The organism is Bacillus sp. CCB-MMP212 (assembly GCF_022748145.1).
In the GTDB taxonomy this organism is placed as follows: domain Bacteria; phylum Bacillota; class Bacilli; order Bacillales; family Bacillaceae_G; genus Bacillus_A; species Bacillus_A cereus.
The window spans coordinates 749,487-864,829 of the sequence record NZ_JALDQE010000001.1 but is presented as its reverse complement, the minus strand read 5'-3'; the positions used below and the strand labels follow the sequence as shown (position 1 = coordinate 864,829).

Below are 115,343 nucleotides of genomic sequence, written 5' to 3'. Positions count from 1 at the left end.
GTGCAAATGTAGACGGTATTCACATTCATAGTGTACGTTTGCCAGGGCTTATTGCACACCAAGAAGTAATGTTTGGTGGAGATGGACAAATGTTAACAGTTCGTCATGATTCATTCAATCGTGCATCATTTATGTCAGGTGTAAAACTATCAATTGAGACAGTAATGAACCTTGATCATCTTGTGTACGGTTTAGAAAATATTATCGACTAAAGGGGAGACAACGGATGAAAATTGCCTTAATCGCACATGACAAAAAGAAAAATGATATGGTTTCGTTTGCATACGCATATAAACCAATTTTTGAGCAACATGAATTATTTGCAACAGGAACGACAGGGCTTCGTATTATGGAAGCGACTGGATTAGTTGTAACAAGATATCAATCTGGCCCTCTTGGTGGAGATCAAGAAATTGGTGCAATGATTGCAAAAAACGATTTAGATATGGTGATTTTCTTCCGCGATCCATTAACAGCACAGCCGCATGAACCGGATGTGAATGCATTGCTTCGTTTATGTGATGTATATGCGATTCCACTTGCAACGAATATGGCAAGTGCTGAAATGTTGATGCACGCATTAGAGCGAGGAGATTTAGATTATCGTAAGTTAAGAAAATGAGGGGAACAATTATGAGTGGATTACATATATTAGCGTTTGGTGCTCATGCCGATGATGTTGAAATCGGCATGGCTGGTACCATCGCTAAATATACAAAGCAAGGGTATGAAGTAGGTATTTGTGATTTAACAGAAGCTGATCTTTCTTCCAATGGAACGATAGAGTTGAGAAAAGAAGAAGCAGAGGTCGCAGCTCGTATAATGGGAGTAAAAACGAGGCTGAATTTAGCGATGCCAGACCGTGGTTTGTATATGAAAGAAGAGTATATACGTGAAATTGTCAAGGTGATCCGTACATATAAACCAAAACTAGTTTTTGCGCCATACTATGAAGATCGTCATCCAGATCATGCAAATTGTGCAAAGCTTGTGGAAGAGGCTATTTTTTCAGCAGGAATCCGTAAATATATGCCGGAACTTTCACCACATCGTGTGGAGTCTTTTTATAATTATATGATTAATGGTTTTCATAAACCGAATTTTTGTATAGATATAAGTGAGTACCTCTCTATAAAGGTGGAAGCATTAGAAGCATATGAAAGTCAATTTTCAACAGGAAGTGATGGTGTTAAGACACCGTTAACAGAAGGATACGTTGAAACTGTGATTGCTCGTGAGAAGATGTTTGGAAAAGAAGTTGGAGTCTTGTATGCCGAGGGATTTATGAGTAAGAAACCGGTTTTATTACATGCTGATTTATTAGGGGGATGTAAATGAAATTAAAAATAGGTATTACATGTTATCCTTCTGTAGGTGGTTCTGGAGTTGTTGGAACAGAATTAGGAAAGCAATTGGCGGAACGCGGGCATGAAATTCACTTTATTACATCGGGTTTACCATTCCGGTTAAATAAAGTATATCCAAACATATATTTTCATGAAGTGACGGTAAGCCAGTACTCTGTATTTCAATATCCACCATACGATTTAGCGTTAGCAAGTAAAATGGCAGAGGTTGCACAAAGAGAAAACTTAGACATTTTACATGTGCATTACGCAATACCACATGCAATTTGTGCATATTTAGCAAAACAAATGATCGGAGAGCGTATTAAAATTGTTACAACCTTGCATGGAACAGATATTACTGTGTTAGGTTCCGACCCTTCGTTAAATAATTTAATTCGTTTTGGTATTGAGCAATCGGATGTTGTTACTGCTGTCTCGCATTCATTAATTAACGAAACGCATGAGCTTGTAAAACCAAGTAAAGAAATTCAAACGGTATATAACTTTATAGACGAACGTGTATATTTCAAACGTAATATGTCTCAATTAAAGAAAGAATACGGTATAAGTGAGAGTGAAAAAGTACTTATTCATATTTCGAATTTCCGTAAAGTGAAACGTGTGCAGGATGTTGTTGAGGCATTTGCTAAAATTGTTAAAGAAGTAGATGCGAAGTTGCTTCTTGTTGGAGACGGACCAGAATTCTGTACGATTTTACAGATAGTGAAGAATTTACATATTGAAGATCGTGTTTTATTCCTAGGGAAGCAAGATAATGTTGCAGAACTACTTGCGATGAGTGATTTAATGTTGCTTCTATCAGAGAAGGAAAGTTTTGGTCTTGTTTTATTAGAAGCAATGGCGTGTGGTGTACCTTGTATCGGAACACGGGTTGGAGGTATTCCAGAGGTTATTCAACACGGGGAAACAGGATATTTATGTGAAGTTGGCGATACAACAGGAGTGGCAAATCAAGCTACTCAGCTATTAAAGGACGAGGAACTTCACCGTAATATGGCAGAACGAGCAAGAGAAAGTGTTTATGAGCAATTTCGCTCAGAAAAAATTGTTTCACAATATGAAACGATTTACTATGACGTACTAAGGGATGACAAAAATGGAAAGATTTAAAAAAGCTAGTTCTATTATTGAGACATTAAAACAACAAGGACATGAGGCTTACTTTGTTGGTGGGAGCGTGCGAGATCTTATTATCGATAGGCCGATTGGAGATATTGATATTGCGACATCTGCTTTACCAGAAGAAGTGATGGCTATATTCCCAAGAAATGTTCCTGTTGGTCTTGAGCATGGAACTGTAATTGTTTTAGAAAATGGTGAGCCTTATGAGGTAACTACTTTTCGAACAGAAAGCGAATATGAAGATTTTCGAAGACCTAGTAGTGTTCAATTTGTTCGTTCATTAGAAGAGGATTTAAAACGTCGTGATTTCACGATGAATGCAATTGCTATGTCAGAAGAAGGCGAAATGGTTGATTTATTTGCTGGACAGGAAGCCATTCAACAGAGAGAAATTGTGACAGTTGGAAATGCTGCGGATCGTTTTCAAGAAGATGCCCTGCGAATGATGCGTGGTATTCGGTTTGTAAGCGCGTTAGGTTTTTCATTAGAAACGAAAACGAAGCAAGCGATTGAAACGTATGGACATTTGCTAGAACATATAGCAATTGAGCGCATTACAGTAGAGTTTGAGAAATTGTTAACTGGTACATATTGTGTGAAAGGTCTCAAAGAATTAGTAGAGACGAAGCTATTTTCTCATTTGCCATATTTACAAATGTCAGAAGAGAGACTGTTAAAAGCTACGCAGTATAAATGGGATTCTTTCGAAACGGATATTGAGGCGTGGGCATTTTTCTTATATTGTATCGGAGAAGAACATCCATCTGTCTTTCTACGTCAATGGAAGTTTTCGAATAAAAAAATAAAAGATATTGTTGCAGTTTTATTGGCAATCCGTACTAGAAAGGAGAAGGATTGGGATACAGTCCTTCTTTATAAAACGGGAATTTATATCGCTGAAATGGCAGAGAGAGTATATGAAGCGATGATTGAAAGCTATGATCCCACATCTGTTAAACGAGTACAATCAATGTTTCATGCATTGCCAATCCAGGGTCGTCAAGAAATGAATGTGACTGGTAATGATTTATTAAACTGGGCAAACAAAAAGCCTGGTCCGTGGGTTGCTGACATGCTTCAGAAAATCGAGGAAGCAATTGTAAAAGGAAACGTAGTTAATGAGAAAGAGCGTATAAGGGAGTGGCTGCAAGGATGCAATCTACTATAAGAAAGCAGTTATTACAAGTTTTTTCTGAAGCGGATGGCGAGTTTGTATCCGGCCAAACGATTAGTGATAAACTTGGTTGTTCAAGAACTGCTGTGTGGAAACATATGGAAGATCTCCGGAGTGAGGGATATGAACTTGAAGCTGTGCGCCGATTAGGTTACCGAATTGCAAGTAAGCCAGACAAAGTGACTGCTAATGAAATTCAGTTAGGGCTACAAACGAAGCGAATTGGTAGAACAGTGTATTTTGAAGAAACTGTTGAATCAACGCAGCACATTGCAGCAAAACTTGCTTATGAAGGTGCAGAAGAAGGAACTATCGTTGTAGCAGAAGAACAAACAGCGGGAAGAGGTCGTTTAAGCAGAAAATGGCATTCACCAAAAGGAACAGGAATTTGGATGAGTATTATTTTACGCCCATCGATTCCAGTTCATCATGCACCGCAACTTACTTTGTTAGCGGCTGTTAGTGTTGCACAGGCAATTGAAAAATGTACAGGTGTAGACGTGGGAATAAAATGGCCAAATGACATTTTAATTCAAGGTAAAAAGGCTGTAGGTATATTAACAGAAATGCAAGCGGATCCTGATAAAATTAATGCTGTCATTATGGGCATCGGTATTAATGCGAATCAAAAGCAAGAACATTTTGATGAAGAAATTCAGCACATTGCTACTTCATTAGCGATTGAATCAGGTAAGCCGATTGTTCGTGCAGAACTTATGCAACAAATCTATTTACAACTAGAAAAATTATATGAAGAGTATTTACAAAATGGTTTCTCTGTCATTAAAATTCTTTGGGAAAGTTACGCTGTGAGCATCGGGAAAGAAATTACCGCTCGAACGATGAGAGAGACGATTACGGGGTTAGCAAAAGGAATCACAGAGGATGGTGTATTACTTCTGGAGGATCATGAGGGGAAAGTACATCATATTCATTCTGCAGATATCGAAATTAAGTAAAAGAAGTTCCTCTTTTGGAACTTCTTTTTATTTCAATATTTTTGAGTTAAATTTGTAACATGATAATAAATCCTTTTCATATTTAAAGTTCATTTCAAGATATCTTCCGTCTAGTTGGCCTGGCATGTTATTTGACGATTACTTTGCCTTCCATTCCTTTAAGGAGATGGTATCGACATATTAATTCATATGTACCAGTATTTTTAGGTTTCACGGTAATATTCTTTTCTTTTCCTGACTCAACTACGACGTCAATGCCGAGTTTTTTCACTGTAAAGGTGTGCTCGTTTTTACCTTTATTTTTCAATAGTAATGTTGTTGATCCTTCAAGCGGAATCGTGATGACATTTGGATTAAAGTAATCATCATTTAGTTCAACCTCAATCACGTTCGTTACATCGGTGGGTTGTGTTACGACATTAACTGAGGCAAATACATGAAAGGATCCTAAAGACATCCACCATACAATCATTACAAGCAAACTGCTGAATCGAAATAACCACCTGTTCATAGACATCTGCAATTCTCCTTTGTTAAGTACTTTTCCTCAATTAACCTGCATCATTAGTTTAAGAGTTATACTATACAGTTAAATTGATTACAGAAGAAATTAACTTGGACTTTTTTAACATGCGCTGAAAAAACATGTATCTTTTCAGGATTGAATTATCTATAAAAACTTTATCCCGCTATTTACTGGGCAATAAGACCTCCACCTCAAAATTCAGCGGAAGCAAAGAAGTTAGGTGGGAATCGGGCTGATTAAAGTTTCACTTTCTAGCATATATACTCTCTTATTAAATTTCATATACCGTAATCAGAATAAAAAATTATTTTTTCGAAAAAATGTAGTAATTCCCTTTTGTAGTTTGCTATAATTAGTTCGAATGTGGGCAGTATCAGAGCGAACTGCACCATGATTCGAAGTAATACGAAAAATAATAACTTGGATTCTGCCTTGATCCAATAACGGACTGGGACAGAGGGATGAATAATGCCGACTAACACACAACCCTTCTGCCCTTTTATGGCCAGAGGGGTTTTTTATATGATTGCGGCCATCTCCTCTCTCCTGCATAAAGGAGGAGTAGTTTTTGAAAACAAAAACAGATTTTTTGAAGATGAAAGAGCAAGGTGAGCCGATTACAATGCTAACGGCGTATGATTATCCATCTGCTAAATTAGCAGAAGAAGCTGAAGTTGATATGATTTTAGTTGGAGATTCTCTTGGAATGGTTGTACTCGGATACGATTCAACAGTACCTGTAACAGTAGAGGATATGATTCATCATACGAAAGCTGTACGCCGCGGAGCGAAAGAGACGTTTATTGTAACTGATATGCCATTTATGTCGTATCACGTATCATTACAAGAAACGATGGTGAATGCACGTCGCATCGTTCAAGAGAGCGGGGCGCATGCACTGAAGGTAGAAGGTGCTGGAGAAGTTATATCAACGATTCAATATTTGACGAACGCAGGAATTCCTGTTGTAGCGCATTTAGGTTTAACCCCTCAATCTGTAGGAGTATTGGGTGGATATAAAGTGCAAGGAAAAGATGCGGAGAGTGCAAAGAAATTAATAGAAGATGCAAAGAAATGTGAAGAAGCTGGTGCAATAGCGCTTGTGTTAGAATGTGTACCAATGCAGTTAGCAGAACTTATTTCAGAGCAACTAACAATACCGACAATTGGGATTGGTGCAGGACAAAAAGTAGATGGGCAAGTGCTTGTTTATCATGATCTTATCTCATACGGCGTGAATCGTGTGCCGAAATTTGTGAAGCAATATACATCTGTTCAAGAGGAGATTGTGCGTGGGATTTCACAATATGTTACTGAAGTAAAGACAAGGCAATTTCCTGAAGAAAAACATTCGTTCACAATGAAAGAGGAAGAATGCTTAGCGTTATACGGAGGAAAACAATAATGAAAATCGTAACTACAGTGCAAGAGATGCAGCAAATTACAAACGAACTTCGTGCAAGTGGAAAGAGTATTGGTTTTGTTCCAACGATGGGTTATTTACATGAAGGGCATGCTACCTTATTACGTAAGGCAAGAGAAGAAAATGAAATTGTAGTTTTAAGTGTATTTGTAAACCCGCTGCAATTTGGCCCAAATGAAGATTTAGATCGATATCCTCGTGATATTAATAGAGATGAAAATGTAGCAAAAGAAAACGGTGTAGATTATTTATTTTATCCGAGTGTAGAAGAAATGTATCCAGCAGAACAAACAACAACAGTAGAGGTTGTGAAGCGCACGGACGTATTATGCGGTCAACAAAGACCTGGTCATTTTGCTGGTGTTGCAACTGTACTAATGAAACTATTTAATATTACGCTGCCAACGCGTGCTTATTTCGGTATGAAAGATGCTCAACAAGTTGCAGTAATTGAAGGATTTGTAACTGATTTCAATATTCCGGTTACAATCGTACCAGTTGATATTGTAAGGGAAGAAGATGGATTAGCGAAAAGTTCTCGTAACGTGTACCTATCACAAGATGAACGTGAAGAGGCTCTTCATTTATACCGCAGCCTATGTATAGCGAAAGAAAGAATTGAGGTAAGTGAACGTAATCCGGAAATCATTACAAATCTTGTGAAAGAGTATATTGAGACGCATACGAAAGGTACTGTAGATTATGCGGATTTATATGCATATCCGTCATTAACAATGGTAGAGAAAGTCGAAGGACGAATCATTTTAGCTATTGCAGTTAAGTTTGAAAATGTAAGATTAATTGACAATATAACATTAACGGTTAAATAAGGGGGAGCACCTATGTTTCGCACAATGATGAGAGCAAAGTTACATCGTGCAACTGTAACGGAGGCAAATTTAAATTATGTAGGTAGTATTACAATTGATGAAGATTTAATGGATGCAGTAAATATTGTAGAAAACGAAAAAGTCCAAATTGTAAATAATAATAATGGTGCTCGTTTAGAGACATACGTTATTAAAGGGGAACGCGGTAGTGGTGTTGTTTGTTTAAACGGTGCTGCGGCAAGGCTTGTACAACCAGGGGACAAAGTAATTATTATTTGTTATGGGCTAGTTACGGAAGAAGAGGTTCATAAACAAGAACCCAAAATTGCAGTACTAGACGATAATAATCAAATTATTGAAATGTTAGGTGCTGAAAAAGCGGGTACGATATTATAAGTAGAAAGGCTATCTCCATTGCGGAGATAGCTTTTTTGTGCATCTTTTCATTAAGATGAGATAAAACGTGGTATAGTAACATTATATAAATTATTGTTGTTTGAAAGGTAAGAAATTGAGGTGTTACATATATGAGTAAGCGTTATGTCGTTGTTGATTTAGAGACGACAGGGAACTCCTGGAAAGATGGGAAGGATAAAATTACCCAAATTGCAGCTGTTGTAGTAGAAGATGGAGAGATATTGGAGATTTTTTCGTCTTTTGTTAACCCAAAGAGAGAGATCCCACCATTTATTACAGAATTAACAGGGATTGATGAAAGTCTTGTAAAGCAAGCCCCGTTATTTCAAGATGTAGCCCCGATGATTGTTGAGCTATTACAAGGTGCGGCTTTCGTTGCGCATAATGTTCACTTTGATTGGAATTTTTTAAATGAAGAATTAAGACAGGCTGGATATACAGAAATACATTGTCCTAAAATCGACACGGTTGAATTGGCTCAAATTCTTTTGCCGACAGCTGATAGTTATAAATTACGTGATTTAGCTAAGAAGCATGAACTAGAACATGATCAACCACATCGTGCGGATAGTGATGCTCTTGCAACAGCGGAATTATTTTTACAATTTTTAAATGAAATTGAAAAGTTACCACTTGTCACGTTGCAATCGCTTTATGAATTAAGCGATGTGTTCCAAAGTGATATAGCTGATGTGCTTTCTGAAAATATTTTAAAGAAAGTAATGAATGGTAAAGAAGATATAGCGGAGTATGAAATACATCGAAATATTGCGCTGAAAAAGCGGAACTATTCCTTAAACCTTGGAGAAACGTGTTCATCAAAGTTTGATGCTTTCTTGAATAAAACGATGGATAAATTGGAATCACATATGCCAAAGTTTGAAAGAAGCGAAAGTCAACAACTGATGATGAAAGAGATATATACGGCGTTAAGAGATTCTCGTTTTTCACTAATTGAAGCCGGTACAGGAACAGGAAAGACTCTTGCATATTTGCTTCCTAGTCTTTATTTTGCAAAGAGAAAAGAAGAACCTGTCATTATAAGTACACAAACGGTACAACTCCAACAACAAATATTAGAAAAAGAAATACCGTTATTACAAAAAATAATGCCATTTTCATTTGAGGTAGCTCTTCTTAAAGGAAGAAAGCATTATCTTTGCTTACACAAATTTGAGTATGCTTTACAAGAGGAAGAAAAAAATTATGATATGGCACTTACGAAGGCGAAGATATTAGTTTGGCTATTGCAAACTGAAACGGGTGATCAAGACGAATTAAATATTCCTGAGGGCGGAAAGTTACTTTGGAATCGTATTTGTAGTGATGCGTATAGTCCAGGCGGTATGCAAAGTAATTGGTTTAGTCGTTGTTTTTACCAGCGAGCGAAGAATAAAGCTTTATTTGCAGATATCGTTATCACAAATCATGCGTTATTATTTCAAGATTTTTCAAGTGAAGAACCGCTGTTTGCTTCATGCGAACATATTATTTTTGATGAAGCTCACCATATTGAAGAAGCTGCGAGTAGAACATTGGGTGAACAGTTCTCTTGTATGTATTTTCAATTGGTTATATCTCGTCTTGGGACGCTAGAAACAGAAGATGTACTCTCCAAAGTATATAAAATGATGAAAAAATCAGAGCAAGCATCTCGTTCAACTTTCCGTATGATAAGTTATAGTTTGAAGGAACTTAAGTTTGATGCGGATGAACTCTTCCAAATGTTACGTACTTTTATATTTAAACAAACAAAGCAAGAACAAGGAACGAATAATATGCCGCTCATCTATAGGTATAACGCAGAACTAGAAAAAGGTAAGTTGTGGGATAGTATCGTTGAATTAACAAATCGTTTTATATATGAATTAAGAAGGGTAGTAACTGCTCTTGAGAAGCAAGTGGATATATTGCAAAGTAAGTTAGAATGGGAGATGCATGTTGTAACAGGTGAATTTATGCATTTAATTGAGTTGCTGAGAAAGATGGCAGAATCATTACAGTTACTCGTATTAGAAAAGAATTCGTATGTAACTTGGATGGAGACTGAAACGAAAGGGACGATTCATTCAACAGTTCTATATGCACAGCCTGTTCATATTGGTGAAAGATTTGCTGATGAATTCTTAACAGAAAAAAAGAGTGTTATTTTTACATCCGCAACACTAACAGTTAACGATACGTTTGATTATATAAAAGAGGAACTTGGTTTACATGATTTCGCTCCAAATACTTTAAAGGTTCCATCGCCATTTCGTTATGATGAACAAATGAAATTAATGGTTTCAACGGATGTACCTTTTATTAAGCAAGTAAGTAATGAGCGATATATTGAATCTGTATCGGAACATATTGCAAAGATAGCGAAAGCCACAAAGGGCAGAATGCTTGTTTTATTCACTTCGTATGAAATGTTAAAAGAAGCGTATGCGAATTTAAAAAATAATGATGAATTAGAGGGTTATTTATTACTCACACAAAGTGTGAATAATAAAAGTCGAAGCCGTTTAATTCGAAAGTTTCAAGAGTTCGACAAATCAATTTTATTAGGGACGAGCAGTTTCTGGGAAGGGATAGATATTCCAGGAGATGCCTTAAGTTGTCTTGTTATTGTCCGTCTACCATTTACGCCGCCTCATCAGCCGATGATGGAAGCGAAAGGTGAGTGGCTAAAAAATCAAGGTGAGGATGTATTCGCTAAATTAGCGCTGCCACAAGCAATATTACGTTTCAAACAAGGATTCGGCCGCTTAATTCGAACGAATACAGATACAGGAACGGTAGTAGTGTTAGATCGTCGTTTGACGAGTTCTTCCTATGGAAAACGATTTCTACAATCGATCCCTAACGTACCTCTTTATGAAGGACCATTAGAAGAATTATTAGTACAATTAGAAGAACCATCAAATGAATAAAAATGGAAGAAAAATACGCCTGAAGTATTTATAAACTTCAGGCGTAAAAAATGTGGGTAGGAGGAATTTTATTTTTCTTACTTCTTGTATACAAAATGTGTTGGTTTTCGACTTGAAACCTTTTTTTGCTGTACATGTCCTGCTATAATAGATGGGTGATGAAGCAGGGGTTGTAAAGAATGTACTCTTATTGTAACCGCATTGCGTTCTTCTATAATTAGAAATTTTTGTGTAACGGAGGAGTTTTTTCATGGAGAAGAAAATCGAAGTACTATCAACGACGCGTATTAAATATTCGTCTGATTTGTATAAAATTGTTGATAGTTTGAATCGTACGTTAAAAGAGCAGGACCTCATGTTCGGACTAGCATTAGACGAAAAAGATAAAGAAACAGCTGTATTTACGATTTACAGAACGTAGTGATACAATGAAAAAGTGGATCTTTGCAATCATTATTGTTATCGTTGCTAGCGGAATATATGGGGCGTATGTTTATAATAAAGCAATGGGGAAGAAAATTCCAAAAGAGTCGAAATTTGTAGAAATTGCTAAAGAAAAAGCAAAGCTTACAAAGGTGAAATCTGTTGATTATTACAACGGAAAATCTGCATATATAGTCGTGCAAGGTACAGATGAAAAGGGAGAACAACTTATCGTTTGGGTGCCGGAGAAAAAAGGGGATACTGTAGTAAGGAAAAAGAGCGAAGGTATTTCTGAAAAAGAGGCTATACAAAGAACATTAGAACAAGTCGGCAATGAAAGTAAGGAATCAAAAAGTAAGCCGAAAGAGATTATGAAAGTGAAATTAGGCTTTGAAAATGATGTACCACTATGGGAAGTTACATATATTGATGATGACAATCGTTATAGTTATTACTATCTTGAATTTAAAGATGGAAAATTTTTAAGACGATATAGCATTGAAAAATAGATGTAGGGGGAACTACAAATGAAATTAGCAAAGCGAGTAGCTGCTTTAACACCGTCTTCAACTTTAGAAATTACAGCAAAGGCACAAGCATTAAAAGCAGAGGGTCATGATGTAATTGGATTAGGGGCAGGGGAACCTGACTTTAATACACCAGAGCATATTATGGATGCTGCACATAAAGCGATGTTAGAAGGGCATACGAAGTATACACCAACAGGTGGACTACAATCGTTAAAACAAGAAATTGTGAAGAAATTTACTCGCGATCAAGGTATTGCGTATGATCCATCTGAAATTATTGTATGTAATGGCGCAAAGCATGCATTATATACATTATTCCAAGTATTACTTGATGAGGGAGATGAAGTTATCATTCCAACTCCTTACTGGGTAAGCTATCCAGAGCAAGTAAAGCTTGCTGGCGGTAAGCCGGTTTATATAGAAGGTTTAGAAGACAATGAGTACAAAATTACAGCAAAGCAGCTGCGTGAGGCAATTACAGAGAAAACGAAAGCAGTTATTATTAATTCACCGAGCAATCCAACAGGAATGATTTATAGCAAAGAAGAATTACAACAGCTTGGAGAAGTATGTTTAGAACATGATATTTTAATCGTTTCTGATGAAATTTATGAAAAATTAATTTATGGTGGCGTAGAATATACTTCAATTGCCCAGCTTTCTAATGCATTAAAAGAACAAACACTTATTATTAATGGTGTATCTAAATCTCATTCTATGACAGGATGGCGTATTGGATATGCAGCAGGAAATAAGCAGCTTATTAAAGCGATGACGAACTTAGCGAGTCATAGTACGTCAAACCCTACTTCAATCGCTCAATACGGCGCAATTGCGGCATATGCAGGCTCACAAGAACCTGTGGAAACAATGCGTCAAGCCTTTGAAGAGAGATTAAACATCATTTATGATAAATTAATTCAAATCCCTGGCTTTACTTGTATTAAACCGCAAGGTGCATTTTACTTATTCCCTAACGTAAAAGAAGCTGTAGCTTTATCAGGATATGCAACGGTTGATGATTGGGCAAAGGCTCTATTAGAAGAGGAAAAAGTGGCTCTTGTACCAGGTACAGGATTTGGTGCTCCAAATAATGTTCGTTTATCATATGCGACATCTCTTGAACAAGTAGAGAAAGCATTAGAACGTATCCATACATTTATGAAAAGTAAAGTGCAAGCTTAATTTTATATTTCATTCATGTAATATAAAAAACCTCCCTATTGATGGGGAGGTTTTTTTGACGAATTGTGGCAAAAAGAAATAGCTAAAGGTGTGTTATACTAGAGAGCGAGGTGTTTGGTGATGAAAAAGAAAATGATGCTACAGTGGTTTGAGCAGGGAAGCATTGCAATTCCAAAATTGCTTATGATGCATTATAAAAAATTAGGTTTAAATGAGACGGAATTTATGGTTGTACTTCATGTACACACATTTTTAGAATCAGGTAATTCGTTTCCGACTCCTTCAGAGATTTCTGAACGGATGACGATAACGGAAATGAAATGTATGGAAGTAATTCAAGCGTTGATTCAAAAAGGTTTTTTATCACTAGAAGGTGGACAAAGATCAGAAGCGATGATGTGCGAAAGTTATTCTTTACAACCGTTATGGGAAAAAATATTACATTTCTTAATGGATGAATCAATAGAGGAAGAGCAAAAAGAAAAAAAACAGCTGCAAGTAAATTTATATACAGTATTTGAAAAAGAATTTGGAAGACCACTTTCGCCGTTCGAATGTGAAACGTTAGGAATGTGGGAGGACCAAGATCAACATCATCCAAATTTAATTCAAGCGGCTCTTAGAGAAGCTGTAATGAGTGGGAAACTAAATTTCCGATATATTGATCGTATTTTATTTGAGTGGAAAAAGAATGGAATTAAAACGGTAGATCAGGCTCAAAATCAAGGTCAAAAATTTAGAGCGAATCAACAAAGAGCACAACAAATGACAAAACAAGAGACGAAATTTACTGGAAAAGTGCCTTTTTATAATTGGTTGGAGCAGTAATATAGGAGGAGAAATATGCTTAACAAAACGCAAATCCGTTATTGTTTAGACACAATGGCGGATATGTATCCAGAAGCGCATTGTGAATTGGTTCATGATAATCCATTTGAACTTGTAATCGCGGTGGCGTTATCTGCACAATGTACAGATGTACTTGTAAATAAAGTGACAAGAAATTTATTTCAAAAATATAAAACACCAGAAGATTATTTAAGTGTTTCTCTAGAAGAATTACAACAAGATATACGCTCTATCGGATTGTATAGAAATAAAGCAAAAAACATTCAAAAATTATGCCGAATGTTATTAGATGACTATAATGGGGAGGTACCGAGCGATCGAGATGAACTTACGAAATTACCCGGTGTAGGAAGGAAAACAGCGAATGTTGTAGTTTCCGTAGCGTTTGGGATTCCTGCAATTGCTGTTGATACACATGTGGAGCGAGTGAGTAAACGATTAGCGATTTGTAGATGGAAAGATTCTGTGTTAGAAGTAGAAAAAACGTTAATGAAGAAAGTACCGATGGATGAGTGGGGGGTTACGCATCATCGTATGATTTTCTTTGGACGTTATCATTGTAAAGCACAACGACCGCAATGTGAGGAGTGCAGACTGTTAGAAGTATGTCGTGAAGGAAAGAAGCGAATGAAGGTGAAATAAGGGATGGAGCGAGTTATAGAAATACCGAAAGAATTTCACTGCTTACCATTTTTTAAAGAAAGCGTAAATTCAATTGAGTATCATACAGACGAGTCTTTTGAAGAAATAATACAAAATACTTACTTTATATTTGATATTGAAAGACAGTATGAGCCATGGAAGGAAATTGAAAACAGTATTCCAGCGATGTTGAATGTATGGAAAAATAAGCATGAAGACATTGCTATACTGTTTCGAAATAGAAATAAGCAAGAGGCTGAGGGGCCAATGATTCTTTTTGCAGCTCACTTGTTATCGGTTGTCTATTGGCTAAATGAGCAACCTGTTCATAGTTTGAATGAAATGCAAATAAATACGAATAAATTAAAAGTGCAACCTGTTAATTTTATGGAAAGATATTCATTCATAATAAAGAAACCGAGTAATTATCATTCTTATATTCAATTAGCGCAGTTGTATATCGAAATAGAAAAGCTATATGTAAAGAAAATGATAACAAAAAAGAAGTCCGCTTCTCGTTAAGAGAAACGGACTTCTTTTTTGTTTATTAGGACTCTGTTGTAATAACAGTACCGTCTGCGTGAGGTGTATCTCCTCCGGTATTTTGATGTTGCTGTTCTTGTTGTTTCTTAGCTTCTTCTTCAGCTTTTTTCTTGGCCTCTTCTTCAGCTTTCTTCTTGGCTTCTTCTTCAGCTTTTTTCTTAGCTTCTTCTTCAGCTTTTCTTCTAGCTTCCTCATCAGCTTTCTTTTGAGCCTCTTCTTGCTGTTTACGTTGTTGTTCTTGTTGCTGTTCTTGTTGTTTCTTAGCCTCTTCTTCAGCTTTTTTCTTAGCTTCGTCTTGTTTTACTTTATCTTCATTAGCCTTTTTCTGGGCTTCCTCATCAGCTTTTTTCTTAGCTTCTTCATCGGCTTTTTTCTTAGCCTCTTCTTCAGCTTTTTTCGCATCTGGAGTTCCGCCAGGCGCAGTGAAGGATGCACCAACTGCTGGGCTTGTGCCAGTGCCTTTTTTCGCTACTACAGAGAAGCTGTAAGTAACACCTGGTTTAATACCACCAAGAGTAGCTGTCGTACCACTTATTGATAGGCTACCACTTGAACCGTCAGTTGCTTTATAGCTGGCTGCATATGCATCAACTTCTGCTGGTCCAGACCAGTTTAGTGTAACTGTGCTAGCGCCATCGAAAGTGACATTCAGACCACTAGGGGCATCTACTTTAATTTCTTTAATTGCATCTTTTTTCGCACCTTTTACGTATAGTTCTCCGTTTATTTCTTGAACAGAAGAAGGACGTTCAAAGCGTGATTTATCTGTAGCGAATTTGCTCATCATTACTTGGAACATTTGCTGTGCAATTTTAGTATAACGATCACTAATGTAGTTTTCTGGACCGTTCTTTACGTAACCCGTCCATACAGCCATCGTATATTGTGGTGTATATCCAGCGAACCAGCTATCCCTGTTTGCATCAGCTGGAATGCCGTATTTCTTTAAATCTTTTGCATCAAAGTTTTGCGTTCCAGTTTTACCTGCTACGTCAACACCTGAAACATATGCTGTTGGTCCTGTACCACCAGAACCAGGTTTTACTACGTCACGAAGAACGTCAGTTACCATGTAAGCTGTGTAGTCTTGCATAGCACGTTGTTCCTTCGGTTTAAAGCTTTTCTTTTTCCCGTCCGGGAAGATTACTTCTTTTACGAAATGAGGTTTATTATACACGCCGTTATTACCAAACGTTGCATATGCACCTGCTACTGCTAATGGAGAACTATCGTTACTACCAATTGCAGTAGATTCATGTACTCCATCTTCAAATGTCATGCCTAAACCTTCAGCAAACTCTTTTGATTTATTAAGCCCAACTGTTTGAGCTGTTTTTAAAGCCGGAATGTTTAATGACTTCTTCAATGCTTCACGAAGTGAAACGTCACCTTTAAAACTTCCTGTAGCATTTTTAATCTTTGTGCCATCAGAATAAGTATATTCAGAGTCATTTAATTGATGATAAGTAGACCACTGAAGATTCTCAATCGCTGGACCGTAGTCGAAAATAGGTTTCATTGTTGAACCAACTTGGCGTTTTAAATTAGTTGCCATATTATGACCTTTGAAAGTGGACTTATTTTCTTTACGTCCAGCACCAATTGCTCGAACTTCTCCAGATTGTGTATCCATAAATACGAATGACCCTTGGAATTGATCGTTTGGATACTTAATAAGATTTCCATCCATAATTTTTTCAGCGTAATCTTGAGCATCTTGATCAAGTGTTGTATGAATCGTTAAACCATCTGAACCGATATTTACATCAGGATATTCTTTTTCAACTTCTGTTACAACCGCATCTAAAAATGCTTGATACTTCATCTCAGTTACTTCTGAAGACGGTTGAAGGCCTTCTGTTACTGGGATCTTAACGGCGTTATTCATTTCTTCTTTTGTTATATAACCATGTCGATTCATTAATGACAATACGACATTACGACGATTTGTTGCTCGTTCAACATTTTCCTTTTTTGTTGGATCATAAATGTTTGGACCTTGGGGTAAACCAGCGAGCATAGCAGCTTCATGTAATTGCAAGTCTTTTAAATCTTTACCATAATATTTTTGCGCTGCTGTCGCAATACCATATGAACGGTTACCTAAATTAATCTTATTTAAGTACATTTCTAAAATCTCATGTTTAGAGTATTGTTGCTCTAATTTATAAGATAAGTACCATTCTTGTACTTTTCTCTTAGCGGTTTTATCCATCGTTAGAAAATAGTTCTTAACGACTTGCTGTGTAATCGTACTACCACCTTGGGAACCGAAACCACCAGTGACATTTTCCATAACTGCTTTTGTAGTTCGTTTAAAGTCAATTCCATTATGATCATAGAAACGCGAATCCTCAGTTGCAAGGAATGCATTTTCAACTACTTTTGGAATTTGATCATAAGTAACATGCGTTCGTTTTTCAGCACCGTATTCATAGAAGAAATTTCCGTTTTTATCAAGAAACTTTGTTGATAAAGGATTAACAAGTTTGGATTTATCTAATTTTGGAGCGTCCTTTACCATAACAAAGAAAGCGGAAACGCCGGCTACAAGACCAACGATACCAAGAAGTAGACAACCTATAAGGAATTTCTTGAAAAAGGAGCCTTTTTTCTTTGGTTTTTCTTCTTTATTTGTTTTTTTCTCTTGATTTTTTACATGATTTCGTTCTGTACGAGAACGATAATTATCTGACATTATACTTTCTCCTACCTTTCATTCTCTCCCCCAAAAGTCGAAAAAAGAGCCTTAGTGATGACTCTATCACGAAAAATAAACCGTGTCTAGTACACGGATATAGTCAATCCGAGGGTGATAACCGCATGATAATAAGGATCCATGCTCTTCTATTTCTTCTTTCGTAATCGACTTGCGTCCACCTGTATTTTGACGATTCCAAAATGCAATAATATGTTTTGCATCTAATAAATAAAATTCATCAAAAAGTGTAAATTTAATAATGACAAATGCAATTCCATTATGAGCAACCACTTGCTTCATATGTTCTATTTGATGAAGGTGGAAGTTTTGAAGTGGGAAACTAGTTTTATTTTTTGTTTCCTTTGCTTCAAAATCGATGTATTTCCCTTTGTATACACCGTTGTAATCTGTCGTAGAAGGTTGTTTAAAATACGCTTCTTTTACCACTGCAGCACTTCGAGCGGGGTAATCTACTTTTACAATTTGAAGAGGTGTAGGCTTTTTATGTACACATGCAATATTATGGGTTAAGTAATATTGATTTGTTTCATTCAATTCCTCTTCAAGGGACATACCTCTATTACTATAAGTATGTGTTTTTATAGGTGTTTTTTGAGGTTGTGAAGCTTGATTATACCTTTTTCCATTTGGGTAACGAATGGTCATAGTGTGTCCACTCCCAACTTGCTAAGAATTACTTACAAAGGTGATTATATCAAAAAATGAAAAAAGATGTGACCTTTTTGATGAAAGGTATGATGACTTATTTATGTTTACATGGAATGATTATATGAAAATTAAACAAAATCGAGAAAAAAATTTTTGTACAGAGAAAGAAAAAGCGATCATTCGCAATATTAAAAAGAAAACAGAAATAGCTAATGTGGACAATATTTCTCGGACACAATCTTATCAAGAATATTATTTAAGAAATAGTGAAATCAGGTGGGCCTTTTTAGCGAGTATGGTTTCGAGAAATGCGGGATGGAATATGACTGATTTAGAAGGGAGATATTATGCCACTGTATTACCTGAAACGGTAAAAAAACATTTATTTCTTCTGTACGAACAAGCTAATTGGATTATTTTCTTAGATGCATTTCCTCAGCTATTATTGTATGAGGAAAGTAAGAAGAGACGGGCACCTCTCTTTCATTTGTTGCAATATTTCAGCGTATCAATTTTTATGGAAAAAGAATGGTTACTTTTCTGGGAAAGAAGAGATATGAATAGGCTTATGACGGCGCTTATTATAAATGAACAAAATAAAATTCAAAAACCAGTCATTGAGAACACATATTTTAAAAAACATGTATTCCATACTGCACTTTTTAAAGTACAAGAAAGATTTCATATTAGTGCAGTTATCTTCCCAACAATTGAAGGGAGGATGTATGGATTTTCGGTTTATCAATTTGAAACGTTACAACAGCGTATAGAACTAGGAAAAAGATTAGCATGGTTATTGTTTCATCCAATTTATAATGGTTCGTTTTATAAGTTTGCATTGCAAACTACACATACTGGGTCTAGAGAAGATTATGAAGTTTACGCACAGGAAACTCGAAAGTCTTATACGCCAACACTTAGAGATATTTATCCTGTTATTTTACATGAAGAAATAAAAATGAGAGATTGGTTTTGTGCAAATATGAAAATGAATGTGCTATTTGTACTTGAAGAACCTAAAGAGGAAGTTAATATAACAGAATGGTATAGAAGAAAGAGAGAACAAATCTATAGGCTATCTATCGTAAATCGTTTTGCTAAAAGGATGGATGAGTTCATGATATAATAAAAAAGAAGTCCCGTCTTCCATTTTGAAGACGGGACTTCTTAATTTGAAACAATCCTGCTATGCGTGCTGCAACTTTAATTTCAAAACGTAATGCTAGTAGGAGATTAAGGATGATTTGAAATCTACCTGTTCGTAATAAAGTCTCGCTTTATGTAGCAGGGAAGTTTGGACCATCTAGCTTTGGATTGCCAGTCTCAGGTTTATTTTGTTGTTTGTTTTGGTTTTTCTTTTTTTCATTTTTGTTCTTTGCCATTGTAATACACCTCCTTTTTGTATTGTTACCATTTCTATAAATGACATACGAAATGATTTCTTTGACGAATAACAACTAGTTTTGTCATGTGGGCAGGAGTGGTGAATCATTCGGCGAAATTACATGACAAAGGAAAAGCAAAGAAGGAGGCGTTTTGTATATGGCGATGGTTCAGAAGGAAGATGTAATGAAAAAAATGGATCAAATGTTAAGTTCTCTCGATTTGCTGGAAATGAATATAGGGATTAGAATGAATCATGCATTAAAGGATGCGAGTGAAAAAATATGCAATAAGATAGAAATAACAGAAATGCATATTGAACATATGGAAAATAAATTAGTGCATCACGAAGAAAAAGGGAATTGGGTAAAGACATTTCAAAACGTCGTAGTGAGTGCATAATAAGGTGGGAAAGAAATGAAGAATGAAGCATTAATACAGTCTTCAGAAAAACTCATGCAGTATAATAATGAAGCGAATGTAAAAAAAAGAGAACTGATTGAATACGATTTTTATAAGGATATGAAACCGTTTGTAGATATGGTAGATGAGGAATTAGAGAAGTGGAAAGAATTAGCTTATACGTGGATTAAAGAAGAAAAGCCAAAGTATATACATGTACAGCAAATTGATCAAGTATACGATAATTTACAAACGAATGTGTTACAATGCTTTGTAAATAAAGGTAAAGGTAAACGATTCTTTGAAACACACCAAGCCGTTTCGTATACTTTGCAAAATATAGTTGAGCAATGTAAATAACAAGAGGGAGAACCCTCTTGTTATTTTTATGCTTCTGTCATTGTTGTAGGTTTTGTTGCGCCGTTTATTTCTAATTCTTTTATTAATGTTCGATAATCTGATATGCATATTTTTCCTTCGAGATACCAATGTCTCGCAAAGTCTAATAATTCATTTGCATTCTCTGTGCAATACCCCTTTTTTTGAGAAAACGCTTGTTTTAAATCCCCTAATACCATGTTGATTCCTCCCCCATGAGAATCTTCTTCTTAATTATCATAGCATGGAAGGGTTTTCTTTTTTAATTTTTTAAAAATTTAAACTTCCGACAAAAATAGACAGATACTCCATCACACATATTATTTTATAGGTACATATTATATATGTAGAAACTTATGTAAAGGAGGAGAGAATGCATGTTTCAACAATCTAACGTATATCAGCAAACGTATCCATATGCACAGCAAAATATGTACCAATATAATACGGATACATATTTACGGTATAATATGTATCCTTTCGAGCCTTATTATGGAAATCAAAATTATTATCAACCGTTTGAAGTGTCATTTATGAATCAAGCTCAACAACAGCAGCAACCTTATGTAAATCAGGCCCAACAACCACAACAGCAGCAACCTTATGTGAATCAAGCTCAACAATCACAAGCTCAGCAACCATACATGAATCAACAACAGCAGCAGCCTTATATGAATTCACAATATTATATGCCACCACAAGCGCCCTATGCTAATCAACAAGGGATGTTTTATCCACCAAAACAACCGTATCCGACGCAGAGTAAACAAAAGCAACAACAGCCAAGTCAGTTTTCTAGTTTTGTTTCTCAATTTAAAACATCAGATGGTAACTATGATGTAAATAAAATGATGAACACAGCTGGCCAGATGATGAATGCGATGAATCAGGTGACAGGTATTGTAAAGCAAGTTGGAGGCTTCTTTGGTAAGTAATGTTGAAGGGTTGTCTATGAAAGTATTGTATATGAAATAAAGGACTAGACAAATTTCCTTGTAATAAATGGGTATATATAACAAACGGCTTTCTCTCTTTTCTCATACTGTAAAGTGTAATCAGATTTTTTTAACGAGAGAGGAGAGAAAAAAACTATGCATCATTGTCATCCTTGTTTTGGAGGGCATAAGCCTGTAGGACCTATTTGTACAACTGCTCCTGTCGTTCATCCGACGAAACAATGCGTAACACACTCTTTTTCAACAACGGTGGTGCCACACATTTTCCCAACACATACAACACATGTACATCATCAACAAATTAAAAACCAAAACTTCTTCCCACAAACAAATTCAAATGTAAATGTTGTGGACCCAATCGACCCAGGATTCGGCGGTGGATGTGGACCGTGTGGCCATGGTCATCATCACCACGGTCATCAAATATCTCCATTTGGGCCAGGACCGAATGTATCACCGTTTGGACCAGGACCAAATGTATCACCGTTTTTACCAAACAATGTATCACCAGTAGGTCCAAATATCGGACCAAACGTTGGTGGAATATTTAAAAAGTAAATGATATGTTAGAACTAGCGAAATGCTAGTTCTTTTTTTGTAATTGGAGTGTTGATATGAAAGTTATTGCAGTAACAGGATATAAGCCATTTGAACTTGGAATATTTAAAAATGATCATCCAGGGGTGGAGTGTATAAAAAAGGCATTACACCGCAAATTAACCACTTTTGTAGAAGATGGTTTAGAGTGGGTTATAATAAGCGGCCAGTTAGGTGTAGAATTATGGGCTGCTGAAGTTGTTTTTGAAATTCAAGTAGAATATCCAGACTTAAAATTAGCGGTATTTACTCCGTTTTTAGAACAAGAAGAAAATTGGAAAGAAGATAATCGTGAATATTACGAATTTATTCTTTCTCAAGCAGACCATGTTGATAGTATCACGAAACGGAAGTATGAAAGCCCAGAACAATTTAAATTAAAAAATCAATTTTTTATTGAAAAAAGTGATGCGCTTTTAGCGGTATATGATGAAGAAAAACCAGGAAGTCCCAAATATATTGTAGAAGCAGCAAAGAAAAAAGGGGAAATAGAAAATTATCACAGTTATTTCATTCTTTTTTCTGATTTACAAGATATAATAGAAGAGGAACAGTGGAATAATGCAGAGTAATATGTAATATAGTACTCGTATATATGATTGACAAAAAGCATTGTTTCTGAAAAAATTTAGTTAATGAAAGTTTTGGTAAAAATTTGAGGTGAAGAAAATGATTTCGGATAAAATTAAATTAACAGCGAAAGATATTTTAGAAAAAGAATTTAAAACAGGTATGAGAGGTTATCAGCAAGAAGAAGTAGACAAGTTTCTTGATATGATCATTAAAGACTATGAAGCTTTCCACAAAGAGTTTGAGCAATTAAAGCAACAAAATGCTCGTTTAAAGCGTGAATTAGAGGAACAAAAACTAGCAGTAACGCAAGTTCCACAACAACCTGTACAAACACCAGTTGCACAACCGGTTTATAACAACACGAATACGGATATTTTAAAACGCTTATCTAACTTAGAAAAAGCTGTATTTGGAAGTAAGTTATACGAATGATGTAAGGTGGGAAAAGGTTTAAGCGTTTTACATAGAAAAAAACGTTGCAAAATCTTTTTGTTTCCACTATACTAATGGATGTCATAACGTTTGGGTAATCGCTGCAACGCCAACGTTGTAGAGGAAAGTCCATGCTCGCACGGCCTGAGATGGCTGTAGTGTTCGTGCCTAGCCAATTCATAAGCTAGGGTATTCTGGCTGTAAGGCTGGTTTAACGGCAGGGAAAAAACCTAAGTCCTTTCGGATATGGTTTGACTACCTTTAAAGTGCCACAGTGACGAAGTCCTTGAAGAAATGATAGGAGTGGAACGAGGTAAACCCCACGAGCGAGAAACCCAAATAATGGTAGGGGAATCTTTTCCAAGGAAATGAACGACGGGAAAGGACAGGTTTTATAACCTGTAGATAGATGATTGCCACCGGAGTACGAGGCGTGGGCCGTTTGTAGTACAAAGGAACAGAACATGGCTTACAGAACGTTATGAACCAACTATGAAATAACTCAGCTCTCCTTTGTTAGAGGAGGGCTTTTTATTTGTATGAAGTTATAAAGTATGAGTTAAAATGGTTAATGAGAAAATTTTTCGTAAAATGTAATGATTAATAGGACCAATTGCTATTAATTATTGTTTGAATATACATAAGAGGTGAATGCAAATGGGAAAAGTTACTTTAATTGCAACAGCGGCAATGGGTATTGAAGCGTTAGTTGCCCGAGAAGTTCGCGATCTTGGTTATGAATGTCAAGTAGAAAACAGCAAAGTAACATTTGAAGCAGATGAAAAGGCGATTTGTCGCACGAATTTATGGTTACGCACTGCGGACCGTGTAAAAATTAAAGTTGGCGAATTTAAAGCAACAACATTTGATGAGCTATTTGAAAAAACGAAAGCATTAAACTGGGGAGATTATATTCCAGAGAATGGCGAGTTCCCTGTTATCGGTAAATCTTTAAAATCTGAATTATTCAGTGTTTCGGATTGCCAACGTATCGTTAAAAAAGCTGTCGTTGAAAAATTAAAAACAACATATAAACGTACAACTTGGTTTGAAGAAGATGGTCCGTTATTCCGTATCGAGATTGCAATGCTCAAGGATATTGCAACATTAACAATTGATGCGAGTGGTGTTGGACTTCATAAACGTGGATACCGTATGGATCAAGGGGAAGCTCCGTTAAAAGAAACATTAGCTGCGTCTTTAATTAAATTAACAAACTGGAAGCCAGATCGTCCATTTGTTGATCCGTTCTGTGGATCAGGTACAATTCCAATTGAAGCAGCATTAATTGGACAAAACATTGCACCAGGATTTAACCGTGGTTTCGCATCTGACGAGTGGGGCTGGGTAGGTAAACAAAACTGGCGTGAAGCTCGTCAAGAAGCTGAAGATTTAGCGAACTATGATCAACGATTACAAATCATTGGATCAGATATTGATCATCGTATGATTCGAGTTGCTCAAGATAACGCAGAAGAAGTGGGCTTAGGCGATTTAATTACATTTAAACAAATGCAAGTAAAAGATTTCACAACAAAAGAGGATTATGGCTACGTTGTAACGAATCCTCCATACGGAGAACGTTTAAGTGAAAAAGCACTCGTTGAACAACTGTATAAAGAAATGGGACAAGTATTCCGCCCGTTAGATACATGGTCAGCGTATGTATTAACAAGCTACGAAGCATTTGAGAAGTGTTACGGAAAAGATGCGTCGAAGAAGCGTAAACTGTTTAACGGATTTATCCGTACAGATTACTACCAATACTTCGGAAAACGTCCACCGCGTAATTCATAGTATAAAACTCCTCCAGCGCGCATATACTGGCTATTATGTAATGCGTAAAGGAGGAAGTGATATGGATAATTTCCAATTATCAATGATTCAAAAAGCTATTCACCGTACGTATGATGAGCTCGGAAAAGAAGTGGATAGTCAAGGTGCGATTGTAGATGAAATACAAAAAGCACAAGAAGAATATTTGTCAGCTCTTTCACATGAAACAGCGATTGATAAACGGTATTTAAAGTCATTAATATAGAAGAAAATTTTCCTTTTTCGAAAGGAAAATTTTTTTTCGTGAATTTCTATGTATTGTAACAGGGGAAAGCAAATGCATACATATGCGTAGCAGTTGCTATTATCTTTTTATAGAAAAACTTTTTGGTTGGAGGCTAAGGATGTTTACTGAGAAGAGATTACCATTTGAAGTAGGAAAACAAGATAATTTTTATGATAAGTTGAATGAGTGGATTGGAGATGTGTTTTACGACATCCTTCCGGAAAAAGGCTTTGAAGAGCGTGATGAACAAATTTTTATGGCGTTTCAGTTAGAACGCGCTTTCCAAGAAAAGAAAGTTATGTTCGCAGAAGCTGGTGTAGGAACAGGGAAAACAATTGTATATCTTCTATATGCAATTTGTTACGCGCGTTATACTGGGAAACCAGCTATTATTGCTTGTGCAGATGAAACGTTAATTGAGCAGCTTGTGAAAGAAGAAGGGGACATCGCTAAGTTATCTGAAGCATTAGGGCTATCTGTTGATGTAAGGCTTGCAAAATCAATGGATAATTATTTATGCTTACGTAAACTTGAAGATGTTATGAGTGGACGAGCTCCAGAAGTAATTGAAGACGTATATTATGAGTTACCACAGTTTGTATTCGATCATGGTACGATGCAAAACTTTACTCACTATGGTGACAGAAAAGAATTTCCACTTTTAAATGACGAAGAATGGTCAAAAGTAAATTGGGATTACTTCCAAGATTGCTTTACTTGTGATTCTCGTCATCGTTGTGGACAAACTCTTTCTCGTGAACATTATCGTAAAGCAGCAGATTTAATTATTTGTTCTCAAGATTTCTATATGGATCATATTTGGACGTACGATGCTCGTAAGCGTGAAGGACAAATTCCGTTATTACCAGAAAGTAGCTGCGTTGTATTCGATGAAGGACATCTTGTAGAATATGCAGCTCAAAAAGCTTTAACATACCGTTTAAAGCAAACGATGATGGAGCAACTTTTAACGAGATTGCTACAAAACGATATTCGTGAGGAGTTTGCACATTTAGTAGAAGAAACAATTTGGCAAACAGAGCGATTCTTTGATGTGTTACAAGAAAACAAAAAAGAAATTGCCGGTTCTGATCGTTTAGAAATTACTGTGACAGAAAAAGTAACAGCTGAAGCGAAACGACTTTATGCAAAAATCGGTGAAGTTGGAGATGCATTAGTATTCGAAAGTGAAATGCATACAGTAAACACGTATGATTTAAATATTGTTGATGAGCATTTAGATGTATTAGAACATTCACTTCGTCTGTTCATGCACGAGAAAAATGTAATTACTTGGGGTGAAGAAGGTGATGGTGCCTTCACGTTAGTGATTATGCCGCGTGCAGTTGAAGAAGTATTACAAGAGAAAGTGTTCTCGAAGAAAATACCGTATATTTTCTCTTCTGCGACATTATCGAACAATGATTCATTCGCGTTTACAGCTAATAGCCTAGGGATAAAAGATTACTTATCATTCTCAGTTGCTTCACCGTTTGATTACGAAGAGCAAATGGCAGTAAACTTACTATCGCATACGAAAGAAAATGAATGGGAAAGAAAGTGTCAATATACACTTGAAAATATACAAAAAACAAATGGACGTACGCTTGTATTATTCCGTACAACGCAAGAGCTTGCAGCGTTCAAAGAGTATGTAAGTAAGGAGCAAATGTCGGTTCCGTTCTTATATGAGGGAGATCAGGAAATTAGCCAGCTCGTTTCTCGTTTCCAAAATGAAGAAGAGACTGTACTTTGTGCGGTTCATTTATGGGAAGGTTTAGATATTCCTGGTTCATCATTATCACACGTTATTATTTGGTCATTACCATTCCCTCCAAACGATCCTGTGTTTGAAGCGAAACGTAAGCACGTAAATGATCCATTCTGGGATGTAGATGTACCATATATGATTTTACGACTTCGTCAAGGAATTGGGCGTTTAATTCGTACAAGTGAAGATAAAGGTGCTATATCAATCTTCTTATCTGATTCAGAAGATGAGAAAGTAGTTGCAGCTGTGAAAAATGTACTGCCAGTAGAAGGTAAAGAATTATAAGGAGAAGGCTTGGCGCTTGCCAAGCTTTTTTTCTATTATAAAAGGAATTTATGTTTCCGTGTCGAATTAAGTTTGAGGTAGAAAAAGGAGGCTTTTATACGATGACAGTTGCTACATATGAGGTAGAAAAACAATTTTTAACATACGTGAAGAAGATACAGAATTACGGAGAAGCATTAAGTTTAATGTTTTGGGATTTAAGAACAGGTGCACCAAAAAAAGGTGTAGATCAGCGTTCAGAAGTAATTGGTATGCTTTCGTCAGAAGTGTTTGCTATGTCGACTTCAGATGAGATGGGAAACTATTTAACAGAACTTGAAGCTTTAATACGTGAAGATAAACTTTCTGAAACGACAAAGAAAATGGTTGAAGAGTGTCGGAAAGAATATGATAGAAATAAAAAAATTCCACAAGCTGAATATGAGGCTTATGTGAAATTAGAAGCGAAAGCAGAGAGTGTGTGGGAAGAAGCTCGCGAAAAATCTGATTTCGAAATGTTCCGCCCGTACTTAGAAAAAATTGTTGAATTTAAAAAGAAATTTATTACATATTGGGGTTATGAAACATATAAATACAATACATTATTAGACATGTATGAGCCAGGTATTACAGTAGAAGTTTTAGATCACGTATTTGGTCAACTTCGTGAGCGTATCGTGCCGCTTGTAAAAGAAATCTCTGAGTCTAAAAAAAGATTAAAAACAAGTGCTTTATCGGAACAGTTTTCAAAAGAAAAACAAAAGAACTTTACATTAGAACTATTAAAGCAATTGAATTATGACTTTGAAGCAGGTCGTCTTGATGAAACAGTACATCCTTTCGAAATTACATTAAATAGAGGGGATGTTCGTATTACGACACGCTATGATGAAAAAGATTTCCGTATGGCTGTATTTGGAACAATTCATGAATGTGGTCATGCAGTATATGAACAAAACATTGCAGAACAATTTGAAGGTACACCACTTTGCAGTGGTACATCTATGGGTATTCACGAATCACAATCATTATTCTTTGAGAACTTTATCGGCCGTAATAAATCATTCTGGAAGAAAAATTATGATTTATTAAAAGAGTATAGCGATGGTCAATTTGATGATATGTCAGTCGATGAGTTTTATGATGCAATTAACGAATCGAAGCCGTCATTCATTCGTATAGAAGCAGATGAGCTTACATACCCGCTTCATGTTATGGTGCGTTATGAATTAGAGAAAGAATTATTTGATGGTACATTACAAGTGAAGGACTTACCAGCAGCTTGGAATGATAAGATGGAAGCATATTTAGGAATTCGTCCGGAAAATGATGCGCAAGGTGTATTGCAAGATGTTCACTGGGCTGGTGGCTCATTTGGATACTTCCCATCTTATGCGCTTGGTTACATGTATGCAGCGCAATTTAAGCAAAGAATGTTAAAAGACATTCCGAACTTTGATGCATTATTAGAAGAAGGAAACGTAACACCGATTCGTGAATGGTTAACAGAACATATTCACCAATATGGTAAAACGAAAAAGCCGCTTGAAATTTTAGAAGATGTAACAGGTGAAGGCTTAAATGCAAACTACTTAGCCGATTATTTAGAAGCGAAATATAGAGCGATTTATGAGTTGTAAAAAAAGAGCTGCTTAATTGCAGCTCTTTTTATTAAAGGGGATGATAGAATGGGTTATACATATACAGTAATGAAGCAAGAAGAAGCGGAGGAAATTGCGTATAACTGGCATTATGAAGGGAAATATTCTTTTTATGATATAGAGGCAGATGAAGAAGATTTAGCTGGATTTTTACATGGTGAGAGTAGAGGAAATCATACATTTTCTGTGAAGCAAAATGGCATTCTCATTGGTTTTTTTACTGTTTGTAAAATGAATGATGGAACGGTTGATATAGGACTTGGAATGAGACCTGATATAACTGGCAATGGATTTGGTTTACAGTTCGTGAATGCTGGACTAGCTTTTAGCAAAGAAAAATACGGATGCAAATATATAACACTATCAGTAGCGACATTTAATGAGAGAGCGATAAAAGTGTATAAAAGGGCGGGATTTGAAGTGGTTGGAACGTTTATACAGAAAACAAATGGTAGTTGTTTTGAGTTTTTGAAAATGAACTACATATGTAAACGTGATTAAAAAACAGAGGGATCTTCTGTTTTTTTATTTTGATTTAGAAATATATGATACATATTTTTTTACTTGTTGTAATTGAGGGTTTTGAAATTTTGGTAAAGGATGTGTATGATAGAAGTTTAGTAGCGAATAGTAGGTTTAGCAAGGAAAGGTAGAGGTAGTATGATTACAATTAAAACGAAAAATGAAATAGATTTGATGCATGAATCTGGAAAATTACTTGCTTCATGTCATAAAGAAATTGCGAAAATGATAAAGCCAGGTATAACGACGCAAGAGATTAATACGTTTGTTGAAATGTATTTAAAAAAGCATGGTGCCACATCTGAACAGAAAGATTACAATGGTTATCCATATGCGATATGTGCATCTGTAAACGATGAAATGTGTCATGCGTTTCCGGCCGATGTTCCTTTAACTGAGGGTGATATTGTAACAATTGACATGGTAGTAAACTTAAATGGGGGTCTTTCAGATTCTGCTTGGACGTATAGAGTTGGAAAAGTTTCTGATGAAGCAGAAAAGTTGTTGCTAGTAGCTGAGAATGCTTTATATAAAGGGGTTGATCAGGCGGTAATCGGTAATCATGTAGGAGACATTGGCTATGCAATTGAAAGTTATGTAACAAATGAAGGTTTTTCTGTCGCAAGAGACTTTACGGGACATGGAATCGGTAAAGAGATTCATGAAGAACCAGCAATTTTTCATTTTGGGAAACAAGGACAAGGGCCTCAGTTACAAGAAGGGATGGTGATTACGATTGAGCCGATTGTCAATGTAGGTATGCGATATTCGAAAGTAGATTTAAATGGGTGGACTGCACGAACGATGGATGGGAAATTATCAGCTCAATATGAGCATACACTTGCGATTACAAAAGATGGGCCAATCATTTTAACGAAGTTGTAATTGGAAATGAAAGAGTTTACAAAACTCGAACGAAAATAGTAGTTTTTAAAAATTCGTACGTGTTTTTTCGATAAATGCTTTTCAAAGTATAAAAAGTGCGTTATAATCCTTCTATAAAATAAATAGTTAGCTACACTCATATAATCGCGGGGATATGGCCTGCAAGTTTCTACCGAAGTACCGTAAATACTTTGACTATGAGTGAGGACGAATATAATTGCTTGTTTGGCATTCTTTTTTGCGAAACTCCAAAAGCGCGTCTCTCACTTGTAACGAGTGGTGGCGGCTTTTGGAGTTTTTTTATTGCATAAGAGGGGGAACAAACATGAAAGTATTACAAGAAAAGATTTTGAATGAAGGAAAGGTTTTATCTGGTGACGTATTAAAGGTGGATGCATTTTTAAATCACCAAATTGATCCAGTACTTATGCAAGAAATCGGAAAAGAATTTGCTAAACGTTTTAAAGAAGAGAACATTACAAAAATCGTGACGATTGAATCTTCAGGCATTGCACCATCTGTTATGGCTGCATTAGAGCTTGGTGTAAAAGTAATCTTTGCAAGAAAACGTAAATCGTTAACGTTACAAGATAATATGTACGTTGCAAACGTATATTCATTTACAAAACAAGAAACAAATGAAATTTCATTATCTCGAAATCATATTGATGAAAATGATCGCGTGCTAATCATCGATGACTTTTTAGCAAACGGTCAGGCTGCTTTAGGTTTAATGAGTTTGGTAGAGCAAGCAGGAGCAAGTATTGCAGGAATTGGAATTGTTATTGAAAAAGCATTTCAAGATGGAGGAAAGAAGCTTCGTGAACAAGGCGTTCGTGTTGAATCACTAGCAGAAATTGCATCACTTGATAACGGCACAGTTACATTTGTACAGCAAGAAACTGCGGAGGTGAAATAAACGATGAAGCAGCATCCATTTAAAATTGCATCGCTTGGTATGCAACATATGCTTGCAATGTATGCTGGAGCAATTATCGTTCCGCTTATTGTGGGCGGTGGACTTGGTTTAAATCAAAAAGAATTAACATATTTAGTCTCAATTGATTTATTAATGTGCGGCGTTGCAACAATTTTACAAGCATTATCAAATCGCTTTTTCGGTATTGGACTTCCCGTTGTACTCGGTTGTACATTTACAGCCGTTGGACCGATGATTGCGATTGGAAAACAATACGGTGTGTCTTCTATTTATGGAGCAATTATTGCTGCTGGGTTATTCGTTGTTATTTTTGCGAAATTATTTGGAAAGCTTGTAAAACTATTTCCACCTGTTGTAACAGGATCTGTTGTTACTGTAATTGGAGTTACACTTGTTCCAGCAGCAATTAATGATATGGCTGGCGGAGTAGGAAGTAAGGATTTCGGTAGTCTTGAAAATTTAGCATTAGCATTTGGTGTGTTACTATTTATCATCATTATGTATCGTTTCTTTGATGGATTTATTCGTTCAATCTCTATTTTACTAGGTCTATTGTTCGGTACAATCGTTGCAGCGTTTATGGGGAAAGTAAGCTTGCAAGCGGTTGGAGAGGCTGATTGGTTCCATGGTATTCAACCATTTTACTTTGGTACACCAACATTTGAATTAACACCAGTTATTACGATGATTCTCGTTGCTTGTGTAGGGATTGTGGAAGCAACGGGTGTATACTTTGCATTATCTGATATTTGCAATAAAAAAATCGGTGAAAAAGAATTAACAAAGGGCTATCGAGCAGAAGGATTAGCGATGGTGTTAGGTGGCATTTTCAACGCGTTCCCATATACAACTTACTCTCAAAACGTAGGACTTGTTCAATTAACTGGAGTAAGAAATCGCGTTATTATTTATACTTGCGGTGGTATGTTAATCGTTCTTGGATTCATTCCTAAAATCGCAGCTATTACAACAGTCATTCCGAAATCAGTACTTGGCGGTGCTATGCTCGCAATGTTCGGTATGGTAATGGCATATGGTATTAAAATGTTAAGTAGCGTTGATTTTGGCAAACAAGAAAACTTATTAATTGTTGCATGTTCTGTCGGAATTGGGCTTGGGGTTACAGTTGTTCCTACATTATTCTCACAACTTCCTGAAAACATTCGTATTTTAACAGATAACGGAATTGTACTTGGAAGTGCGTCAGCAGTACTTTTAAATATCGTATTTAATATGGTGCCGCAGCGTAAAGTGAAAGTAAAAGAAGAGCCGGTGTCTATGCAAAGTGCAGTAAGAGAAGCGTAAAAAAGCAAGGTCTCGTTATGAGACCTTGCTTTTCTTTTTAAGTGGCATCATTTTCCCGTAAGTACCAAGACGCCAAATGTACTCAAGTGGTCCGTATTGGTAATGTGAAAGCCACCAGCGGCTAATAAAGATTTGTAACGTGTAGAAACTAATGCAGAATAGTGGTCCAACCCATAGTGGAGCCAGATAATCATTTTTAAACAATAGCCCGAATACAAGTAATGTAACAATTGTATGCGAGATGTAATTTGTTAATGCCATTCGTCCAACGTATTGGAATGGACGTAATAACGTTTGCCATTTTTCTTTTTGTAATAAACGCATTAACGTGACAATGTAGAAGATGAACAATGTCTTTCCGCTTATCATCGTAATGCCCATAAGTGAAAATGGTGTGTATGGTTGATTGTTCATAAAGAAGTAAACCATAATAAACCACATCGGTAATGTTAAAATGAACATAATGATTTGCCATTTTTTAAGTTTTGGATCTAATTCCTTAGCACGGCGGAAAATGTCTTTTTTACCGGCATATAATCCGAGTAAAAACAATCCTAGTGTTTCAGGAAGCATAATAAGACTGTTACTTATTGCTTCAGAATAGAATGAATAGAATCTGTCTGTAATTTGTAAGCCCCAGTTTTCTAACGGCATAATGGCTATGGAAAGGCCTAGTTCATCTACCGGCACTAATAACATGACAAGAGAACCTAATAATGTGAACAATTGCATGAAACTTAATAGTACAATTGACCATATTAAAATAGTACGTGTCTTTCTTTTGTAAAATAAAAATAAGAAAAACCCGGTAATTGCATAAGTATGTAAAATGTCACCGTCCCATAAAAGAACGTAATGTAAGAACCCGAATAATAATAAGATAAGTAAGCGGCGAACAAACAAAGTTTTTGGACGATCGGTCTTCGCCTCAGCACGATTCATAAAAATATAAAAACCTAATCCGAATAAAAACGAAAAAATTGTATAAAATTTCGTTTGAATAAACATATCGTAAAATAGGCGAATATAGCTGTCTATCCCTTCGTAAATTCCTGTAATATCACGTGAGTCAACCCCGGCAATAATTGGTCAGTTAACAAGAAAAATACCTAATACAGCTATTCCTCTAATAATATCAATGGAGTGTATCCTCTCGCCTTGTGTGAGATTTTGTGTCATTTTTTTCCTCCTTGTTAAGTAATTCCCTTTTAGTATACAAAATGTAAGATGGAGGGGATAGGGGATATTTCCATTTTTTTAAACTGTTAAGTTATGTAGGATGAGATATAATAAGAGTGCACAACAAGTTTTAACCTTTTTCAAAACAGGCAGTAAAGCTCCTTCTTATAAGGAGCTTTCTTTATGAAAAGTGTTGATAATGATTCTCTTTAATGATAAAATGTATTCAAAAGTGATAATCATTATCAAAAAAGGTTGGTGCATGAGTATGGTATATGCATTAGTAGCAGGTACAGTTGCTGTATATGCAGTTATTGCAAAGTATGTTTTAAATGGAGTAGGAACAGCAAAATGAGTGATATGACATAAAATCCCTTTCATTTGTAAAAAGAATGAAAGGGATTTTTTATTTTTAATGAGAATATGCTGAAAATTTAGTATGATAGTAAAGTGAAACTGTAATCAATGGGTAGGTGTAACTCTCACTGGTTATGAGCTCGCAATTAGCGGGGAAAAGTATATACATCTTGGATAAAGGGGAACAAGGGGATGACAAACATAGTACAGACAAACGGTATGAAAAAACTTGTTTGTTTTTATGAAGAGTGGCAAAAACACGGCGATGCAGAGAATAGCTTAAAGTTGTTTGAAGTAATTCAAAAATATAAACGAGAGCAGCTTATGATAGCGTTCTGCGGTCACTTCTCAGCAGGGAAATCAACGATGATGAATCATCTATATAAAGCGCAGTTGTTACCAACAAGTCCAATTCCGACAAGCGCTAACGTCGTTAAAATTGAAAAGGGATTTGATCGTGTTGTTGTAACGATTAAATCTGGAGAACAGTACGAATATGACGGTGCATATTCAGCAGAAGAATTAAAGCAAATTTGTAAAGATGGCGATGAGGTAATTGGTGTTCATATTTATCGGAATGATGCACCAATTCCTGAGGGTGTTATGTTAGTTGATACACCAGGGATTGACTCAACAGATGATGCCCATCAACTAGCGACAGAATCAACGCTACATCTAGCAGACGTAATTTTTTATATGATGGATTATAATCACGTCCAATCGGAAGTGAATTTGCAATTTGTTAAAGAATTGAAACAACGTAATAAAACGGTTTATCTCGTTGTAAATCAAATAGATAAACATAAAGAAAATGAATTATCATTTGAGGATTATAAAGATAGTGTGAAACAATCGTTCTCTAACTGGGATATTGAAGTAGATGGAGTTTATTATACGTCATTACGAATGATGAACCATCCACATAATGAAATTGGAAGCTTAGAAACATTAATTACTTCTATTATGAAAGAAAAAGAGCAGTATGTAAGAGAGGGAATGGAGCGAGAAACAGAACATTTAATGGGAGAACATTTCTCGTTTATTGTTTCTGAAAATGAAAAAGCTCTTTTGACATATGAGGAAGAGTTAGCATCACCGCTTTTGATTTCAGAAATAGTTGAAAAGAAAGAAGAGCTAACGGAAACTAAACATCGCGAAGCTAGTAAAGAATCTCATGTGAGAAACGAATTTATAAAAGGTTTACAAGCTATATTAGATAACGCGTATTTAATGCCATTTGAAATGAGAGAATTGGCAAATGCATATTTAGAAACGAAATTAACAAAGTTTAAAGTTGGTTTGCTATTTGCGAAAGGAAAGACGGAGCAAGAAAAACAAAGACGTGTAGAGGCGTTTTATTCTGCCCTTCAAAAGACTGTTGAAACGCAACTTGATTTTCATGTGAAAGAATTTATTGTAGCCTTCTTAAAAGAAGAAGGATTGTTCACGGAGGAAATTGGGAAAGACATATATGCTTTAGAAATCGCTTTTGGACCAGAAATGTTAGCTGAAGTCATTAAACAAGGTGCAGGTTTCACAGGTGATTACTTACTTCTTTATACAGCGGATGTAGCGAATGAACTGAAGAAACGTTATTTTACAAAAGCACAGCAAATTTTTGATAAAAGTGCAGTTGTTTTAAAGCAAAAAGTGAAGGAAGCAGTTGCTCGTATGGAAGAAGAGATTGAAAAATATACGATGTTGCAAACGGCAAAAGAGACGGAATTACAATACAGTAACAATTTAGAGACATATGAAAGTTATTTACAAAATGTTTGGCACGAGCGTGTTGCTACACCAGAAGGATTGCAAATAGAGGAGATATTGCAACGTGAAAAACAAATTGTTAGTGAGAAATTCACACTACAAGAACAGGAAATGGTAAATGATAACGTAGCGGCTCATGAAGAAGAGATAAAAGGAACGGCAGCTTTAAATATTCAGCGTATATTAGAGAAAGTGAAGAAAGCTGAAATGATATTAGAGCCATTGCCAGCGCTGAAACATGTACAGCAAGAGGTGATAGAAAAAAGGCGTCGTGTGGAAACGAAACAATTTACAGTAGCGTTATTCGGAGCTTTTAGTGCTGGGAAATCATCATTTGCCAATGCCTTACTTGGTGAGAAGGTACTTCCTGTATCACCAAATCCGACGACGGCAACGATTAATCAAATTTTGCCGGTTACAGAGGAAAAACCACACGGAACAGTAATGGTTCAATTCAAATCAAAGCAAGCTCTATTAGAAGATATGAAAGCTGTTTATAAGCTGTTTCATTATGAGATTACTACGTTAGATGAGGCGTTAGCACAAATTGATAAAGTTATGAAATATCCTTCACCGACTGGGAAGCAAAAAACAACATTTAGCTTTTTACGAGCGGTACAAAAAGGGTATGATGCAGTTTCTACTTATTTAGGAGAACAAGTACAAGTCACATTAGAAGAGTTCTCTGATTATGTAGCGAATGAAGAAAAATCATGCTTCGTTGAGTATATGGAGCTTTATTATGATTGTGCTTTAACAAGGCAGGGAGTAGCGCTTGTAGACACACCTGGAGCGGATTCTATTAATGCTCGCCATACGGATGTTGCATTCCAGTATATTAAAAATGCAGATGCTATTTTATTTGTAACATATTATAACCATGTATTCTCTCGTGCTGATCGTGAATTTTTAATTCAGCTTGGGCGTGTAAAGGATACTTTTGCCCTTGATAAAATGTTCTTCTTAATTAATGCGGCGGATTTAGCAGAGTCTGAAGAAGAACTTGAAATGGTAAAAGGTTATATCGCAGATCAGCTACTGCAATACGGTATTAGAAATCCGCGTTTATTTGCAATTTCAAGTTTATGTGCGCTTGAAGAGAAACAAGGAAAGAATGTTGAAAAAGAGAAGTATGGTATTTTACAAAACTCTGGAATTACTAAGTTTGAGGAATCATTTACGTCCTTTATGATGAGAGATTTAATGCTTGTTTCTGTGCATGCTCTATATGGTGCGTTGCAAGGGGCAAATCAGCTTTTAGTAAACATGATAAATGGTGCAAAGCAGGGGAATGAAGAGAAAGAGAAGCAAATGAAAAAATATGAAGCAGAGCGTGATCAACTACTTCATATTATTTCATCATATAGTGTACTTGCTGAAGAACAGGCGATGCAAAATGAAGTGAAAGAGTTGCTTTATTACGTGCAACAGCGTCTATTCCTACGTTATAACGATGTGTTTACTGAATTTATTAATCCGGCGTCACTTCGAACCGATGGAAATGTGAAAACACAATTGCAACAGTGTGTTATGGAATTAGTAGCATTTATTCAGCATGATTTATTACAAGAAATGCGTGCGACATCATTACGTCTTGAAAAATGGATAGACGAAGCGATGAAGCGTGCAAAGGACGAAATTGTAGTGAACTGTAAAGTAGAAAATCAATCAATTTCTATGAATGGAACAGTTGAGTATGAATATAAAGATATTACACATAAAGAACCGTTCCCTTCAGTTGAAATAAAAGATTTCAAAAAAGCACTGGCACATTTTAAAAATGAGAAAAGCTTTTTTGAAAAGAATGACAAAGCTTTTATGCAAGAAGACGCTAAATCTGTATTAGAACCGCTTGTATCAAACTATGTAGCCGATGAAAAAGATTTATTTGTCCATCATTATAAGCAAGAATGGGATATGAAGTGGAACTTATTCCAAAAAGTGATGCAACAAGATGTAATGAACTATTATGAAAGTATATTGTTTGCATTGGCTGAAACGATCGATGTATCTCTATATGAACAAAGTAAAGAACAATTGCACAATCAGTTAGTAGAGATTGAAAAAGAAATTTATGTTATATAGTCGTTATGAGAAAAAGATTCGTTCAATTTTCTTTTGCAGTACAGTATCTAAAGATTTGACAAATCCAGCAAATTCATCGGTAGAAATCATATGAGTAAGAACGAGTCGTCTGCCATCTGGTGTTTCACCGCATAAGACGAATGAAGAAAATTCGTATGTTTTATTTTCAACTACTAATTTTGGATAGGAATACGTGTCGCTTTTCTTCTTCTTTCCATCAATAGAGATGACGTTGCATTTTTTCTCATTGTTGTCCATGGTGAATCCCTCCTTTCTATTATTTATGGTAGACAAGGAGGGTTTAGAACAATAGAGATGGGGGGATTTTTTATGTCTTTTGTAATAGAACGTATTTTAAAAGAGGCTATACCGAAGTCTTTATTGCTACTTGCTGATCCAAGTGAACGGCAAATAGCTATATATGTACAAAGAGGGTTAACATACGTAGCAAAGCAAGGGGGCAGCATCATCGGTGTGTATGTTCTTTTAGAAACAAGGCCGAAGACGATGGAAATCATGAATATTGCGGTTGCAGAGCATTTGCAAGGAAAAGGGATTGGGAAGAAGCTATTAAGGCATGCCGTAGAAATTGCTAAAGGATATGGTATGTCAAAACTTGAAATTGGTACAGGCAATTCTAGTGTTTCACAACTTGCTTTATATCAAAAATGTGGATTTCGTATTTTTTCTATTGATTTTGATTACTTTTCGAAGCATTATGAAGAAGAGATTATTGAAAATGGCATTGTATGCCGTGATATGATTCGGCTTGCAATGGAATTGAATTAGAACGTATAACTTATTTAGGGGGAAGAGAAGATGGAAGTACATAAAGCAATTACAGCACATTCTCGTAAACAAAATGAAAGTGTAAAAGCATGTTTACAATTAGATGCGCAGCGTGAAGCAGCCATTGAAGCAGCCGTATCTCTTGCGTCAAATGGGAAAGAATTTTCGGTTGATGTCATTAATGTTGTAACAAAGCAAATTAATGATCTTGCAAAAAATGGTGTTACCTTGCAGCGTAAATATGTTACAGAAGAAATGGTTATGGAGTATGTAAGTCGTTTACAAGAGAAAGAAGGTCGTTAAAGATGATAGTTACAGTCGAATGGTTACGTGAGCATATAGAAGATGAGAACGTCCGTGTAATCGATTGTCGTTTTGATTTAGCGAATCCTAATTGGGGTAGAGAAAAGTATGAAGAAGAACATATTCCTCATGCGTTATATTTTGATTTGAATTTAGATTTATCAAGTCCTATAGCAGAACATGGTGGCCGCCATCCGTTGCCAAGCATTGAAGAGTTTGCGGACAAGCTTTCGGAGGTTGGTATTGATGAACATACGACAGTAATTGCGTATGACAGTCAAGCTGGTGCAAATGCTGCTCGTTTATGGTGGTTATGTAACTATGTAGGACATGAGAAAGTATATATATTAGATGGTGGTTTCCCGGTTTGGAAAGAGAATGGACTACCGACAACAACGGAAATTCCTGTTGTTATACGAAAAACATTTAAAACAAACATACAAGATCATATGCTTGTATCGATGGAAACAGTAAGAGAGAATATCCAGGCAGGTGCAGATGTTACGTTAATTGATTCAAGAGAGCCAAAACGTTATGCTGGTGTAGAGGAACTTGTCGATCATAAAGCAGGACATATTCCGACAGCAACAAACTATTTTTGGAAGGATGGAATGTTGCAATCAGGACAATTTAAGAATGAAGCTGAGCAACAAGAACGATTCCAAAATCTGTCGAAAGATAAGGAAACCATTGTATATTGTGGTTCTGGTGTTACGGCATGTCCAAATATCATTGCGTTAAAATTGGCTGGATTCCAAAATGTTAAATTGTATGCAGGTAGCTGGAGTGATTGGATTTCTTATCCAGAAAATCAAATTGCAAAAGAAGAAGATTAATCACTTGCATGCAAAAATAATTTGTATTAAAATAAGGTCACAAGCAAGAGATTGCTCGAAAAACTTTGTATTTTACACATTGGAAACAATGTGATAATATAACGACAAGTAAATAATACATCCTGCGGTGTACGTAACTTATTTATGTCTAAAACCGATGTTAGTTATACGGAAGCTCAATATTTAGCGACCATCATCAAGCCTTCCTTGTGGAGGAAGATGTACGGTAACTGTGAGGGCATCCACCTGCGAGTAGCGGGTTTTTGGACATTTACGAGGAGCGGCACGTGCGGGGGTCTTATTTCAACTAACCTTATATAAAATTCCTACGGTGTACGTAGCTTATGCATGTCTTAAACCAATAAGTTTAATATGGAAGTTCAATATTTAAATGTAGCTAACATGCCATCTTTTTAAGAAGGAAGTTACAAACATTTGTGAGAGCATCCACCTGTGAGAGCAGGTTTATGGACATCTAGAGAGAACGGCATATGTGGGGCTATATAAAAACCTTACGTTTTATACGTAAGGTTTTTTTGTTGCATAGATATATCAATATTATCTTGATTCACCTGTGAAGTTTCCGTAATAAATGTAGCACTTTCTGTCTTCATCAATCTCTCTTGAATCCAAGGAGAATTCCATAGACATGCCGTCTCGCTGAATATATATAATATCTGAATGAAGAGATGGTAAAATTTCTTCGTAGTTCCATACATCTTGACTATCTACTAAGCTTGAACTCGTTTCACTTAGTTCTCTAATTTCAAAACCGATGTGGGAGTATGTAGGGTCTGAAGGGTCATTGACGAAAACTTCTTTTTGAATATAAATAACCGCTGTTCCGTCTGGATCAACCGAAGTTGCAGTAACAACATAAGTATTTTTCTCTTTAATAAAATATTCACAAGTCATGCGTGCGATAATTTCAGAATTAGAAATATTGGCGTAGTTCCATAAAGCAGGATACCCTTTCGTTTCATCATTAAGTCGATATTCTAAGCGCATTTAATCCCTCTTCTTCCTTTTTCTTCTACTTTATCATGCCATCCTATATAATAGGAATAGAATTTAAAAAGGGGAGTGCGAAGGTGACAAAAACGAAATGGCTAGTAGGTGGTGTCGTAACGTCTTTAATGACTGGCACTTTATTTGGCTGCGCACAAGATCTTCCCCCAAAACCGAATGATAATAGTTGTTCTGATTGGGATTGGGATGATGAACTTGGGGTATGGCAGTGTGATGATAGTAGTTCAGGTTATCGTGGGCATTATTTCTATGGTGGGCGATACTATCAAAATAAATCCACTTTTAAAAATTCATCGGCGTTTAAATCGTATCAATCGTCTGCTGAATTTAAAGGTGGAATTGGAAGTGGTTCAAAGGGAGGATTTGGGGGCTAAAATATGTCGCAATACATAAGGGATCGAAAAGAATTTTATTTAAAATATCCGAATTTTTGGTCGGATTTATATGAATGTGAGTATAGTTTGTTTCATGTTTTTTCTATAACAAATCAGACTTTGGACCAATTACACTTAGCGACTGAACGAATGGGGAAAATATTTTTTAAGACTGCTAGACTGCTGCGTAATTTAAGTGACGAACAGCTTCTAGATCTTGGCTTTCCATCCGCGAGTTTATCATTCATTAGAATGAAAGGGCTTTATCCTGAATCTGTAATTTCGCGATTTGATTTTGCTGTAACAGAGGATAATAAAATCAAAATGCTTGAGTTTAATAGTGATACACCAACTTTTATTGTAGAATGTTTTCGAATGAATGGGAAAGTATGTGAAAATCTAGGCTATGATAATCCAAACTCGGATCAAGAACGATTGCTATCTTCTGGTGTAATGAAAGCAGTAATGGAAGCGACAAAGGGATTAGATAATCCAAATGTTGTTTTTACAGCACATCATGAACATATCGAGGATTGGAATACCACCATGTATTTAAGTCAGCTATGCCATGTTGAAAATAAAGTAGTGCCAATGTCAGAACTTAGAATTACAAAGGATGCTCTAGTCGATAAAGATGGGGCGAAGATTGATGTTTTATATCGCCAAACATATCCGATAGAAGATTTAATTGAGGATCAAGATCCTGAAACAGGAGATTTGGTAGGTGTGGAACTGTTACAACTTGTAAAAGCCGGAAAGCTTTTTATAATAAATCCTTTGTCAGCATTTTTACTTCAGCCAAAATCAATTCAGTGTCTTATTTGGGGGTTAGCAGAAGAAGAGGTCTTTTATACAAATGAGGAACAACAGTGGATTAAAGAATATATGTTACCTACATATTTAGAACCAGATTTATTTTTAGGAAAAGGTTCTTTCGTTCAAAAACCTTCATTTGGGAGAGAAGGAGATACAATTACGATTCGCGATAAAGATGAAAATATTATGCTTCAAAATGCACACGAAACGTATAAAGCGTCACTGCCGATATTTCAAAAGTATACCGAACTGCCAGTCGTATCCTTGGAAACAGAAAAAGGGATCGAGAAACTGTCATATGTGTTTGGTTCGTTTTTAATTGCTGGAAAAGCGAGTAGTATCGGTATTCGTGCGGGAGAAAAGATTACAGGAAATGAATCGTACTATTTACCGGTAGGTATAAAAAGGAGGGGGAAAAATGATTAATTTTTTATTATATTTAGCAGTAACACTCGGCCTTTTATGTATAGGTCTGTTCTTGATGGAAGTGACAACGAAAGTAAAGGAATTTAAGTTAATGGCTCAAGGAAATAAGGCGGTAAGCTATGTGCTTGGAGGACGATTACTTGGGTTAGCTGTTGTTTTATATTCGACAGCAGCTAATTCAATTTCACTTCTTGATATGATTTCGTGGGGAGCAGTTGGGATTTTGGCTCAAATTATCGTCTTTTATTTAGCTGAGTGGCTTACACCACGCTTTAATATAAACAAAAGTCTCGAAGAAGATAATCAAGCAGTCGGTCTTTTTCTTATGTTTTTATCGCTTTCGATTGGGATTGTAATCGCTGGTTGTATAACTTATTAAAAACTTTACGTTTAAACGTAAAGTTTTTAATTTTATCCCGCTATTTGCCGGGCAGCCCGATTGGTGAGGGCTAATAATCAGTGGGGGATGAACAAAACCCCCACTGATTAAAGTTTCACTTTATATACGTTAGTTTGCCATACCTTTTGAAAAAATTGTAGGCTACGGTTGACATCTATTTTAAATAAGAGTAACATTTTCAATGTAATGAAAATAAGTCTCTGTTAGGTGAGGCTCCTGTATAGAGAAATGCTACTGCCCAAAAATGTCGAGAGACGCCAATGGGTCAACAGGAATGATCGAATTAAGGTTTTTCTTAACGTAGCTGGTAATGTACCTATGCTATACAGTGCTAAAACTCGGCGAGGGAGAGGTCCGTAGATTTCTAATTATATTAGAAATCGTTTATTTGTGTATGTAATGGCCACTACTCTCTTAAGGGTAGGGGTCTTTTTTTGTTACCAAGCTATGAGTAATTTCATAGTATAAACTATAAAATTAAACGAGGAGGTGAGGAGCATGTCAAATTCTGACTCGGTTCCGTTACCCATATACTTCAAATCAAAAATATATGATGTAGGCAGGAAACGATTTGTTCCTCCCTCTATATTTATCACAATGTAGCGTTTATAAAGCGCTAGACACTTTCACAGTAAAGTGGATAAATTGAGAAACAAAGCGTTTCTTCCTATGTTGTAAAGGAGGAGACGATAATATGTTATATGCAAACAAAACTGTGGGTAACACGTCATATAAACTAAATAAAAAATCAATAAAAGAACAAACAATGCTCCAAAAAAATAAAGATTTATTAATTGAAATTGCAACAAGAGATGTAAAATCTGTATTTGCATATTTTAAAACAACAAGAGACGGACTATCAATGAAAGAGGCGCAAAAACGTATTCAAGTATATGGCCGAAATGAACTAACTTCAAAAAGAGCAATTCTTGCAGAAGTAATGATGAAGCTTGGTGGCATGATTCCAGGTTTTTCAAAACAACGTGTGTGTGATGAATTACAACGTGAAACGATTACTGTATCTAGAGTAGAATGTTCTAGTAGTACAGGGCTAAATAGTGAACTGAAAATGATGGAGATACCAGTGCAAGAACTTGTACCTGGAGATATGATTTTTCTTTCGGCTGGAGATGCTGTGCCAGCTGATGTACGTATTATTTATGCAGATGATTTATTAGTGAATGAGTCTGTGTTAACGGGAAACGAAGCGAGTATAGAGAAGTTTGAAAGCTGCTATCACCTTGAACGTAAACGATTTATTCCATTAAAACGGATGAAAGATTATAATCCACTTGAGCTTGAAAATGTATGTTTTAAAGGTTCACGTATCGTTAGTGGAAGTGCAAAGGCTGTCGTTGTTTCTACTGGAAAAAATACGTATTCAGGCATATTGCATACTTGTTGTAGTAGAACGTCTTAATGTGTTAATGGTGCTAAATATACAAAAACAATGTATAATAGACAAAGTTGAGCAAAAACGTAGAATGGTAATCTATTTATATAACCTTACGTGATAACGTGAGGTTATTATTTTTTTAATAGGAGAGGAATTATGAAAAAAGTATTATTAGTTGATGGTATGGCACTATTATTTCGTGCTTTTTACGCAACAAGTGTCTACGGACAATTTATGAAACGACAAGATGGAACCCCTACGAATGGGATTCATGGTTATATGAAACACTTGTTAACAGCTACGCAAGCGATTGAACCAACACATATCGTTACATGCTGGGATATGGGAAGTACGACATTTAGAACAGAATCGTTCTCGAATTATAAAGCAAATCGTGCAGCGCCACCAGAAGAATTAATTCCTCAATTTGATTTAGTGCAAGAAATGACTGCGAAATTATCCATTCCAGTTATCGGTATGAAAGGCTACGAAGCGGACGATTGTATCGGTACGCTTGCAAAACAATACTGCAATGAAGCTGAAGTTTATATTTTAACTGGTGATACAGATTTACTTCAACTTGTTGATAAGAACGTTACAGTTATGCTTCTGCGTAAAGGAATTGGAAATTACGAATATTACACACCGGAGAAAATCATGGAAGAAAAAGGTGTAGAGCCGTGGCAAATCGTCCATGCAAAAGCTTTCATGGGAGATACAAGTGATAATTATCCAGGTGTAAAAGGTATCGGTGAAAAAACAGCGTATAAGCTTATTCAAGAGCACGGAACAGTATCCGCTGTACTAGAAAATGTAGAATCATTAACAAAAGCGCAGCGTACGAAGATTGAAAGTGATTTAGAGAACTTAAATATTTCGTTGCAATTAGCACAAATTCACTGTGAAGTTCCAATTTCATGTTTACTAGAAGAGGGATTACACACAATGGATGAAGAAAAACTTAGATTTGTTTGTGAAGAAATGAATTGGGGAAGACCTGAAATATTAATAAATATGCTATAAATAGTTTGGAAAGAGGGATGTTGCATAAGTCGAAATTTGACTTGGTGACACCTTCTTTTTGTTTTTGTAAACAGTATTATAGTAAATAAAATTATGTCGAACTCAATTTTAAATATATAAATGTTTCGACAAGATATAATGATAAAAGTTGATGGGAATAGTAATTTTTATAATGAAGTGAATTAATTTCAACATAGTTTTAGAGAGTCTTTTTTTCGTGTTCACAAAGTTGTCAGAAAATAAATGGAATTTTCATATGAAGTTCAAATAGAATTCACAACAATCAATTATTATAAGGACACACAGATAATTCTTTATCTTTTATATAAACCATCCCCCAAGGAGGACAATGAAAATGAGAAAAAAAGTGAGAAAATCTTTTAAACAATTATTAATTGAAAATAAACAATCACTATTAAATAATAAAGAAAATATGAAAGAAATTGAAGAGAGAATTGAGAAACGACATGTAGCATATAGTGGTGCTAGTAATTAAATAAAATAAAAAAGATAGCCTATGTAGGCTATCTTTTTTATTTTATATTGAAAAAACGCTATTCATCTCTTTAATTTTGTAAATATGCAAGAAATTTTTATAGTGTTTTTCTATCAATATTACTCATTTTTCGAGGTTGAAATTGGTATATACCAATTTTTGAGATTCTCTATTCATAATATTACAAAAAATGTTACAATACACTCAAATTTATACTATAAAATCATTTTAATATGAAAAATTGGAATGAAAAGAAAGGAGAGGAATATGAATAAAGATGTCGCTTTGAAATGATTATTATCATTTCATTAGGAGTTGATGTAAAAAGATGAAGAGATACGAGGAATTGGATTCTATAAGAGGGATTTCTTCATTAATAGTAATGATCGGTCATCATTTAATGATTTTTTCAGCATTTCAAAATTACAGCTATGAAGATAATAAACCATTTGTTGTGTATCTATTAAAAGAAACGCCTGCTCGTCTTATTTTTAGTAGTGGTAACGAATCTGTTATTATCTTTTTTGTTTTGAGCGGATTTGTTTTGTATGAATCTATTCAAAAAACCTATAGTAGCTATGGGTCATACCTTTTAAAACGTATATGCAGAATATATATTCCTTATATTGTGGCAATAATTATAGCTATTATATGCCAGGCTACAATTAGTGAATATGGTATTTCTTATTTAAGTGAATGGTTTAATCGCTCATGGACGATTGAAAGTTCTCCAAGCTTAATAGCGCAACATATTTTATTGGTTGGGAAATATAATACAGATGCATATAACGGTGTGATTTGGTCACTTGTCCATGAAATGCGAATATCAATAATTTTTCCGTTAATTTTGATGATTTGTTTACGAAAAACGTTAAGGTGTTCATTACTATTATTGTTTAGTTTTAGTATATGTTCTGTCGTAATATTATTTTTGTTTCGCTCGGGCTTAACATTAACAAGCTATGCATTAACGTTGCATTATACGGTGCTGTTTTTATTGGGGGCACTAGTTGCGAAGTATAAAAATAATTTAATAGTTTTTTATAGTAATTGTACTAAAAACACGAAAATTGCATGGTTTTTATTTGCGATTTTACTTTTTATGTATGAAGGACTTATTGGAGAAATTAAAGTACTCAATAATTTTATATTTCGAGACTACGTAGTGGCGATAAGTGCAAGTCTATTTGTCATATTAAGTTTGTCAATATCAACTTTGTCATCCTTGCTACGCAATAAATACTTGTTATATTTGGGGAAGATTTCTTACAGTCTTTATTTATACCATATTATATCGTTGTTTTCCCTTATATACATGTTCCATGAAATATTACCGTTGCCTATTATTTTAATTTTTTCACTTATATTTTCGTTTATACTTGCAATACTTTCGTATATATATGTAGAAAAATTTGCATTCAGAGTCGGAAAGTATGTAACAAAACAAGTAGATAGAAAGAAGAGAGGGGTATCTGTAAAGAGTGACTTGCAGGATGTTATTCAGAAAAGGGCGGTGAAATAATTGAAGCAAGAAATGAGTATAAAAGATTTTCAACAATTATTGAAAAGAAGATTCGTAACGATTATTTTAACGATGTGTTGTTTAACCGCTTCTTTAGTTCTTATCTCTATGTATGTTTTAAAGCCGTCATATCAATATTCAACGCAAATTCTTGTTGGGAATTTAGATGAGTTTAATAAGGAAAATTCAACAAATAAAACACAAGAAAATAAGCAACTAGTAACATCGTATGTCGATATTTTAAAAAGCCCATTAATTATTTCAACAGTCAAAAAAACTTTGAAATTAGAGCAATCAAGTTATGAATTAGCACAAAAAATCTCGGTAGTGAATACGGACAATTCACAAATTGTAACTGTTACAGTAAAAGATTCCAATCCGAAAGTCGTGAAAGACATTGTAAAGACATTGGCAGAGCAATCACAACAAAGTTTTCAACAGTACACAAATGTACAAGGTGTGAAAGTGTTGACGGATCCTGAGTTACAGGAACAGGCTGAAAAATTGTTTCCGAAATTTCAACTGATCATTCCTATTTCTTTAATTGTTAGTTTTTTTGTTGGGATAGGTTTAGCTGTATTTCGAGATTATTTTGATGAACGTATATACACGGAACAAGATTTAGAGAAAATAACAACAGTCTCTGTTATTGGTCACATAAATGTGAAACCGAATAGAAAACAGAAATCTACAGAGATTGATAAACAATCCTCTATATATCGAGGTGAACATGTCGATGTTTAGGACAAAGAAACAGCTGCCATTCGATTTGCATGATGATCTGATGAAAGAGCAGTTTTATACGGTGTATCACGAGCTGAGAAAATCTGGAAAACAACTATTCACGGTTAGTTCAACGAAGGACAGAGGGGTTGTTGCCTCACTTATAGTAAATATGGGTCTAGTGTTTGCAGAAATGAAGAAAAAGGTGTTACTTATTGATGTGAATTTTTCTGACCCTAAATTACATGTATTATTACAAAGTGATCACATGATAACCGTAAACGATATAATAAGCTCTTTCCCCTGCAATTATGAATCTTTTTCTAGTAATTTGTCTAAATACTTATATTGTATTCCTGCAAAAAAAACAGTACACACAGGGACGCCCTTAGTTGCTATGGATGAATTTGATAATGCGATTGCTAAGTGGAAAGAAGATTTTGATTACATTTTCTTTTATTCTTCTGAAGTATTTGATCTTCCTGCTACGCACATTATTGCAGAGAAATGCGATGGAATGGTCTTAGCAGTTAAAAAGCGAAAAGATTCACTACGTACAGTGCAAAAAGTAATAGCGGATATAAATAGGAAAGAATGTGAATTAATAGGTATAATTTTATATTCTTGAATGTGGGGGTAACGATCCATGATTCGTGAAACAAATCAAGCCAAGTTGTATACGATTCCGGCTCAAGAAAAGCCTAGCATATTGAATCGAAGTGTAAAACGCTTGTTTGATATTATATTTTCAATCATATTGTTACTATTAACGATACCAATTATGTTGTTCTTTTGTATTATGATTACTTTAGAAACATCAGGGGCTCCAATTTACTTTCAAGAACGTTTAGGTATAAACGGGAAGAAGTTTAATGTATTTAAATTAAGATCAATGGTAAAGGATGCTGAAATAAATGGCCCACAATGGGCAAAAGAACATGATTCAAGAATTACAAAAGTTGGATTGTTTATAAGAAAAACGAGAATTGATGAATTACCACAACTTTTAAATATTTTAAGAGGAGATATGTCTTTTGTAGGCCCTAGACCAGAGAGAGAGTTTTTTTATAATGAGTTTGATACGTTTATTCCAGAATTTAAGGATCGTTTAATGGTAAAACCAGGATTAACAGGATGGGCACAAATAAATGGAGGATATAATCTTGATCCAAAGGAAAAGTTGAGGCTGGACATGGAGTATATTGAAATGAAAACATTTCGGCTGGACATCCGTATTTTATGTAAAACCGTTTTAATTGTATTGAACGGTAATGGTGCAAGATAAATATATATGTAAACAAACAACATATGTAAGTAGGTTACTTGCAAAGGAGAACTTGTATGGGTAGATCTATTCTAAACAATATTATCCATCTATTTTATAGTACGATTTTAGCTAACCTTCTTCAGGCCGTCAGTTTAATTGTTTTAGCAAACTTTTTTAACGCACAACATTATGGGATGTTTAGTGTTGCCATAGCAGTGACGTTTGTTATGTTATTTTTTACAGACTTAGGACTTAGTAATACGTTTCTTCGAGAAGGGGCAAAGGATGGAGCAGATTTAGAGAAGATTTTATCATCGTATATAAAAATAAGGATGATTCTACTTATTCTTATTTCTATAATCGGTTATATTGTTATTCATTATATGTATGCGGATAAAAATTTAATTTATATGATGATAAACGTAATGTTTTTCATGTTAATAGGATTAACTTGGCAAAACATAGGAATTGCCTATTTTCAACTGACGGAACGTATGAAGTATATAGCGCTCATAAAAGTTGTATCAGCATCAGTTGTCATTATAATTACATGTTTTTGTATTTTCGGAGAGTTACCGGTGTATGTAACGGCTCGCTTATATGCTTTTGGGTATATGATTGGTGGTTTATTCAGTATATATACCATGAGAAGAAAGACGAAAATGAATATGAAAGTCGTAATTCATAAAGCATTATTTTGGCAAGTAACTCCCTTTATTATTAGCGGTTTTTTAATAATGAGTACGCCACAATTAGCGCCTATCTTGCTTAACTATACATTACCATTAAGTATGGTAGGTGTTTTTGCAGTGGCGTACCGGATGCCGGCAGCTTTATATCAAGTACCAGGGGTAATTGCAGGTGCATTTTTTCCAGTGCTCTTTAAGCATTATAACCAGAATAATATAGAAGAGCATACGAAATTAAATTTACTTCAAATTAAATCAATGGCGATTGTAGGAATATGTATGACGATCGGTTTATATCATTTAGCACCATACTTTATTTCTATATTTTTTCATGAAGAATGGAGCAATGCAGTAGAACCACTCCAAATATTATCATTTCTTATTGTGCTACAAAGTTTAAATATTGCCATTGCTGACGGTTTAACGACGAGTGGATGTCAAAATAAGAGGACTGTTGTGCAGTGTGTAGCATTGGTGATAGGTGGGGTTATGCTTTATAGCTTTAGTAGTATTGGTGGAGTGATAGGAGCGGCATATGCTATGGTTTTATTTGAAATCGTCGCTTTAGTGGGATACATAGCGGTAAGTGTAGTGAAGAAAAAAATTGTATTCCAAATTGTAATACCGTATACAATTTATTTTGGTGTAACCTTTATTGGAGTGCAATATATATTGCATACATATCATTTAATTGCGCTTGTTCTTAATATACTAATCGTAGTAGCTGCCATATTCCTATATGATTATGAGCTGAAAAAACTTCTTCTTTCTTTTATAAGAAAAATACGCAAAAAGGATTATATTACGAAACAGGGGATATAGCCTATGGAAAATAATATGAAAGTATCGATGGGATGGATTATTCTTCTAATATTATTTGTTATGTTAAGTAAATACAATTTATATATTGGATTTTCATTGAAGATATATATGATTTTTTTAGTCATATATTTTTGTTTAACAATTAAAAACTTTCATATTCAAAAGTTATATTTTCATGAAGTTGTATTTTTACTGTTTTATTTCATTTATTGTTTAAGTGGAATTCTTTCTATGTATTTAAATGCTAGTATTCGTATGATTTTTGGCGTGCTACTCGTTTTAGGATGCTATTTTATAATGAGGAATTTATTGGGGAATACTGAAATAGTGGTACTTGAATCATCTATTGCTTATGTAGGAGTAGTATTTAATGTTGTAAGTCTAATACTCTATATAATCGGTTTACAATATTTTAGTTTATACGGTGGAGAAGAGAGAGAAATTTTTGCTGGGTTATTAGTGGATAGAGGATATCCACGGTTAATTGGATTGCTAGATGATCCTAACATTTTTATTTTCTATAATACAATATTTTTTATGTACTATATGACGAATTTACAAAATATCACTAACATCCTAGGGTTAATTTTATGTGTTACGACGAGTCTATTAACCTTTTCAAGGGGTGGTATATTAGCGCTTGTGCTTGTCGTTTTTGTATATATATGTATGTCTAGTTTCGCCAAAAAAATAAAAATAATTATGAGTTTAGTATTGTTTAGTGTAGTTATTTTTAGTTTATCGAACAGTGTAATGGGGGGCCAATTAGATGACATATTAAATAAACGAATTTCTGATTTTTCCCATGATAATGGAAGTGGTAGATTTACATTATGGGAAGCTGCTTTTAAATATTATTTATCTAATCCATATATTGGAATTGGTGCTTTTAACTTTTCGAATTATTATGAGTATCAATTTAATGAAAAATTATATGTACACAATACATTTTTAGAAATTTTGTCTGAATCGGGTACAATTGGTTTTCTTCTATATAGCGCGTTTTTATTCATATTAATGTTCAAGTTAGCGCAGCATACTTTGTTTCGTGAAAAACCATATCTTCTATTGACTATGATTGCATTTTTATTTCAGATGATGTCATTGTCACTCATTATTAACGAAGCGTTCTTTTTATTTTTAGCAGTTGTTGTGAAGTATATTTCAATATATGAAGGAAGGGGAAAGATAGATGGTAAAATGTCTATCAGTACATAACGAGCCGCCTTATGTTTCTGTAATAACACCTTCTTATAATAGTATACGATTTATAGGTGAGACAATTTCATCTGTACAGAATCAATCGTATGAAAACTGGGAAATGATTATCGTTGATGACTGTTCAACCGACCAATCTGCCGCAAAAATTAAAGAGATAATAGAAGGAGACTCACGAATTAGGTTATTATCATTAAAAGAAAATGTCGGTGCTGCTAAAGCTCGGAATTTAGCGATCAAAGAGGCAAGAGGAAGGTACATTGCCTTTTTAGATAGTGATGATATATGGTTGCCACATAAATTGAAGACACAATTGTTATTTATGGAAGAAATGAATATTGCTTTTTCATATGCGTCGTATAGTTTAATTGATGAAAATGGTAATGAATTAAATCGCGAAGTGAGTGTACCAAAATCTGTTGACTATCATTATTTAGTAGGAAATACAATTATCGGGTGTTTAACAGTGATGATAGATCGTGAAAAAATTCCGTATGTCGAAATGCCTAGTATACAGCCGGAAGATACAGCGTTATGGTTGAACTTATTACATGAAGGGTATGAAGCAAAAGGGATACAGCAAGTGTTAGCAAAATATAGAATTGTTACAAATTCTGTTTCTAGAAATAAAATTAGAGCAGCTTTCCGGTATTGGAAATTGTTAAGGGAACAAGAACGATTGAATTCGGTGCAAATTTTTTACTATTTTAGTAAGTATGCTTATCATGCTTATAAAAAAAATAAAATTAATGTAGTTGGGAAGACGCAATTATGAATATACTGTTGATGACAGATAAATTGATAACTGGCGGAGCCGAGAGCTATTTCTGTAAATTGGAAAGTAATTTGCATTATGATGATTTTAAGATTTATACAGCTGCAGGTGATGGAGAACTATATGAATCTCTTACTAGAAAAGAAAATTTTATATTAATTAGTCGATGGAATCATTTGAGAAATATTTATTATTTACGAAACGAAATTTGTAAACGAAAGATAGAACTTATTCATGCAAATAGTTTGCGAATGGTATTATATGCTTTTCTACTTCAAAAGTTTATTAAAAAAAAGATAAAGATTGTTTATACGAAACATAATGTAACGATATTAGAAAAGAAAATGCCAACTCTTTTTCGTTATTTCATGAATAAATATGTGAACAATATTATTACAGTAAGTGAGTTTGAAAAGAATAATTTAATTTCAATTCATGTAGCAGAAGAAAAAATAAATACAATTTATAATGGTGTCGATATCGAAAAGTTTTTATTCCAGCAGAAAAAGAAAGAATCTACATATAAAATAGGGATATTAGCTAGATTATCCAAAGAGAAAAACCATCAACTATTTGTCAAAATTGCAAATGTGTTGAAAAAGAGAAATGATTTTATGTTTTATATTGCTGGTGATGGACCAGAGAAAGAATCGATTATGAAAGAAATAGAAAAATATGGATTACAACAGAGTGTAAAGATGTTAGGAAATATTTCAGAACCACATGAGTTTATAGGGAATATGGATGCCTTGCTTTTATTATCTTTTCGTGAAGTGTTTCCAATGGTAGTAATTGAAGCGATGGCTACAGGGACACCAATTGTTTCAATAGATGTTGGTGGAATACATGAAGCAGTAATAGATGGAGAATCAGGTGTTTTGATATCTGAATATTGCGAATCGGAATTTGCAAATGCACTTGAAGAACTACAAGGGAATGAAGAAAAGGTAAATGATATTAGATTGAAAGCACGAGAGAAAGCAGTGAGGTATTTCTCGTTAACTAAAATGATAGAAGAAACGAAAAATATATATGAATTAAACAAATGACCGGGTAGGTCGTTTGTTTTTTTTATTATAGAAACTTTTAAGAGAGAACTCACATATTATATGAAAAAGGTAATATGAGGAGTGAATTTATTTTGTCAGAATATATTTCTTCCCAAGAAGATTGTGCACCAAAAGGTAGCGTTCACATTGATTGTTTTGGCGCAGTTCCAAACTCGGGAAATGATAGCTCATTAGCAATTCAGCAAGCTATTGATTATTGTGTAGCGAATCGAATTTCGACGGTTAGAATTACAGGGGTAAATACGTACAAAATTGTAAAGCCGATTGTTATTAAATCAAACGTAAGATTAGAGTTAGATCCTACCGTAACGCTGCAAATTGATGGGGATTTTAATGCATTTGAGCTACAAAGTAACGCTTCGATAGTTGGTGGTACTATTCAAGTTATAAATTCATTGTTTCAATCTGCTGTTATTTATGTTTCTGGTTCACAACAAATCGAAGTACCTAATCAATCTGTTATATCAAATATAAATATAATAAATACAACTCCATCGTATAAAGGAAAAGCTATACATTTTTATTGTCAAAAGGCATGGGATTATATTAGTTTCTTTCAAGTTAAATTTATTCAAATTAAAAACTTTCAAACTGCAATATATTTGAAAACAGAGTATATAGATGATATCAATACACCTTGCTGGATTAACGCCAATGTATTTCAATCAATATTTATTGATGGATGTGTGTATGGGATTGAAGTAGATGGAAATAGTGATTTGCCAAATGAAAGTTCAGGAAATACGTTTCATAATATTCAAGTGCAATGTAGACAACAAACGAAAAAAGCAATTCGTTGCTCAGGTGCGTATAATACATTTGATTGTATGATTTGGGATACGTACCGGATGAGTAGTGAACAAATTGTCATTGAATTTTCTTCTAATTCGCATCGTAACTACCTTTTTTCAAATTTACTTTCTACAACTATTGTAGATAAAGGACAATACAATGTTTGTAAGTCTACCTATGAAGAATCTCTTCGAATTCAGTTACCGATTACGTTAAATAAACCACATTTAATAGGGAATCAAGATGATATTTTAGTAAATGCTCAGCAGAAGTATACGATTAAGCAAGTAAGTGGGAAAGTGCCTTACGGGGGGAATCTCGCAAATTGCTTTAATTTAATAGATGAACAAAGTGTAAACTATATTGACGTTCCAGATAGTAATCCAGTTGTAATTGAACTGGATTTTACGAAAAAACCAATACAAATGTTAAATTGTTTTGGAATGTATTTTGGGTGGGGAGAGAGCCCAAAGAAAATTAAAATTGAATATGCATTAAGCGCAACTGGAAGTTGGGTTATCGCGTTGGATGTTCCATTAAATGTTGGCGATACAATTATATCGAATATGAAGGCGAGTCAGTTATATAAAGTTAGAATTACATTAAGTGGGTATTCTCAAGATCATAAGCGTTTTCGAATTAATCGTATTTTTGCAAGGTCTTCTATGGAAAATGGGAACGCTTGGTTAGCGACAACGGGTGGAAGAATGTTTGGAGATATTGAAATAGAGGCAAGTAAAGGTATAATCATGAAGACTGCTAGTGGAGTGAAATGGAAAGTTACTATTAATGAAACTGGCCAACTTATTACGACTAAGATAACTTGAGATGTTGTTTAATTGTATATCCTTGGACGAGTTACAACGTAGTGGGATATAGGTAATGAAAAAGAGATTGTAATTTGGTTTCAACCAAACTACAATCTCTTTTTTGTTTCAATTACTTCCACCAAATCCAAGTCCAAAGGTAATTTCGTACATTTCGAGGAGTAATGCGAATGAAGCGTTCACCGTCAAAGAAGCAATTTAAATTTGGAAGTGTTTCATCTGGATTTTCTGGAACAAAGGTGACGATGTTTTCGTTACTTGTAACGGTTACTGTAATTGGTGGATCGGTAGGCGAGACTTGAAGTTGAAACGAAATATTGGCCGTATTTTTAAATTGATTATTAACAGGTGGACTTATTACTTGTACTGTGAATAACACGATAATTGTTTCGTTTGGCTCTAAATTAGTGGCAACTAGGAAACCGATATTCGGATTCGCTAGTGGAGAGCGTTCACCGTTAATAAAGACAGTGCCGTTTATAAATTGTAAACCTGCTGGAATGGTATCTTGTAAAGAAATATTTGAGAGTGAAATTTCGGAAGTATTTGTAATACGCACCGTGTAATCAAAATATTGATTTAAATAAGCTGAGCTGACGGAAGCATTTTTCGTGACTGTTGTAGTTATAAATTGAACTGGTATACGAACGATATTTGAATTAACAATGAAAGTAATAATTGGATCCTGTGGTGTCAATTGAAAGGCAGCGGTAACTGTTGCAGAATTTATAATTGTACTATTTGAAGGAATAGAAGTTACGAGAACTTGGAATGTTATAGTTGCTACTGAATCTGCAGGTAAAGAGCCGATATTAATACCAGTGTCTGGACGAACATTTGGAACGGGAGTACCGTTAATTGTTACGCTGTTTTCTATAAATGTTGTACCAACTGGAATTGTGTCTATAACAGAAGTACTGATTGTCGGAATTGGGGAGTGATTAAATACCGCTAATGTGAATGTAATGATATCTCCTATAACGACAATAGATTTGTCAGTTGTTTTTTCAATACGAACCATCGGATCAATGACTGTCGTTGTAACGGTATTTGTTTGCTTTGTAATTTTAATAGGTGGTTTTGTTGGATCAATGATAACGGTATAGGAAACAGAAGCATCGTTATTAATTGTAGGTTGAAGAGTAGAAGAAGATATTGTCACTTGGAACGTAATAATAACAGAGTCATTAGGAGCAAGATTTCCTAACGTAATACCATTTTCAGGATTCTCATTAGGCTGATTGATTCCGTTAATCGTAACACTACCAGCAACAAAAGTCGTATCTATTGGTACGGTGTCTATAGCAAGAAGGTCTTCAATCGTTACATTACCGCTATTCATAATCGTAATTGTATACGTTAAAGTTTGAGCAGGTAAGGCATTCGTTACATCAACAGATTTTATGGCAATGACATTATCATTTTGGACAGTAGTTGTGACGGTATTTGTTGTAGTCGTATTTGTAACGGGTACGTTATTTGGGTTGACTATATAGTTAAAAGTAGTAATTGCGTTGTTGTTTAGTTCATTTGGTGTTGGAATAGAAGTCACAGTTACTTGGAATGAAACGATAGCATCTCCACCAATAGTTATAGTACCAATTGGTATGCCGCTTACTGGATTCGCTCCTGGAAGAGTTTCTCCGTTTACAATGACGCTATTTTCTATAAACGTAGTACCTTGAGGAATAATATCTTGAATGATTACATCATTTACTGCAACATTACCGGTTTGATTTAGTGTAATCGTATACGTTAACGTATCACCAACCGTTGCAAATGCAAGATCAACAGCTTTATTACTATTCAAATTCGCGTGATTAATTTCTGTTAAAGCAGCTGATGAAATAATAGTTTCGGTAATAGGTGGTCGATCTGGTACCGTGTATTGGTATTCAACTGTACTCGTGTTAGAGATTGGATTTGTTTGTGGAATCGAAGTAACCCGTACTTGGAATAGAATAGTTGCTGTCGTATTAGGCGGAATGTTATCAATTTGTATACCGTTAAGAGGGTTGTCATTTGGCCGAGCATTGCCGTTCACGATAACACTATTCTCTATAAAGCTCGTATTTGCTGGGATGATATCTGTAACAATAATGTTTTCGACTTGTATATTTCCGTTATTTATGATGGAAATTGTATAAGGGATGATAGTTTGTAAGTCAGCATATTGGATAGGCGTTGTTTTTGTCGCAATTACATTAGCAGAAATAACTTCAGTGGAGGTAATATTGCTAGTCGATATTTGTTCTTCCACGTTTATTGTATAACGAGAAGTTGATTGATTTTGAATATGACCGCTAGTTGGGAGAGCTACGACGGTAACAGAAAATGTGACTGGGATAGAAATATTAGGAGCAATCGTTCCTACAAGTATACCTGCACCTGGATTGGCGTTAAGCTGAGGAATGTTATTTACTAAAACGCTACCGTCAATAAAAGTTGTTCCATCAGGTATATTGTCTGTAAATACAACAGCAGTGGCATCCGTATTCCCTGTATTCGTTAAAGTTGTTGTATAAGTTAAAATGTCACCAATTGTTACAGAGGTCAAATCAACAGTTTTAAGTGAAACGATATCAGCATCATTAATTTGAACGAAAGTAGTATTGGAAGTAGTAGATTTTTGAATTGGTGCAAAGTCAGGATTGAAAATAAAGTCGTAGACGATGTTTGCAGTATTAGGTACTGGATTTACAACAGGTAAATTCGTAACGGAAACTTGGAATATTATTGTAGCTATTTGACCTGCTGCGACATTAGGAATGGAAAAGCCGATATTCGGATCTGCTGCAGGAAGTACAGTATTGTTAACTATTACACTTCCTGGAATAAATACTGTTCCATCCGCTATAGTATCTGTAAAAAATATGGAGTTAGTTGTAGTCGATCCATTATTTTGAATGAATACTGTATATTCAATGGTTTCATCAATGTTAGCTAATACAGTATTGGCGGATTTTGTAGCAATAAGAATAGCATCAATAAATTGTATATTTGTAGCATTGGAAGAGGTCGTTTCTGAAATTGGTGGTGTGCTTGGGTCTGGTCGATACTCATAGTGAATGACAGCGATATTATTAATGTTATTTTGTGGCGGTATAGAGACTACGCTTACTTGGAACGTAACGATAATCGTATTATTTGGAAGAACTATATCAAGATTGATACCGGTAATTGGATTTTCGTTAGGTCTTGGTACGCCATCTACAAGAATGCTATTTGGAACGAATGTGGTGCCAGCAGCAATTGCGTCAAGTAGTAGAGTATTTGTAATAGGTATTGTACCGGCGTTTGTAACTGCGACTGTATATGTGATGATTTGACCGATACGTGTAATGGATCTGTTAGCGGATTTAATTGCACTAACATTTGCCGTTCGCACTTCAGTATTTACTGCATTTGATAACGATCTACGCTGAATAATTGGAGAACTAGGGTCAATTTGGTATTCGTACGAAGTGTCTGAAATATTAATGACTGTATTGCCCTCTGGTATATTTGTAAGTTGTACTTGGAATGAAATAGTGACTGTTTCATTTGGTTGTATCGTGCCGAGAGTTACTCCGTTTTCAGGATTCACGCCAGGCTGAATTACATTATTTATTGCTAAGCTATCTTCAATGAATATAGTACCTTCTGGAATGTTATCAATGAACACGATATTGTTAGCCGGAACGGTTCCTATATTTTGAAGTGTATTTGTGTAGGTAATCATTTGCCCGATTGATACGAAATTTACATCCGCACTTTTAACAGAAATAATATTTGCATTTTGAAGTGATGTTGTAACAATGTTAGAATTTGCAGAGCGATTTACTGGTGGGGCTGTAGGAATACTTACATATTGGTAAGTTGCTGAAGATTGATTTACAATTTCAGTTTCATTCGGTGGATTATTTGTTTGCACTTGAAATAGTATCGTTTTGGAACTGTTTGCTGGAATTGTTCCAATTGGTATTCCGTTTTCAGGATTTACACCTGGCTGAAGGACACCGTTAATTGTGACACTATCGGGAACGAATGTAGTCCCAGTTGGAATAGAATCTGTGAAATTAATATTTATTGCGTCAACATTACCGATATTTTTCACTTCAGAAATATAAAGTATAGTTCCACCGATATCTACAGTTGTTGGATTGGATGTTTTTGTAATTGTCAATTGTGCTTGCACGAAATTTGTAATGACGATATTACTAGTAGATGTTTCACTAATAGGCGGTTTCCCTGGGTCTGGTTGGATTGTATATGTTGTATTGGATTGATTTGTAATCGATTCTTGCGAGAATGAATCGTTAATAAGAATTTGGAACGAAATAAGATGAGTAGCGTTTGCTACTAGGGTAGGCAAAGTAACACCTACATTTGGATTGGCACCAAGTATAGTTGTTCCGTTAAGTGTAAAACTATTTTCTACGAATGTAGTATTTTGGGGAATAGTATCTGAAAATATGAGATTAGTAGCTGGAATATTTCCGGTATTTTCTAGTGTTATCGTATAAGTCAAAATATCACCTGTTGTTGCTTGTTGTGCATTGACTCCTTTTAAAGAAAGGATAGTCGCATCTGAAATTTGTGTGAAAGCGGGATTAGACGTAATTGTTCGAGAGATGATAGGAGCAGTTGGATCGGCGATAAAAGTGTAGTCAATACGGGCTGTATTAGAAATTGGGTTCACGCTTGGAATAGATTGAACGATAACCTGGAATGTTACAGTGACGATTTCTGACGGTGTGATGGAGTTTAATGGTATTCCTACGTTAGGATCAGCATCTGGAACGGAAACGCTATTAATAGTTACACTATTCGGAATAAAGGTAGTTCCTTCGGGGACCAAATCTGTTAAAGTAACTGTGTTTGCAGTAGTATTTCCGTTATTTTGAACGACTACTGTGTAAGTGATTGTACCGTCAGTAGATTGTACGAGAGAATCTGTACTTTTAATTACGGATAACGATGCATCAACAACAGCTGTATTAACCGTATTAGACGAGGATGTTGCTGTAACAGGAGGTTGACTTGGATTGACAATATACGTGTAACTTGTAAGTGCTTGATTTATAATCGCTCCTTGCGGTGGAATAGAACTTGCAAGAAATTGGAACGTAATAGTAGCGGAATCACCTGGTGCGATAATACCAACTGGAATACCGAGAGTTGGACTTGCATCTGGAAGTGAAATCCCGTTGAGCGTAACACTATTTGGAACAAATAATGCTCCTTCAGGAACTCCGTTAATGAGTAATACAGAGTTTGCAGGGAAGTTTCCAGTATTCGTTAATGTTGCTGTATACGTAATTACATCCCCGATAGATATAATTGAACGATTTGCTTGTAAAACAGTTGTAACAGTCGCGTTATTAATTTGTGTTGAAGCGCTATTAGAATTTATCGTGCCTGTAACAGGAGGAGAGGCCGGATCAACGATGAATGCGTATTGAATAGATGCTACGTTTGTAATCGGATTTGAAGGTGGAGTTGATGTAACTATGACTTGGAAAGTAACGGTTAAGGAACTACCTGCGCTAACTGTTCCGATATTCACTCCGTTATTTGGATTTGCACCTGGAAGGGTATTTCCATTTACAGCAAAACTATTTTCAACAAAGATTGTTCCTGCTGGAACTGGGTCTGAGAAATTTACATTCGTAGCGTTTGTATTGCCGTTATTTTGAATCGAAACTGTATAAGTGATCGTATCTCCAATATTTGCAAAGGCTGTATTAGCAGTTTTTACAGCTGAAAGTATTGCTGTATTAATAGAGGTAACGAAGACGTTCGTTTCCACATTGCCAGGTTGAGCCTGTAATGCATTGCCTACGTTATATTGGAAGTTAACAAATCCTAAGTTTTGGAGTTCAGGTGTGAGCGTTGTTGGATTGCTTACAATTTGAACTTGGAATACGATTGTTACGATTTGATTTGGAGTTATTGTATTTATGCCAACGCCGTCAATGATAGAAGCGGATGGTAATGGAGTTCCATCAACAACAACTGATCCTACAACAAATTGTGTCCACGATGGTATAGGGTCTGAGAATACAACATTGTTAGCTGGAATATTTCCTGTGTTCGTAATCGTTGTTGTATACGTAATCGTATCACCGATCGTTGCAAATGTTTTATCTCCTATTTTAGTAGTGTTTAAAATTGCACTTTCAATTTGTGTTGAAACGCTATTAGAAGCAATGTTTTTTGAAACTGGAGGATTAGCTGGATTAACGATATGCTGGAAGCTAACGCTAGCTTGATTAGTAATTGGATTTATAGGTGGAATTTCATTGGCATTAATGTGAAATGCTACGATTACAGACTGGTTTGGCGCAATATCACCAATTGGAACGCCTGTAATGATATTTGCATTTGGGATGCTAGTTCCGTTCAGTGTAAAACTATTCGGTTCAAATGAAGTTCCGTCTGGAATAAGGTCGGTAAAAATAACATTTGTTGCACTAACATTGCCGCTATTTGTAATTGTAACGGTGTAGGTAATATCCTGCCCGATATCTACCGTAGATACATTTGAATTTTTTTGTGCAGTAAGGATAGCGCTATTAATTTGTGTTGTCGTTGTATTAGATTGATTGGAAGTTGTAATAGGTGGCTGGCTAGAATCAACGACATAATGATATGTGGTAGAAGCAGAGTTAGAAATGGGATTAAGTGTTGGAAGTGTAATAACAGTTGCTTGGAATGTAACGATTGCCGTATTACCACCATTAATGGAACCAATATTTACACCAGTTGATAAATCGGCGTTTGGAATGGTTTGCCCATTAGCTGTGAAACTATTTGGAACGAAACTTAAATTGCTATCAAGAATATCGATAATAGTTACATCAGTTGCGGTCACATTCCCGGTATTAGGGAGGTTAAGTGTAAATGTTATTGTATTACCAACATCCGCAAAAGTAAGGTCTGCTGTTTTTGTGCTAATAATAGTTGCATTGTTTATTTGAAGGAGTGTAGTGTTGGAAGTAGCTGCACTTGAAACGGGAGGATTAACAGGATCAACAGTAAATTCATACGTCGTTGATGCTGTATTTGGTGCTGGGTTACTAGGGGGAATATTGTTTACTGTAACTTGAAAGACGATACTATATATTTCATTTGGTGGAAGTGTTGCAAGTAATACACCCGTATTTGGATCCGCGTTAGGTTGTAAAACGCCATCGACCGTTAATGTGTTAGGAACAAATGTGAGTCCACTTGGTAATGCATCTGTGAATACAATATTAGTTGCATCGGTATTGCCTACATTGGTAATAGAAGTAGTATAAAAAGCAGTTTGCCCGATATCTGCAAAGGATACACTTTCATTTTTCGTCATAGATAATATTGCTTCTTTAATTTGTGTTGAAACAGGATTACTAATTGAAGTTTCTGCATCAGGTGGTGAGACTAATTGGTACGATGTTGATGAGAAATTTACAATTGGGTTTTGGGTTGGTAATGACGTCACATTTACTTGGAATGAAACAGTTACTGTAGCCCCAGCTGTTATCGGCCCAATATTTACACCGTTTGTTGGATCTGCACCACTTTGAGGAATTCCATTAATAGAAAATGAATTTGTAATAAATGTCGTTCCGCTCGACATAGCATCTGTGAAAATAACATTTTGTGCGGAGGAATTTCCATTGTTTGTTAAAGTGACAGTATAAGTGAGTGTATCTCCGATGTGGCTAAAAGCTTTATCAACTTGTTTCGATGAAAGAATGGTAGCAGTATTAATTGTAGTAAACGTTGTGTTTGAAGTAACATTTCTTGAAACAATCGGTGCATTTGGATCAGCGATAAATGTGTAAGAAGCAGTAGCGGAATTGGCAATAGGATTTTGAACAGGGGTAGAAGTAGCGGTCACTTGAAATGCTATAGATATTGAGCTGTTAGGGGCAATTGATCCAATCGTTATGCCTGTATTAGGATTCAATCCAATTTGTGTGATTCCATTTATTGTAACGCTGTCAGTAATAAATGTTGTGCCATCTGGTATAAGATCAGTGAAAGTAATATTCGTTGCATTTGTATTGCCGTTATTCGTTAAAATTGTCGTATAGGTAATAGTATCGCCTAGTGTTACAAGTGTTTGATCGACCGATTTTATCATCGTTATCATAGCATCTAGTACCGGGTTTGTAACGATATTCGTGGAAGTAGAAGTAGTAGCAGGAGTTCCGTTTGGATCAACAGTATAAGAATATAAAATTGTATCGTTACCCATAATTGAACTTGAAGGAGGAACAGAAATAACATTTACTTGGAAGGTAACAGTTACTGTTTCACCAGGCGCGATATTTGGTATATTTACTCCGAGTGCTGGCTGTGCACCAAGCTGTTGGATGCCATTTACTGTGACGGAATCTGGTATAAAAGTAGTACTAGGAGGAATTGCACTTGTAAAAGTTATATTTGTAGCTGGTGTATTTCCTGTATTTGTAATAGTTGTTGTATACGTAAGTGTATCCCCGACGGAAATAATAGATTTATCCACACTTTTTTGGGTTGTTAATATCGCACTGTTAATAGTTGTCGAAACCGTATTAGATACATTCGTTTGTGATACGGCAGGTTGGCTAGGGTCGACCACATGTGAAAATTGTACAGAACTAGAATTAGAAATTGGATTTATACTTGGAATGTTTGTAACAAGTACGTTGAGGGTAATAACGGCCGTTCCATTTGGGTTTATATTTCCAATCTGAATCCCGTTAGCTGGATTTCCGATTTGCTGTGTACCAGAATCGTTTGTAAGAGTGCCAGATATGAATGTCGTTCCGTCAGGTAAAATATCTGTGAAAATTATATTTTGTGAAGTGACATTTCCAGGGTTATTTAATGTAATCGTATAAGAAATTGTATCGCCAATTGTTGCGAAAGTTTTATCTACAGATTTGATTGCCACAATTTCCCCAGAATTTATTTGTGTCGAAACGGGATTAGATGTCGTATTTCTTGAAACGAGTGGTAAATTAGGTCCTGTCATAAATTGATAATCAATGGAAGCTCTGTTTACAACTGGTGAGTTTGGCCCCCCAGGTCCAATTGTGAAAATTGGATTTGGAATGCTAACTACTTGCACACGGAAGGTAACGTTTGTAAAATCTCCTGCAATAATATCCCCAATTGGTATCCCATTCGCGGGATTTACCCCAGGTAATAAAACCCCGCCTACTCGAACGCTATCCTCTATAAACACTGTATTATTTGGAATTGGATCTGTAAAAATGATATTCGTAGCAGTTGTGTTTCCTATATTCTCCAATAAAACAGTATACGTTAAAAATGAATTTCCAGGTGCTACGTCAGAAAATAGTCGATCCACACTTTTCGTTGCTTGAATAATCGCTTCGTTAATTTGAACTAAAGTTGGATTACTTGTAGCTGTTTCTGTCACCGGCGGCTGGGTAGGATCAACAATGATCGAGTATGTCGTGCTAGACTGGTTCAAAGTTGGATTTGTAACTGGTATTGAGCCAACGATAGCTTGAAAGCTAATTGTTGTCGTTCCTCCAACTGGAATTGAGTCTAAAGAAATCCCGCTATCTGGTCTAAATCCAAGTTGTGGGATGGTATTAATTTGTACGCTATCAGGAACGAATGAAAGTTCAGGTGGTAATATATCGATAAAAACAGGTGTGTTTGCGGTAGTATTTCCGCTATTGGTGAGGGTAGTTGTATACGTAATTGTATCTCCAACAGCAGCAAAAGCACTGCTTGCAGTTTTTGTTGCGATAACAGAAGCAGTATTTACTTGTGTAAAGGTTTTATTAGATTGAACTGTTCGTGAAACTGGCGGTTCATTTATATCTACAATAAAGCTATATTGAAGCGATGATTTATTCGGGATTGGATTAGGGTTTGGAAGTGTTGTAATGTTTACTTGAAAACTGAGTGTAGCAGATGCATTTGAATTCAAGTTACCAATATTGATACCGTTTTGTGGATTTGCATTCGGAACGGTTACACCATTTATCTTAAAGCTATTTGGGATAAAGGTAGTACCGTTTGGAATTGTATCAGTAAAAATAATGTTGTTCGCAGTAGTATTTCCGTTGTTTGTAACAGCTGAAGTGAATGTAATTGTATCACCAATTGTAGCGAAAGTTGTACTAGCGCTTTTATTTATTACTAAAGTAGCGTCAATAATTGGTGTAACTGTTGTATTTGTTACGGTGCTACCAACAGCAGGAGATTGGTTTGGGTTCACGGTATATTCATAATTTACAAGAGCATTATTTGTTAATGTGCCACTAGGTGGTATCGCTAAAATTTGTGCTTGAAAAGTAATGAATACAGTATCTCCTGGCGAAATATCTGCCAAGTGAACACCAAGTGATGGATCTAATCCTGGTTGTGGAACATTATTGATAGTTACGGAGTTTTGGATAAATGAAGCTCCTGCGCCAAGCCCATCTGTTAAAACAGTTGCACTAGCAGGGATATTACCTGTATTTGTTACTGCAATCGTATAGGTAACAATATCACCAATTGCAGCTGTCGGTGTATTCACAGACTTAGTAGCGACAATATTAGCGTTATTAATTTGAGTTGTTATTACGTTACTTAACGTATTGGCGGATGCTGGAGGTAAGTTAGGATCTACGACATACTGGTACGTTGTATTGCTTTGGTTCGGGATTGGATTTGGGTTCGGGATAGAATTTACTTGTACTTGGAATGAGATGATTGTATTTGCATTCGAATTTATTGGGTCGATTGCAATTCCGCTTGCTGGATTGACATTAGGCAGTGTATTCCCGTTTACAGTAACACTATTAGGAATGAACGATGTCCCGTTTGGAATTACATCTGTAAATATTACATTTGATGCAAGTGTGTTCCCGTTATTCGTTAAAGTAGTTGTGTACGTAATAATATCATTTACGTTAGCAAACTGTTTATCTGCCGATTTAGTAGCGGCAATTGAGGCGTTATTAATAGTTGTCTGTACAGTGTTAGAAGCAACCATCTGCATTACAGCTGGTTTGGATGGATCATACGTATATTGGAATGTTGTGCCTGATTGATTTGTAATTGGGTTTACAGCAGGGATAGTTGGTACAAAAACTTGGAATGCAACAGTGCGTGATGAATTCGCTCCTATCGTACCAATCGAAATGCCGTTAGCAGGATTTGCATTAGCTATAGGGACATTATTAATCGTTACAGTATTAGGAATGAAGAGGGTACCCGCTGGAATGATATCTGTAAATGTTACATTAGCAGCAGGGATATTCCCGTTATTCGTTAAAATAGTCGCATATAGTATGACATCACCGACATCAGCGAAGTTCGTACTCGTTAGTTTTGTAGCAACGATATTAGCAGTATTAATTTGTGTAGTTACTATATTGCTAGCAGTGTTTCTAACAAGAGCAGGTAAGTTTGGATCAGCGATAAAGCTATATTGAAGTGAAGCGCTGTTTTGAATTGGGTTTGGTGAAGGTAGCCCATTTGCACTTATTTGAAACACAATCGTTGTAAAACCACCCGAAGGAATGGAGCCCACTTGAAGACCGGCACTAGGGTCTGCACCTAGTTGTAAAGCACCACCTATAAAAATACTATTTGGAACGATAGTGGTGCCATTAGGGATTATATCGGTAACAATAACATTATTTGCTGTAGTATTGCCAAGATTAGCTAAAGAAATTGTATATGTGATTGGTTGCCCGACGTCGGCGATAGTTAAATCTACTTCTTTGACAATAACGACATTTGCTAAATTAATTTGTGTACTTACAGTGTTACTTACAGATGTTTCTATAGTTGGTGGATCGCCCGGATTTAAAATAAAGCTATACTGTGTACTAGATGAATTTAATGTTGGATTTTGTGTTGGTAAAGAGGTGACGGTTACTTGATAAGAGACGGTAAGTGAACCGTTAGCAGCAATGGAAGGTAGCGGAACACCTATATTTGGATCTGCGTTATTTTGAAGTACACCATTAATAAGAAAAGTGTTTGGAATAAAGGTAGTACCGTCTGGATTCGTATCTACGAAAGTAGGGCTATCAGCAGAAACACTTCCTGCATTCGTCAAAGTAACAGTATAAGTTAATATATCCCCTACGGTAGCGAACTCTCGATCCACTGTTTTGGCTGAAATGACATTTGCATCGTTTACTTGAGTAAATGTAGTGGTTGAAGTAGTGTTCTTACTTACAGGTGAAGTGTTTGGATCAACGATAAAGTTATAGGAGATGGAAGCGCTATTTGAAATAGGGTTTGGATTTGGAATGCTAGTTATTACTACTTGGAATGAAGCTGTAATTGTAGTATTAGCATTGATGCTACCAATATTGATGCTAGCTGGTGTAACACCTGGCTGAGTAACACTGTTAACTATAACGCTGTTTGGGACAAAGGCGGTCCCATTCGCAATTGAATCAGATAGTAATACATTGTTCGCTGCAACATTTCCATCGTTAGTAAGAGCAAAGGTGTAAGTTAATACATCGCCAACTTCCGCAAACGTTTTATCTACAGATTTATTAACGTGGAGATTTGCTAGTCTAATTGTTGATGTAACAGAATTAGAATTTGCTGTTTTTGAAGTCGGTGGCAAACTTGGATTTACAGTGTAAATATAAGAGGCGAAAGCATTATTAATAATAGGGTTTTGGGCAGTAATGTTAATGACTGTTACTTGAAAGGATAAGGTAAAAGTAGCTCCACCAGGAATTGTGCCGATAGGTAAAGCAACAAGAGAATCTACATTCTGCAAAACTCCGTTTAGTGTTACAGTACCAAGAGTCAATATCGTTCCGTTTGGAAGTGGATCTGTTAGTTGAACGTTATTAGCGGTTGCATTTCCACTGTTTGTAATAAGGATTGTATAACTTATCGTTTCGCCAATTGTGGCAAATTGTTTGTTAGTTGATTTTGTTAATGTTAAATTCGCATTGTTAATTTGGGTGGAAACGAGATTAGAAGAAATGTTTTTTGTAACGGGAGATTGGCTAGGGTTGACGGTATATTGATAAGAAGCGCTTGATCCGTTAGATACGACATTTGACGCGGGTATTGTGTTTACTACTACTTGAAATGCAACAGTTTTTATTGTGCCGCTTGGGATGGATCCAATGTTCACACCGCTAGCGGGATTTGCGCCCACTTGTGTCGTGCCATCTATTGTTAAACTGTTTAGAACGAAAGTTGTTCCAGTAGGAATGACATCCGTAAAAATAACATTGTTCGCATTTGTATTACCTGTACCTGTAAAGGAAACGGTGTACGTTAGTGTATCACCAATATCTGCAAAATTTTTATCTACTGCTTTTGCCATTGTTACAGTAGCGTTATTCACTTGAGTAGATACGATATTGGTCGTATCAGTCCCACTTACTGCAGGTTGATTTGGTACAGGAATGTATTGATATGTTGTTGTACCACTATTTAATATTGGATTTGTTTGGGGGATAGAAGGAACAAATACTTGAAATGAAATAGTAGTAGTAGAATTTGCAGCAATTGATCCAATTGATATACCATTAGCGGGATTTGCGCCAGCTTGAGTAACTCCGTTCACAGTTACACTTCCTGGAATGAAAGTAGTCCCGCTAGGAATCGGATCCGTATATATAACATTTGTTGCAGCAATATTTCCTATATTAGCTAGGGCAATACTGTAAGTTAATGTTTCACCAATATCTGTGAAAAGTTTGTTAACTGATTTTGTTCCATTAATATCTGCCAGGTTAATTTGTGTTCCAGCAGAGTTGCTTGTTGCAAGACCGTTAAAGGTTGTTCCTCCAGCGATAGGTGTATATTGAAATGTAATATTAGCAGTGTTAGAGATAGGATTTTGACTTGGAAGAGAAACGACAGTAGCTTGGAAAGTTACTGTGCGAGAAGTACCATTATTAATTGTTCCAAGAGATATACCAGCTGCAGGATTTGCATTTGTTTGTGGTACGTTATCTACTGTTACAGTGCCGGGTATAAAAGAAGTACCGTTAGGGAGGCTATCTATAAAAATAGCGTTATTGGCAGGAAGAAGCCCGGTGTTAGGGATAGTAACTGTATAAGTGAGAATATCTCCAATTGCAGCAACACTTTTATTTACGCTTTTCGTTGCTTGTATATTTGGGGAGTTTATATTAATTTGTAAGCCGACTGTATTTAACATATATGCATCTCCGTTAGTAGTTAAACGGATTGCGGCGGATACTTGTGAGTTTGTTAAATAAGGAGAAATATCAATAGAAGTAATATCCCAGCCCTGTCTTCCAGCGGAGATGTTTGTACCTGTAGAAGCACTTTGATTTCGCGTTCCAAATGTCCCAGTTGTATCTAAGTTTCCTGCAGCATTATTAACTTGAGAACCGAAGAAATTATTTACAGCATTATTTGGCCCAGATAAAGCATTTAATGAACTGAAATTTGGTCCAAATAAAGCTTGATCCCCTATTAAATCTGCATCTCCTTCAATAGAACTTAAAAATAACCTCCCGCTTACAGGTCCTCCTGAAGGTGTTAAAAATCCAGAAACAGCTACATCTGCACTACCGGTATCAGCAGAAACACGGTTACCCGCTACATAAATGGTTAAGTTTCTTGCTGGCAATGTCCCGTTTTGATAAGCGACGATAAGCGTCCATCCAGCCGAATTAATTGTTCCATTAGAAGCATCTATAGGATCTACAAGTCCAGGAACCGCGCCTGTAGTATAGGAACCAGAACCTCCAGCTTGAATAAGGGTTGTTACGTCTGCTGAACGAGTGTAAAAGCCAAATGTAATAGAGTTTGAAACGAATGTTTGGTTTGAAGCCGTAACAGCTGAAGGAGTAATCGAGTATGTTGAAACAGGTGTTGTAAAAGAAACTGGGTTTCCTAATACACTCGTAATGTTTTGATCACGAGATAAATAGTTTCCACCCCAAACGAGTTCTGCGTAAAGAATAGTACTACCAGCAGGGATATTTAAAATAGCGGTAGAACTATTTTGTGTATAGTTTAACGTTGTACCAGCAGGAAAAGTAGGTACTTGTAAAGCAGTATTCGTAGTTGCGAATGCACCAATTGCCCCGATTGTACCAGCACGGTTTTGATTACTAATTTTACTTAAGCCTAAAGTATTTCCAGTAATAGCGAGTGCGCCGTTAGTGGTGGTAGAAAATCGATTCGTAATGGGCATGTTGTCACCTCATTTACAATATAGTCTTGGTCAAAATAACATATGTATGTGACAAATGAATGGAAACATGTACAAGTTGATTTAGTAATAATGATTTAAATGTCTAGATAAGGGGATGGAGTATGATTGAATTGGAAATTAGGGTGGAGCATCTTAGTAAAGAACAAATAGGCGATATTGTAGCATTATCTTCTTATATTGGCTGGGATTATAACGGAGAAGAAATTGATACAGTTTTTAACTCAGGTATTGTATACGGCGTATGGAATGAGCGAAAGGAACTTATTGCTAGCGCAGCAATAATATTATACGGGGAGGCGTTGGCATCTATCGGAATGGTAATTGTACATCCAGATTATAAGGGAAGAGGAATTGGAAAGGTGATAACGAATTCATGCATGAGTAGCGTATCAGCTCAAACTCCAATTATGCTTATTGCTACGGATGAAGGGAAGCCCTTATATGAAAAATTAGGATTTAGGGTAGTAAGCTATGTCTCTAAATATATTTGTAACTTGTACAATACGAATCATAAATGTGCAGAAAATGAAGAATGTATGATGGTTTATAAAGAGGGTGATTTAGAAGGAATAATAAAAATAGATGAAGGCGCATTTGGGACAAGCCGAAACGAGTTTTTAAAACAAAGAATTATGCAAAGTGAGCAGTGTGTCGTTGTAAAGGATACGAAAGAAGATGTAGTAGGATACGGTATAAGTATACAAACGTCGGAAAATAAAATAATAGGACCAGTCGTTGCTAAAAATAATGCGATGGCAATGAGAATAGTACATGATTTAGCAAGAGGGCATAATGGAAAATTAAGAATGGATGTACCAGAAGGAAAGAACGATTTTATGAAAGAATTAGAGATTGCTGGTTTTAAAAAGGTGAATACACCACCAATTATGATGAAAAATAGTAATCGGTTATTAAAAAGAAATGGTGAACTATATAGTATTGCAGCGCAAATTTTTGGATAAAAAAAGAATCCTTTTAAATGAAGGATTCTTTTTTTATCCCGCTATTTGCCGGGCAGTAAGACTTCCACCCAAAAAATTCAGCGGAAGCAAAGAAGTTAGGTGGGGGATCAACAAACCACCACTGATTAAAGTTTCACTTTATCCAATTTAATCACGATATTGGTCATGAGTTGGCTGAAAGAGGTCTTCCTCGATATCTCTCACCATAGAAAAATTATCAACGTTATAATGACCGTGTAAAGTTTTATTGTGATGGCCAATAATTTGTTCTGCAGACAATACGTTAGAATCAGTTGTTGAATGCCCGTTTTTAATTAATGTAACGTCAAATCCTTGTACAGTTGCTGTCCTAACGGCAGTGTCAATACAATGTTCTGTTTTACATCCGCCTATAACAATATGATTAATGTTTTCTTCTTTTAAAAGTTCAAGTAAAGAAGTGCCGTAGAATGAATTGGTTGCTGCTTTATTAATAAGGATTGCAGACTGGGGTACTTGAATTTGATTATGTACTTCAAATCCTTCGCCACTACCAGAAGCAACATCGATATCTCTTACGAAAACAATAAGAGCATTTGAATCTATTGCTTTCTGCAGTGCTATATTTAGTGTAGATAATAGCTCGGTTTTACGAAAAACTGCATTTTCTTGCTCATTTCCATCAATTAATTCTTGTTGAGCGTCGATAATTAATAGTGCTTGTTTCATCGTGTCTCCCCTTTAATATGAAATAAGTTCCACTTTACATATTCCTTCAGATTGTTAGAAAATCCTCCATTGTAAGCGAAGTAGAAGATTGATTTACAAAGTTGTCAAAGAAATTTCATTCTCATAGTGTGTAAAAACATGTATGATAGGAGATGGAGAATTTTTGAGTAGGTGGGAATAACATGCAAACAGTAGAAGATTATCTTTCATTCTTACATACGAAAGGATTTAAATTATCAGAGGAAGCGCAAGGGTTTATTATGTTCGGACAAGGATATACTGGTGCGTCTGATGGGATTGTGAACGCAGCAATAGAAGCGACAATTAAACATCAATTGCAGTTTGATGGTAGTTATTTCGTTGCGTTATTAGAACGATTGAAAGAAGAAGAAATTACAGATAAAAAAAGCGCTAAGGCTTTTATGCGGAAGTTACAAGCGTAACTTCACGCAGCCTGCGCTTCTTTTTTTGTTTTGGAAGGTAATTCAACAAAAATCATGCCTAGGAAAATACATAGACATCCGATAATAGCAGAAATAGAAAGTTGTTCATTTGCAACGAGAACGCCTGTTAAGGCAGCAAAAACGGGCTCCATTGCGAAAATAATTGCTACTCTCGTTGGAGAAGTGTGTTTTTGTGCCGATGTTTGAATGAAAAAAGCAATAGATGTTGCAAACAGAGCAGTTAGAAAGAGTGCGAATAAAAAGGATTGATTCGTCCATAGTGATACTGAAAATAACTTTTCCCAATCTTCAAACAAGAAAGCGCAAATAGAAGAAAATATACCAACAGCTAATACTTGAGATGTGCTTAATAATAAAGGTGATATTTTTTTAGAAAAGAAGCCGTTAATAAGAATATGGGCAGCGAAAGCGACTGCACAACCGAGAACAAGTATATCTCCTATATTTAATTGGAAAGAATCAGCAGCTGTTAATAAGTACAAACCTGTTGTAGCTACAGCAATACCAAGTACGATGAAAATGGTAGCTTTTTGTTTTAAAAAGATAAATGATAAGATTGGGACCATAACAATGCTTAGCCCAGTTAAGAAACCTGCTTTTGAAGATGTTGTATAGAGTAAGCCAAATGTTTGCAATAAATAACCGACAAATAAGAAAAAACCAACGATTATCCCTGCCGTGCTACTATGTTTTATATCTTGTTTTGAAGTTTTTTGTGAGAAAATAATTTGAACGAATAATAAAATAATTCCAGCGAATAAAAAGCGAATACCATTAAACGTAAATGGACCAACGAAAGACATAGCGTTTTGAACGACAACAAACGTAGCTCCCCAAATAAAAGAGACAAATAATAAAGCAAGAGGAGCAATCCACTCTTTTTTCACACTCATACCCCCGTTAATTTTGTAAGATAGCTTTTCTAGCTAATTCATCAGCTACTTTATTTTGACTACTTGGAATCCACTTAATAAAAAAGAGATCGAAGTTTTTTATGTACTGCAGCGCTTCATCTAAAAGAGGTGCAAATATTTTATTTTTTGCGTATTCCTTTTCAACAGCCCGTTCGACAAGCTGGGAATCTGTACGAAAAGAGACAGTGCTATAATTATGCTCGATGCAATATTTTAATGCTAGAAGTAAAGCACGGTATTCTGCTTCATGATTGGACATTGTTCCAAGTGGTAATGATAATTGTACAGGCGGCTGAACGCCTTTAATAAACACTCCTGCACCAGAAGGACCAGGATTTCCTTTTGATGCACCATCAATATATACTTCAATCAAAATGAGAAACCTCCAAATTATAAGATTATCCCCTACTTAAATGCTTTTTGAAGTAGGGGATAGAGTAGTTATCCGATTGTGATGCTATAACGACATGTAAATGTTTCATTCGCTTGTAACGATTGAATTCCCTTTTTGTCCTTGAAATCTTTTGCTGGATTTATTTCATCAGCGATTCCATACCAAGGTTCAATACATAAGAAAGGTGCGTTATCCCCTGGTGTCCATACGCCGACAAATGGGAAGCCATCAAATTCTACTTTTACAAATTTATTATGTTTATGAGAACGAATCGAAATTTCATTCGTATTCATATTTTCAAAAATAAGCGCATCATTTTTGAATAAATCATATGTAAGTGGCAATTCAGTTGTATTTTCAGCGATTAATTGCTTTTTGTTTGAAAGATAAGGTCCTTCTAATACGCTTGTTTCTAAGCGTTCCGAACCATTAAACGATAAATGATAATCTGTAAATGATTCACCATCCAATAAAGGGAAGTTGAAGCCAGGATGTGCTCCGATTGAGAAGAACATCTCTTTTGAAGTAGGATTGTTTACTTCATATGTTACATGAACGATTTGTCCATCTAGCTCATAAGAAACGAGTAGTTCGAATTCGTATGGGTATTTTTTTAATGTTTCTTCATTACTAGTAACGATATAAGTGATTTTTGTTTCGCTTTGTTCTTTCACAGAGAAAGTAAGATCACGAGCGAAACCGTGTTGTGTTAATGAATATGATTTACCGTCTACGTAGTATGTATTATCTACTAATCGGCCGACAATTGGGAACAAAATTGGTGCACGGCGTCCCCAATAAGTAGAATCACCTTGCCATAAATATTCTGTGTTGTCTTCTTTTAAGCGAACGCTCTGTAATTCTGCACCTTTGTCAGAAATGGAAACGATCACTTTTTCATTTTGAATTGTTGCTGTCATGAAGTGAAACCTCCTAAATCTTTCATATGTTTCATTATACGTTGTCTAAAAGGAAAAAGGTAGTTTATGATAGGAATCTATTGACGAAAGAGGGGCTACGACGTAAAATATAATCTTGTTGCTTAAAAAACGAATAACGTGGTTCGAAACCATCCCACGTAAAAAAACTAAGGAGATTTTGTCATGAATATTAGAACTTTAGTCGGTAATGGTATTTTAGCGGCATTATATATTGCTGTTTCTATGCTTATTCAGCCATTTGGCTTTACGAATGTACAATTTCGTATTTCAGAGATGTTTAATCATCTCGTTGTATTTAACAAGAAAGCAATTTACGGAATTGTATTAGGTGTATTTTTAACGAATCTCTTGTTCTCACCTATGATCGCTTATGATTTAGTATTTGGAGTAGGTCAATCTATTCTTGCATTAGTTGCAACGATTATTTCTATGCGATTTATTAAAGGTGTTTGGGCTCGTATGATTTTTAATACAGTTATCTTTACGATTACAATGTTTATGATTGCAATTGAACTTCATCTTGCATTGGGTTTACCATTTATGTTGTCTTGGTTAACTTGTGCAATCGGTGAATTTGTTGTCATGGCGATCGGTATGCCTGTAATGTACTGGATTAATAAGCGAGTACAATTTGAAAGATTTATGTAATAGATGAAAGAGCTATTCCTATAGGGATAGCTCTTTTTGTATGTAATCATATTGAATATAATGCTGTGACTCTAGATAAAATATAATAAAATAAAGTGAGGCTTCAATTAGCCGGATATATATAAGAAGTCTTACATAAGGGGAATGTAGTATGAAATATAAAATTCATTGGTTGTATAAAACGAAGCGTGGATTGCAGACGGAATTAACAACAGAGTATATGAACATAGAAGAAGTACTTCAATTTGCAGAGGATTTTGAGAAAACAGGAAGAGCTAAGGAACTTTTATTTTACGATGAAATGGACGCAGAATGGTCATTAAAAGAGATGAAAAAGTTAAGTAAGCAAGTAGAGGAAGAGCCCCAAGAAATACTCGTTTATTTTGATGGGGGGTATGATGTGCAAACGAAAGAAGCTGGCGTTGGTATATGTGTGTATTATAAAAAAGGAAATACAAACTACCGCATTCGCCGCAATGCATATATAGAAGGTATATATGATAATAATGAAGCGGAATATGCATCATTATTATACGGTATGAATATACTCGAGGAACTAGGGATTAAGTATGAAGCAGTTACACTTCGCGGAGACTCACAAGTGGTACTGCAGCAATTAGCCGGAGAATGGCCTTGTTACGATGAACATTTAAATCATTATTTAGATCAAATTGAACAAAAGGCGAAGCAAATGAAATTAAAACTTGTATGTGAGCCGATATCTAGAAAACAAAATAAAGAAGCACATCAATTAGCAACGCAAGCATTAGAAGGAACAGTTATTGATAGTCATAAAGAAATAACCGAATAGAGAGGTGCAAAGGTGGATAAAAAGCAACTCATTACAGAGGTAAATGACTTATTAGAAACGTATTGTGAAGGATGTTTCTTGCGAGAACATAATCGAAAGACAAATAGTAAGTATTATGCTCATTCATTTTGTATAAGGCAATGTACAGTTGGAGAAACATTGAAAAAGTATGGAGAACAGTTGTCATAAAAAAACATCCAGAGAAAATTCTCTGGATGTTTTTTTAGTGCTTTGCTTCGTTTAATTGCTGCTCGCATTTGCTTAGTTTCTTTTCCTCGTTCATTAAAAAGGGTTCATCTAAATCTACTGCAACAGATTTCATAATTTCAAGCTGTGAGCGAGCTGCTTCTACTGCAGTAGTAGCATGCTCTAATGTGTCTGGATCCATTGAAATTGTTGCTGATCCTACCATTTTTTGTGCTGTTTCTACACGGAATTTTACTTCTTCAAAATCATTTACTTCTGATCCCATTGATACTGCCTCCTTTGTATATTGCGCATTTCACATAGTTTTTGCTCTGTAAAACGGAAATATACAAAGGAATAATAAAGGAGGTTACCAAGTAAGGTAACCTCCTGTTATATGTTGGATTAAAGTTTTACTACGTTAGCAGCTTGAGGTCCGCGGTTACCTTCAGTAATGTCGAAAGATACTTCTTGACCTTCTTCTAAAGCTTTGTAGCCGTCTCCTTGAATAGCAGAGAAATGTACGAATACATCGTCAGCGCCTTCCATTTCGATAAATCCAAAACCTTTTTCGTTGTTAAACCATTTTACTTTTCCTTGCATGTTATAATTCCTCCTAAAAGCGTTTACTATTTTTCATTTAGTGAAATTCATTTAAAAAATAATATAAACTAAAAATGCTATATTCTTGAATATTCTGCTAAATGATTAATTTAAATATACACGAATTGGGAGAATTTAGTCAAGTAAGCGATTTTATTTTTTGTATTTTTAAATAATTTTTCAGTCGAATTTTTAAATAGGTATAGGACAGGCCGAGTATGTAATATTCTTAATTGAATGCTATACATAATGAGGTGAAAGAATGAATAAGTCTTATTTATTAGATAATGAAGGAATAAGAACGAGAACCGACATACCGGATTGGGTTGCAAAAGAATTTGAGATTTTTTCAAGTGTCGTGTTAGAACCAACTTTTCCATGTTATTTCGGTTTAACAGCTTTGAAAAAGAATGAACTTCGTTATTCATTTCTTTCTCATAATGATTGGAGTCATTTGCCGCATACAATGTTATCTTTTTTAGAGTTAATGAAAGAGAGGCCGATTGTAAGAAGGGGCTTTTTTCTTTTTGTAGAACCGGAATGTGAAGAACAATCACTCGAATATTACCGCGATTCTTTTTGGAAAGTGCTACAGTATTTGCATGAAAACGATGAGCAAGCATGGCCAAAGCAAATTCCTGAAGATCCAGACCATTATTTATGGGAATTTTCATTTGGTGGTGAACCAATATTTGCATTTGGAAATGCGCCAGCTTATAAACAACGAAAAACTAGACATTTAGGGAATGCTCTCGTTATTGGATTTCAGCCACGCACTATTTTTGATGGATTAGAGGGAGATCGTCCTAAAGGAGCATATTCAAGACAAATGGTCCGTGAGCGAGTTGAAAAGTGGGATCAATTGCCGAAACATCCTAACATTAGTCATTATGGTGACCCAGAGCATCGTGAATGGAAACAATATTTCATAGGAGACGATGTAGAACCAATAAAAGGGAAATGCCCTTTTCTTCATAAGATAAAAAAGTAAGAGCCATCACCTAGATGGCTCTTTTGTATATTTTGGATAAAAAAGGGTATTTTATTACGAAAGCTAGTCTATTTTTTCAAATTATATCATTAACTAGTAATAAAGAGAGTAGAAAGGATAGAGCGATGTTTGGAGCAATTATACAGCAAATCGTATTAGGTATTTCATTAGCTGCACCAGTAGGGCCGATTAATATTGAAATGTTAAAACGAGGAATTGAACGTGGGTTTTGGCATGCTTGGGTTGTTGGAATTGGTGGAATGACTGCAGATGTTTTATTTATGTTACTTATTTATTTCGGTTTATCTTCTGTGTTTATGTATACATATGTACAAGCCTTCATGTATTGCACGGGTTTTTTCTTGTTATTTTATTTAGGATTTCAAAGTGTAAAACAAGGAATTTTCCACTCGAATATGGAATATAAAAAAGAAGAGGTAGGTGGCCTTAAGCAATCGTTTATGGCAGGATTTTTAATTGCGATATCCAATCCATTAAATCTTGTTTTTTGGTTTGGTATATACGGAAGTACACTTAGCTCATTACTTACGAAGGTAACGAAACAAGAAGCTTTTTTGTACAGTCTTTGCATTATTGCTGGCATTATTTTATGGAATTTAAATATTGCTTTTTCTGTACATTTTGGAAGAACTTTATTAAAACCAAAAGCACTTGGCTACATAACAGCTGGAGCAGGTATTATTTTAGTAGGTTACTCTATACATTTTGCATACAAAGCTTTACAGTTGTTCACATAAGATTGAAGGGGAGATTTTTATGTATCGAACCACTATTGACGGAAAAGAAATTATCATTACGTTAGCGCCAAAAATCCGAAAAGAAATTACTGATAGAAATCCACTATATGAAGCGGTATTTCATAATGCTGCAAGATTGCTACAAACAAAGCAACCGACGTTTGCAGTAAATCATGAAATATTTGGTCTCATTATTGGAGAAGTGCAAAGAGGAGAAGTAACAGTGTTTGCAGTGGAACATATTATTCCGAAGCAAAATATATTTGGACCAAATAATTTTTTCTCGACAATAGAACAGCAGGCAAATTTGTAAAGTGAATAGAATAAGAATAGAAAAGAAATAGTCGTAACGATATGTTGCGGCTGTTTTTTGGGAAAAGGGGGAAACAAGATGAAGAAAGTGGGGAAAGAGTTCTTTTTACAACATGATATCGTTATTATGTATAGCATTCTATTTATTTTCATTATTATTTTAAAAATGCAATTTTTCTCTTGGGTTGGCATGTTAGCATGTATGTTTGGGATTGTTTTCTATACACTTAATGAATATATGACACATCGTTTTTTATTCCATATAAAGCCACCTAAAAACACATTTCTATTAAAAATGTTAAGAAGATTGCATTATGATCACCACGTATATCCAGATGATTTAAAACTTTTGTTTTTACCAGTATGGTTTAGTATACCTAGTTTTACTATATATTTACTTGTAGCATATGGTATTACAAAAAGTGTTACTATTACACTTTCATTTGGAATCGGAATGATTATTATGCTGCTCGTTTACGAATGGAAACATTATATTGCCCATAGACCGATTCGTCCCGTCACTAAGTTTGGAAGATGGTTAAAAAAACAACATATATTACACCATTATAAAAACGAAAAGTTTTGGTTTGGTGTTTCAAATCCAGTATTCGATTTTATATTTGGAACACTTAAAGACGGAAAAGATGTTGAGCTAAGCGAAACGGCTCGTAATTTAGAAAAGGAAAAAAAGACAAAAGTAGTGCGTTAAGCACTGCTTTTGTCTTAATGAGGATAAATAAGTAAGGTGTCACTTTATTTTGAAAAAGTATATTAAAAATTTAGGGGAAATTGCCGAAAAATGTCTATCAAAAAATCTTTGCATGAATGCATGGATTGTCTAAAATGAATATAAGTTTCTGAATATTTATAAAATTTAGTCTTTAGGTATGTAAGGGGGAAGTGTATTTCAAGTAAGAGAGGGGATCGGTTAATGAAACGAGACGATACGTCAGCACGTAAGTTGCAAAATGAGGTAAATTATACAGAGGTCGTTCAGTCGGAAGAATTTCAATTGTTATTAAATACGAAAAAGAAGTTTATCATTCCAATGAGTATTTTCTTTTTTAGTTTTTTTATCGCATTACCTATTTTAACGTCGTATTCAAAGGTGCTTAATACACCTGCATTTGGTGACATTACATGGGCGTGGGTATTTGCTTTTTCCCAATTTCTTATGACATGGGCACTATGTATGATTTATAGCAAAAAAGCAGAGTCATTTGATGAAATCTCCCAAAAAATTCTGCAAGATATGCAAAAAGGGAGGGGCTGAACTTGAATACTACTGCGTTTGCACTATTTTTAATTATCGTTCTTGGTACGCTCGTCATAACATATTTTGCATCGAAAAAAACGAAAAATGCGAGTGAATTTTATACGGCTGGAGGGGGATTAACTGGTTGGCAAAATGGTTTGGCCATCGCTGGAGATTACATGTCTGCTGCTTCATTTCTTGGTATAGCCGGAGCAATCGCATTAACTGGGTTTGATGGATTCTTTTATAGTATCGGTTTTTTAGTTGCTTATTTAGTTGTACTGTATCTTGTTGCAGAACCGCTTAGAAATTTAGGAAAGTACACTTTGGCGGATATGATTGCAGCACGCTTTGATGCGAAAAAAGTTCGCGGAGTTGCAGCTCTTAATACGATGACGATTTCTATCTTTTATATGATTGCACAATTAGTTGGCGCGGGTGCACTTATTAAATTATTATTAGGGATTGAATATACGACATCTGTATTAATCGTTGGAACACTTATGACGGTGTATGTTATTTTTGGAGGTATGACAGCAACGAGCTGGGTACAAATCGTAAAGGCTGTATTGCTTATGGCTGGTACGTTTATTATTTCTGTTATCGTTTTCGCAAAATTCAACTTCAGCGTGACTGAAATGTTCGCTCAAATGAAAACAGCTACACCTTTAAAAGATTCATTTTTAAATCCAGGTGTAAAGTATAAGGATGGTCTTGATACACTTTCTTTAAATTTAGGACTAGTACTTGGTACAGCTGGATTACCACATATACTTGTCCGCTTTTTTACAGTACGTGATGCAAAAACTGCGCGTCAATCTGTCGTATATGCGACGTGGTTAATTGGTGCATTTTATATTATGACGATTTTCTTAGGATTTGGTGCGGCAGCGTTTGTAGGAAATGAAGCGATTATTAAAGCGAACCCAGCTGGTAATATGGCGGCACCTTTATTAGCCAAAGCGTTAGGTGGAGACTTCTTATTTGCTTTCGTATCAGCAATTGCTTTTGCAACGATTTTGGCTGTAGTGGCAGGTCTTGTATTAACAGCAGCATCAGCATTCGCTCATGATTTTTATAATGAAATCATTCGTAAAGGAAAATCAACGGAAAAAGAGCAAGTATCCATGGCTCGTTATGCATCTATTGGAGTAGCGATACTATCTATCATACTTGCATTATTTGCCCAAACATTAAACGTAGCATTTTTAGTATCATTAGCATTTGCAGTTGCAGCGAGTGCAAATCTACCAGTAATTTTATTTACAATATATTGGAAGCGTTTTAATACAACGGGTGCTATTTCGGGTATGATTGTAGGTCTCGTATCAGCAATTGTTCTCGTAGCGTTGAGTCCGAATGTTTGGAACCCTGTAGCTGGAAAAGCTATTTTTGTTGGGGAAGCGTTATTCCCATATACGACACCAGGAATTATTTCAATTCCACTCGGATTTCTTGCAGCATATTTAGGAACGGTTTTATCTAGTAAGAAAGAAGATGCAGCGAAATTTGATGAAATTCTCGTGAAATCTAATACTGGTCATGGCATTAGCGATGCGTCTTCACATTAAATAAAAGAGGAGCTTTTCGATAGATAAGAAAAGCTCTTTTTTCTTTTGTCATTTTCTTGTAAATATTACTGATTTGTAAGTAGGATTTGTCTTAATTTTGTGGAATGAAAATAGCAGGGAGAAATTTAAGTCATCATGGCACCAGCGCAGCTTTTGTGAAAAATAAGTTGTTATGGAAGGTGGAAGTAATGATGAAAACGAAGCAAACTGATGAATTATTAGCAAAAGATGAGCAATATGTTTGGCACGGAATGCGTCCCTTTAGTCCAAATAGTACAATGGTAGGGGCAAAAGCTGAAGGGTGCTGGGTTGAAGATATACAAGGAAAAAGATATTTAGATGGTATGAGTGGTCTTTGGTGTGTGAATAGTGGATATGGAAGAAAAGAGCTCGCAGAAGCGGCTTATAAGCAATTACAAACATTATCATACTTTCCAATGTCACAATCCCATGAGCCAGCTATAAAGCTTGCTGAAAAGTTAAATGAGTGGCTTGGGGGAGAGTATGTTATTTTCTTCTCAAATAGTGGTTCAGAAGCGAACGAAACAGCTTTTAAAATAGCAAGACAATACTATGCTCAAAAAGGTGAATCACATCGTTATAAATTTATGTCACGTTACCGTGGGTATCACGGGAATACAATGGCGACAATGGCAGCGACGGGACAAGCGCAGCGTAGATATCAATATGAGCCGTTTGCTTCAGGTTTTTTACATGTAACACCACCGGATTGTTACCGTATGCCTGAAATTGAAGGGCAGCATATTTATGATGTAGAATGTGTGAAAGAAGTCGATCGTGTTATGACGTGGGAATTAAGTGAAACAATTGCTGCGTTTATTATGGAACCTATTATTACAGGCGGGGGCATATTAATGCCACCACAAGACTATATGAAAGCTGTTCATGAGACGTGTCAAAAACACGGTGCCTTGCTTATTAGTGATGAAGTGATTTGCGGTTTTGGACGTACAGGAAAAGCATTCGGATTTATGAATTATGATGTGAAGCCAGATATTATTACAATGGCAAAAGGTATTACGAGCGCATATTTACCATTATCTGCAACAGCTGTGAAAAAAGAAATATATGAGGCTTTTAAAGGTAAAGGAGAATATGAATTTTTCCGCCATATTAATACATTTGGTGGGAATCCAGCAGCTTGTGCATTAGCACTTAAAAATTTAGAGATTATGCAAAATGAAAATTTAATTGAGCGATCTGCACAAATGGGTTCCCTTTTATTAGAGCAACTAAAAGATGAAATTGGGGAACATCCACTTGTTGGGAATATTAGAGGAAAAGGTCTATTAGTTGGGATTGAATTAGTAAATGATAAAGAGACGAAAGAGCCAATTGATAATGATAAAATAGCAAGTGTTGTAAATGCTTGTAAAGAAAAGGGCTTAATTATAGGACGAAACGGTATGACAACAGCAGGATATAATAACGTTTTAACATTAGCGCCGCCTCTTGTTATTTCAAGTGAAGAGATTGCTTTCGTTGTTGGAACGTTGAAGACAGCGATGGAGCGTATTTAATAAATAGAGAGAAGAGCGAGCTGTAATATAAGGCTCGCTCTTGTTTAGTAGGAGGGGACTTTTAATGGAGAAATATGATCCTAACAAACATTATCACATCGGATATTATGAAGACGGATATGATTTAGAAGTGACGGCGTACAAAAGAATAAATGAACCAGTTTGGGATGCTTATATTCCGCACTATGAGGCAGACGATTTTTATAAGAAAGTGGAGGGAATGAAGCTAGGTAAATATATAGATGATTATGGCATTATGGTGTATTCATTTGGGAATGATATTGATGATGATGAAGCACGAATTATTTTTGAAAAATGGTTAAAAAAGAACGGGATTGTTTAAAGATAAAACAAAAAGGAGATTGCTATCTTATAAAATAGCAATCTCCTTTTATTATAGTAAATTTATTTACTTGCTTTCATTGCTTTATCTTTTGCACCAAAAGTGTATTTTAACATTGGTGGTGTAATCATTGTAGTTAAAATAACGACAATAACGATTGCTGTAAAGTAATCTTGTGCCAATAGACCTGAAGAAAGTCCTGTTCCTGCGATGATAAGTGCAACTTCACCACGAGAAACCATTCCAGCACCGATAATTGCAGAAGACTTAGCGTCAAATCCAGTCATTCGAGCACCGAATCCACAGCCGATTAATTTCGTTAATACAGCGATAACAGTTAATGCTAAGATGAACCAAATTTGATTGCCGATACCGTCAAATGTAATATTCATACCGATACTAACGAAGAATACGGGAACGAACATAGCGTAAGCAATTGGTTCTACTTTCTTTTCTACTTCATGTTTGTAGTTTGTTTGAGAAATTGCAATACCAGCAGCGAAAGCACCGATGATACCAGCAATTCCTAATAATTCGCCGAAATATGCGAATGAGAAACAGATGATAAGAGCCGCGCTCACGATAGACTCAGATACGCGCAGTGGTGATAACCAGCGCATAATCGCAGGAACACCTTTCCATCCGATTAAAATAATAGAAGCGAAGAATACTACTTTCTTCAAGATAACCATTGTTAAGTTAACATCATCAGTACCTAAGAAGCTCATTGCAAATGCTAATAAAATAACAACAAGAATGTCATCAAATACAGCGGCTCCAAGCATCGTCGTACTTTCACGTGTTTTCATTTTACCTAAATCACGAAGTGTTTGTACGGAAATACTAACACTTGTCGCACATAGAAGTAATCCTAAGAATACAGCGTTTCCTTGTTCCATTCCCATCACAAGACCGGAAACGTAACCACCTACGAATGGAAGAATGATACCTCCGAGTGCAACTGCTAAAGAAGAATTACGATTTGCGTTTAATTCTTCTAAGTCTGTTTCAAGTCCAGCCATAAACATTAAAAGAATAACTCCGACATTACTTAATTGAGTTAGAAGCTCTGAATTTTCAATCCAACCTAATACAGCTGGACCGATAACGATACCGACAATTAATTTACCTAGTACAGAAGGTTGACCTAATCTAACACTAAGATCACCAGCAAGCTTTGTACTTAATAAAATAAGTGCAATTTGAAAGAAAAATTCGAATTCCATCTGATCCTCTCCTCGTCATTTTTAATTTTATCATACGATTTCTCGGAATTTGCCTAATGAAAATATGTAAAACCCATTAAACAAAAGGGTCTGATTACAAGTTCTTTTGAACTCGTAATTTGAACCTGTAATTAATATATAATAAAATTTATTAAAAATCAATGAAAAAATAGCAGATTTTCATGATGGAATTTGATTTAGGTATGAAGGGAATGGCTATATAATAAGAAGAAATAAGGCAATATTTTTAATGAATTGGAGAAGGAAACATGTTATTAAATAAACGCTTTACAATTGGAGAAATGGCAAAAATGCATAATATTGCAGAATCTACATTGAGGTATTATGATGAAAAAGGAATTTTTCATCCGTCCATTGTTGATCCTCAAACGAATTATCGTTATTATACAATCGATCAATTTTCACTGTTAGATACGATTAAATTTTTACGCCAGTTAAATATTCCGTTAAAGGAAATTAAGAAATATATTGATGAAAGAAATCCAACATACGCACTCAATTTACTGGAAAAACAACAAGAAATGATGCTGAAGAAACAAAGAGAAATTGAATATGCTTTAGCAAAAATGGAACATAGAATTCATTTAATAAAGAAGGCGACGAAAGCGGAAACCGATCGAATACTTATTAAAAAAATACCAAAAAGAAAAATAACAGCGATTGCAGTGGCGCCGAATACGACAGATGATATGTTTGATTATTATATCCATTCGCTTCAAAAAAATATGAAGCAAATGGATGATAGTCTATTTTCAGGAGATATAGGTGTGACAATTTCCAAAAAAGCATTCATGCAAAAGGAGTTTCAAGCATATAGCAGCGTATTTATTCTTTTGGATTATATGCCCTATCAAGTATATAGTTCAGATTCAATTAAAGCTGGTATGTTTGCGTGCGCTTATCATCATGGATCATATGAAGAAACAGGTGAAACATATAAGAAATTAATGGAATACATTGATCAAGAAGGATACGAAATAAGTGGAGATTCGATTGAGATTGGATTAATTGATTGGTCTGTAACAGAAAATCCAGAGGAGCAAGTAACAGAAATTCAAATTCCAGTAATGAAAAAATAGAGTGTAGGACTTCTATTAATTACAAACCTGCATCAATTCCGATAATTAAATTTCCTATTTTTTTAATTCTCTCTTGACCTTCAAGTTACTTGAAGGTTTAAACTGTGAACAGAGCGTTGAAAAAGGAGCATAATAGTATGGAAGCAACAGAAAAATTAAGAGAAAAACCAGTTAAAAGTTTATTTATTTCTTATTTAATACCAGCCGTTCTAGGAATGGTATTAATGTCAGTGAATATTGTAATTGACGCGATTATGATTAGTAGAGGAGTTGGGGCGAACGGTTTAGCAGGAGTAAACGTGGCTATTCCAGCGTTTTCGATTTTCTTCTCTATTTCATTATGGATCGGGATGGGCGGGGCAACGTTATATTCCATTGCATTAGGTGAAAATAAACGAGAAAGAGCAAGGTCTATTTTTACTCAATCCATGACGGTAGCAGTTGTTATCGTAGGTGTTTTAGCGGCTATTTGTTTATGGAGAATAGAAGATTTAGCGTACTTATTTGGTGCAAATGAAGTGATTTTACCATATGCGTTAGACTATTTACACGTATTACTAACATTTGGAATGATATACGTTTTAGAAAATATTTTAAGTACATTTATACGAAATGATGGAAATCCTAATTTAGCAATGGCTGGTCTTGTTGTAACAGCTGTATTAAATATACTGTTTGACTATATCTTTATTTTTATCTTTGGATGGGGCGTAACAGGTGCTGCTTCAGCGACTATTCTTTCAGCAGCGATTGGTTTCCTTGTATTATTAACTCATTTCTTTAGAAAAAGTAGCATTTTAAAATGGACGAAATTCCATTTTGAATGGGATACTGTCAAACAAATTATGGTGATTGGTTTCCCAAGTTTTACAGCAGAAAGCACAGTTGCAATCGTAACGATTGGTTTTAATATCGCATTTGTTCAATATGCAGGAGAAGTAGGAGTAGCTTCCTATGCGATGGTGAATAGTATTCATGCAATGACATTACTATTATTCTTCGGTGTTGGAGCAGCATTGCAACCAATTGCTAGTTTCCATTACGGGGCAAATTTATCAGAGAGACTTCGTGAAGGATTGAAGTTTGCTGTGAAAATTGCAGTTGTCCTCGGAGGCGTTGCGATAATTGTCGGATTATTCTTCGGGAAATATATCATTGGTTTATTTGATGTTCAATCTCCAGAATTATTGGAGTTAACATTAACGGGTATTAGCTTATTCTTTATTCAATACGTATTTTTAGGCTATAACATTGTGTATGGAGAGTACTTCCAATCAGTGCGACAAACGAAGAAATCAGTACTTATTATAATGAGCCGAGGATTACTATTTATCATTCCATTGTTATGGATTATGCCGAAATTATTTGGGATAAACGGAATTTGGCTCGTTATGCCAGTTGCTGAAGTAATGACAGCAATTATCGTATTTACGATGAATCGTATGAAACATCCTGTTCCATTAAATATGGCAGGAGAGAAAGAAGCGATATGATGAAGAAAATCCCCTTAAGCAATTAAGGGGATTTTTTTATTCCTTTAAACTAATCGCAAAAGATCCATCCGTTTCTTGAACAGAAGCGAAAGCAACGTTTTTAATATTTGTAATTCCTTTTTCTTTTAATTCTTTATATAACCATTTTTCATCTTTATGGATTAACTTTAAGTTATCGTATTGAATTTGTGAATCGACGATAAGTGCAATTGGTAATCCAGCATACTTAACATCTATGTTTAAATCTTTTGGAGTTAATGGTACAAGTTCTCTTTTTGGTAAAATACTAATAGCTCCGTTCGCTTCTAAAATGGCGTATTCAATTTCATGAACACTCGGATATCCTGCAACGCGAAGATTAGAAAGTAGTTCGGCAATGGGATATCTACTTTTTTGTAAGTTCTCAAAAATAATATCACCATGTTTAATTAAAATGATAGGGTGTCCGAGAATAAAACGATTTAGTTTGTTGAATAGGCTTAATTTTGTAAGGAGTAAATGTAAACATGTAATAACAACCATACCGAGAAATGCTTGTAAAGCACCAGAGACGGGTATGGCCTGGAAAGCTAAATAAGATAAAAAGATTATAGCCCCAAAATCATGAGGAGTTAGTTGTGCTAACGCGGATTTACCGAGTAACTTAAGCGATAGTAAAAATAAGATGAAAAAGAACGACACGTTACATAAAAAGAGAAGCAATAGAGACACTCCTTCGTGTAAAGTTGTACTTACTATTCCCGAAAGTAATATAAATATTACCTTTCAGAGGATAATTTAGGGTTTATTGGAATTTGTCTGTATACAAACAAATAAATGGATATTATCATGAAGGAAGTAAAAGAAAATAGGAGTATATGAGTATGAGAAAGAAGAAAATAATAAAGTGCATTTTAGTTGTTATAATGATTTGCGCCGTATATGCGGGGTTTTTACAATATCACATTTATAAGCATGGACATATGAATGCAAGTGACGATGCTGAGTACATAATTGTACTAGGATCGAAAGTAAATGGAACGAAACCATCTTATTCATTGCAATATCGTATTGATAAAGCAGCTGAATATTTAAAATCACATGAGAAAACAATCGCTATCGTATCTGGAGGACAAGGAAAAGGTGAAGACATTTCAGAAGCATTAGCAATGAAACAAGGACTAATAAAACAAAACATCACAGAAGACCGTATTATAATGGAGGACAAATCTACGAGTACAGATGAGAATATTACATTCTCAAAACCGTTAATTCCAGCCGATATGAAAAAAGGTATGATCGTAACAAACGATTTTCATATGTTTAGAGCGAAAAAAATAGCTGCCAAACAAGGTTTACAATTAGAAGGTCTTCCGGCAAAAACACCGAAACCAATCATCATTCCATCGAATGTACGAGAATATTTAGCCATTACACAGTATTGGTTTATGAATCGAATATAGTGAAAGTGATCCCGTCTGAAACTTCAGACGGGATTTAATTTGAGGAAAATCTTACAAATATGTCACGTTAGTGAAAGGTAAAGCGATAGTTTCTAGAATGATTTCCTGACATAATGAAAGTAACAAAAACTATTTAGAGGTGAATCGGATGAAAGGAAATAATATTTTATCTTCGTTATGTTACTTTAGTATCTTTTTTGCACCATTTTTACTACCAATTATCGTGTACTTTGTTGCAGAAGATGAAGTGAAATATCACGCGAAAAAAGCATTTTGGTCACATGTTTTCCCATACGCAATCTTATTTGGAGGACTAGCAGTATCAGGCATGTACGGTTTAGGTTTTAATCAATCTGACGGTGCTGGAATTGGAATGATTATCACATATGCAGTGTTCATTCTTGTAGGAATTTACTACTTCATTTGGAATATCGTAAAAGGTATTAAAGTCTTGAAAACGGCGTAATAAGACAAGAAAAAATTTCATTTAAATTACCGTTAATATAATTTTATTTACCGTATTCATAGACGTTTTAAAAAAAGAGTAATTCAAAAAGAATTGCTCTTTTTGTGCTTATAAGTTGTGAATATTGAAAAAGATGTGTTAATTTTTCATTATGAAGAGAAAAAGGAGTGATTTTCATGAATGAGATAATACATAAGATAGAGCAACACGTTTCAGTTCGTAAATATAAAGAAGAATCAATTCCGAAAGATGTAGTAGAAAAAATGGTGCACGCTGCACAGCATGCGGCTTCATCACATTTTGTACAGGCGTATTCTGTTATATATGTAACAGATCAAGACCTAAAGGCTAAACTAGCAGAGCTATCCGGAAATCGCCATGTGAAAGACTGCGCAGCATTTTTTGTTTGTTGTGCAGATTTAAAACGACTTGAAATGGCATGTGAAAAACATGGTACAGAAATAAAGCATGAAGGGGTGGAAGACTTTATCGTTGCGACGGTAGATGCTTCACTTTTTGCGCAAAACTTAGCGTTAGCAGCAGAGTCATTAGGATACGGTATTTGTTATATTGGTGGTATTCGTAATAATCCGAGAGAAGTGAGCGAATTGCTTCATTTACCAGATAAAGTATATCCTGTATTCGGAATGACAGTCGGTGTACCAGATGAAGAACATGGAGTTAAACCACGCTTACCGGTAGCAGCGGTTCTTCATGAAAATGGATATGATGAACAAAAATATGATGAATTATTAAACGAATATGATGAAACGATGAGCGCGTATTACAAAGAAAGATCATCAAATCAAAAAAAAGTAACATGGACGGAATCAATGAGTTCGTTTATGTCTAAAGAAAAAAGAATGCATATGAAAGAGTTTTTAAGTGAAAAAGGATTAAATAAGAAGTGAGTAAAGAGGCAAACCTGTGATGCGGGTTTGCCTTTTTTGAAAGGAGAAATACCTAAGATCAGAAAGTTGTCTATTCTTTCTGATCTTAGGTATTTCGTTTGTTATCATATATATAGAAATAAAAGTTAATAAATTTTTACAAAAGTGATAGAAAATGAGAAAAAATGCCAATAGTAAGTAAAGGCAGCTGCTAAAGGGGAACTGAGGAAGGAAGAGGCTTATGATTTTCAATTCTGAAGAGGATTTAATTATAGCTATGAAAAAACATGATCAAGATGCTTTGAAAGAAGTGATTGATCAATATGGAAAATTAATTTTGTACATTATTCATAAATCATTAAGTACCCCTATTGAAAAACAATATGTGGATGATTGTTATAACGATGTATTTACTGTCATTTGGTTTAATATCGATCAATTTGATACAGAAAAGGGAAACTTAAAATCTTGGATGATTGGTATTACTAAATTGAAGGCATTGGAATATAAAAAGAAAGTATATAAAGAGAATAAAATCGATAAAGACGTAGAAATAGATACAGGTGTACATGATAGGTACGAAATAGAACAAGAAGAAGAGATTATGGAAATAGTTCAAGATTTAAATAAGAAAGATCGATATATTTTTTTAAAGAGGTATATTGATGGATATTCCATTGACGATATTGCGAAAGAATTAAAAGTAACGGCAGATTATATATACAATCGAATTTCTCGTGGGAAGAAAAAACTTCAAAAACTGTGGAAAGGGAGTGTGTAATATGGATAAAAGATTATTATCGATGTTAAATGAGCTCCAATATTCAGAGGAAGAAATTACATGTTTAGAGAAAGAAGCAAATGAGTCTATCAATATAGATAAGTATTATGTGAAAAACGGGGAGTTATTGAAGAAATTAACGGTGCAAATGTTGGAAGAATCAGTTCGGAAAGAGTTGCAAGAAGGAGAGGAAATACAATGTGAAATATTAGTGGAAGAAGGAAGTCTTGTAAATTCTAAAGTTATACCTAATATATTAACCACAGGTGCTACATTTTATTATTACATTGTTTTAACTAATACAAGGTTACAAATTATAGCGTTAGATTGTTATTTTAAAAAGTTAAATGAATACAGTGTATTAGTAAACTCAATTCAAGCAGTTTCGCAACATAAAAAAATGAAAAATGTATATGGAATTAAAATAAATAACAATTATATACAATTAGGAAGTAAAGAGTATAATCAAGAATTAACAGTTTTAATTGGAAAGCTAAAACAATGTGGAGTGAAAGAAGAGAGATATAAAGATTTCGAAAAAAGTTGGATGATTTTTTTCAATGTGTTTGTAATAGCGATAGCTGGGCTTCTAGTTTTAAAATATTTAATGTGAAAATAAAAAGCGGCATAATAGCCGCTTTTTATCGTTTGGTTAGTATTTTATTTATGATTTTGTATTTTGAAAAACTTACTTATAATAAATGCAAACTTTCAATAAGAAGATACATACCCGTGCAACTTAAAAGGATGTACGTAAATATTTTGAAAATTCGTTGATTAAGCCATTTGAAAATCATTTGCCCTATATACAAACCTAGAAATACGATTGGAATAGCGTAAAAACTTGATTCCCAAATTGTTTTGTTTGTGCCAGTAAAGAGTATTTGAGTTAGTAGGCTAATGAAATATATAAACAGATAAAAAGCTAATGTAGTTGCTCTTAACTTCTCTTTTTCAGTATCAGTTCCTGTAAAATAAAGTAATAGGGGAGGACCTGGCATGCCGATACTTGTCGTTAAAAGACCGGATAATCCGCCCACTAAGAAATCTCTAGATTTTGTTGATTTAATCTTAAAGTTGCATATTAGCATCAACGTTAATAGTAAAAGCAGGATGCTAATTGCTAATTTAAAAGTGTTGATGTTAATGGAAGTGAAAATGAAAATGCCAAAAGGAACACCAACTATACTTCCAAAAATAAACCTTTTCAGTAGAATAAAATCAACATCCATTCTTATTTTCCAAATGAGTGAAATGGAAATAATTAAAGATAAAATAATGTTTATTTGTATAGCTTCTTGTGGCAGAAATAACATAAGTAAGAAAGGGGTTGCCATTATGGAGAAGCCAAAACCTGTACTTGCTTGCAGAATAGAAGCCACTAATATAATACATATGAAAATGAATGTGATACCCAAAACAGCCCTCCTATTTAATCAAGTTTAACTAGTTAAAGTCTATTATTTAAGTGCAATATTTCACAAACTTACTTGTATTTTAACATAAATATCTAGTTTTTTCTCAAATAGTGTTGCCATATAAGGCTCTTTAACTAAAAAATCAGACTGCCATTTTTAAACAATTTTATTATTGGGAAACAAATAATGAATGGGATCAAAATTTATTGATTATCATTAAATTATTCACTGAGATCCCCGCGATAAAACAAGAACAGCCATATAAAACTTACAAAAATACAACATATAGCTAATAAACTGCCAATCATTTGAGGAGAAAAAATTTCTAACAGCCCTCCTGTAAAAAACATCGATAACTGAATAAGAGATCCGTAAATAGAATAATGGAATGAAAAAACTTTACCTATCATATTTTCGTGTGTGTAAGTTTGAAGTAATGTCGTATCAAGTGGAACGATGATTCCTCCTGCTATACGCATACAGAATAAAGTAATGATACCGATAATAAGTTGATCGGATAGAATGAATCCGAGAAAGAAAATTCCTTGTAATAAGTAGGCCCAACCGAATACTTTTTTCATTTTTTCTTTATTATGGGATATATAAAGATTAACGAGAAGGCTTCCTATCATAAGCCCAGCCCCTTGAACCGTATATAAAATCCCAATGTTCGTATGGAAAATTTTTTCGGCATAGATCGTTAGAAGTAGTTGATAAGCGCCTCCAATAATCCCCCATGAAATGCCGACAAGAATTAATGTTAAAATGATTTTTGTTTGTAATATGTATGTATAACCACCTTTTATATCAGTGAAAAATGCTTTGTTCTTGTTACAAGTATCATGAGCAGGAATACTCATATTATAAATAAAATAGGCTGAAAGAAAGTATGATAGGCTATTTACTAAAAAAGCGAACTCAATATGTAAAGATTGTGCAATTACTCCGCCCAAAGAAGCCCCCATAATAGACATAAAACCATTAATTGTACTAGAAAGAGAGTTAGCAGTTACGAAATGATTTTGGTGTACGATATTTTTTAGGGTTGCTTGTTTAGCCGGTTCAAATAAACAAGCAAGTACAGATAAACATATATTAGAAATGAAAATAATCTCAATTTTATAGATTGCGAGTAAGTATGTAAGGACTAGAATTCCCCGTGTAATATCGGTAAAAATCATAATATTCTTTTTAGAGAAACGATCTACAATTCCGCCTATGAATGGACTAAGAAGAAGCTGTGGTAAACTTTTACTTATAAAAGTAAGTGCGATCATAAACGGCGATTCCGTTATGCTGTAGACAAATGTTAATAAAGCTACCGTATGGAACCAATCCCCAAGTACACTTAATGTTTGCCCATAAAATAGTTTATTGAAGTTTTTATTTGTTTTAAGAAGTGTGGAATAAGAAACCGACATAAATAGATTACTCCTTATGTAATGACGATGTTTGAATTTGTTCTTTCCACTCACTTAAATACACTTTTTCCGCTGTAGGAAGTCCAACAGGTAATTGTGCAATCAATTCTAAACTATTTCCATCAGGGTCGTTAAAGTATACGGCTGCATGTGCTAATTCCGGAAAAACAATCGGTTCAATTGGTTCCATTCCAAAGTCTTTTCGTGCTGAAATTCCTTTTTGATTTAGCCAATGAATCGCATTTTCTAAATCATGTAAACTTACTTGAAAGGCGATATGTCGTAAAGAGGGGTGATAATTCACTTTGTATTCTGTGCCTTCCCAAAGGCCGAGCCAACTCTCATTTTCTTTAATCCAAAAGAAAGCAATATTATCTCCTCGTTTATATAATTTTAGCCCTAGTGATTCATAAAAAGGTATTGATACTTTTAAGTTGCGGACAGGTAAATGTGCTTCGTAAAGACCTCTAATCATTGTAATCCCCCTTAGTAAAAATGTTTCTTATTCCATAGTAAACAATATGTTGCTAGTTGAAATCGCAAATAAGAGGGATATAAATTCATACGAAAGTATGAAAAAAACAGCTCAAATATGAGCTGTTTTTCTATAGTTTTTAGTTCATTTGTCAAGGATAGGATATATTAATATCCGTATCCGCCGCCACCCCAACAGCTACATCCGATGATGATTAGAAGGATGAATAGTACGATAAGCAAAGCAAATCCACCGCCGAAACCAGCGCAACTTCCACCATAACTCATATGTTTTCCTCCTTTTTAGTAAGTTAATCTATATGGTTCATGGACTACTATATACAGTATGTTTTTTGTATAGAAAACGAGCCAGTCTTATTTATAATTAGACAAATGCCTGTAGATTCATTAGGATTGTATGTTAGTGATTTGTAAATAAACCTTTACATGATTCGTAATTTAGGCATAGAAAAATAAAAAATTGTAAAAAAAACCATTTTTTTATTTTTTTATGAGAGAATATGTACTATAATTTTACAAGTAATATTATGGGAAAAGGGAGTTTTAGTATAGAGATGGAGATGGGACAATTACAAAATAAAATAGAAAACAAAAAGAAAGAATTAATTCAACTTGTTGCGAGACACGGATTGGATCATGATAAAGTTTTGTTATTTAGTCGTGATTTAGATATACTAATTAATAAGTTTATGAATATAAAAGACAAAGTGCATAAATAAAAAATTTATAGTTTTTTATATTAAGATGTTTCACAGAAAGGAGAGGACAGTAATTGGAACATTTACAGGAAGAATTGTATAAACAAATAAAAGAAGAAAAAGGTACAGTTACAATTTTCTTAAAGAGTGGCGTTAGAATAGTAGGAGAAGTTGTTGGAGTAGATAAATTTACAGTTTTAATTTTAGTGGATGGAAAACAACAGCTTATTTATAAGCAGGCTATATCAACAATAATGAAATAAGACACTCTTGTTGAGTGTCTTATTTCATTATTGCTTGCATGCCTCAACATCAATGCCGGCAGCAATTAACTTCTTTTCTCCATCTTGTTCAATAATTTTTTGTAATTTAGATAGGAAAGAATCAAAGTTTGTATGCTTTGCTACTTGGAATGTCATTTTATGTTCAATTGGTAGCCACGTATCAATATCAGCTTCGTTATGCTGGATTTTCACCTCAAGTTTATCGAGTGCATTAGCAACTTTTGCTTCGTACGTATCTTTTGCTTCAAACTCCATCCATAAGTCATATAATTCCTCACCGAGAGAACCTGTTAACGTTTGTTTAATATTTAAAATAGCTTCTAGTTCATTTTTTTGTTTTTGTAGCTGTAATTCGTGACTATTCATCGTATCAAATGCAGGGATATCACCAGCTTCGGCTTCGACTAGGTCGTGAATAATAACCATTTTAAGTAATTTCTCAATATTTACTTTTTGATCCAAATAAGGTTCAACTAAAATGGCCATTAGAGACATACGCCATGTATGTTCGGCAACACTTTCTTGACGCCCGTTGGAAAGCCAGCTATGTCGCATTTCATATTTTAGTTTTTCTGCTAATGCAATGACTTGTAAAATGTTGTGTTCCATCGTGAGCCTCCTCATGTTTTTATACCATAATTCTAATATAGAAATGAAATGTGTCAATTTCATGAGTATATTGCGATAAACAGATGATAAGCGTATAATACATGTTATATGTGAAAACGTATTATTAAAATAAAAAAATGTTATATGAAAATGGAAAGGAAAGGGCAGAAATATGGGAGAAAAAAATCAAGTATTAGCTAGACCACAAAGAAGAAAAAGGAAGTTTGATATTTCTAGCCCAGTGGGCATTATAGTAGGTTTCATCATAGTGATAGCGGCGATTATGCTTGGCGGCGGTGGAATAAAAGCTTTCAAAAACTTTTTAGATATTTCATCTATTTTAATTGTCATAGGGGGAACAACAGCGACAATTGTTGTGGCATATCGATTTGGAGAAATAAAAAAATATACGAAAAGTATTTTCACTGTTTTACATAGAAGAGAAGAAGATTTAGAACAGTTAACAGATTTGTTTGTTGATTTTTCAAAAAAGTCTAAAAAGAACGGTTTGCTTTCTTTAGAGGTTGATGGAGAGCAAGTAGACAATCCTTTTATTCAAAAAGGAATTCGATTAATGTTAAGCGGTTACGATGAAGATGAATTAAAAGAAGTGTTATTGAAAGATATTGAAACGGAAGTGTATGAGTTAAGAAAAGGAGCGGCATTATTAGATAAAATTGGTGATTTTGCTCCAGCTTGGGGAATGATTGGTACGTTAATCGGTCTTATCATTATGCTCCAAAACTTACAAGATACATCGCAAATTGGTACAGGGATGGCAGTTGCGATGTTAACGACATTATATGGGTCTGTACTTGCGAATATGATTGCAATCCCTCTGTCGGAAAAAGTATACCGTGGTATTGAAGATTTATATACAGAGAAGAAGTTTGTAATAGAAGCAATTTCAGAATTGTATCGCGGACAAATCCCTTCTAAATTAAAGTTGAAACTGGATACATACGTATACGAAACAAAGGTAAAAAAGGTAAAAGGAGCAGCCTAATATTTCAAGGAGTGGTATGATGAGTAAAGGATCGCAAAAGGGATCGCCTCGTTGGATGACGACTTTTACAGATTTAACGATGTTATTATTAACTTTCTTCGTATTACTAGTTGCTACATCAAAGCAAGATGCAGTAAAATTGTCAAAGATGCTTGAAAAGTTTAGTGATACGGGGCAAGTAGATGCAAAAGTAATGGAAAATACAATACCAGATATTTCACATGAAAAAAATGATGAAAAAATGATTTCAAAAAAGAGAATGGATGAATTATATAAGAAGTTGAAAGCGTATGTAGATAATAACGGTATTAGTCAAGTGAATGTATATCGAGAGGATACAGGGGTAAGCGTCGTTATAGTAGATAATTTAATATTTGATACAGGCGATGCGAACGTTAAGCCCGAAGCGAAAGGGATAATAAGTCAATTAGTTGGATTTTTTCAATCCGTACCTAACCCAATTGTTGTAGAGGGACATACAGATAGTAGACCTATTCATAACGAGAAATTCCCTTCTAATTGGGAGTTATCTTCAGCACGAGCGGCAAATATGATTCACCATTTAATTGAAGTGTATAATGTGGATGATAAAAGGCTAGCTGCAGTAGGATATGCAGACACAAAGCCAATTGTACCAAATGATTCACCGCAAAACTGGGAAAAAAACCGTCGCGTTGTTATTTATATAAAAGAGTAGTATATTATTATTTTAATAATAAAATAATAAAAATACGAAAATTCTTTTAAAAAAATATTAAATTTTATCATTTTATTTTGTATAATGAGTGAGAATGATAAGGTGAAATATTAAGATATATTTATACATAGAAGGAGAGAATTAAAAAGAATGGCACATAAAATTTTAGTAGTAGACGATGCGATGTTTATGCGAACGATGATTAAAAATTTATTAAAAAGTAATGCTGAATTTGAAGTTATCGGCGAAGCAGAGAATGGGGTAGAAGCAATTCAAAAGTATAAAGAACTTCAACCTGATATTGTAACATTAGATATTACTATGCCAGAAATGGACGGGCTTGAAGCATTAAAAGAAATTATTAAAATTGATTCAAGTGCAAAGGTTGTTATTTGTTCTGCAATGGGACAACAAGGTATGGTATTAGATGCAATTAAGGGCGGGGCAAAAGACTTTATTGTAAAGCCATTCCAAGCGGATCGTGTAATTGAAGCTTTAACAAAAGTAGCAAATAGTTAATATAGAAGGGGTGCCACAAGGAATCAAAACAGTGATAGCGGATCGACGTGTGGCCCCCTTTTTTCTCATTGTAAAACACTAAATTGTTATACATAAATGAAATGTTTGTTAGACAGGTAGGGGATAAAAATGCAAACAGATCTATTAAATATATTTTTCGAAGAGTCAGAAGAACATTTACAGTCGCTAAATGAAAATGTGCTAGTGTTAGAACAAAATCCTGCTGATATGGATGTTGTAGGAGAAATATTCCGATCCGCTCATACATTCAAAGGTATGTCTGCGAGCATGGAATTTACGGAAATGGCTGATTTAACGCATAAGATGGAAAATGTGTTAGATGAAATTCGTCATGGAAATATAGTTGTAAATGCGGATATTATTGATGTGATTTTTGAGTGCATTGATAATTTGGAGAAGATGGTTGCAGATGTGCAACAAGGTGGAATGGGCAATATTGATGTAGCCTCAACTAAACAGAAATTAGAAGCATTATTGAACGGTAATGTAGAAACTCCTACGGAACATATAGAGCAAAATCATATAGACACCGATGATGGAGTTTCGCATGAAGTGCATATAACAGTTGAACAGCAAGCAATTTTAAAAGCAGTACGTGCCATTATGTGTATTGAAGCATTGCAGAATGTAGGGAATATACAAAAAACAGCTCCGAGTATTGAAGAAATTGAAGCAGATGCTTTCGGATTTGAATTTACAGTATTTATGGATACTGATTGTAGTATAGAAGAATTGAAACAAGTAGTACTTCATGTTTCTGAAATTGAGAAAGTGGAAGTAAAGCAAGGAGAACCTATATCGAGGGAAGTAGCTTCTAAAAAAGTTGTTACACAAGAAGTTGTGCAAGTAGAAGAAATGCTACAACCAGCTGTGGCTACGCAGGTAGAATCACCGATAGTGGCAACGAATCAACCTACAAGTGCTATGCCAGCTAAAAGTACTACAAAAACGAAAAATGCTAAAGTGGAGAATCGTTCAATTCGTGTTCAATTAGAGAAAATCGAAAGATTAATGAATATGTTTGAAGAAAGTGTAATTGAACGTGGGCGCATTGATGAATTGGCTCAAACGATTCAAAACAAGGAGTTAATTGAACATTTAAATCGATTAGGCGATATTTCAAAAGATATTCAAAACGTACTATTAAATATGCGTATGGTGCCGATTGAAACTGTGTTCAATCGTTTCCCACGTATGGTACGTATGTTAGCGAAAGATTTAGGGAAAAAAATCGATTTACAAATTACAGGTGAAGATACTGAAGTAGATAAAATTGTTATTGATGAAATCGGTGATCCGCTCGTTCATTTAATTCGAAATGCAATCGATCATGGTGTTGAAACTGTAGAAAAACGACGTGATGCAGGTAAAAATGAGACAGGTACTATTAAATTAGAAGCCTTTCATAGTGGAAATCATGTCGTTATTCAAATTACGGATGATGGAAACGGTATTAATAAAGGGAAAGTATTAGAAAAAGCGATTAAAAATGGCGTTGTAACTGAAGCAGATGCAAATAGATTAACAGATCGTGAAGTGTTTGATCTTATTTTCCAACCAGGATTTAGTACAGCTGAAGTTGTATCAGATCTTTCTGGACGCGGTGTCGGATTAGATGTTGTAAAACATACGATTCATAGTTTAGGTGGACATTTAATCATTGATTCTGAGGAAGGAAAGGGAAGTACATTTAGAATTGAACTTCCGTTAACGTTGTCTATTATTCAATCTATGCTTGTTCAAACGAATGATAAGCGTTATGCTTTACCTCTTGGAAATATCGTTGAAGCAATTCGAATTAAGAGAGAAGACATCCAATCCTTACAAGGAAAAGATGTGTTAAATTATCGTAATCAAATTATTGAAGTGAAACATTTAAGTACTGTATTTGGTGAAAAAACAGTAGATGAGGCGTTTGCGTCATATGATGGTCAAATGGTTCCTGTGTTAATTGTTCGTAATACACATCGCAGCTATGGACTTATTGTAAACACAATTATCGGTCAAAGAGAAATAGTCTTAAAGTCATTAGGTGACTTCTTTGCAGAGAGTTCTAACTATTTCTCTGGTGCGACGATTCTCGGTGATGGACGAGTGGTCCTCATTTTAAACCCAGAAGGTTTATAATAGGAATGAAGGAAAGCTCCCCACTTGTATACAATTGGGGAGCTTTTTGGCTAATCGTTACCAATCTAATAATGGGAATACATACATATTAACGTTTTATATAATAAGTTTGCTAAAATCAAATGAGAGTTTATATTATTTGATAGAAAAACAGAAATGAGGAGGCAGGGAAAATGCCTGAGCAACACACAAAAGGGGATACGAGCACGATTGTGCTAGAAAAAGAAAATGAGCATTTAACGCCTCAAGAATGCGATATTCTTGGCGAAATTGCAAATATATCATTTGGTTCAGCTTCGACTGTATTATCAACGATTTTAAATAGGCAAGTAAGCATTACTGCTCCTCGCATAGAGTTGGTAGATTTATATGATTCAAGAGATGTCGAAGTTCCACATGTTGTATTAAACATTCATTTTACAAAAGGATTAGATATGGAAAACCTTCTTGTTCTTAAACAAGATGTTGCATTGTCCATTGCTGATTTAATGATGATGGGAACAGGTGAAGTGGAGGATGGAAAAGAACTTGGTGAATTAGAACTAAGTGCTGTACAAGAAGCGATGAATCAAATGATGGGATTCGCAGCTACATCTATGTCGGAATTCTTCCAAGATACAGTAGATATGTCTCCGCCGACGATTAATGTTGTAAAGTTATCGGAAGAAATGGAGAAAATCTCTGAAATCGATGGGAATCATACGATTGTTAAAGTGTCGTTTGATTTAAAGATAGATAATCTTGTAAACTCTAAACTTGTACAAATTGTTTCAGTTGAGCATGCGAAACAAATGGTAAATAAATTAATGCAATTATCTGGTGGAGTAGAAGAAAAAGACGAGCCAGCAGAAGTAGTGGAAACTGAGATTGTAGAAGAAGTTGAAAAAGAGCATTTAACACAAGAAGAGAAAGATGTGCTTGGTGAAATTGCAAATATTTCAATTGGTTCCGCTTCAACAGTATTGTCAACGCTTTTAAATCAGCCAGTTACAATTAGTACACCAAATGTGGAAGCAATCAATGTTCGTCATTATGATGGAGTACCAGTGCCATTTGTTATTTTAAATGTTGACTTTGTTGAAGGGCTAAAGAATGAGAATGTATTCGTATTTACGAAAGATGTCGCCTTAACAATGGTAGATTTAATGATGATGGGAACAGGGGAAGTTGATCCGGAAAAAGAGCTTACTGAATTAGAACTGAGCGGTATTAAAGAAATTATGAACCAAATGATGGGTCACGCTGCTACGGCGATGTCAGAAATGTTCCAAGAAAAAATGGACATGACGCCGCCAAATGTTAAATTTGTAACGTTAAAAGAAGAAATGGAGTATTTGGGAGAGTCAATGGAAGTGGACGAACTCGTTCAAATTACGTTCAATCTTGAAATTGGCGATCTGCTTCAATCGAAAATGTATCAAATTTTGCCGATTTCTGAAGCGAAAGAAATGGTAAGGCGACTTCTGTATCCGATGGTGGAAGAAGAAGAGATTGCAACAGAAGAAATTGTAGAACCAGTTGTGCAACCAATTGAATTTAAAGAAGTAAAACAAATGGAACCAGTATATATGGACACGTCCATTCTACAAAATGTAGAAATGAACGTGAAATTTGTATTTGGAAGTACAGTGAAAACAATTCAAGATATATTAAGTTTACAAGAAAATGAAGCAGTTGTACTAGATGAGGATATTGATGAACCGATTCGTATTTATGTAAATGATGTATTAGTGGCGTATGGTGAACTTGTAAATGTAGATGGATTTTTCGGAGTAAAAGTGACGAAATCACTATAAGGCATTGAAATAGGAGTTTGAACTAGTAGATGAAAAACGTAAAGTTTTTTCTAATGAGTTGGCTATGCATACATGTGTGCTTGTTCTTCCCCTTGCAAAGTCAGGCTGAGGAACAAATTGAGCCAGATCAAAAAATAAATGAAGTGAATGTACAAGAAGAAAATAAGGAATCTCAAGAACCGCCAGAGCAAGTGGAAACGAAACAAAAAGAAGAGAAACAAAAAGAAGAGAAACAAAAAGAAGAGAAACAAAAAGAAGCAGAACAACAAGAAGTAGCAAATAAACAATTGAGTGAAAGAAAGATAGAAACGGAACAGGGAATTATTACGATAAATAAGCCGGAGCTTAAAGTTGGCGAAGAAGTGCGGATTGCTGTAGAACCAAATGGGAAAAACATTCAAAGTATGAAAGGTATATTGCAGTTACAAAAAAATGGCGAGCAATATGCGCAAGAAAGAATGTTATCTTTTGAGTATGATGAAGAAACGAAGAGCTGGGTTGCTAACTATAAAGCAGGGGATTTTGATTTGCAAGGTGATTGGAATCTTCAGCTTGTTCAAAGTTACAAAGAGAATGAGAAAGAAGAGCTCGTAAAAAATGAAGTAAAAGTCCCACTCATTCGGATTAAAAATGAAACGCCAACTATAGATAAAGAATTGCCAAAGTTACAGAAAGTTACTATTGATGAAGTAAAAGAGAACTTAGTTGAACGAAAACAGGGAGATTCTATACATCTACGAGTAAAAGCGTCAGATATAGAATCGGTTGTAAAAGAAGTGCGCGTTACATTAAAAGGGAAAGAAAATAAAGAGCTTTCGTTTTTATTAGACTACAACAAGCATGATATGGATTGGCAAAAAGTATTTGAAATAACAGAAGCATTGCCGGCTGGTCCATATGAATTACTTGTAGAGATAATAGATGCAGCAGATAATAAACTTGTTGAGAAAAGTGAATATATCATTTCTGTTTTGGCACCAAAAAACGAAGATGATAAAAAGATAGAAGAGAAAGAGAAAGAAGATAAATTAGATAATAAACTAGAAAATGAATTAGAAGATAAGAAAGAAAATGAGAAACAAGAAGATTCGAAAGTCAAAAACCCGCTTCCAGAAGAAAATTTGCCAGTTGTTCAAATTCCGAAGCAAGATGAGATAGTAAATAAGTTTATAAAAGAACCGTTGAAAGAGAAAGAGGAATTTACTTACGTTATAAAAGAGCCGTTCGAAGACAACAAGGAAGTACATAAGGGGAAGGACCAAAAAGAGAAAAATAACAAACAAGTTGCCTCTAAAAAGAAAGAACAAAATGAAGAACCGAAAGACAAGAAAGAAGAAAAAGGTGAACAGGGAGTGCAAGCTTCTGATGTGTTTACTATCATGTCAGGTTTATTCGTACTGTTTTTAGTTTTAAAGAGTAATAAAGAATGGGGCTAATTATTTCATAGTAGTGGAGGCGCTTAAATGGAGATTAAACGTACGACAATTGAAGATAAGGCGTTACAACCATTAAAACAGCCTGCAGCTATTTCGGAGCATGAAATCCAGAAAGAACGAAAGCGTAGCAATTTAGTGTTTACTGGACAGTCTAAAATTATTTCGAAAAATAATGAAATAGGTATTTTACTTGCAAGTTTAAGTGATGGAAAGATTATGAAGGAAATGCTTTCTAAAGAGATGGATACAGTGTTACAACTTTTTAAAAAGTTACACACGTTATCTGGAGAAGGTAAGCAAACAGAAAAAATATTTGAACAAGTAATTAGAAGCCTACAAGGGCTTGTTAAGCAGGCGCATATAAAAGAACTTCCTTTGTTAGATGGAACATATGATTTCGCTGAAGTACAACTATCATTTGGTAGAAAAGTACATATTCCGTTACTAGATGTGAGTGCACTTATCTCTAGAGTGGAAAGTGATTCTTCAGAAGGAAATATAAATTTGATGGTAACGGTTATTACTGCTTATATAACGAAACTGTCTAACGAAACAATTTTAATTAGCGTTACAGACCGTATTGCTAAAGATCGGGATGTAAGTGTATGGAGAGCGCTTGCGGAAATGAACATGACACAATTGTCACAGGCGTTGAAACATACGGTGCAAGAACATAAATGGTCTATGACGTTTCTTTTTCTCTTTATATGGATTGTCGGTATTATTTTAATTCGAGTTATGTAAAAAGGTCGTCACTTCATTGTGACGACCTCTTTTATATTTTTTCGTAGAAGAATGTATCAAATCGCTGAAGATTGTAACGTTCGGGTGTTAAAATTTGTTCCGTACTACCAACAAATAGTACACCGCCTTTTCGTAAAGAACGACTAAATTTTTCATAAAGTTTTACTCTTGCTTCTTCTGTAAAATAAATCATTACGTTACGACAAATAATCAAATCATAATTTGTATCGAACGACTGCATTAAAAGGTCGTGCTGTTTGAACGTAACGTTTTGTTTAATGTTTTGATGCAATGAATATATATCATTCTCTTTTTTGAAATGACGTTCTTTCAAATCATTAGGTAATTCCTTCAGAGAACGTTCTGTATATTGACCGCGTTTTGCGGTTTCTAAAATATGAAAATCAAGATCTGTTGCTTGAATTTCAAAACGAAATGGAGCTAGATGCTTTGATAAAATTAAAGAGAGTGTGTACGGTTCTTCACCAGCAGCGCAAGCGGCACTCCATACCTTTAATTTTCCGCTATTTTGTTCGAGTAATTTTGGTAGTGCTTTCGACTCTAAAGTTTGCCAGCGTTCTTTATTTCTAAAAAACTCTGAAACGTTAATTGTAATATAGTCAATAAAATTTAAAAATAAATTTTGATCAGCGCGTAATTTGTTTAAAAAATTAGTGTAGTTTTCGAAGCCTTTTCTCGAAATGAAAGCATCGATTCTACGGCGCATTCTATCTTGTTTATAAGAAGCGATATCCATATTGAATTGTTGTTTAAAACTCGCGATAAAATGATCATAATCTTGTTCAATTATCATATTTACAATGGGCACAATAATGATATTGTGCCTCCCCCTTTACATCATACGAATTTTTTGTTCAAAGCTTTTTTTCATTTGCTTTTCATGTAATCCTGGTAAATCATAAATGACAGCATCAATACCTGCTTCTTTTGCAACATCGACAGGGATGACAGATGTATGTTTGTCCCCATTATAAAAACAGAGAACTAAATCAGTGTCTTCAATAATTTGTTTAACAAAAAACATATAATCTGATCGGTAAATGGAGTCAGAAGGATGATCAAAAGCAACATATTCGGCTCCGTGTTTTTTTAAGTAATCAACGACTTCTTGAAATTCATCTGTTATTGCTTGCAATGGTTGCAGTGTGTAAAGGCATAAATTTTGAGCGAGTCTTTCATTCTCAACGAAAAAACGAAGAACCTCATTTTCAATAGATTTATAACATAATATGTAAATTTTATGTTTGTGAGCATAGTCAGTTAAAAATTTTTTAATTTCTTCTTGATCTAATGCTGTTAATTGATTTGAACCACAAAGGAAAATATTCATAGAATTGTGCCACCTCATGCTAAATTGTAACATATCTTTTATAAAAAATAACTGCAAAATATTACTGTTCAGAGTATAATTATAAATAACTGGATTTTACGATTAAGTTTAGGAAGAAATAAAAAAATAAATAGGTGATATATATGCTACGTTCTATCTCACATAATCCAATTTTATCGCATATACCGCCTGCTACTCAAATGCCGAAAGAAGCAAATGTCAGGACAGGACTTGCATTTTCGGATAATTTGCATGCAGATCCGAAAAAAGATAAATTACTAGAACAAATGGAAGCGTTTGTCGATAATATTGGAGAAATTAAAGAGAAAATTGAAATGGAATTAACGCTTGATAATGTAATGGAATACAAAAATACAGTAAAATCATTTTTGAATTTTTACGTTGATAATGTATTGCAGTATAAAGATGTCATGTCTCGTCACCCACGTTACGGATATTCACAGAAAATGACGATTGTGAAACAGGCAGAAATGGGATTGAATGAATTAGAAGATGTGATGAATTTAATTAATACGAAAACAGGACATTTAGAAATGTTAAATCAAATTGGAGAAATCCATGGTTTAATTGTGAATTTAGTCTTGTAAAAGGAAGGAAGCTATATGTACATACAATTATATGAAAAACTCGTTATTATTCAAAAAGCGTATGAAAATATTCAAGCGCTTGGAGAGCAAATATATGAGAATTTAAAAAATAAAAATGTAAATGCAGTTCAAAAGTTACAAGTAGAGCAATTGCAGTACATTGATGGTTTAAAAGGGTTATCAAGCTCATTTGAAGAAATGGTTGTTCAGTTCTGTAAAGAACAAGGAGTTGAATCGTTTCGTGTAAGTGCGTTATTTTCGTATTTTTCTCAAGAAGAAATTGAAAAAATGGAAGAATTACAAAAAAACGTAACTGAATTAGAAGAGAATGTAAAAATGATTCTTTTGAAAAATCAATATTACTTAAATGTACTATTAAAAACTACAGAAAGTATTGTGGATTCTGTTTCTGAATATAACTTAGAGCGAAACAATAATTCGCAAATCTTTATGAACGAACTATTGTAAAGGAGAAGTGAAGCTTTATGAGATTATCTGATTATAATACACCGCTATCGGGCATGTTAGCGGCTCAAATGGGGTTACAAACAACGAAACAAAACTTGTCTAACATTCATACACCGGGTTATGTGCGTCAAATGGTGAATTACGGATCTGTTGGAGCAAGCAATGGTCATACGCCAGAACAGAGAATTGGTTACGGTGTACAAACGCTAGGTGTTGACCGTATTACTGATGAGGTAAAGACGAAGCAGTTTAATGATCAATTATCTCAGCTCTCTTACTATAACTACATGAATTCGACTTTATCACGTGTAGAGTCTATGGTTGGAACGACAGGAAAGAATTCATTATCTAGTTTAATGGACGGTTTCTTTAATGCCTTTCGTGAAGTGGCGAAAAATCCAGAACAACCAAACTACTACGATACATTAATTTCTGAAACTGGGAAGTTCACAAGTCAAGTGAATCGTCTTGCGAAAAACTTAGATACAGTGGAAGCACAGACGGCAGAAGATATTGAAGCGCATGTTAATGAATTTAATCGTCTTGCTGCTAGTTTAGCAGAAGCGAATCATAAAATTGGGCAAGCAGGTACACAAGTACCGAATCAACTTTTAGACGAACGTGATCGCATCGTTACAGAGATGTCTAAGTATGCAAACATCGAAGTATCTTATGAATCTATGAATCCTAATATCGCGAGTGTTAGAATGAATGGTATTTTAACAGTAAATGGACAAGATACATATCCACTTCAATTAAATAAAGAAAAAGACCCGATGTCAGTTGAGATTTACGGTTCAGAAATCTCTGTAACTAGCGGGGCGATAAAATCAGCGATTGATACGAAAGCGAAAATTGTTGATTATAAAAAAAATCTTGAAGACTTAATGAGTTCAGTGAAAACTCAAGTGAACACAGTGATGGGAAAAGATTTCTTCGTTGGAGATTATGCGAAAGACATGAAGTTAAATCCAGAATTCCAAAAGGATATTTCGAAAATGAAAATATCTGCTGAAACAGCAAATAAACTAGCAGCAATTACAGATGGAGATTATAAAGAAGGTCTTTCTTATAAACAAGCATTAGACCAATTTATAGTTCGTGTAGCTTCTGATAAAAGTGCAGTGAATGCTTATCAAAAAATTCATGGGGACTTATTAGAAGGCATTCAGCAAGAAAAGATGAGCGTTGAAGGGGTAAATATGGAAGAGGAAATGGTAAATTTAATGGCCTTCCAAAAATATTTCGTGGCGAACTCTAAAGCTATTACTACGATGAATGAAGTGTTTGATAGTCTATTTTCGATTATTCGATAGGTGATAGTAATTGAATGAAAATATATAAGGAGGAGATAGAAATGAGAGTATCTACATTTCAAAATGCAAACTGGGCAAAGAATCAGTTAATGGATTTGAACGTGCAACAGCAATATCATCGAAATCAAGTAACTTCAGGGAAGAAAAACCTTCTTATGAGTGAAGATCCACTTGCAGCGAGTAAGTCATTTGCGATTCAACATTCATTGGCGAATATGGAGCAAATGCAAAAAGATATAGCGGATTCGAAAAATGTATTAACACAAACTGAAAATACTTTACAAGGTGTTTTGAAATCTTTAACAAGAGCAGATCAATTAACAGTACAAGCATTAAGTGAGCAAAATGGTGAAAAAGAATTGAAAGCAATCGGTGCAGAGATTGATCAAATTTTAAAACAAGTTGTATATTTAGCGAATACGAAAGAGCAAGGCCGTTATATTTTCGGTGGTGATAGTGCAGAGAATCCACCATTTACAGAAGATGGTACATACCAGGGCGGAAAAAATGATGTGAACTGGCAACTAAATGACGGTTATGAATTCAAGGCGTTCCGTAACGGAGAAGCATTATTATCCCCGGTTATAAAAACGTTAAAACAGATGAGCGAAGCGATGCAAAAAGGTGACCAAAAAGCGTTACAACCGTTATTAGGGGAAAATAAGAAAAACTTAGATGGCATCATTAACCGTACAACTGAAGTTGGTTCAACAATGAACACGATGGAGACGTTTAAAACAATTTTAAGCGAGCAAAATTTAGCGCTTCAAGAAAACCGTAAAGAAATTGAGGATGTCGATTTAGCGGTCGCAATTTCTGACTTAGCATATATAAATGCAACGTATGAAGCGACGCTTAAAGCAGTTAGTACGATGAGTAAAACGAGCATTTTAGATTATATGTAAACGAATAAGGAGTGATACAACATGGCAGGAACATTAACAGGTATTGGCGGTAGACAACAAATTTGGAACCTAGGAAATAATATGATTGATACTTCTAATCTTGTAGAATTAGAATTGCAAGCATTAAATATGAAAAAAACACCGTATACAACGGAAAAACAACAACTTACACAAGATAAACAATTATATACAAGTTTAAAAACAGAATTTAGTTCTTTTACACAAACATTTAAAAACTTAGCATCATTTAAAGGGAATGAAAAAAAAGTTTCAACAACACAGGATGGCTATATTAATGTAATAGCTGATGGCGGAGCGATCTCAGGAACATTCAATATGACAATTAAGCAACTTGCGCAACGCCATCAAATTGCTTCAAATGATATTAAAATTGATGAAAAATTACCTACAGAAGAAACATTGGAAATTAATGGGAAACCACTTAAAGTAACAACGGATATGACTTATAAGGACTTAATTAATAAAATTAATGATGGTGACTATGGTGTTTCTGCATATACGCTTGGTGGCAAAGTATTTATGTCTGCTAAAAAAGAGGGAATGGGAGGCGAAATTAAGTTTACAAGTGAAAAATCTGATTTGTTCCAAAAAATGGGCTTATCTACAGTGGATGGTAAAGCAGTGAACGTCGTTAATGAAGCACAGGATGCAATATACAGTATTAATGGCATTGAAGGAAAAAGTGCTAGTAATACAATTGAAACACTCCCTGGTGTAAAAGTGGAGTTATTAAAAGTAACTGAATCGAAGGTATCGGACGGTGGAACTGGTACAGACACAAAAGGAATAGATTTAAAATTTACAGTAAGTGATTCAAACGTAACAGAAGCATCCAACCTTATAAAAAAAATGGTGGCAGATTATAATAAAGCGGTTTCTACAGTAGATCTTTTTGCTGGAAAAGATGGAGCCTTCCAGGGACAAGTAATTATGCAAAGTATACGCCAAGTAATGAATAGTGTTGTAACATTTTCTCAAGATGATAATTATTTATTTACTTTTGGTATCCAAATAAAGCAGGATGGGACATTAGAAGTCGATGATGAAACTCTAACAAAGGCATTAAAAGAAAAGCCAGATACAGCTAAACAATTTTTCTTTAGCTCAAATGGTTTAGGAAAAATGATGGAAGCCCCGCTTGAAAAGCTTTTCGGTGATAAAGGTGTCGTTGGGGAACGAGTAAAGAGTATAGATTCGCGTGTAAGTGATTTAGATAGAAAAATTAGCGATATTGATATGCAAAATAAACAAAAACAAGATGAAATTGTGAAAAAGTATCAAAAACTAGAAAGTACATTAGCGGCGCTTGATAGCCAACTAAAAACAATTAAAGCAATGACAAAACAAAAAAGTGATGATTAATGAAAGTTGAGGAAGTGATCGTATGCAAGCATGGCAACGTTATATGCAAAATGATATTATGACGAGTAATCCGATTAAAAATACAATTTTTATTTATGAAAGATGTATTGTAGAGTTTCGTAATTTAGAAGAACTTTTACATACTTTTAAACTACAAGAAGGGGACGCACTTCTTGAAAAATTAGAACGTATTTTTGAAGAACTAAAGCTTCAATTAAATCCTGAGATTACGAAAGATTTATATGATAGTTTATATGGTTTATATGACTGGATTAGCATTCAAATTCAAACGATGAAAGTCACGCGTGAAGTAAAAGATATTGATGCCATTGTGCAAGTGCTACAGGATTTAATAGACGGATACCGTGGAGCGCTTGAAAATGAACAATGATATTTATCGAACGTTTGTCGGCTGTTTTAATGAAATCGGTGAATTGCAAGTGTCAGATGAAGAGTTTGCTGAGAAGAGTGAGATGTTAAATCGTTGGATGATGACACTAGATGAAGAAAAACGTACGCAAGTTGCAGCAGAAGTAAGCCCATTCATTATTAAGGCAGCTCAGCATATTCGAGATAAGCAAAAGATTTTGGAAGAAATGATTATGGCAAATGATGGGCGAATGAAGGCTAATTCATTTTACGGTAAATATTAATAATAACGTTTAGAAACAGATTCCCCTTTTAAAAGGGGGTCTATTCCTTCGTTTAAATAAAGAACTCCGCTGATTGAGGTTTCATTTTATGACTGTGATGAAAAAATAGTAATCTAAATAATAGAAAAATGGATTTTAGTTTATAGTTCATATATTGAAATGTTGTATAGATTACTGGGTGTATACAGTTTTTTGCATTCTTTTTTATATTTTTGTATTTTTCTAAAGACAATAATGGAAAAATGGAATAAAATATGTAAGGGTACATAATAGTAAATATTTTAATAAACACATATAAGAAAATAAATAATGAAATGAAACTTCTATCAGTGGATCATTACGTTAGAAAAGAAAGGGTGTGGAATATGCCAGATTTAGTGAGTGATGTAAGCCATTATATGAATTATTTAGTGACGAAACGAAATACTGTTTCTAGTAATATTGCAAATGCGAATACACCTGGCTATAAAGCACAAGATGTAACATTTGCTGAGCAGATGAATAAAAGTAGTGCATTATATAAAAACAATGCGGCTGATTTAAAGAGCAATCCAGATTTATATCAAACGAATGAAATGCACTTGCCGACAGTAAATACGAAAAATACATATGCAAAGATTCAAACAAAATCAATGCAAACGAATAAAGACGGAAATAGTGTGGATGTAACGACAGAAATGCTAGATTTAATGAAAACAAATCAGTTATACGGTATTTCAGTTAACGCAATTAATACACAATATGCAATTAACCAAGCGGCACGCGGACGTTAAAAGTAGAAGGAGAGACAACGGATGTTTCAGGCAATTAATGCAAGTGGCTCAGGGCTAACGACAGCGAGAAAGTGGATGGAAGTTACTTCTAACAATATTGTAAATGCAAATACGACGGCGGCTCCGGGGGCAGATTTATATGAGCGTCGTAGTGTGGTGCTAGAATCAAACAATAGTTTTGCAAGTATGCTAGATGGGGCTCCTACTAACGGAGTAAAGATAAAAAGTATTGAAGCAGACAAAACGGAAAATTTAGTGTATGATCCGACGCATCCGCACGCAAATGAAGAAGGATATGTACGTTATCCAAATATTGATGTAACTGCTGAAATGACGAATGTTATGGTTGCTCAAAAAATGTATGAAGCAAATACGAGTGTATTAAATGCAAATAAAAAAATGCTTGATAAAGATTTAGAAATCGGCCGAGGATAAGGGGGAAGATAGTAATATGAAAATCCAACCAATGTTACATACACAACCATTTGGAGCAATTCAGTCAATTGGTGCACCGAAAACTTCTGAAACATCTGTAGCTCCGGGGAAAAAGTTTATTGATTTATTGGAAGATATGAATCAAACGCAAAACAATGCACAAACAGCAGTATATGATTTACTAACTAAAGGGGTAGGAGAAACACATGACGTTTTAATTCAGCAAAAGAAAGCTGAGTCTCAAATGAAAACGGCTGCTCTCGTACGTGATAATCTTATTGAAAATTATAAGTCACTAATTAATATGCAAATTTAGGAAAGTGGACGGGTGTGTTTAAATGGAAAAGATGAAAAATGTTATCCAATCATTAAAAACGTGGCATAAGTTAGTAATTGGTGCTGCGCTTTTAGCGATTGTAACAGGAGCACTTTTATACTTCACCTTGCCAGATAAATATGTTGTTGTATATCAAAATTTAAATGATACAGATAAACAAGAGATTACAGCAGAATTATCGAAGTTAGGTGTCGATTATCAATTAGCGGCCGATGGTTCGATTCGTGTGCAAAAGAATGATGCTCCATGGGTTCGAAAAGAAATGAATGGGATGGGCTTACCGTTTAATTCTAAAAGCGGTGAGGAAATTTTATTAGAAAGCTCGCTCGGTTCAAGTGAGCAAGATAAAAAAATGAAGCAAATTGTCGGGACGAAGAAGCAATTGGAGCAAGATATTGTAAGAAACTTTGCGACAGTTGAAACGGCAAATGTTCAAATTACATTGCCTGAAAAAGAGACAATTTTTGATGAAGAAAAAGCAAAAGGAACAGCGGCGATTACGGTTGGAGTGAAGCGTGGCCAATTGTTAACAGCTGATCAAGTTGCAGGTATACAGCAAATGATTAGTGCAGCAGTTCCTGGTGTGAAGGCAGAAGAAGTAAGTGTTATTGATAGTAAAAAAGGTGTTATCTCAAAAGGTACAGATGAAGCACATTCTAGTAGTTCCTCTTCTTACGAGAAAGAAGTAGAGATGCAGCACCAACTTGAAGGTAAATTAAAGCAAGATATTGATGCAACATTAATGACGATGTTTAAACCGAATGAATATAAAGTGAATACGAAAGTATCTGTAAACTACGATGAAGTTACACGTCAGTCAGAAAAGTATGGTGATAAAGGTGTACTTCGTAGTAAACAAGAGCAAGAGGAAAGCTCTACTGCGCAAGAAGGGGCAGATACGAAGCAAGGTGCTGGTATTACAGCGAACGGTGAAGTGCCAAACTACGGTACGAACAATAATCAAAATGGTAAAGTTGTCTATGATAATAAAAATGGTAACAAAATCGAAAACTATGAAATAGATAAAACAGTTGAAACAATTAAGAAACACCCAGAATTAACGAAAACAAATGTTGTTGTATGGGTAGATAATGATACGCTAGTAAAACGTAGAATTGATATGACAACTTTTAAAGAAGCAATTGGAACAGCGGCAGGACTTCAAGCTGATCCGAACGGTAACTTTATAAATGGTCAAGTTAACGTTGTAACTGTTCAGTTCGATCAGCCGAAAGCCGAAAAAGAGAAAGAGCCAGAAAAAAGTGGTATGAACTGGTGGTTATTCGGTGGAATTACAGCTGGCTTATTAGCAATCGGTGGTCTAGTATGGTTCTTATTAGCAAGACGTAAGAGAAAGAAAGAAGAAGAGGAATATGAAGAATACTTAGCAGAAGAGGAAGTGGCTGCAAGTAATGAAAGTATCTTGGAAATTCCTGAAGAAAAAATAGTGCCAGAGCCAAAACCTGAACCAGAAGAACCGAAAGAACCAACGTTAGATGAACAAGTGCAGGATGCTACGAAAGAACATGTAGAAGGAACTGCAAAAGTAATTAAAAAATGGTTAAACGGACAGTAAGGGAGGAACAACGATGTTAGATGAAATCTCCTCCAAAGAAAAAGCTGCCATCCTTATTCGTACATTAGAAGAAGGGGTGGCAGCAAAAGTCATTGAATATATGACAGCTGAGGAAAAAGAAGTATTACTTCGTGAAATCGCAAAGTTTCGTGTATACAAACCAGAAACGTTAGAAAATGTACTAGGAGAGTTCTTATATGAACTAAATGTAAAAGAATTGAACTTAGTCACTCCAGATAAAGAATACATTCGTCGCATATTTAAAAACATGCCAGAAGACGAACTGGAAAAATTATTGGAAGATCTTTGGTATAACAAAGATAATCCATTTGAATTCTTAAATTCACTTACAGATTTAGAACCACTTCTTACAGTGCTTAATGATGAGTCACCACAAACAATTGCAATTATCGCTTCTTATATTAAACCGCAACTTGCGTCTCAATTAATTGAGAGATTACCAGATCATAAACGAGTAGAGACGGTAATGGGTATTGCGAAGTTAGAACAAGTTGATGGTGAATTAATTAATCAAATTGGTGAGTTGTTAAAATCGAAATTAAATAATATGGCATTCAGTGCAATTAATAAAACTGATGGCTTGAAAACAATCGTAAACATTTTAAATAATGTTTCACGTGGTGTTGAAAAAACAGTCTTTCAAAAGCTGGATGAAGTCGATTATGAGTTATCTGAGAAAATTAAAGAAAATATGTTTGTCTTTGAAGACTTACTTGGTCTTGAAGATCTTGCGCTTCGCCGTGTATTAGAAGAAATTACAGATAACGGTGTTCTTGCGAAAGCACTTAAAATTGCAAAAGAAGAAATTAAAGAGAAACTATTTACATGTATGTCTTCAAACCGTAAAGAGATGATTCTAGAAGAATTAGATGGCTTAGGACCGCTTAAGA

At 34.9% G+C, this 115,343-nt stretch carries 114 protein-coding genes, 3 other RNA genes, 1 pseudogene and 3 riboswitches (2 of these 121 cut by a window edge); of the genes and pseudogenes, 94 read left to right on the top strand and 24 right to left on the bottom strand.

The features are described 5' to 3' along the window. The 6 genes in view from dapB to MRP26_RS04300 are tightly spaced (at most 14 nt apart) and all read left to right on the top strand, a layout consistent with a single transcriptional unit that may run on beyond the window. Nucleotides 1-212, top strand: partial view of a dihydrodipicolinate reductase gene (gene dapB / locus MRP26_RS04325; RefSeq protein ID WP_000658810.1) — the 3' end only. The gene continues 589 nt to the left of window position 1, outside the view; the window shows 212 of its 801 coding nt (coding positions 590-801); the start codon falls outside the window, past its left edge; its stop codon occupies nt 210-212. 14 nt (nt 213-226) lie between these two features. Then, on the top strand, nt 227-622 hold the full coding sequence (gene mgsA / locus MRP26_RS04320) for a methylglyoxal synthase (RefSeq protein WP_000684765.1): 396 nt from the start codon (nt 227-229) through the stop codon (nt 620-622). Nucleotides 623-633: 11 nt separating this feature from the next. Further along, nucleotides 634-1,338, top strand: a complete 705-nt coding sequence (gene bshB1 / locus MRP26_RS04315) for a bacillithiol biosynthesis deacetylase BshB1 (RefSeq protein ID WP_000015660.1) — start codon at nt 634-636, stop codon at nt 1,336-1,338. Next, nucleotides 1,335-2,480, top strand: a complete 1,146-nt coding sequence (bshA, locus tag MRP26_RS04310) for an N-acetyl-alpha-D-glucosaminyl L-malate synthase BshA (protein WP_088022023.1) — start codon at nt 1,335-1,337, stop codon at nt 2,478-2,480. Before bshB1 ends, bshA begins: the two co-directional genes overlap by 4 nt. Then, nucleotides 2,467-3,660, top strand: coding sequence for a CCA tRNA nucleotidyltransferase (locus MRP26_RS04305; protein WP_197242197.1), 1,194 nt, complete (start codon nt 2,467-2,469; stop codon nt 3,658-3,660). The genes bshA and MRP26_RS04305 overlap by 14 nt, the downstream gene beginning before the upstream one ends. Beyond that, nucleotides 3,645-4,625: a biotin--[acetyl-CoA-carboxylase] ligase gene (locus MRP26_RS04300; protein WP_001192056.1), complete on the top strand. Its 981-nt coding sequence runs from the start codon at nt 3,645-3,647 to the stop codon at nt 4,623-4,625. Before MRP26_RS04305 ends, MRP26_RS04300 begins: the two co-directional genes overlap by 16 nt. A 127-nt stretch (nt 4,626-4,752) precedes the next feature. On the opposite strand, the gene MRP26_RS04295 is transcribed toward MRP26_RS04300, so the two are convergent. Then, entirely contained in the window at nt 4,753-5,142 is a 390-nt protein-coding gene (locus MRP26_RS04295) for a cupredoxin domain-containing protein (RefSeq protein WP_000062382.1), read from the bottom strand. Between the two features lie 577 nt (nt 5,143-5,719). Here MRP26_RS04295 and panB point away from each other — a divergent pair. The 10 genes from panB (at nt 5,720) to MRP26_RS04245 (ending at nt 14,887) form a co-directional block, all read left to right on the top strand. After that, the gene (panB, locus tag MRP26_RS04290; protein WP_000851108.1) at nt 5,720-6,556 is read left to right on the top strand and encodes a 3-methyl-2-oxobutanoate hydroxymethyltransferase; all 837 of its coding nucleotides are present in this window, start codon (nt 5,720-5,722) and stop codon (nt 6,554-6,556) included. After that, the gene (panC, locus tag MRP26_RS04285) at nt 6,556-7,404 is read left to right on the top strand and encodes a pantoate--beta-alanine ligase (RefSeq protein WP_242806004.1); all 849 of its coding nucleotides are present in this window, start codon (nt 6,556-6,558) and stop codon (nt 7,402-7,404) included. Before panB ends, panC begins: the two co-directional genes overlap by 1 nt. A 12-nt stretch (nt 7,405-7,416) precedes the next feature. Next, nucleotides 7,417-7,800, top strand: coding sequence for an aspartate 1-decarboxylase (gene panD / locus MRP26_RS04280; protein ID WP_000490186.1), 384 nt, complete (start codon nt 7,417-7,419; stop codon nt 7,798-7,800). A 131-nt stretch (nt 7,801-7,931) separates the two neighbouring features. Next, nucleotides 7,932-10,736, top strand: a complete 2,805-nt coding sequence (dinG, locus tag MRP26_RS04275) for an ATP-dependent DNA helicase DinG (protein ID WP_242806003.1) — start codon at nt 7,932-7,934, stop codon at nt 10,734-10,736. Nucleotides 10,737-10,986: 250 nt separating this feature from the next. Further along, complete coding sequence (locus MRP26_RS04270) at nt 10,987-11,157, top strand: YpmA family protein (protein WP_000412179.1); 171 nt, start codon at nt 10,987-10,989, stop codon at nt 11,155-11,157. A 7-nt stretch (nt 11,158-11,164) separates the two neighbouring features. Further along, complete coding sequence (locus tag MRP26_RS04265; RefSeq protein ID WP_000758740.1) at nt 11,165-11,668, top strand: cell wall elongation regulator TseB-like domain-containing protein; 504 nt, start codon at nt 11,165-11,167, stop codon at nt 11,666-11,668. A gap of 18 nt (nt 11,669-11,686) precedes the next feature. After that, nucleotides 11,687-12,874, top strand: coding sequence for an aspartate transaminase AspB (aspB, locus tag MRP26_RS04260; protein WP_197242198.1), 1,188 nt, complete (start codon nt 11,687-11,689; stop codon nt 12,872-12,874). A 120-nt stretch (nt 12,875-12,994) separates the two neighbouring features. Then, entirely contained in the window at nt 12,995-13,702 is a 708-nt protein-coding gene (gene dnaD, locus MRP26_RS04255) for a DNA replication protein DnaD (RefSeq protein ID WP_000728542.1), read from the top strand. A gap of 15 nt (nt 13,703-13,717) precedes the next feature. After that, nucleotides 13,718-14,365 carry an endonuclease III gene (nth, locus tag MRP26_RS04250; protein ID WP_000933035.1) on the top strand — a complete coding sequence of 216 codons (648 nt, stop codon included), beginning with the start codon at nt 13,718-13,720 and terminating at the stop codon, nt 14,363-14,365. Between the two features lie 3 nt (nt 14,366-14,368). Next, complete coding sequence (locus MRP26_RS04245) at nt 14,369-14,887, top strand: YpoC family protein (protein WP_029441862.1); 519 nt, start codon at nt 14,369-14,371, stop codon at nt 14,885-14,887. A gap of 25 nt (nt 14,888-14,912) precedes the next feature. On the opposite strand, the gene MRP26_RS04240 is transcribed toward MRP26_RS04245, so the two are convergent. Further along, nucleotides 14,913-17,606 (bottom strand): PBP1A family penicillin-binding protein, encoded by a 2,694-nt coding sequence (locus MRP26_RS04240; protein WP_098127128.1) that lies wholly within the window; start codon nt 17,604-17,606, stop codon nt 14,913-14,915. A 66-nt stretch (nt 17,607-17,672) separates the two neighbouring features. After that, nucleotides 17,673-18,275, bottom strand: coding sequence for a Holliday junction resolvase RecU (gene recU / locus MRP26_RS04235; RefSeq protein WP_000155599.1), 603 nt, complete (start codon nt 18,273-18,275; stop codon nt 17,673-17,675). 103 nt (nt 18,276-18,378) lie between these two features. On the opposite strand from recU, the gene MRP26_RS04230 reads away from it, so the two are divergent. After that, the gene (locus tag MRP26_RS04230; protein ID WP_088021956.1) at nt 18,379-19,404 is read left to right on the top strand and encodes a DUF2515 domain-containing protein; all 1,026 of its coding nucleotides are present in this window, start codon (nt 18,379-18,381) and stop codon (nt 19,402-19,404) included. Between the two features lie 151 nt (nt 19,405-19,555). Here MRP26_RS04230 and MRP26_RS30880 read toward each other — a convergent pair whose 3' ends face one another. Next, a complete protein-coding gene (locus MRP26_RS30880) occupies nt 19,556-19,735 on the bottom strand; it encodes a hypothetical protein (protein WP_001987054.1) in 180 nt (59 codons plus the stop codon). Between the two features lie 85 nt (nt 19,736-19,820). Here MRP26_RS30880 and MRP26_RS04225 point away from each other — a divergent pair, with 85 nt between their 5' ends. Beyond that, nucleotides 19,821-20,063, top strand: coding sequence for a hypothetical protein (locus MRP26_RS04225; protein ID WP_001252036.1), 243 nt, complete (start codon nt 19,821-19,823; stop codon nt 20,061-20,063). A gap of 15 nt (nt 20,064-20,078) precedes the next feature. Continuing rightward, nucleotides 20,079-20,423, top strand: coding sequence for a YppE family protein (locus tag MRP26_RS04220; RefSeq protein ID WP_000786937.1), 345 nt, complete (start codon nt 20,079-20,081; stop codon nt 20,421-20,423). Between the two features lie 26 nt (nt 20,424-20,449). Here MRP26_RS04220 and MRP26_RS04215 read toward each other — a convergent pair whose 3' ends face one another. Further along, nucleotides 20,450-20,641, bottom strand: a complete 192-nt coding sequence (locus MRP26_RS04215; RefSeq protein ID WP_000242652.1) for a YppF family protein — start codon at nt 20,639-20,641, stop codon at nt 20,450-20,452. 177 nt (nt 20,642-20,818) lie between these two features. On the opposite strand from MRP26_RS04215, the gene MRP26_RS04210 reads away from it, so the two are divergent. From MRP26_RS04210 to pbuX, 13 genes are all read left to right on the top strand, one after another. Next, nucleotides 20,819-21,376 carry a YppG family protein gene (locus tag MRP26_RS04210; RefSeq protein ID WP_000487718.1) on the top strand — a complete coding sequence of 186 codons (558 nt, stop codon included), beginning with the start codon at nt 20,819-20,821 and terminating at the stop codon, nt 21,374-21,376. 156 nt (nt 21,377-21,532) lie between these two features. After that, a complete protein-coding gene (locus tag MRP26_RS04205) occupies nt 21,533-21,955 on the top strand; it encodes a CotD family spore coat protein (protein WP_000546292.1) in 423 nt (140 codons plus the stop codon). A gap of 56 nt (nt 21,956-22,011) precedes the next feature. Further along, the gene (locus MRP26_RS04200) at nt 22,012-22,566 is read left to right on the top strand and encodes an SLOG family protein (protein ID WP_000862916.1); all 555 of its coding nucleotides are present in this window, start codon (nt 22,012-22,014) and stop codon (nt 22,564-22,566) included. Between the two features lie 97 nt (nt 22,567-22,663). Beyond that, nucleotides 22,664-22,999: a cell division regulator GpsB gene (gpsB, locus tag MRP26_RS04195; protein WP_000622431.1), complete on the top strand. Its 336-nt coding sequence runs from the start codon at nt 22,664-22,666 to the stop codon at nt 22,997-22,999. 86 nt (nt 23,000-23,085) lie between these two features. Continuing rightward, nucleotides 23,086-23,476: RNase P RNA component class B (gene rnpB / locus MRP26_RS04190), an RNA gene on the top strand. 180 nt (nt 23,477-23,656) lie between these two features. Next, on the top strand, nt 23,657-24,796 hold the full coding sequence (locus MRP26_RS04185) for a THUMP domain-containing class I SAM-dependent RNA methyltransferase (protein WP_000521224.1): 1,140 nt from the start codon (nt 23,657-23,659) through the stop codon (nt 24,794-24,796). 61 nt (nt 24,797-24,857) lie between these two features. Further along, the gene (locus tag MRP26_RS04180) at nt 24,858-25,040 is read left to right on the top strand and encodes a DUF3921 domain-containing protein (RefSeq protein ID WP_000368570.1); all 183 of its coding nucleotides are present in this window, start codon (nt 24,858-24,860) and stop codon (nt 25,038-25,040) included. 139 nt (nt 25,041-25,179) lie between these two features. After that, nucleotides 25,180-27,117 (top strand): ATP-dependent DNA helicase, encoded by a 1,938-nt coding sequence (locus tag MRP26_RS04175; RefSeq protein ID WP_197242204.1) that lies wholly within the window; start codon nt 25,180-25,182, stop codon nt 27,115-27,117. 101 nt (nt 27,118-27,218) lie between these two features. Next, complete coding sequence (ypwA, locus tag MRP26_RS04170; RefSeq protein ID WP_098127386.1) at nt 27,219-28,736, top strand: carboxypeptidase; 1,518 nt, start codon at nt 27,219-27,221, stop codon at nt 28,734-28,736. Nucleotides 28,737-28,784: 48 nt separating this feature from the next. After that, complete coding sequence (locus MRP26_RS04165) at nt 28,785-29,258, top strand: GNAT family N-acetyltransferase (RefSeq protein ID WP_197242205.1); 474 nt, start codon at nt 28,785-28,787, stop codon at nt 29,256-29,258. 159 nt (nt 29,259-29,417) lie between these two features. After that, nucleotides 29,418-30,164 carry a type I methionyl aminopeptidase gene (locus tag MRP26_RS04160; protein WP_044307511.1) on the top strand — a complete coding sequence of 249 codons (747 nt, stop codon included), beginning with the start codon at nt 29,418-29,420 and terminating at the stop codon, nt 30,162-30,164. A 116-nt stretch (nt 30,165-30,280) separates the two neighbouring features. Next, a riboswitch (purine riboswitch) is annotated at nt 30,281-30,382 on the top strand. Nucleotides 30,383-30,489: 107 nt separating this feature from the next. Next, on the top strand, nt 30,490-31,083 hold the full coding sequence (locus MRP26_RS04155; RefSeq protein ID WP_000866496.1) for a xanthine phosphoribosyltransferase: 594 nt from the start codon (nt 30,490-30,492) through the stop codon (nt 31,081-31,083). A 3-nt stretch (nt 31,084-31,086) separates the two neighbouring features. Beyond that, nucleotides 31,087-32,409 (top strand): xanthine permease PbuX, encoded by a 1,323-nt coding sequence (gene pbuX, locus MRP26_RS04150; protein ID WP_242806002.1) that lies wholly within the window; start codon nt 31,087-31,089, stop codon nt 32,407-32,409. Nucleotides 32,410-32,424: 15 nt separating this feature from the next. Here the strand turns inward: pbuX and MRP26_RS04145 are convergent. Beyond that, nucleotides 32,425-33,588, bottom strand: a pseudogene (locus tag MRP26_RS04145) (DUF418 domain-containing protein). Nucleotides 33,589-34,137: 549 nt separating this feature from the next. On the opposite strand from MRP26_RS04145, the gene MRP26_RS04140 reads away from it, so the two are divergent. Then, entirely contained in the window at nt 34,138-37,797 is a 3,660-nt protein-coding gene (locus tag MRP26_RS04140; RefSeq protein ID WP_242806001.1) for a dynamin family protein, read from the top strand. 3 nt (nt 37,798-37,800) lie between these two features. Here the strand turns inward: MRP26_RS04140 and MRP26_RS04135 are convergent, their stop codons facing one another. Further along, nucleotides 37,801-38,055, bottom strand: a complete 255-nt coding sequence (locus MRP26_RS04135) for a DUF3931 domain-containing protein (protein ID WP_000369740.1) — start codon at nt 38,053-38,055, stop codon at nt 37,801-37,803. 72 nt (nt 38,056-38,127) lie between these two features. Here MRP26_RS04135 and MRP26_RS04130 point away from each other — a divergent pair, with 72 nt between their 5' ends. The 5 genes from MRP26_RS04130 to ssrS (MRP26_RS04110) all read left to right on the top strand — a co-directional run bounded on the left by MRP26_RS04130 (nt 38,128) and on the right by ssrS (MRP26_RS04110) (nt 40,229). Continuing rightward, nucleotides 38,128-38,586 (top strand): GNAT family N-acetyltransferase, encoded by a 459-nt coding sequence (locus tag MRP26_RS04130; RefSeq protein ID WP_242806000.1) that lies wholly within the window; start codon nt 38,128-38,130, stop codon nt 38,584-38,586. Between the two features lie 30 nt (nt 38,587-38,616). Next, nucleotides 38,617-38,889: a YpbS family protein gene (locus tag MRP26_RS04125; protein ID WP_000451820.1), complete on the top strand. Its 273-nt coding sequence runs from the start codon at nt 38,617-38,619 to the stop codon at nt 38,887-38,889. 2 nt (nt 38,890-38,891) lie between these two features. Continuing rightward, a complete protein-coding gene (locus tag MRP26_RS04120) occupies nt 38,892-39,725 on the top strand; it encodes a sulfurtransferase (protein WP_089170718.1) in 834 nt (277 codons plus the stop codon). A 116-nt stretch (nt 39,726-39,841) separates the two neighbouring features. Next, a non-coding RNA gene (gene ssrS, locus MRP26_RS04115) (6S RNA) lies at nt 39,842-40,024 on the top strand. A gap of 21 nt (nt 40,025-40,045) precedes the next feature. Next, nucleotides 40,046-40,229, top strand: a non-coding RNA gene (gene ssrS, locus MRP26_RS04110) — 6S RNA. A 54-nt stretch (nt 40,230-40,283) separates the two neighbouring features. Here the strand turns inward: ssrS (MRP26_RS04110) and MRP26_RS04105 are convergent. Then, entirely contained in the window at nt 40,284-40,733 is a 450-nt protein-coding gene (locus MRP26_RS04105) for a hypothetical protein (protein ID WP_053564870.1), read from the bottom strand. Between the two features lie 83 nt (nt 40,734-40,816). Between MRP26_RS04105 and MRP26_RS04100 the strand changes: the two genes are divergently transcribed. The 15 genes from MRP26_RS04100 to MRP26_RS04030 all read left to right on the top strand — a co-directional run bounded on the left by MRP26_RS04100 (nt 40,817) and on the right by MRP26_RS04030 (nt 55,390). Then, nucleotides 40,817-41,128 carry a hypothetical protein gene (locus MRP26_RS04100; RefSeq protein WP_000169030.1) on the top strand — a complete coding sequence of 104 codons (312 nt, stop codon included), beginning with the start codon at nt 40,817-40,819 and terminating at the stop codon, nt 41,126-41,128. A 3-nt stretch (nt 41,129-41,131) separates the two neighbouring features. Further along, nucleotides 41,132-42,370 carry a glutathionylspermidine synthase family protein gene (locus MRP26_RS04095; protein WP_242805999.1) on the top strand — a complete coding sequence of 413 codons (1,239 nt, stop codon included), beginning with the start codon at nt 41,132-41,134 and terminating at the stop codon, nt 42,368-42,370. Next, entirely contained in the window at nt 42,363-42,749 is a 387-nt protein-coding gene (locus MRP26_RS04090; protein WP_000606862.1) for a DUF350 domain-containing protein, read from the top strand. Before MRP26_RS04095 ends, MRP26_RS04090 begins: the two co-directional genes overlap by 8 nt. 213 nt (nt 42,750-42,962) lie before the next feature. After that, a riboswitch (M-box (ykoK) riboswitch) is annotated at nt 42,963-43,128 on the top strand. A 336-nt stretch (nt 43,129-43,464) separates the two neighbouring features. After that, nucleotides 43,465-44,190 (top strand): P-type ATPase actuator domain-containing protein, encoded by a 726-nt coding sequence (locus tag MRP26_RS04085; protein ID WP_242805998.1) that lies wholly within the window; start codon nt 43,465-43,467, stop codon nt 44,188-44,190. A gap of 132 nt (nt 44,191-44,322) precedes the next feature. Beyond that, nucleotides 44,323-45,189, top strand: a complete 867-nt coding sequence (locus MRP26_RS04080) for a 5'-3' exonuclease (RefSeq protein ID WP_000757069.1) — start codon at nt 44,323-44,325, stop codon at nt 45,187-45,189. Between the two features lie 355 nt (nt 45,190-45,544). Further along, entirely contained in the window at nt 45,545-45,685 is a 141-nt protein-coding gene (locus MRP26_RS04075) for an FbpB family small basic protein (protein WP_001228048.1), read from the top strand. A 328-nt stretch (nt 45,686-46,013) separates the two neighbouring features. Next, nucleotides 46,014-47,207 (top strand): acyltransferase family protein, encoded by a 1,194-nt coding sequence (locus tag MRP26_RS04070; protein WP_049108366.1) that lies wholly within the window; start codon nt 46,014-46,016, stop codon nt 47,205-47,207. Then, nucleotides 47,208-47,951 carry a YveK family protein gene (locus MRP26_RS04065; protein WP_000807062.1) on the top strand — a complete coding sequence of 248 codons (744 nt, stop codon included), beginning with the start codon at nt 47,208-47,210 and terminating at the stop codon, nt 47,949-47,951. Beyond that, nucleotides 47,938-48,558, top strand: coding sequence for a CpsD/CapB family tyrosine-protein kinase (locus MRP26_RS04060; RefSeq protein WP_049108365.1), 621 nt, complete (start codon nt 47,938-47,940; stop codon nt 48,556-48,558). Before MRP26_RS04065 ends, MRP26_RS04060 begins: the two co-directional genes overlap by 14 nt. 18 nt (nt 48,559-48,576) lie before the next feature. Continuing rightward, nucleotides 48,577-49,215 (top strand): sugar transferase, encoded by a 639-nt coding sequence (locus tag MRP26_RS04055; protein ID WP_000617645.1) that lies wholly within the window; start codon nt 48,577-48,579, stop codon nt 49,213-49,215. Nucleotides 49,216-49,271: 56 nt separating this feature from the next. Then, entirely contained in the window at nt 49,272-50,708 is a 1,437-nt protein-coding gene (locus MRP26_RS04050) for an oligosaccharide flippase family protein (protein ID WP_049108364.1), read from the top strand. A gap of 3 nt (nt 50,709-50,711) precedes the next feature. Then, complete coding sequence (locus MRP26_RS04045; protein WP_000429880.1) at nt 50,712-51,926, top strand: O-antigen ligase family protein; 1,215 nt, start codon at nt 50,712-50,714, stop codon at nt 51,924-51,926. Continuing rightward, on the top strand, nt 51,901-52,701 hold the full coding sequence (locus tag MRP26_RS04040; RefSeq protein ID WP_242805997.1) for a glycosyltransferase family 2 protein: 801 nt from the start codon (nt 51,901-51,903) through the stop codon (nt 52,699-52,701). Before MRP26_RS04045 ends, MRP26_RS04040 begins: the two co-directional genes overlap by 26 nt. After that, entirely contained in the window at nt 52,698-53,750 is a 1,053-nt protein-coding gene (locus tag MRP26_RS04035; protein ID WP_242805996.1) for a glycosyltransferase family 4 protein, read from the top strand. The genes MRP26_RS04040 and MRP26_RS04035 overlap by 4 nt, the downstream gene beginning before the upstream one ends. Before the next feature lie 92 nt (nt 53,751-53,842). Then, nucleotides 53,843-55,390: a glycoside hydrolase family protein gene (locus MRP26_RS04030; protein ID WP_197242224.1), complete on the top strand. Its 1,548-nt coding sequence runs from the start codon at nt 53,843-53,845 to the stop codon at nt 55,388-55,390. 112 nt (nt 55,391-55,502) lie between these two features. On the opposite strand, the gene MRP26_RS04025 is transcribed toward MRP26_RS04030, so the two are convergent. After that, nucleotides 55,503-70,535, bottom strand: a complete 15,033-nt coding sequence (locus tag MRP26_RS04025; protein WP_242805995.1) for a DUF11 domain-containing protein — start codon at nt 70,533-70,535, stop codon at nt 55,503-55,505. 122 nt (nt 70,536-70,657) lie between these two features. Between MRP26_RS04025 and MRP26_RS04020 the strand changes: the two genes are divergently transcribed. Beyond that, complete coding sequence (locus MRP26_RS04020; protein ID WP_242805994.1) at nt 70,658-71,518, top strand: GNAT family N-acetyltransferase; 861 nt, start codon at nt 70,658-70,660, stop codon at nt 71,516-71,518. Between the two features lie 147 nt (nt 71,519-71,665). On the opposite strand, the gene MRP26_RS04015 is transcribed toward MRP26_RS04020, so the two are convergent. After that, a complete protein-coding gene (locus MRP26_RS04015) occupies nt 71,666-72,226 on the bottom strand; it encodes a cysteine hydrolase family protein (protein WP_000806310.1) in 561 nt (186 codons plus the stop codon). A 182-nt stretch (nt 72,227-72,408) separates the two neighbouring features. On the opposite strand from MRP26_RS04015, the gene MRP26_RS04010 reads away from it, so the two are divergent. After that, entirely contained in the window at nt 72,409-72,669 is a 261-nt protein-coding gene (locus tag MRP26_RS04010) for a DUF6123 family protein (RefSeq protein ID WP_001195212.1), read from the top strand. Nucleotides 72,670-72,671: 2 nt separating this feature from the next. Here MRP26_RS04010 and MRP26_RS04005 read toward each other — a convergent pair whose 3' ends face one another. The 3 genes from MRP26_RS04005 to MRP26_RS03995 all read right to left on the bottom strand — a co-directional run bounded on the left by MRP26_RS04005 (nt 72,672) and on the right by MRP26_RS03995 (nt 74,918). Next, complete coding sequence (locus MRP26_RS04005) at nt 72,672-73,577, bottom strand: DMT family transporter (protein WP_000712599.1); 906 nt, start codon at nt 73,575-73,577, stop codon at nt 72,672-72,674. Between the two features lie 13 nt (nt 73,578-73,590). Further along, nucleotides 73,591-73,977 carry a reverse transcriptase-like protein gene (locus MRP26_RS04000; protein WP_000573877.1) on the bottom strand — a complete coding sequence of 129 codons (387 nt, stop codon included), beginning with the start codon at nt 73,975-73,977 and terminating at the stop codon, nt 73,591-73,593. A 68-nt stretch (nt 73,978-74,045) separates the two neighbouring features. Next, on the bottom strand, nt 74,046-74,918 hold the full coding sequence (locus MRP26_RS03995) for an aldose 1-epimerase family protein (protein WP_053564860.1): 873 nt from the start codon (nt 74,916-74,918) through the stop codon (nt 74,046-74,048). A 132-nt stretch (nt 74,919-75,050) separates the two neighbouring features. Continuing rightward, a riboswitch (PreQ1 riboswitch) is annotated at nt 75,051-75,095 on the top strand. 6 nt (nt 75,096-75,101) lie between these two features. Here MRP26_RS03995 and MRP26_RS03990 point away from each other — a divergent pair. The 3 genes from MRP26_RS03990 to MRP26_RS03980 all read left to right on the top strand — a co-directional run bounded on the left by MRP26_RS03990 (nt 75,102) and on the right by MRP26_RS03980 (nt 76,587). Continuing rightward, nucleotides 75,102-75,587: a QueT transporter family protein gene (locus MRP26_RS03990; protein ID WP_001026480.1), complete on the top strand. Its 486-nt coding sequence runs from the start codon at nt 75,102-75,104 to the stop codon at nt 75,585-75,587. Nucleotides 75,588-75,738: 151 nt separating this feature from the next. Then, complete coding sequence (locus tag MRP26_RS03985) at nt 75,739-76,398, top strand: ribonuclease H family protein (protein WP_000875548.1); 660 nt, start codon at nt 75,739-75,741, stop codon at nt 76,396-76,398. Nucleotides 76,399-76,410: 12 nt separating this feature from the next. Then, entirely contained in the window at nt 76,411-76,587 is a 177-nt protein-coding gene (locus MRP26_RS03980; RefSeq protein WP_000358801.1) for a zinc-finger domain-containing protein, read from the top strand. Nucleotides 76,588-76,621: 34 nt separating this feature from the next. On the opposite strand, the gene MRP26_RS03975 is transcribed toward MRP26_RS03980, so the two are convergent. Together MRP26_RS03975 and cspB are read right to left on the bottom strand one after the other, a co-directional pair. Then, the gene (locus MRP26_RS03975) at nt 76,622-76,870 is read right to left on the bottom strand and encodes a DUF2564 family protein (protein WP_000534400.1); all 249 of its coding nucleotides are present in this window, start codon (nt 76,868-76,870) and stop codon (nt 76,622-76,624) included. Between the two features lie 119 nt (nt 76,871-76,989). Then, the gene (cspB, locus tag MRP26_RS03970) at nt 76,990-77,187 is read right to left on the bottom strand and encodes a cold shock-like protein CspB (protein ID WP_001161731.1); all 198 of its coding nucleotides are present in this window, start codon (nt 77,185-77,187) and stop codon (nt 76,990-76,992) included. 262 nt (nt 77,188-77,449) lie between these two features. Here cspB and MRP26_RS03965 point away from each other — a divergent pair, with 262 nt between their 5' ends. From MRP26_RS03965 to MRP26_RS03930, 8 genes are all read left to right on the top strand, one after another. Continuing rightward, complete coding sequence (locus MRP26_RS03965; protein ID WP_016513074.1) at nt 77,450-78,178, top strand: YqcI/YcgG family protein; 729 nt, start codon at nt 77,450-77,452, stop codon at nt 78,176-78,178. A 14-nt stretch (nt 78,179-78,192) separates the two neighbouring features. Next, a complete protein-coding gene (locus tag MRP26_RS03960; protein WP_016513073.1) occupies nt 78,193-78,936 on the top strand; it encodes a LysE family transporter in 744 nt (247 codons plus the stop codon). A gap of 19 nt (nt 78,937-78,955) precedes the next feature. After that, nucleotides 78,956-79,249, top strand: a complete 294-nt coding sequence (locus tag MRP26_RS03955; protein ID WP_000286361.1) for a hypothetical protein — start codon at nt 78,956-78,958, stop codon at nt 79,247-79,249. Nucleotides 79,250-79,327: 78 nt separating this feature from the next. Beyond that, a complete protein-coding gene (locus tag MRP26_RS03950) occupies nt 79,328-79,957 on the top strand; it encodes a sterol desaturase family protein (RefSeq protein WP_242805993.1) in 630 nt (209 codons plus the stop codon). Nucleotides 79,958-80,179: 222 nt separating this feature from the next. Beyond that, a complete protein-coding gene (locus MRP26_RS03945; RefSeq protein ID WP_098678423.1) occupies nt 80,180-80,521 on the top strand; it encodes a DUF485 domain-containing protein in 342 nt (113 codons plus the stop codon). A gap of 2 nt (nt 80,522-80,523) precedes the next feature. Next, on the top strand, nt 80,524-82,074 hold the full coding sequence (locus tag MRP26_RS03940; RefSeq protein ID WP_001098239.1) for a solute symporter family protein: 1,551 nt from the start codon (nt 80,524-80,526) through the stop codon (nt 82,072-82,074). Nucleotides 82,075-82,265: 191 nt separating this feature from the next. Continuing rightward, nucleotides 82,266-83,615, top strand: a complete 1,350-nt coding sequence (locus tag MRP26_RS03935) for an aspartate aminotransferase family protein (protein ID WP_197242227.1) — start codon at nt 82,266-82,268, stop codon at nt 83,613-83,615. Nucleotides 83,616-83,679: 64 nt separating this feature from the next. Then, complete coding sequence (locus tag MRP26_RS03930) at nt 83,680-83,958, top strand: DUF3986 family protein (protein WP_000417068.1); 279 nt, start codon at nt 83,680-83,682, stop codon at nt 83,956-83,958. Between the two features lie 62 nt (nt 83,959-84,020). Here the strand turns inward: MRP26_RS03930 and MRP26_RS03925 are convergent, their stop codons facing one another. After that, complete coding sequence (locus MRP26_RS03925) at nt 84,021-85,184, bottom strand: cation:proton antiporter (RefSeq protein WP_000393901.1); 1,164 nt, start codon at nt 85,182-85,184, stop codon at nt 84,021-84,023. A gap of 269 nt (nt 85,185-85,453) precedes the next feature. On the opposite strand from MRP26_RS03925, the gene MRP26_RS03920 reads away from it, so the two are divergent. Further along, entirely contained in the window at nt 85,454-86,284 is an 831-nt protein-coding gene (locus MRP26_RS03920) for a MerR family transcriptional regulator (protein ID WP_053564856.1), read from the top strand. Nucleotides 86,285-86,421: 137 nt separating this feature from the next. Further along, nucleotides 86,422-87,777, top strand: a complete 1,356-nt coding sequence (locus tag MRP26_RS03915) for an MATE family efflux transporter (protein ID WP_053564855.1) — start codon at nt 86,422-86,424, stop codon at nt 87,775-87,777. A 36-nt stretch (nt 87,778-87,813) separates the two neighbouring features. Here MRP26_RS03915 and MRP26_RS03910 read toward each other — a convergent pair whose 3' ends face one another. Continuing rightward, the gene (locus tag MRP26_RS03910) at nt 87,814-88,479 is read right to left on the bottom strand and encodes a DUF421 domain-containing protein (protein WP_000923922.1); all 666 of its coding nucleotides are present in this window, start codon (nt 88,477-88,479) and stop codon (nt 87,814-87,816) included. 161 nt (nt 88,480-88,640) lie between these two features. Between MRP26_RS03910 and MRP26_RS03905 the strand changes: the two genes are divergently transcribed. The 5 genes from MRP26_RS03905 (at nt 88,641) to MRP26_RS03885 (ending at nt 91,969) form a co-directional block, all read left to right on the top strand. Next, nucleotides 88,641-89,219: a YdcF family protein gene (locus MRP26_RS03905; protein WP_053564854.1), complete on the top strand. Its 579-nt coding sequence runs from the start codon at nt 88,641-88,643 to the stop codon at nt 89,217-89,219. A 148-nt stretch (nt 89,220-89,367) separates the two neighbouring features. Then, the gene (locus MRP26_RS03900) at nt 89,368-89,685 is read left to right on the top strand and encodes a magnetosome magnetite crystal formation protein family (protein WP_000678056.1); all 318 of its coding nucleotides are present in this window, start codon (nt 89,368-89,370) and stop codon (nt 89,683-89,685) included. Nucleotides 89,686-89,861: 176 nt separating this feature from the next. Further along, nucleotides 89,862-90,596: an oxygen-insensitive NADPH nitroreductase gene (nfsA, locus tag MRP26_RS03895; protein ID WP_242805992.1), complete on the top strand. Its 735-nt coding sequence runs from the start codon at nt 89,862-89,864 to the stop codon at nt 90,594-90,596. Between the two features lie 220 nt (nt 90,597-90,816). After that, entirely contained in the window at nt 90,817-91,356 is a 540-nt protein-coding gene (locus MRP26_RS03890) for a sigma-70 family RNA polymerase sigma factor (RefSeq protein WP_016082199.1), read from the top strand. Nucleotide 91,357: 1 nt separating this feature from the next. Further along, nucleotides 91,358-91,969, top strand: coding sequence for a flagellar motor switch protein FliG (locus MRP26_RS03885; protein ID WP_098831217.1), 612 nt, complete (start codon nt 91,358-91,360; stop codon nt 91,967-91,969). 79 nt (nt 91,970-92,048) lie between these two features. Here the strand turns inward: MRP26_RS03885 and MRP26_RS03880 are convergent, their stop codons facing one another. The 4 genes from MRP26_RS03880 to MRP26_RS03865 all read right to left on the bottom strand — a co-directional run bounded on the left by MRP26_RS03880 (nt 92,049) and on the right by MRP26_RS03865 (nt 94,957). After that, nucleotides 92,049-92,774, bottom strand: a complete 726-nt coding sequence (locus MRP26_RS03880) for a sulfite exporter TauE/SafE family protein (protein ID WP_242805991.1) — start codon at nt 92,772-92,774, stop codon at nt 92,049-92,051. A 221-nt stretch (nt 92,775-92,995) separates the two neighbouring features. Continuing rightward, nucleotides 92,996-94,195 (bottom strand): MFS transporter, encoded by a 1,200-nt coding sequence (locus MRP26_RS03875; protein WP_242805990.1) that lies wholly within the window; start codon nt 94,193-94,195, stop codon nt 92,996-92,998. A 7-nt stretch (nt 94,196-94,202) separates the two neighbouring features. Further along, entirely contained in the window at nt 94,203-94,670 is a 468-nt protein-coding gene (locus tag MRP26_RS03870; protein WP_033696135.1) for a VOC family protein, read from the bottom strand. Nucleotides 94,671-94,837: 167 nt separating this feature from the next. Next, a complete protein-coding gene (locus tag MRP26_RS03865) occupies nt 94,838-94,957 on the bottom strand; it encodes a YjcZ family sporulation protein (RefSeq protein WP_000120179.1) in 120 nt (39 codons plus the stop codon). A gap of 233 nt (nt 94,958-95,190) precedes the next feature. Here MRP26_RS03865 and MRP26_RS03860 point away from each other — a divergent pair, with 233 nt between their 5' ends. Then, nucleotides 95,191-95,409 (top strand): aspartyl-phosphate phosphatase Spo0E family protein, encoded by a 219-nt coding sequence (locus MRP26_RS03860; RefSeq protein WP_000291691.1) that lies wholly within the window; start codon nt 95,191-95,193, stop codon nt 95,407-95,409. A 53-nt stretch (nt 95,410-95,462) separates the two neighbouring features. Next, a complete protein-coding gene (gene hfq / locus MRP26_RS03855) occupies nt 95,463-95,651 on the top strand; it encodes an RNA chaperone Hfq (protein WP_000400665.1) in 189 nt (62 codons plus the stop codon). 27 nt (nt 95,652-95,678) lie between these two features. On the opposite strand, the gene MRP26_RS03850 is transcribed toward hfq, so the two are convergent. After that, the gene (locus MRP26_RS03850; protein WP_090975988.1) at nt 95,679-96,281 is read right to left on the bottom strand and encodes an HD domain-containing protein; all 603 of its coding nucleotides are present in this window, start codon (nt 96,279-96,281) and stop codon (nt 95,679-95,681) included. A gap of 172 nt (nt 96,282-96,453) precedes the next feature. Here MRP26_RS03850 and MRP26_RS03845 point away from each other — a divergent pair, with 172 nt between their 5' ends. The 7 genes from MRP26_RS03845 to MRP26_RS03815 all read left to right on the top strand — a co-directional run bounded on the left by MRP26_RS03845 (nt 96,454) and on the right by MRP26_RS03815 (nt 104,627). Further along, complete coding sequence (locus tag MRP26_RS03845) at nt 96,454-97,287, top strand: flagellar motor protein MotP (RefSeq protein ID WP_000504186.1); 834 nt, start codon at nt 96,454-96,456, stop codon at nt 97,285-97,287. Between the two features lie 19 nt (nt 97,288-97,306). Further along, nucleotides 97,307-97,984, top strand: a complete 678-nt coding sequence (locus tag MRP26_RS03840) for an OmpA family protein (RefSeq protein WP_023521597.1) — start codon at nt 97,307-97,309, stop codon at nt 97,982-97,984. A 150-nt stretch (nt 97,985-98,134) separates the two neighbouring features. Then, nucleotides 98,135-98,503, top strand: a complete 369-nt coding sequence (locus tag MRP26_RS03835; protein ID WP_000940568.1) for a response regulator — start codon at nt 98,135-98,137, stop codon at nt 98,501-98,503. A 129-nt stretch (nt 98,504-98,632) separates the two neighbouring features. Further along, nucleotides 98,633-100,651: a chemotaxis protein CheA gene (locus MRP26_RS03830; RefSeq protein ID WP_242805989.1), complete on the top strand. Its 2,019-nt coding sequence runs from the start codon at nt 98,633-98,635 to the stop codon at nt 100,649-100,651. A gap of 173 nt (nt 100,652-100,824) precedes the next feature. Then, the gene (locus tag MRP26_RS03825) at nt 100,825-102,447 is read left to right on the top strand and encodes a flagellar motor switch protein (protein ID WP_242805988.1); all 1,623 of its coding nucleotides are present in this window, start codon (nt 100,825-100,827) and stop codon (nt 102,445-102,447) included. 29 nt (nt 102,448-102,476) lie between these two features. Next, nucleotides 102,477-103,883, top strand: coding sequence for a transglycosylase (locus MRP26_RS03820; protein ID WP_242805987.1), 1,407 nt, complete (start codon nt 102,477-102,479; stop codon nt 103,881-103,883). A 27-nt stretch (nt 103,884-103,910) separates the two neighbouring features. Further along, nucleotides 103,911-104,627 (top strand): hypothetical protein, encoded by a 717-nt coding sequence (locus tag MRP26_RS03815; RefSeq protein ID WP_016082186.1) that lies wholly within the window; start codon nt 103,911-103,913, stop codon nt 104,625-104,627. Nucleotides 104,628-104,658: 31 nt separating this feature from the next. Here MRP26_RS03815 and cheR read toward each other — a convergent pair whose 3' ends face one another. After that, complete coding sequence (gene cheR / locus MRP26_RS03810) at nt 104,659-105,441, bottom strand: CheR family methyltransferase (RefSeq protein ID WP_242805986.1); 783 nt, start codon at nt 105,439-105,441, stop codon at nt 104,659-104,661. Nucleotides 105,442-105,480: 39 nt separating this feature from the next. Then, a complete protein-coding gene (locus MRP26_RS03805) occupies nt 105,481-105,978 on the bottom strand; it encodes a flagellar motor switch protein FliG (protein WP_001020110.1) in 498 nt (165 codons plus the stop codon). Nucleotides 105,979-106,121: 143 nt separating this feature from the next. Here MRP26_RS03805 and MRP26_RS03800 point away from each other — a divergent pair, with 143 nt between their 5' ends. The 12 genes from MRP26_RS03800 to fliG all read left to right on the top strand — a co-directional run. Continuing rightward, nucleotides 106,122-106,586 carry a YaaR family protein gene (locus tag MRP26_RS03800; RefSeq protein WP_000946323.1) on the top strand — a complete coding sequence of 155 codons (465 nt, stop codon included), beginning with the start codon at nt 106,122-106,124 and terminating at the stop codon, nt 106,584-106,586. Nucleotides 106,587-106,601: 15 nt separating this feature from the next. Then, nucleotides 106,602-107,054 carry a hypothetical protein gene (locus tag MRP26_RS03795; protein WP_000275878.1) on the top strand — a complete coding sequence of 151 codons (453 nt, stop codon included), beginning with the start codon at nt 106,602-106,604 and terminating at the stop codon, nt 107,052-107,054. A 17-nt stretch (nt 107,055-107,071) separates the two neighbouring features. After that, the gene (gene flgK / locus MRP26_RS03790; RefSeq protein ID WP_029441901.1) at nt 107,072-108,370 is read left to right on the top strand and encodes a flagellar hook-associated protein FlgK; all 1,299 of its coding nucleotides are present in this window, start codon (nt 107,072-107,074) and stop codon (nt 108,368-108,370) included. Between the two features lie 41 nt (nt 108,371-108,411). Beyond that, nucleotides 108,412-109,275, top strand: a complete 864-nt coding sequence (locus MRP26_RS03785) for a flagellar hook-associated protein 3 (RefSeq protein ID WP_001266416.1) — start codon at nt 108,412-108,414, stop codon at nt 109,273-109,275. Nucleotides 109,276-109,296: 21 nt separating this feature from the next. Next, the gene (locus MRP26_RS03780; RefSeq protein WP_000929251.1) at nt 109,297-110,658 is read left to right on the top strand and encodes a flagellar hook-associated protein 2; all 1,362 of its coding nucleotides are present in this window, start codon (nt 109,297-109,299) and stop codon (nt 110,656-110,658) included. Nucleotides 110,659-110,680: 22 nt separating this feature from the next. After that, nucleotides 110,681-111,049: a flagellar export chaperone FliS gene (locus tag MRP26_RS03775; protein WP_001149520.1), complete on the top strand. Its 369-nt coding sequence runs from the start codon at nt 110,681-110,683 to the stop codon at nt 111,047-111,049. Further along, nucleotides 111,039-111,311 carry a hypothetical protein gene (locus MRP26_RS03770; protein ID WP_001058075.1) on the top strand — a complete coding sequence of 91 codons (273 nt, stop codon included), beginning with the start codon at nt 111,039-111,041 and terminating at the stop codon, nt 111,309-111,311. The genes MRP26_RS03775 and MRP26_RS03770 overlap by 11 nt, the downstream gene beginning before the upstream one ends. Before the next feature lie 314 nt (nt 111,312-111,625). After that, nucleotides 111,626-112,084 (top strand): flagellar basal body rod protein FlgB, encoded by a 459-nt coding sequence (gene flgB / locus MRP26_RS03765; RefSeq protein ID WP_003277601.1) that lies wholly within the window; start codon nt 111,626-111,628, stop codon nt 112,082-112,084. 21 nt (nt 112,085-112,105) lie between these two features. Next, on the top strand, nt 112,106-112,519 hold the full coding sequence (gene flgC / locus MRP26_RS03760; RefSeq protein WP_000484680.1) for a flagellar basal body rod protein FlgC: 414 nt from the start codon (nt 112,106-112,108) through the stop codon (nt 112,517-112,519). 16 nt (nt 112,520-112,535) lie between these two features. Continuing rightward, nucleotides 112,536-112,835 (top strand): flagellar hook-basal body complex protein FliE, encoded by a 300-nt coding sequence (gene fliE, locus MRP26_RS03755; protein WP_000701668.1) that lies wholly within the window; start codon nt 112,536-112,538, stop codon nt 112,833-112,835. Nucleotides 112,836-112,857: 22 nt separating this feature from the next. Beyond that, entirely contained in the window at nt 112,858-114,432 is a 1,575-nt protein-coding gene (locus MRP26_RS03750) for a flagellar M-ring protein FliF C-terminal domain-containing protein (protein ID WP_030024830.1), read from the top strand. A 13-nt stretch (nt 114,433-114,445) separates the two neighbouring features. Further along, nucleotides 114,446-115,343, top strand: the 5' portion of a protein-coding gene (gene fliG, locus MRP26_RS03745; protein WP_000883364.1) for a flagellar motor switch protein FliG. It continues 107 nt past the right edge of the window; only the first 898 of its 1,005 coding nucleotides appear in the window; it begins with the start codon at nt 114,446-114,448; its stop codon lies beyond the right edge, outside the window.

Bases quoted from the DNA above. Each gene is read 5' to 3' on its own strand.
- mgsA (WP_000684765.1), top strand. From the start codon at position 227: ATGAAAATTGCCTTAATCGCACATGACAAAAAGAAAAATGATATGGTT.
- bshB1 (WP_000015660.1), top strand. From the start codon at position 634: ATGAGTGGATTACATATATTAGCGTTTGGTGCTCATGCCGATGATGTT.
- bshA (WP_088022023.1), top strand. From the start codon at position 1,335: ATGAAATTAAAAATAGGTATTACATGTTATCCTTCTGTAGGTGGTTCT.
- MRP26_RS04305 (WP_197242197.1), top strand. From the start codon at position 2,467: ATGGAAAGATTTAAAAAAGCTAGTTCTATTATTGAGACATTAAAACAA.
- MRP26_RS04300 (WP_001192056.1), top strand. From the start codon at position 3,645: ATGCAATCTACTATAAGAAAGCAGTTATTACAAGTTTTTTCTGAAGCG.
- MRP26_RS04295 (WP_000062382.1), bottom strand. From the start codon at position 5,142: ATGTCTATGAACAGGTGGTTATTTCGATTCAGCAGTTTGCTTGTAATG.
- panC (WP_242806004.1), top strand. From the start codon at position 6,556: ATGAAAATCGTAACTACAGTGCAAGAGATGCAGCAAATTACAAACGAA.
- panD (WP_000490186.1), top strand. From the start codon at position 7,417: ATGTTTCGCACAATGATGAGAGCAAAGTTACATCGTGCAACTGTAACG.
- dinG (WP_242806003.1), top strand. From the start codon at position 7,932: ATGAGTAAGCGTTATGTCGTTGTTGATTTAGAGACGACAGGGAACTCC.
- MRP26_RS04270 (WP_000412179.1), top strand. From the start codon at position 10,987: ATGGAGAAGAAAATCGAAGTACTATCAACGACGCGTATTAAATATTCG.
- MRP26_RS04265 (WP_000758740.1), top strand. From the start codon at position 11,165: ATGAAAAAGTGGATCTTTGCAATCATTATTGTTATCGTTGCTAGCGGA.
- aspB (WP_197242198.1), top strand. From the start codon at position 11,687: ATGAAATTAGCAAAGCGAGTAGCTGCTTTAACACCGTCTTCAACTTTA.
- dnaD (WP_000728542.1), top strand. From the start codon at position 12,995: ATGAAAAAGAAAATGATGCTACAGTGGTTTGAGCAGGGAAGCATTGCA.
- nth (WP_000933035.1), top strand. From the start codon at position 13,718: ATGCTTAACAAAACGCAAATCCGTTATTGTTTAGACACAATGGCGGAT.
- MRP26_RS04245 (WP_029441862.1), top strand. From the start codon at position 14,369: ATGGAGCGAGTTATAGAAATACCGAAAGAATTTCACTGCTTACCATTT.
- MRP26_RS04240 (WP_098127128.1), bottom strand. From the start codon at position 17,606: ATGTCAGATAATTATCGTTCTCGTACAGAACGAAATCATGTAAAAAAT.
- recU (WP_000155599.1), bottom strand. From the start codon at position 18,275: ATGACCATTCGTTACCCAAATGGAAAAAGGTATAATCAAGCTTCACAA.
- MRP26_RS04230 (WP_088021956.1), top strand. From the start codon at position 18,379: ATGTTTACATGGAATGATTATATGAAAATTAAACAAAATCGAGAAAAA.
- MRP26_RS04225 (WP_001252036.1), top strand. From the start codon at position 19,821: ATGGCGATGGTTCAGAAGGAAGATGTAATGAAAAAAATGGATCAAATG.
- MRP26_RS04220 (WP_000786937.1), top strand. From the start codon at position 20,079: ATGAAGAATGAAGCATTAATACAGTCTTCAGAAAAACTCATGCAGTAT.
- MRP26_RS04215 (WP_000242652.1), bottom strand. From the start codon at position 20,641: ATGGTATTAGGGGATTTAAAACAAGCGTTTTCTCAAAAAAAGGGGTAT.
- MRP26_RS04210 (WP_000487718.1), top strand. From the start codon at position 20,819: ATGTTTCAACAATCTAACGTATATCAGCAAACGTATCCATATGCACAG.
- MRP26_RS04205 (WP_000546292.1), top strand. From the start codon at position 21,533: ATGCATCATTGTCATCCTTGTTTTGGAGGGCATAAGCCTGTAGGACCT.
- MRP26_RS04200 (WP_000862916.1), top strand. From the start codon at position 22,012: ATGAAAGTTATTGCAGTAACAGGATATAAGCCATTTGAACTTGGAATA.
- gpsB (WP_000622431.1), top strand. From the start codon at position 22,664: ATGATTTCGGATAAAATTAAATTAACAGCGAAAGATATTTTAGAAAAA.
- MRP26_RS04185 (WP_000521224.1), top strand. From the start codon at position 23,657: ATGGGAAAAGTTACTTTAATTGCAACAGCGGCAATGGGTATTGAAGCG.
- MRP26_RS04180 (WP_000368570.1), top strand. From the start codon at position 24,858: ATGGATAATTTCCAATTATCAATGATTCAAAAAGCTATTCACCGTACG.
- MRP26_RS04175 (WP_197242204.1), top strand. From the start codon at position 25,180: ATGTTTACTGAGAAGAGATTACCATTTGAAGTAGGAAAACAAGATAAT.
- ypwA (WP_098127386.1), top strand. From the start codon at position 27,219: ATGACAGTTGCTACATATGAGGTAGAAAAACAATTTTTAACATACGTG.
- MRP26_RS04165 (WP_197242205.1), top strand. From the start codon at position 28,785: ATGGGTTATACATATACAGTAATGAAGCAAGAAGAAGCGGAGGAAATT.
- MRP26_RS04160 (WP_044307511.1), top strand. From the start codon at position 29,418: ATGATTACAATTAAAACGAAAAATGAAATAGATTTGATGCATGAATCT.
- MRP26_RS04155 (WP_000866496.1), top strand. From the start codon at position 30,490: ATGAAAGTATTACAAGAAAAGATTTTGAATGAAGGAAAGGTTTTATCT.
- pbuX (WP_242806002.1), top strand. From the start codon at position 31,087: ATGAAGCAGCATCCATTTAAAATTGCATCGCTTGGTATGCAACATATG.
- MRP26_RS04140 (WP_242806001.1), top strand. From the start codon at position 34,138: ATGACAAACATAGTACAGACAAACGGTATGAAAAAACTTGTTTGTTTT.
- MRP26_RS04135 (WP_000369740.1), bottom strand. From the start codon at position 38,055: ATGGACAACAATGAGAAAAAATGCAACGTCATCTCTATTGATGGAAAG.
- MRP26_RS04130 (WP_242806000.1), top strand. From the start codon at position 38,128: ATGTCTTTTGTAATAGAACGTATTTTAAAAGAGGCTATACCGAAGTCT.
- MRP26_RS04125 (WP_000451820.1), top strand. From the start codon at position 38,617: ATGGAAGTACATAAAGCAATTACAGCACATTCTCGTAAACAAAATGAA.
- MRP26_RS04120 (WP_089170718.1), top strand. From the start codon at position 38,892: ATGATAGTTACAGTCGAATGGTTACGTGAGCATATAGAAGATGAGAAC.
- MRP26_RS04105 (WP_053564870.1), bottom strand. From the start codon at position 40,733: ATGCGCTTAGAATATCGACTTAATGATGAAACGAAAGGGTATCCTGCT.
- MRP26_RS04095 (WP_242805999.1), top strand. From the start codon at position 41,132: ATGTCGCAATACATAAGGGATCGAAAAGAATTTTATTTAAAATATCCG.
- MRP26_RS04090 (WP_000606862.1), top strand. From the start codon at position 42,363: ATGATTAATTTTTTATTATATTTAGCAGTAACACTCGGCCTTTTATGT.
- MRP26_RS04085 (WP_242805998.1), top strand. From the start codon at position 43,465: ATGTTATATGCAAACAAAACTGTGGGTAACACGTCATATAAACTAAAT.
- MRP26_RS04080 (WP_000757069.1), top strand. From the start codon at position 44,323: ATGAAAAAAGTATTATTAGTTGATGGTATGGCACTATTATTTCGTGCT.
- MRP26_RS04075 (WP_001228048.1), top strand. From the start codon at position 45,545: ATGAGAAAAAAAGTGAGAAAATCTTTTAAACAATTATTAATTGAAAAT.
- MRP26_RS04070 (WP_049108366.1), top strand. From the start codon at position 46,014: ATGAAGAGATACGAGGAATTGGATTCTATAAGAGGGATTTCTTCATTA.
- MRP26_RS04060 (WP_049108365.1), top strand. From the start codon at position 47,938: ATGTCGATGTTTAGGACAAAGAAACAGCTGCCATTCGATTTGCATGAT.
- MRP26_RS04055 (WP_000617645.1), top strand. From the start codon at position 48,577: ATGATTCGTGAAACAAATCAAGCCAAGTTGTATACGATTCCGGCTCAA.
- MRP26_RS04050 (WP_049108364.1), top strand. From the start codon at position 49,272: ATGGGTAGATCTATTCTAAACAATATTATCCATCTATTTTATAGTACG.
- MRP26_RS04045 (WP_000429880.1), top strand. From the start codon at position 50,712: ATGGAAAATAATATGAAAGTATCGATGGGATGGATTATTCTTCTAATA.
- MRP26_RS04040 (WP_242805997.1), top strand. From the start codon at position 51,901: ATGGTAAAATGTCTATCAGTACATAACGAGCCGCCTTATGTTTCTGTA.
- MRP26_RS04035 (WP_242805996.1), top strand. From the start codon at position 52,698: ATGAATATACTGTTGATGACAGATAAATTGATAACTGGCGGAGCCGAG.
- MRP26_RS04025 (WP_242805995.1), bottom strand. From the start codon at position 70,535: ATGCCCATTACGAATCGATTTTCTACCACCACTAACGGCGCACTCGCT.
- MRP26_RS04020 (WP_242805994.1), top strand. From the start codon at position 70,658: ATGATTGAATTGGAAATTAGGGTGGAGCATCTTAGTAAAGAACAAATA.
- MRP26_RS04015 (WP_000806310.1), bottom strand. From the start codon at position 72,226: ATGAAACAAGCACTATTAATTATCGACGCTCAACAAGAATTAATTGAT.
- MRP26_RS04010 (WP_001195212.1), top strand. From the start codon at position 72,409: ATGCAAACAGTAGAAGATTATCTTTCATTCTTACATACGAAAGGATTT.
- MRP26_RS03995 (WP_053564860.1), bottom strand. From the start codon at position 74,918: ATGACAGCAACAATTCAAAATGAAAAAGTGATCGTTTCCATTTCTGAC.
- MRP26_RS03990 (WP_001026480.1), top strand. From the start codon at position 75,102: ATGAATATTAGAACTTTAGTCGGTAATGGTATTTTAGCGGCATTATAT.
- MRP26_RS03985 (WP_000875548.1), top strand. From the start codon at position 75,739: ATGAAATATAAAATTCATTGGTTGTATAAAACGAAGCGTGGATTGCAG.
- MRP26_RS03975 (WP_000534400.1), bottom strand. From the start codon at position 76,870: ATGGGATCAGAAGTAAATGATTTTGAAGAAGTAAAATTCCGTGTAGAA.
- cspB (WP_001161731.1), bottom strand. From the start codon at position 77,187: ATGCAAGGAAAAGTAAAATGGTTTAACAACGAAAAAGGTTTTGGATTT.
- MRP26_RS03965 (WP_016513074.1), top strand. From the start codon at position 77,450: ATGAATAAGTCTTATTTATTAGATAATGAAGGAATAAGAACGAGAACC.
- MRP26_RS03960 (WP_016513073.1), top strand. From the start codon at position 78,193: ATGGCTCTTTTGTATATTTTGGATAAAAAAGGGTATTTTATTACGAAA.
- MRP26_RS03955 (WP_000286361.1), top strand. From the start codon at position 78,956: ATGTATCGAACCACTATTGACGGAAAAGAAATTATCATTACGTTAGCG.
- MRP26_RS03950 (WP_242805993.1), top strand. From the start codon at position 79,328: ATGAAGAAAGTGGGGAAAGAGTTCTTTTTACAACATGATATCGTTATT.
- MRP26_RS03945 (WP_098678423.1), top strand. From the start codon at position 80,180: ATGAAACGAGACGATACGTCAGCACGTAAGTTGCAAAATGAGGTAAAT.
- MRP26_RS03935 (WP_197242227.1), top strand. From the start codon at position 82,266: ATGAAAACGAAGCAAACTGATGAATTATTAGCAAAAGATGAGCAATAT.
- MRP26_RS03930 (WP_000417068.1), top strand. From the start codon at position 83,680: ATGGAGAAATATGATCCTAACAAACATTATCACATCGGATATTATGAA.
- MRP26_RS03925 (WP_000393901.1), bottom strand. From the start codon at position 85,184: ATGGAATTCGAATTTTTCTTTCAAATTGCACTTATTTTATTAAGTACA.
- MRP26_RS03920 (WP_053564856.1), top strand. From the start codon at position 85,454: ATGTTATTAAATAAACGCTTTACAATTGGAGAAATGGCAAAAATGCAT.
- MRP26_RS03915 (WP_053564855.1), top strand. From the start codon at position 86,422: ATGGAAGCAACAGAAAAATTAAGAGAAAAACCAGTTAAAAGTTTATTT.
- MRP26_RS03905 (WP_053564854.1), top strand. From the start codon at position 88,641: ATGAGAAAGAAGAAAATAATAAAGTGCATTTTAGTTGTTATAATGATT.
- MRP26_RS03900 (WP_000678056.1), top strand. From the start codon at position 89,368: ATGAAAGGAAATAATATTTTATCTTCGTTATGTTACTTTAGTATCTTT.
- nfsA (WP_242805992.1), top strand. From the start codon at position 89,862: ATGAATGAGATAATACATAAGATAGAGCAACACGTTTCAGTTCGTAAA.
- MRP26_RS03890 (WP_016082199.1), top strand. From the start codon at position 90,817: ATGATTTTCAATTCTGAAGAGGATTTAATTATAGCTATGAAAAAACAT.
- MRP26_RS03885 (WP_098831217.1), top strand. From the start codon at position 91,358: ATGGATAAAAGATTATTATCGATGTTAAATGAGCTCCAATATTCAGAG.
- MRP26_RS03875 (WP_242805990.1), bottom strand. From the start codon at position 94,195: ATGTCGGTTTCTTATTCCACACTTCTTAAAACAAATAAAAACTTCAAT.
- MRP26_RS03870 (WP_033696135.1), bottom strand. From the start codon at position 94,670: ATGATTAGAGGTCTTTACGAAGCACATTTACCTGTCCGCAACTTAAAA.
- MRP26_RS03865 (WP_000120179.1), bottom strand. From the start codon at position 94,957: ATGAGTTATGGTGGAAGTTGCGCTGGTTTCGGCGGTGGATTTGCTTTG.
- MRP26_RS03860 (WP_000291691.1), top strand. From the start codon at position 95,191: ATGTACTATAATTTTACAAGTAATATTATGGGAAAAGGGAGTTTTAGT.
- MRP26_RS03850 (WP_090975988.1), bottom strand. From the start codon at position 96,281: ATGGAACACAACATTTTACAAGTCATTGCATTAGCAGAAAAACTAAAA.
- MRP26_RS03845 (WP_000504186.1), top strand. From the start codon at position 96,454: ATGGGAGAAAAAAATCAAGTATTAGCTAGACCACAAAGAAGAAAAAGG.
- MRP26_RS03840 (WP_023521597.1), top strand. From the start codon at position 97,307: ATGAGTAAAGGATCGCAAAAGGGATCGCCTCGTTGGATGACGACTTTT.
- MRP26_RS03835 (WP_000940568.1), top strand. From the start codon at position 98,135: ATGGCACATAAAATTTTAGTAGTAGACGATGCGATGTTTATGCGAACG.
- MRP26_RS03830 (WP_242805989.1), top strand. From the start codon at position 98,633: ATGCAAACAGATCTATTAAATATATTTTTCGAAGAGTCAGAAGAACAT.
- MRP26_RS03825 (WP_242805988.1), top strand. From the start codon at position 100,825: ATGCCTGAGCAACACACAAAAGGGGATACGAGCACGATTGTGCTAGAA.
- MRP26_RS03820 (WP_242805987.1), top strand. From the start codon at position 102,477: ATGAAAAACGTAAAGTTTTTTCTAATGAGTTGGCTATGCATACATGTG.
- MRP26_RS03815 (WP_016082186.1), top strand. From the start codon at position 103,911: ATGGAGATTAAACGTACGACAATTGAAGATAAGGCGTTACAACCATTA.
- cheR (WP_242805986.1), bottom strand. From the start codon at position 105,441: ATGATAATTGAACAAGATTATGATCATTTTATCGCGAGTTTTAAACAA.
- MRP26_RS03805 (WP_001020110.1), bottom strand. From the start codon at position 105,978: ATGAATATTTTCCTTTGTGGTTCAAATCAATTAACAGCATTAGATCAA.
- MRP26_RS03800 (WP_000946323.1), top strand. From the start codon at position 106,122: ATGCTACGTTCTATCTCACATAATCCAATTTTATCGCATATACCGCCT.
- MRP26_RS03795 (WP_000275878.1), top strand. From the start codon at position 106,602: ATGTACATACAATTATATGAAAAACTCGTTATTATTCAAAAAGCGTAT.
- flgK (WP_029441901.1), top strand. From the start codon at position 107,072: ATGAGATTATCTGATTATAATACACCGCTATCGGGCATGTTAGCGGCT.
- MRP26_RS03785 (WP_001266416.1), top strand. From the start codon at position 108,412: ATGAGAGTATCTACATTTCAAAATGCAAACTGGGCAAAGAATCAGTTA.
- MRP26_RS03780 (WP_000929251.1), top strand. From the start codon at position 109,297: ATGGCAGGAACATTAACAGGTATTGGCGGTAGACAACAAATTTGGAAC.
- MRP26_RS03775 (WP_001149520.1), top strand. From the start codon at position 110,681: ATGCAAGCATGGCAACGTTATATGCAAAATGATATTATGACGAGTAAT.
- MRP26_RS03770 (WP_001058075.1), top strand. From the start codon at position 111,039: ATGAACAATGATATTTATCGAACGTTTGTCGGCTGTTTTAATGAAATC.
- flgB (WP_003277601.1), top strand. From the start codon at position 111,626: ATGAAACTTCTATCAGTGGATCATTACGTTAGAAAAGAAAGGGTGTGG.
- flgC (WP_000484680.1), top strand. From the start codon at position 112,106: ATGTTTCAGGCAATTAATGCAAGTGGCTCAGGGCTAACGACAGCGAGA.
- fliE (WP_000701668.1), top strand. From the start codon at position 112,536: ATGAAAATCCAACCAATGTTACATACACAACCATTTGGAGCAATTCAG.
- MRP26_RS03750 (WP_030024830.1), top strand. From the start codon at position 112,858: ATGGAAAAGATGAAAAATGTTATCCAATCATTAAAAACGTGGCATAAG.